The following is a 109,521-nucleotide window of genomic DNA, read 5'->3' as shown; positions in this document are numbered from 1 at the left end:
TGCCGCGCTGGCCTGCCGCCTGTCCGGCGACGCCTTCGGCCGCCGGCTGCGCCGCCACCTCGCCGGCAACGGCGTCGACCTGTCCCTGGCCGTGCCCGCCGCCGAGCCGACCACCATCGCCGTGGTGTCGCTGGACGAGCAGGGCGCGGCGGAGTACCGGTTCTACGCCAACGGCACCGCCGACTGGCAGTGGACCCCCGCCGAGCTGCCCGCCTCGCTGCCCCCCGGCACGGCGGGCGTCCACGTCGGCTCGCTGGCCAGCGTCCTGCCCCCGGGGGCCGGGGTGCTGCGCGCCTGGGCCGCGGGGCTGCCACCCGAGGTCACGGTGGTCTACGACGTCAACGTGCGCCCCGCCCTGCTGCCGGGGCGGGAGGAGTACCGCACGCGCGTCGAGGAATGGCTCAAGGTCGCCCACCTGGTCAAGGCCAGCGACGAGGACCTGCGCTGGCTGTATCCGGGCAGCGACCCCCTGCGGGTCGCGCGGTCCTGGGCGGGACGCGACGGGGTGCACACCGTGCTCGTCACGCTGGGCGCCGAGGGGGCGGTGGCGGTGTCCTCCGCCTTCGGGCCCGCGGCGGGGGAGCCGATCCGCGTGCCGGGGATCGCGGTCGAGGTGGCCGACACCGTCGGCGCGGGCGATGCGTTCACGGGGGCGCTGCTGCACTCGCTGCTCACGCAGGGCGGCCTGCGCCCGGCCACGCCCGAGGCGCTGCGCCGCGCTCTGGCCTTCGCGGTGGCGGCGGGCGCGCTGACGTGCACGGTCGCGGGCGCCCAGCCGCCCACCGCCGAGGAGGTGACCAGGATGCTGGAAGGGCTGGCGAGTCCGGGCCGGTGACCTCGCAGGATCCGCGATCACCGGCCGCCTCGATACGCTGCCGCGGGGCTTCACTACCAGCCCTGGCGCGCGCATAGTGGGTTGATGGAGGGCCGGCCGGCTGTCGACGACGCCGCGCTCGAGCGCGAGGCGCTCTCCGTCCTCGAGGCGAACTGGACGGGCGTGGCCACCGTGCCCGCCCCCGGCCTCTACCCCCACCAGTGGAGCTTCGACTCCTCCCTCATCGCCATGGGCCTGGCCCGGCGGCTGCCCGAGCGCGCCAAGACCGAGCTGCTGAGCCTGCTCGACGGCCAGTGGGCGACCGGGATGGTCCCGCACATCGTCTTCCACACCCCCGAGGCGTACTTCCCGGGCCCCTCGGTGTGGCGGTCGCAGGAGCAGCCGGACGCCCCGCGCGGCGTGCTGACCTCGGGCCTGACCGCGCCGCCCCTGCACGCGCTGGCCGTGTGGTGGCTGTGGCGGCACTCCGGCGACGACGGCTTCGTCCGCCGCGTCTTCCCCGCGTTGGCGGCCCAGCACCGCTACCTGGCCACCGCCCGCGACCTGGGCGGCGCCGGGCTGGCCGCGATCGTCCACCCGTGGGAGTCCGGCATGGACGACAGCCCCGCCTGGGACGGGGCGCTGGCCGCGCTGCCGGAGATCCGGTACGGTTACCGCACCGTCGGCCTCGACGAGCGCCACCCCGGCAGCGACCACGACCGCTACCTGTGGCTCGCCCTGCGCTACCGCGACGCCGGATACCGCGCCGAGTACCTGCGCGACGAGCACCCGTTCGCGCTCGAGGACCCCATGTTCAACGGCATCTGGCTGGCCTCCTGCGTCGCGCTCGCCGAGCTGGCCCCCGTCGCGGGCGGCGACGCCGCGCCCTATGCCGAGCAGGCCGAGCGGCTGCGGGCGGCCCTGCTGGAGCGGCTGTGGGACGGCTGCTTCCACGCCCGCGACCTGCGCTCGGGCCGCACGGTCGAGGTGTGCACGGTCGGCGCGTTCGGCCCTCTGCTGGATCCCCAGCTGCCGGTCGACCTGGTGGCCGACCTGGTGGAGACGCTGGAGTCGGCCAGGTTCATGGGCGCCACCGGCTACCCGGTGCCCAGCTGCGAGATCCGCGCCCCGCAGTTCGACCGCACCCGCTACTGGCGCGGCCCCTCCTGGGTGAGCACCAACTGGCTGCTGCGCCGCGCCGCCGTCGTGCACGGCCTGTCCCAGCTGGCCCAGGTGCTCACGACCGCCACCCTGCGCCTGGTACGGCAGGCGGGGTTCCGCGAGTGCTTCGACCCCTTCGACGGCAGCGGCCGGGGCTGCCGCGACTTCTCCTGGAGCGCGGCGCTGACCCTGGATCTGCTCGCCGATAGCGTGGAGGCATGAAGCTTTTCCGCCGTCTGCCGTCCGAGGTGCGCAAGGGGCTGCCGCTGGAGCGGGGGGAGCGGGTGATCGCCCACGCCGCCGGCGCCGACGGCTACCTGGTGGCCACCGAGCGCGCGCTGCTGCTGCCCGAAGGCGTCCGCGTGCCGTACGAGACCGTGGAACGGGCCTGGTGGGAGGACGACGGGCTGCACCTGACGCTGACGGACGGCTCGCGGGCCGGCGCGCGGGTCGACGAGCCGGGCCGCCTGCCCGAGGCGGTGCGCGAGCGGGTGAACGCCACGATCGTGGTGAACAAGCACGTCGAGCTGCCGGGCAGGGGCGGCGTGCGGCTCATCGCGCGCCGCAGGCCGGGCGGCGACCTGCTGGGCTGGCGGCTGGTGTTCGACGAGGGCCTGGACCCCGACGACCCCGGCCTGCGCGCCCAGGCCGAGCAAGCCCTGGAGGGCGTACGGCGGAGCATGGGCGTCTGAGCGCCGGGCGGGCTACGGGGTCAGCCCCGCCAGCCGTGCCCGCAGCAGCGCCGTGACCATCGGGGAGGCCTCCCAGCTGCCGTCGAGCGGCGTGATGGTGACGTGGCCGGCGTCCAGCAGCGTGCGGTCGGCGTCGCGGACCGGGTCGGGCTCGGTGGCCAGGACCGGCAGGACGCGGTAGCAGGCCGCGCAGACCTCGGGCGCGGGGGCGTACCGCGTGGAGACGAAGGCCAAGGTGCCCAGCCGGGCGAAGCTGACCGTGCCGCCGGGCCGTACCGGGTAGTTGACGTTGAGCACGGTCCGCGGCGGCAGGACGCGGCGCGGGTCGCCCAGGCGGGCGACCAGCCTGACGGCGAAGGCGATCGACCGCTGGGCGCTGGGGAAGGACGGCGGGGTGGTCGTGGTGTCCACGGCCGTGCTGAAGGCGACGGCGGGCACCCCGGCGTCCAGGGCCGCGATCGCGGCGCCGACGGTGCCGGAGTGGTTGACGACGGCGGCGACGTTCTGGCCCGCGTTGGGTCCGGAGACCACCAGGTCCGGAGGGTCGCCCGCGAAGACGACGCCGAGGCCGAACGCCACCGCGTCGCCCGGGCTGCCGGTGACCGACCAGACGCCCGGCGACCTCTCGACGGCCTCGACGGTGGCGCCGAAGCGGGCGTTGACGGCGGTGCCGCTGCCGCTGGCGTCGGCGGCCGGGGCGACGATCGTGACCTGGTGCCCGGCGGCGGACAGCGCCTGCCGCAGCGCCTGGATGAACGGGAAGGCGTAGCCGTCGTCGTTGGTGAGGAGGATCCGGAGCCCCTGTCGGGGGTGGGCCTGCGCGGGGGATGATCCGGTGAGGAAGGCTGTGAGCACTAACAGCAGGGCGATGGCGGCGCGTCGGACCATGGGATGCTCCCGTCCCACCTTCGCGCCAGAGGTGTGGTAGACGTCACAGATTTACGTTACAGGTTGGAACGTAATGGTGAGACCGGACGGTGCCCCTGTCAAGGGGGCTCCCGCGAAGGGGCGGCCGAGGGACCCCGCCGTGGACGCGCGGGTGCTGGAGGCCACGCTGGAGCTGCTGGCCGAGGTGGGCTACCGGCAGACCTCGATCGACGCCATCGCGCGGCGGGCCGGGGTGAGCCGGCCGGCGGTCTACCGGCGCTGGACCTCCAAGGCCGACGTCGTCGCGCAGGCCCTGTTCGGCCGGTCGGAGGGGAGCGCGCCGCGGGTGTCGGGAGATCTGCGGCGTGACCTGCGCGCGTGGGTGGACGCCGTGGTGGCCAGGTTCGGGCGGCCCGAGATGGTCCAGGCCTTCCTGGGGCTCATGGCCGAGCTGCCGGACAAGGACCGCTTCCGCGCCGAGCTGGTACGGCCCCGCCGTACCCACCTGGCGGCGACGCTGGGCCAGCCGGGCGTTCGGCCGGGAGTGGACCAGGAGGTCTTCCTGGAGCTGCTGGTGGGCGCGGTCTTCCTGCGCGTGGCCACCGGGCGGGACGTGACCGACCCCGGATACGCCGAGCAGCTGACGGACCTGCTCCACCACGCGGTCGTGGGCGCGTGAGGATCGTCACGCGCCCACGACCGCAGGCACCGTGTCAGTACGGGATACCGGATTTGTCGACCTTGTCGGTCGGCGTGTCCTCCTGCTCCGGCCAGCCCGTCCCGGTGTCGTGCTCCTTGTTCAGGAACGGCAGCCGGCGCTGCAGCTTGCTGCCCATCTTGCTCTTGGTCACGTCGGCGACCTTGGACGCCTGGGCGCCCAGGACACCCGCGGCCTCCTGCACCCGGGGGCTGTCGGCGATCCGCTGCGCGGCGCGCTTGATCTGTTCGTAGCGCTCGCGGCCCGCGCGGCTGCCGAGCACGTAGCCGATCGCGAGCCCGGCTGCGAACACCATCCGATATCGCATGTTCCACCTCCGCTTCTCCGGCCCTACCCCGCTGGCGATGCGACACGCACTCCAGGAGTGCGCTAATCTATTCCTGCGCCGCACGCAGGGGGCCAAACGCCCGCTCAGCAGCGCAAAAAGTCCGATCCCGCGTAGCTCAATCGGCAGAGCGTCCGGCTGTTAACCGGCAGGTTATAGGTTCGAGTCCTATCGCGGGAGCAGCGAGAAAGCCCCCTTCCCGGTCCTGCGGGAAGGGGGCTTCGTCATGTGCGCCCCTGCGGGCCGGTCACAGCCCGTACGCGAGAAGTCACAGATTTATTGATTTGCCGGACAACCCGGGACGCGCGGTGAAAGATGTGGATGTCGCGGACAGGAAAGGGAGGGCGGCGGGAAGGGCGCCGCCGAGAGGGTCGTGTCGCGGGCCCGGAACCGGCGGAGCGACCCGTGGAGCCGGAAGGCGTTGGGTTGCCGCGTGCGCACATGGATCAGAGTCCTGCGTCCAGTCCACCGCCGCTCCGCGGCGCGCAAGGCCGTCGACCTGCGGGAGGCCGAGAGCTTCATCCGGCTCTACTGCCGGGAGAACGGGGGGAGCCCGGAGGCGAGGCTGCGCGAGGTGGTCAAAGAGGTGGCCGTCCACGGCACCTACACCCACACGCCCGAGGAGCTGGCCTTCGGCGCGCGGGTGGCCTGGCGCAACAGCAACCGCTGCATCGGCCGGCTGTACTGGCGGTCGCTGCGGGTGCGCGACCGCAGGAGGGTCACCACCGCCGAGGGCGTGGCCCTGGAGTGCGTCCAGCACCTGCGGGAGGCCACCAACGACGGCAAGATCCGCCCCACCATCACCGTCTTCGCCCCCGACCTGCCGTGGCGGCGCGCCCCCCGGATCCTCAACGAGCAGCTGATCCGCTACGCCGGGCACCGGATGGACGACGGCACGATCGTCGGCGACCCCCGCAACGCCGACCTCACCGACGTGGCCGCGAAGCTCGGCTGGGAGGGCAGGGGGACCCGCTTCGACGTGCTGCCGCTCGTCATCCATCCCGGGCGGGGCAAGCCGCTGCTGTGCAACCTGCCGGGCGACGCGGTCCTGGAGGTGCCGATCGTCCATCCGGAGTACGAGTGGTTCGCCGAGCTCGGGCTGCGCTGGCACGCCGTACCGGCGATCTCGGACATGTGCCTGGAGATCGGCGGGATCTGTTACCCCTGCGCGCCGTTCAACGGCTGGTACATGGGCACCGAGATCGGGGCGCGCAACTTCGCCGACGCCGACCGCTACGCCATGCTCCCCGAGGTCGCCAGGCGGCTCGGGCTGGACACCTCAACCGAGCGCACGCTCTGGCGCGACCACGCGCTGGTGGAGCTCAACGTGGCGGTGCTGCACTCCTTCGAGCGCGCCGGCGTCACCATGACCGACCACCACACCGAGTCGCGGCGCTTCCTGAAGCACCTGGAGAAGGAGGAGCGGGCCGGGCGGGTGTGCCCGGCGGACTGGTCGTGGATCGTGCCGCCCCTCTCGGGGGCCGCCACGCCGGTGTTCCACCGCTACTACGACGAGAGCGAGCTGTCTCCGGCCTATGTCCGCCACGCCGACAAGTGATAGAACTTTGTTCTATGGACCTTGTGCTGTCGTCGGTGGACCGGGGCGTGCTGACGCTCACGTTCAACCGGCCGGAGCGGCTCAACGCCTGGACCGACGCCATGGGCAGGCGCTACTTCGACCTGCTGGAGGAGGCGGACCGGGACCCGGCGGTCCGCGCGATCGTGGTCACCGGCGCGGGGAGGGGCTTTTGCGCGGGGGCGGACTTCCAGACGCTGACCGCCCTCCAGACCGGCTCCTACGACGAGCGGCCCGACCCGCGGCCGAACACGTTCCCGACGACCCTCCGCAAGCCGGTCATCGCGGCCGTCAACGGGGCGTGCGCGGGGCTGGGGATGGTGCACGCGCTGGTGTGCGACCTGGTGTTCACGGCCCAGGACGCCAAGTGGACCACCGCCTTCGCGCGCCGGGGGCTGGTGGCGGAGTACGGCCTGGCCTGGGTGCTGCCCAAGCTCGTGGGACAACAGCGGGCGATGGACCTGCTGCTGTCCGGACGGGTGTTCACCGGGGCCGAGGCGCTGGAGCTGGGGCTCGTCAACCGGGCGGTGCCGGGGGAGCGGGTGCTGGCGGAGGCCCAGGAGTACGCCAGGGAGCTGGCCCTGCACAGCTCGCCGGCGTCGATGGCGGTGATCAAGCGCCAGGTGTGGGGCGACTGGGACGTCACGCTGGAGCAGTCGGTCAAGACGGCGGTGCAGGAGATGCTGGCCTCGTTCGGGCGTCCCGACTTCGCCGAGGGCGTGGCGAGCTTCGTCGAGCGCCGCGACCCGCGCTTCCCGCCCCTGTGACCCCCTGGCCACCCCTCAGGCGAGCTTGCGAGCCCCCTGGGCCGGAGTGGCGGTGAGGAAGCGAGGCTCCTTCCAGCCCCGCTCCGCATAGGCGGCGCGCACGGCGGCCTCCACCGAGGCCACCCGGTCCTCGGCCACCAGCGCGATGGCCGAGCCGCCGAAGCCGCCGCCCGTCATGCGCGCGCCCCGGGCGCCGCCCCGGATCGCGGCCTCCACGGCGACGTCCAGCTCCGGGCACGACACCTCGTACTCGTCGCGCAACGACAGGTGCGAGGCGTTGAGCAGCGCGCCGATCTCCGTGATCGCCCCGGCGCGCAGCAGCCCGACGAGCGCCTCCACCCGGTGGTTCTCGGTGACGACGTGCTGCACCCGCTTGCGCTCGTCGCCCTGCAGCCGCGCCAGCGCCCCGGCCAGGTCCGTCACGTCCCGCAGCGCCGCCACGCCCAGCTTGCGCGCCGCCGACTCGCAGTCGGCCCGGCGCTTGGCGTACTGGCCGTCCGCCAGTTCGTGGTGCACGCGCGTGTCGATGATCACGATCCGCAGCCCGTGACCGGCCAGGTCCAGCGGGATCGTCCGGTACCCCAGCGACCGGCAGTCGAGGAACAGCGCCCTGCCCTCCTGCGACAGCGCGGAGGCGGCCTGGTCCATGATGCCGCAGGGCATCCCGACGAAGTCGTTCTCCGCCCGCTGCCCGAGCAGCGCGATCTCCAGGGGGCTCAGGCCCAGGCCGTACAGCTCGTTGAAGGCCGAGGCCACCGCGACCTCCAGGGCCGCGCTGGAGCTCAGCCCGGCGCCCTGCGGCACGTCGCCGTCGATGGCGATGTCCGCGCCGAGGGCGCCCTCCAGCGTCGCCGGGACGCCGACGACGTAGCGCGCCCAGCCCTTCGCCTGCTCGTAGGAGGTGATGGTGAGCGGCTCGCCGGGCGCCTGGAGGGACAGCAGCCGGATCGTCGCGTCCCGCCGGGGGCTGACGGCCGCGGTGACCCCCCACGGCACCGCGAAGGGCAGGACGAAGCCGTCGTTGTAGTCGGTGTGCTCCCCGATCAGGTTCACCCGGCCCGGCGCATGCCAGATCGTGTGGGGTTGTGATCCGAAAGCCGCCCGGAAAGCTTCAGAAACGCGCATAATCCAACGATATTCTCATGCCGCGCAGGAACTCGTCGATCCCGGCCGGGCCCTTGCTCCCGCACGGCGATCAGCCCGACACGCCCGTCGACTCGTGGGACGTGCCGACCGGCTTGGACTCGGGTGAGCCGCGCTGGCGCAGGTAGATGGAGAAGACCACCATCGAGGCGACCGCCAGGAACTCCGACTGCCAGTTCTGCAGCGTGCGGTTCCAGAAGTCCGCCGACAGGACGTAGGACCCCCAGGTCGTGGTGTCGCGCAGCTGCGAGAGCCGGTCGGCGTTGTAGGCGGCCAGCCCGGCGACCGACTGGGCCAGCCACGACAGCGCGAAGACGATCCCCATCACCAGGCCCAGCGAGTTGCTGAACAGCCAGCGCCGAAAACCCCCGGCCTTGGCCCACGCGGGCGAGTCCTCCCGCGCGTACGGGCCGATCTTCTGGTCCTTGTCGGACTCCGCGCCCTCCTTGCCGGGCTCCTTGGACTCGGTGGACCCCTTCTGGATCACCCAGACCGTGACGATGACGAACAGCAGGAACTGCAGGTACTCCGACTGCCAGTTCTCGGCCACGTCGACGGCGAACTCGGAGGAGGCCACGTACTGCGCCACCGAGACCGCGCTGCCCCCCTCGACCACCTGCCGCTCGTTGAAGCTCGCCCACCCGGCGAAGGCCTGGCCCACGAGCGCCATGAAGAACAGGGCGAGGAACACCAGGCTCAGCGCGTTCTCCCTGATCTTCATCGCTGCAGGACCCCCATGGCCATGAACCACACCAAACCGATCACGATGACGGCGAGCGTGGCGGCGAAGACGGCGCGCATCAGCTCTCCACCTCGCAGTCGTACGGCTGGCCCGCCCGCGGCCGGCAGCCGACCGCCTTGACCCGCCAGCCGTCCGGGTAATGGTGCAGGAACACGACGTCCCCGCTCAGCACGACGCGGGCCTCGTCGCCCCACACCTCCGCGCTCTCCACGGAGCCGCCCTGCAGCTGCTGCTTCTTCTTCTCAAGCGCCTGGCCGCAGCCTTCGCTCTCCTCGGGCAGCTTCTCCGCGGTGCGCGGCGCCAGCAACCGGCAGGCCGCGTCCGCCTGGCCGCCGGAAAGCGCCCGGTAGAACTGCTCCGCCGTACGGACCGGGGCCGTGGTGTCGGCGCCGCAGCCGGTGACCAGGACCGCGGCGGCCATCAACAACAGGGCTCTCATGGCGGAGCACTACCCACTATCACCGATATCATCGGGCGACATTTGGTGCATCAAGGGAGGATCTCCGCTTATGGAGCGCACTGACACGCCTTCCTCATGGGACGAGCGGACCACGCTGGAGACCTTCCACGACTACGCGCGAGCGACGGTCGTCCACAAGTGCCAGGGGCTGTCCGACGCCGACGCCCACCGCACGCCGCTGCCGTCATCGCCGCTGATGAGCATCGCCGGGATCGTCAACCACCTGCGCTGGAACGAGCACTGGTGGTTCGAGGTGTTCTTCCTCGGCGGCCGGGACCGGGGGCCGTGGACCGAGGAGGACCCCGACGCCGAGTTCCGCGTCGCGCTGCAGACGCCGCTGGAGCGGCTGCTGGAGGACTACCGGGCCCAGTGCGCCAGGGTCCGCGAGCTGGTCGCCGGCCACGACCTCGACGCCTTCTCCCAGGGGTGGGACAGCTCCGGCCGGCGCATGACGCTGCGCTGGGTGATCGGCCACATGACCGAGGAGACGGCCCGGCACAACGGGCACCTCGACATCATCCGCGAGCTGGTCGACGGGACGACGGGAGCCTAGTCCTCCAGCTGGTCCAGGATGGGCGACAGCAGCGCGTTGAGCTCCCTGACGAGCACGACGAGCGCGCGCTGGGCGCTGTCCTCGACGCGGTCGTGCGGCCCCTCGGGGGCGGGCGGCAGCTCCTCCAGCGGGAGCGGCGCCTGGACCAGCAGGGTGGCGCGCAGGAAGGGGCCGCGGGCGAGGTCCTGCTGGGCGGGCTCGACGTACTGGCCGAAGGTCTTCAGCCAGCCGCGCCAGCCGCGGTCACGCCACCAGGCGCGCGAGCGCGTGAGCTGCCCCGGCAGCGGCGAGACGAGCCGCACTTCCGCGGTCAGCGTGCCGTCCCAGGTGTTGCGGTGGCACGCGGCCTCGAGGATGCGCGGGTCCCGGTGCACGAAGCCGGGCGTGGAGAACGGCGGGGTGGCGATCCGCCAGGCGGTGCAGGCGAAGGTGACGGGCGCGATGTCGCCGAAGGACTCGGCGAACTCCTCCACGTGCTTGCGGACGTGCGTCGCGTAGAGGCTCTCACTCCGGTCGAGCCAGAAGGCCTTGGTCATGCACTCTCCCTTCGCGCACAGACCACCGTACGGCGGGGCCTCGCGGCATGGGTTCCGCTGAGAGCGGAGCCCGCCGCGCTATCTCAAAAACGAGATACCGTGAAAGGTATGAAGGACGAAGACGACCTGCCGCTGCTTCCCGGCTTCAGGGAGATGGCGGCCGCGCGGCGCGAGATGATCGCGCGGCTGTCCGCCGAGCGCAGGGCGTCGGGCCTGTCCCAGACCGAGGTGGCCGCCAGGATGGGCACCTCGCAGTCGGCCGTGGCCCGGCTGGAGTCGGGCGACGGCGACGTGCGCGCCTCGACGCTCGAACGCTACGCCGCAGCGGTCGGCCACCGGATCACCTGGAAGGTGGAGCTTTGACGCACGCTTCTGCGACCGCTTCTACGACCGCTTCCGTGGCGCCGGGGACGCCGGGGACGCTCGGGGGCGCCCCCGGCTGGCCCCCGCCCGAGTGGACCCCGCCCGGCTGGCCCTCGCCGCCGCGGCCGGAGCCCGAACCCGCCAGACGGCCGCCGGTCCCGACCTACTACGTGCCCGTCGGCCCCGATCCCGTCACCGAGCGGCTGCTGGAGCAGCGCATCGTGCTGGCGTACGGCGAGCTGACCGAGGAACGGGTCACCGCCTGGTGCGCCACCATCCTCACGCTCGGCGCGACCGGCCGCGCGCCGATCAAGCTGCACCTGTCGATCCCCGACGGCGACCTCGGCCCCACGCTCACCATGCTCGACACCCTCGACTCGCTCACCGTCGAGGTCGACGCGCTGGTCACCGGGCGGCTCGGCGGCCCGCCCGTGGCGCTGCTGGCCGCCACGACGCGCCGCCGCAGCGCGCCCAACGCGATCTTCCGGCTCGGCGAGCCGCGCCTGACCGCCGCCGGCACCGCCGACGACGTGCTGGCCCAGCAGGAGCAGTCCCGCCGCATGCTGGACACGATCTACTTCCGGCTGGCGGACCTGACCGGCCGCGAGGTGGACGAACTGCGCGACGACGCGGTCAAGGGCCGCACGCTGTCGGCCGCGGAGGCCGTGGCCTACGGGCTGGTGGAGGCCGTCCAGAACTGAGGCCGGCGGCTCGTGCCGTACCGGGCGGGCAGGGCTCGCCCGCCCGGCCTGCGCGCCGCCGTACGGCGGATGAGGGAGGCCATCGGCGGTAAGAACCGAGGGAGGAAAGAGTACCCTCATAAGGTAGACGGTGTAGAAGGAGGCGGGCCGTGAGCCTGAACATCAAGAACCCGGAGGCCGAACGACTCGCCGCCGAGGTCGGCGCGCTCACCGGGGAAAGCAAGACCGCCGCCGTCATCACCGCCCTGCGGGAGCGGCGCGAGCGACTGCTCGCCCAGCGTCAAGAAGCGGCTGACACGGCGATGGCAGACGATCTGCTGGCCCTCGCAGAGAAGATCCGGTCCAGGATCGGCAAGGCGACGCTATCCACCGAGTCCCTCTACGACCCGGAGACCGGGCTGCCGGCATGATCATTGACACCAGTGCCGTCGTCGCGATCCTCAACGGCGAGCCGGACGCGGCCGACTACGCCCGCGCGATCGCGACCGCCCCGATCCGCCGCATGTCGGCCGCCACCTACGTGGAGCTGGCAGCCGTCATGGAGCGCACCCGCGATCCGGTCGCATCCCGCCACCTGGACGACTTCCTGGCCAGGATGAAGGTCGAGATCATGCCGGTCACGCCCGAGCAGGCACACATCGCCCGCCGCGCCTACTGGGACTACGGCAAAGGCAGCGGCCACAAGGCCGGGCTGAACTTCGGAGACTGCTTCGCCTACGCCCTGGCGCGATACCGTCGCGAGCCCCTGCTGTTCAAGGGCGACGACTTCGTCCATACGGATGTGACCCCGGCACTGTGACAAGCGGCGGTGGCCGAGCCCGCTGTTATCCTGGAGCGGCGCGGTCAGGGCGCGACCGGTCCGCGGGAAGGGCTCAGCCCGCCTGATCACCTGTTGTGTGCTTTCACCCGACCTCTTTTCCGGCCTGAAGACGCGGACGCCAGGCGCTTCACGGAAGGGAGGCCGTCGTGCCCGTCCAGCCGCTGCCCGACAAGCCCGACATTTCCTGGCTCCGCAAGCGCGCCAAAGCCCTGCTGCGCTCCTTCCCCGAGAGCTCGGCGCTGTTCGAGGAGTTCCACCCGCGCCCGCCCGCGCGGCCCAGGCTCGCCGACGCCCAGCTGGTCACGGCTCGGATGTACGGCTTCGCGAGCTGGCCCAGGCTCCTCGCGCACCTGGAGACCCTCGCCCGCTACACGCGGTCGCCGCATGCCGTACCCGCCCTGGACGACCTGCCGGGGGAGTTCCTCCGGCGGGCGTGCCTGACCTACGGTGCAGACGACCCGGCCCGCGCGCGGTCCGCCGAGGCGCTGCTTGCCGCCCACCCGTGGCTGGCCACCGCGGACGTCTTCACCATGGCCGCCACCGGATCGGCCGACGCCCTGGCGGCCGCGCTGGCCGCCGATCCCTCGCTCGCCGGGGCCCAGGGCGGGCCGTTCGGCTGGGAGCCGCTGCTGTACCTGGCCTACTCGCGCCTGCCCGGCCGCCACCTCGACTGCGCCCGCCTGCTGCTCGACCACGGCGCGGACCCCTCGGCCGGGTTCCTGTGGGACGGGCTGCCCTCGCCGTTCACCGCCCTGACCGGGGCCTTCGGCCGCGGCGAGGGCGACCAGCCGCCGCACCCGCAGGGCATGGCGCTGGCCCGGCTGCTGCTGGAACGCGGCGCCGACGCCAACGACGCCCAGACCCTCTACAACCTCGGCCTCGGCGGTTCCGCCGGCGACGACACCGCGCACCTGGAGCTGCTGCTCGCCTTCGGCCTGGGCCGCGGCGACGGCGGGGTCTGGAAGCGCCGGCTCGGGCCCGCGCTGCCGCCTCCCGCCCAGCTGCTGCGCGACGAGCTGGCCACCGCGGCGCTGCGCGGCTGGCCCCGCCGTACCCGGCTGCTGCTGGAGCACGGCGCCGAGACCGACGGGATCGGCGGGCACCCGGCCTTCGGCGGACGCAGGCCGTACGAGCTGGCGCTGCTCAACGGGCACACCGAGGTGGCGGAGCTGCTGGCGGCGGCGGGCGCGACGGGGTCGCTGGACCCGGTGGAGGAGTTCGTGGCCGCCTGCATGCGCGGCGGCCCGGTGGACGCCCCGCCCGAGCTGGTGGCCCGGGCCCGCGCGCGGCGGCCGTGGCTGGTCAACCGGGCGGCCGAGCACGGCAGGCCGGACGCGGTCCGGCTGCTCGTCGCGCTCGGATGGGACGTCAACCACCTGCGGCGGGCGACCCCGCTGCACGAGGCGGCCTGGCGCGACGACGTCGAGACGGCCAGGACGCTGGTGTCGCTGGGCGCGGATCCCTCGATCAAGGACGTGGAGCACGGGGCGACGCCACTGGGCTGGGCGGAGTACGGCGGGCGCGAGCGGGTCGCCGCCTACCTGCGCACCCTGGAGTGATCAGACGTCGGCCACGGTCCCGGCGGTGAGCGAGGACGTCTCGGTGCCCCGGCTCATCCGCCCGGCCCGACCTCGTTGTTGGGAGCGCCGTCACCGACGGTGGGCAGGTCGCCCCGCTCGACGGGGCTGGGCGGCGCCGACGGCGATCCGGTCGCCACCGCCCGGCGGGCTCCGGCGATCGCGGTCTTCAGCGTCTCCCGATCCACGTCCGCAAGGCTGCCGGCCAGGACGATCAGCGCGTCGCCCCGGACGGCGACATACTCGTGGCGCCCGCCGCCCTGCCGGTACCAGCCGGCCTCGTCGCGGGAGCACCGCACAGGGGCGCGCACCGGTTCGGCGTCGGTGACCGGCCGATCGGGACAGAGCGTGTCGCTGAAGGATCCGCGATCGACGCGCAGCTGGACGTGCTTGCCGTCGGGAGACACGTAGAAGGCGCCGAACCCCTCCTCGCCGACTCCGCCGACGGATTGCTCGTTGAGCTCGAAACCGGGCACATCCACCACGTAGATGAGATCCGGAGCCACGCCCTGGGCGCGGGCCTGGTCGATGACGGCCTGGCTGACAGCGCCTTGCGATCCGCAGGCGGATAAGGCGAGGACGGCCGCGAGGCCGAGCGAGATGCGCTTCATGGCATCGCCACCCTAACTCGCGCGCGGGCAGCGCCGTGAGCTGAGGCACATGGCCGCAGCTCAAGACCATGATGACGAGTAGGGCGGGTGGGACTTGAACCCACGACCCAAGGATTATGAGTCCTCTGCTCTGACCGGCTGAGCTACCGCCCCGCAATGGTGAAGTCTCCCATATCCTCATCCCTGCCGTGACCAAGGATCTCCGTTGCCGTCGGTCGTGTGGCAGGCCGCCGTCCCGGCGGGGTCGTGGGCCTGAGTCCGCCCTTCCTACCCGGCGTCCGGCTCCACCGGCTCGTCCAGCAGGTCAGGGAAGCCGAAGGTGCTGACGGCGTTGGAGACCACGAGGGCGAAGTCCTGGACCAGGCCGGCGGGCGCGCCCTCGCCGGCGGAGCGGGCCACGACGTTGACGCCCGACACCTCGACCAGGTAGTCGCCGTCCGGCTCGGGGATCACCACCTGCTGCGTCGGATCGACCGGGCTCGCGAGCGGGTGCGCCGGGCCGCCTGCCAGCGCGCCGTCCTCGGCCCGCCGGACCCGCAGGACCAGCGAGTTCTGCAGCCCGCCCGCGCCCGTCGGGCTGGGCGCGTCGGTCCACGCCAGCGTCACCTTGACCGGGCCGCCGGCCGGCGAGATCCGGAAGGTCCGCGTCTGCAGGCTGCTCACCGCCAGCGCGGGGAAGTCGCCGAAGAGCGTGCGCACGCCCGGGTTCGGCGTCACAGAGGCCGTGACGTCGACGCGGCCGAAGCCACAGACGTTGTTGGGGCCCTCCGGCACCTCCTGGGGGTACTGCCCGGCCACCGGCACGGCCCCGTTGACCAGGAACGCCTTGAGCAGCGCCCCCGAGGGGTGGTGGCCGCGCTCCTGGAGCAGGTACTGGCGGACGAGCGCCGTCGCCCCGGCCACCAGCGGGGTGGCCATGCTGGTGCCGCCGCTGAAGCAGTACTTGCCGCGCAGCCCGGGCGCGTCGGGGCCCACGTCGCCCCACAGCGGCTGCGAGCCCGGCTCCTCCCCGGCGTAGACCGGGTCGAAGGCGGCGGTCCGCACCGACAGCACGTTGGTGCCGGGCGCGACGACCTCGGGCTTGACGCGGCCGTCGTCCGTGGGGCCGCGCGAGGAGAACAGCGCCATGCCGTCCGGGTTGTCCGAGACGTGGCCCGCCTTCCCGAAGCCGGGGTACTTCGGCGCCTGCGCCCAGGGGAAGTCGAAGAGGGGCCGGGGGGCCGACCCGGGCGGGCGGCGGTTCTCGGTGGCGCCCACGGTCAGGCAGTTCTTGGCCGTAGCGGGCGGGGTGATGGAGTCGCCGTCGATGTGCCCGTCGCCGTCGGCGTCCACGCCGTCGTTCCCGGCGGAGAACAGCACCAGGGCGTCCCGGTGGGTCGCCATGAACTCGTCCACCGACCGGGCCTGCTTGTCGTAGGTTCCGGCCACGGAAGGGCTCGCCGCGCCCCACGAGTTCGTGTGGATCCGCGCCCCGGCCTCGTAGGCGATCGAGAAGAGCCCGCCGAGGTCGTCCTGGGGCAGGCCCCACAGCCCGTAGGCGCTCAGGCCCGGGAACTCCGCCAGCACCTCCGGCCGCCAGGTCACGCGCTGCGCCACCGCGATGACGTGCAGGTGCGCCTCGGGCGCCAGCCCGGCGGGCACCACCGCCGAGCCCGCCGCGCGGGCCGCCGCGCCGTTGCCCGCCACGGACCCGCACACGTGGGTGCCGTGCCCGTTCTCGTCGCGCGGCCCGTCGTCGAAGGGCGGCGGGTCGAGGCTGAACTGCCCGAAGACGTTGGGCGAGCTGACCAGCGTCACCCGCCCGGCCAGGTCGGGGTGCAGCGTGGCGGGGTCTCCGGTGTCGCAGCCGGAGTCGACGACGCCGACGATCTGCCCCGCGCCGGTGAGCGCCTTGCCCAAGGCGTCTTCCTGCACCGGCACCCGCATGATCGCGGCCGCCCGGTCGTTGGTGAACGCGGGGAACTCGTGCGGCATGATCGCCTCCACGCCGGGCTGCTCGGCCAGGCGGGGCAGCGCGGCCGGCGGCACCGCGGCGACCACGGTGGTCCCGGCCGCCCGCAGCACGGCGCCGCCCTCCGCCCGGACGGCCTCGGCCACCTCGCCGGGGTCCTCGCCGTCGAACACCGTGATCTGGACCTGCTCGCGCCCCTCGGGCTCGAGCACGTCGAGCCGCCGGAAGTCCCGCAGCGCGGCCGTGCCGAGCACGGCGCCCGGCACGTCGGGCCGCAGCCGCGGCGAGACCTTCATCGTCGGCCGGTAGGCGGCCACCTCCTCGACGAACGGCAGGTCGCGCACCGCGGCCTCGGCGCCGGGAGGCAGGCCGGCGATGAGGCGAAAGCCGTTCAGGCCGCCCCGCACGACGCCGCCGAGGGCGGCGATCCGCTCGGTCCACTCCTGCTTGGCCGGACCGACGAGCTGGAGGAGGAAGTAGCGGGTCCGGACGGGGGCCTCCCGGTCGGCCCGCACCGCGTCGTCGAAGTCGAACGTGGCGCTGACCGTCCGCACCGGCGGCACGGGCAGCGGGTGGGCCTGCAGGCCGGCGCCGGCGAGCGCGGCGGACTGGTCGTCGCCGGCGCGGACGAGCAGGGCGTCGGGGTACTCGGCGAGGACGGCGGCCCCGGTCGCCCTGACGCGCTCGGCGTCCCGGGAGCTTCGGATCGTGACCAGCAGCTTCTCACTCATGGGGCGTCACCCTCCCTCGGCCTACTGTCGGGCCGACCGTACGCCCGGGGAGCCGTGAGCGCATGAGTAGGCACTACTCAAGGCCCCTAGGCTCGCGGCATGACGACGCTGATCTACGAGACGCACTCGATCACCGTGGACAACGAGCGGGGCATCGCCACCGGATGGCTGCCGGGGGAGCTGTCGCCGCGGGGCCGGGAGCTGGCCGGGGAGCTGGGCGAGCGGCGGCGGCCCGGGTGGGTGTACGAGGTGTAGGACCCACCCGGGCCGGGCGTCAGCCGGGCGTCACGGGCGGTTCAGGCCCATGGTGTAGGAGCCCGAGCCGCTGTAGGCGTGCACCCGGTAGCGGTAGTAGCCCGGGCTGCCGTTGTAGCTGATCGTCTCGTCGGGGTTGGGGGTGATGCCCTGCGCGACGGTCGACCAGCTCGAGCCGTTCCACCGCTGCAGGTACAGGTCGAAGTCGGTGCCGTCGGGCCCGTCCAGGCAGCCGGCGTGCGTGCCGGAGGCCGAGGCGTAGTAGTAGGACCCGTTGGGCTGGTACTGGTTCTGGCCGGAGCTGAGCGAGCCGGTGTACTTCTCGTTGTAGTTCTGGCACCCGGTCGGCGGCGGCGTCCCGTCGCTGGTCACCAGCGAGTAGCCCAGGCCCAGCACCTCGTTGAGCGGCTGGAAGAACGTGACGCCGCCGGAGGTGCAGTTGCCCGAACCGCCGGAGGTCATGCCCTGGGCCTGGTCGCCGGAGATGAACGCGCCGCCGGAGTCGCCGCCCTCGGCGCAGGCGGTGGTGCGCGTCAGCCCGGAGACGGTCCCCTCGGGGTAGTTGACGGTCTGGTTGAGCGCGGTGACCGTGCCGCAGCGCCACTGGGTGGTGGAGCCGGAGCGGCAGACCGAGCCCTGCGGCTGGGTGACGGTGGAGCCGCGGACCGGCAGGATGCCGGCGCTGTAGCCGTTCACCACGCCGGGCGCCGTCCAGCTGGAGTTGGTCTGCACCCAGGCGTAGTCGTTGCCGGGGAAGGACGAGACCCGGAAGGTGCCCTGGGCCTGCTGGTTGTAGCCGTTGGTGGCGTCGCCGACGTCGCCGCAGTGCCCGGCGGTGGTGAAGCCGAGGGCCTGGTCGCTGGTACGGCGCGCCGCGAAGCCCACCGAGCAGCGGTAGCCCTTGGAGGGGATGTAGTAGGCGTCGCCGCCGCGGATGTCGGCGAAGGGCCGGGGCCGCTCGGCCGACGGGACGATCTTGACGGCCGAGGCGTCCACGCCGCGGGCGGCCAGCCACGACCGCGCCTGCGCGGCGTCGGCGGCGGCCACGACGACGGCGTTGTCCTGGGTGGAGACGCCCCAGCTGTGCACCGAGGCGGGGGCCTGGGCCCCGTCCAGGGCGGTCTTGACGGCCTCCAGCTGGGCCAGCGACCTGGCCACGACCCGGGCCTCGGCGCCGGCGCGGGTGATGGCGCGCACGTCGCGCTGCGAGACCGTGGCCACGACCAGAGCGCTCTCGGGGCCCTCGTACCAGGCGCCGGCGTAGCGGTCGCCCAGCTGCTTGTGCAGCGTGGGCGCCACGATGTTGCCGCGCGCCTCGTTGGCCAGCCGCCTGCGCGCCTGGTCCTCGCTGAGGCCGAGGTCACGCTGCATCGCTTCGAGCATGCCGGCGGGGGGTTCGGGGGCGTTGCTGGGGGTGGGGTCGGCGACGGCCGGGGTCGCCGTCACGACTAAGGCGCCGATCGCGATCGCGATCAGCGCAGGGGTGCGTCGCATGGTTTCTCCTTGCTCGGCTGGGGGGTGCCGCCACGGTAACGGCGCCCCCGCGAGCCGAGGAGCTACCAGTTCGCCCCTATCACCGCGTTATGGCTGAGCCATTCGGCGTACACCGGGCTGCGCCGTACCGCCTCGGCGTGCGCCTCGCGCGCCTGGGCCAGCACCCAGGCGGCGCCCGGGGTGGCCGGATGCCAGCCGAGCACGTGCCGCCAGCGCAGCGGCGCGCCGCGCAGCGGCACCATCACCAGCCCGGGGGCGGGCTGGTGGGTGGCCTGGCACAGGATCACGGCGCGGCCCACGCGCGCCAGGTGGGTGCACGTGGCCACGTCGGCCTCGTAGATCGTGCCCGGCGTGAAGCCGGCGCGGGCGCACGCGGCGGCGAAGCAGTCGCCGAAGCAGCCGTCCCCCGGGTTGACGGCCCACTGCTCGGCGGCCAGGTCCGCCAGGTCCAGCTCGGGCTTGCCGGATAATCGGTGGCATTCGCCCAGCAGCACGAAGACCGGGTCGGTGCCGACCGTGGCCCAGGTGAGCGCCCCGCCCGGCGGGCGGCTGTCGCCGCACACCCCGACGAGCACGTAGTCCAGGCGGCCCAGCTCGCACATGGTGGCCAGCTCGGTGGCCGACCAGGAGGCCGACGTGCGCACCGGCGCCTCGGCGGCCAGCCGTTCCACCAGGCCGCCCAGCACGGCGCCGCTGGTGGCCCCCACCCGGTAGCCGCGCGCCGAGGGGCCCCTGGCGAAGCGCGCCGCCTCCTCCTGCAGCTCCTTGGCGGCCGGGAGCAGCACGCGCGCCCGCTCCAGCACCAGCTCGCCGAGCGGCGTGGGCCTGGCGCCGGTCCTGTCGCGCTCGAACAGCGGGCCGCCGAGCAGCCGTTCGATGCGCTTGAGCTGGGCGGTCAGGGCGGGCTGTGCCAGCCCCAGCCGTGTCGCCGCCTTGCTCACGCTCCCGGCGTCGGCGACCGCCCGGACGATCCTGAGGTGCCTGAGCTCAAGGTCCATATCGGGGACGGTAAGACCCCAGTGTTATATCGACAATGCAGATAAGTCAGGAAATGTGACAGAAATTGTCGGGGGGATGCGGGGTAGGGGCCGGAGCATGACAACCATGGGAGTAGATCCGCGCGACCTGTCCGAGGAAGACCTGCTGCGCGAGCTGCGCCACCTCCACACCACCCGCACCGACACGTTCCTGCACGGCTCCGACGACGCGCTGGCCAGGCACACCTCGCGCACGAACGAGCTGGAGAGCGAGTACCTGCGCCGCCACCCGGAGCGCCAGGTCCACCCCGAACGCCTGCGCGAGGGGGCGAGACAACGATGAAGGACCACGACGTGCAGGCCCTGCACGACCGCGACCTCGTCGTCTACGAGACGGTGGCCGCCTGGGCGGCGGACGACCGCCCGATCACCGTGGCCGAGCTGGTCCGCCAGACCGGCCTGGGCGAGCAGCCGGTACGGCGCAGCCTGGAGACGCTGGTGGCCCAGGGGAGAGGGTTTCGCGCTGGGGGAGCAGACCTTCGACACCGAGTACTGACCCGTGGCGCCCGGGGCCGCGGGTACAACCCGAACATGTCGGTCAGCACAGCACCATGGTCATGAGACCGGCGAAGGAGGACTCGTGACCCCTCACGAGGCGAGGCTGCGCTTCCGCGCGGGCCTGCGCGTGCCCACCGCCGGCTGGTGCCCCGGCTACACCCAGGCCAACCTCATCGCCGTGCCCCGGGAGTACGCCTTCGACCTGCTGCTGTTCGCCCACCGCAACCCGCGGGCCTGCCCGCTGGTGGATGTCGGCGACCCGGGCGCCACCAGCACCGAGCACTTCCCGGGCGACCTGCGCACCGACCTGCCGGGCTACCGCGTCTACCGCGACGGCGGCTGCTTCGACACCGGCGAGGTGGTGGCGCACTGGCGGGAGGACCTGGTGGCCTTCCTCATCGGGTGCAGCTTCACCTTCGAGGAGGCGCTGCGCGCGGCCGGGGTGCCGGTGCGGCACCTGGAGCAGGGCGTCAACGTCCCCATGTACCGCACGTCGATCCCGTGCCGCCCGGCGGGACGGCTGGCCGGCCCGCTGGTGGTGTCTATGCGGCCCGTCCCGGCCGGGCTCGTCGGCGTGGCCGTGCAGGTCAGCGAGCTGTTCCCCGGCGCGCACGGCGGGCCCGTGCACATCGGGGACCCGGCGGCCATCGGCGTGCGGGACCTGGACGCGCCCGACTACGGCGACCCGGTGGAGGTACGGTCCGGCGAGGTGCCGGTCTTCTGGGCGTGTGGCGTGACGCCGCAGGCCGCGGTGCTGGCCGGCGGCGTGCCGTACGCGATCGGCCACCTCCCCGGGCACATGGCCATCACCGACCTGCCGGCCGACTCGTGTCGATCTCCCGGTGCGGCACCACCGGAGGCTCATCGGCCCTGACCGCCTTCAGCCACGCATCGAAGTCGGCGAGCTTGGCCGCGTCCCTGGCGCGCCCGCGGGCGATCAGCCGCTCGCGCAGCGTCGGCCCGTCGTAGCGCACCCACACCAGGTGCACGGGCGGCCCGCCCAGCTCCTCGACGAAGGCCGCCCAGCGCCGCTCGTCGTGCACCTCGGAGGTGAAGGGCGCATCCAGCATGACGGGGCAGCCGTGCCGCCTGATCTGCCGCGCGGTCCTGGCCAGGCCCGCGTACTCGTGGCGTTTGACGTGCCGGTCGTACCAAGGCCCCTCGCGCTCCTCGTACGGCCGGCCGTACGCCGCCAGCACCTCGGCCACGAAGCCGCTGTAGACCGTGTCCTTCTCCAGCAGCGCGGGCACCGGGTCGAGCTCCTTGAGCAGGCGGGCGGCGACCGTCGACTTGCCCGCGCCCGGCGGTCCGCTGATCACCCAGACAGGCACCATCCGCCCACGCTAGCCCGCGCCCGCCAGGCACGGCCTGTCAGGCGGCGACCGTCCTGCTCGCGGTCGGCCCGTCCAGGCCCCACGAGACGATCCGCACGGGCCTGATCCGGATCAGCTCCCCGCTGAAGAACGGCACCGGCGGCTCGACGCCGGTCAGCGCCTGCGCGGTGCCGCGGATCTCGATCCCGCGGACGACCCACGGATCGGTCGACACCAGCTCGTCCACCACGAGCGAGACCGTGCTGCCCGCCTGGATGTTCCTGAACTTCTTGGTGGCGCCCAGGTTGTGGCCGCCGATGTCGACGGTGCCCAGCTCGGGGTTGAGGAAGAACCCGACCGGGTTGTTCTGGACCTGGCCGCCCGGCGAGACCGTCGCCAGCCGGCCGATGCGCTGCGTGCGGAGGAACGCCAGTTCGGCTTCGGTGAATGTCATGCCCGCAGCATGCAACCTCAAGTTCGGTTGAGGTCAACTGAGCCAGCGGAGCGGGTTGTCGTGCGTGATGAGGCGGATGACGTCCTCCTCGACCCCGGCCTCGCGCAGTCGCGGGAGCACGGCGTCGAACAGGTGGGCGTAGCCGGGGCCGCCGTACCGCCGGATGCGGGCCGCGCGGTTGAGGCCGGAGCTGAGCAGCAGGCGTTCGGCGTGGCCGTCCTCCAGCAGGCCGAGCGTGAGCCGTACGGCGTCGGCCGGGCCGAGCGCCAGCGAGCCGAGCGAGACGTACGCGCCCGCCTCTGCGATCTTGCGGGCCACGGCCGGGTCCTGCCCGGCGTAGGAGACGCTGACGCGGGAGGCGGGAAGGCCGTGGCCGAGCAGGACGTCCAGGATGCCCAGCGCGTCGGCGCCGTAGGTGGCCACCGGCAGGCGCGAGGACAGCGAGGCGCGGGCCGCGGCGACCAGGCAGCGCTCCTCGGCGCGGGTCAGCCGCGGGCCCCAGCAGCCGACCTCGCCGATGACGCCGGGCAGGACGCCGGTGCCGTCCAGGCCCGAGGTGATCTCCTCCATCAGCCGCCGGGTCAGCTCGCCGGCGTCGGCGTCGGCGGGGGCGAAGGGGCCGGTGAACAGGCCGGTGGCGGCCACGACAGGGACCCGGCCGCTGGTGGCGATCCGGGTCAGCATCGCCGCGTCGCGGCCCATGCCGATGCAGCTCAGCTCGACGACCAGCCCGAGCTCCCGGGTCTGGCGCAGCTCGCGGAGCTCGCCGGCGACGGCTTCCTCCTCGTCCAGCCACCGGTGCGGGTCGGAGTCGATGCCGACTCCCCAGCGCAGGTCCACGCGCAGGTGCTCGTGGGGCAGGACGGGTCCGGTGACGGCGGCGGCGCGCAGGGGGCCGGTGACGGTGCGGAGCATGACCTCGGGCATGCCAGACCATAACCTACTTTTTGTCCTGTGATGGCGGGAATGTGGCAGGAAGGTGACGGAAACCCCGGAGGGAAACCTCGACGTCAAGTGACCTGCAAGCCGGTCGCCGTATCCTGACGGACATGGCCGTGAAGAACTCGCAGACCGGGGACGCCGACCGCCTCAAGGAGGAGGCGGCCCGACGCTCCCCGATCAAGGGCTGGCTGGACGGGATCCGCGCCACCCGCACCGGGGCGCTCACCCTCAAGATCGTCATCGGCGTGATCGGCGCGGTGATGGTGGTGGGCGGCCTCATCATGGTGCCCTTCCCCGGTCCCGGCTGGCTCGTGGTCTTCGCGGGGCTGGCGGTGCTGGCCACCGAGTTCGCCTGGGCGCACAAGGTCCTGGAGTTCGGCAAGCGCACGCTCCACGCCTGGACTGAGTGGTACAAGCGGCAGGGCTGGCCGGTGCGGATCATCGTGCTGCTGGTCACCGCCGCGACCGCGGCCGTGATCGTGTACCTGGGCATGAAGAGCGTCGGCGTCGACCTGATCGACCTGGGGCAGAACCTGCTTCAGAGGTAGAGGCCGGTGCCGTGGTCGGTCTCCTGCGTCGCCACGGCGTGCAGGTCGCGCTCCCGCATCACGAGGTAGGTCTTGGCCTGGATCTCGACCTCGAGCTGGCCGTCGGGGTTGAGCAGCACCTTGTCGCCGACCTTGACCGTGCGGACGTTCGCGCCGACGCCGCACACCTCGCCCCAGGCCAGGCGGTTGGGCGTCTTGACCGTGGCCGGGATGACGATCCCCGACCCGCTCCTGCGCTCTTCCGCCTCCGGCTCCAGGCGGATCATCACCCGGTCGTGCAGCATCTGGATCTCGAACTTCGGATCTGGCACAGGGGCAGTTTACGTCCAGCCGGGACCTGACCTTCCGCGGTCCTCGCATGCGAGGATGACAGCCATGATCGTGGCGTTCGGCGAATCCGGCTGGCAATGGATCAACCCGCCCCGCGAATGGGCCGCCGACGACGGCCTGAGCCTGCTCTGCGACCCCGGCACGGACCTGTGGCGCCAGACGCACTACGGCTACACCTACGACAGCGCCCACCAGTTCGGCCGCATCGTCGCCGGCGACCTGCGGCTCACGGCCACCTTCACGGGGGAGTACGCCGAGCAGTACGACCAGGCGGGGGTGGTCCTGCGGATCGACGAGCACACGTGGATCAAGGCGGGCGTCGAGCTCGTCGACGGCTCGCTCCAGTTCAGCACGGTCGTCACGCGCCAGGCGTCGGACTGGTCGGTGCTGCCGCTGGGACGCGCGGCCGGCAGCGTGACGGTCGAGGCCGAGCGCGTGGGCGACGCGGTGACCGTCCGCTACGGGCTGGACGGCGGGCGGCCGCGGACCATGGCGCGCCTGGCTTACTTCCCGCCCGGCCAGGCGGTGCTGGCCGGGGTGATGGCCGCGGCGCCCGCGGGCAAGGGCTTCCCGGCGCGCTTCACGGAGCTGCGCGTCACGGCAGGATGAGCTCGGCGAACACCGGCCGGTGGTCGGTGCCGCGCAGCGGGCGCACGTCGAAGGCGGCGACCCCGATGCGGGAGTCGGCCAGCACGTGGTCGATCGCCACGCCGGGCAGCCGCCCGCCCTGCGGCCAGGTGGCCGTCAGGCCGCGGCCGGTGACGTCGGCCGCGTCGCGGTAGCCGCTGTCGAGCAGGTCGCGCATGGGCCGGTGGTCGAGCGTGGCGTTGAAGTCCCCGGCCAGCACGCGCAGGCGCCCTCCGGCGCGGGGCAGCGCCTCCAGGCCCTGCCGCCAGCACGGGATGCGGGTCGCGAGGCGCGGCGCGCAGGGATGCACCGAGACGATCTCCACCTCCCCCGCCGGATGCCGCAGCACGGCACGCGCCTGGCGGAAGCCGTACTCGATCATGGGCTGCTCGGCCAGCGGGAAGCGCGCGTAGATGGCCGAGCCCCTGACGCCGGGGTGGGACCGGTCCACCACGTGCGGGAGGAACTCGCGCAGGCCCGCCAGCCGGTCCCGGGCCCGCGGCGTCACCTCCTGGAGAGCCAGCACGTCGACGTCCAGCTCGCGGACCAGGCCCATGAGCCGCTCGGCATCGGCCTGGCCGACCATGAGGTTGGCGGCCAGCACCCGCAGCCGCGGCCCTGAGGCGGGCCGGTCGCCGTCGCCGAGCGCCCGGGGCGCCACGGCCAGGGCCAGCGCCAGCGTGCCGGCCAGCGCCACGCCCGCCGCCGCCCGGCGTCGCGCGAGCGCCGAGACCGCCAGCGCGGCCAGGCCGCCGGCCGCCGCATACGGCGTGAACGCCACCAGCGCCACCCACGGCCAGACCGGCTCCAGCCCGCCGAGCCGCAGCGCCGCCCACACCGCGAACGGCAGCACCGCCATCCAGACCAGCACGCTCACCCAACGCCGCACGTGCCCACCTCCCGGTGAGGTCTCGCCATTTCCCTCGCGGTAGGTTCACCGCATGCGAGACCTCGAAGCCCGGGTGCTGGACGCCGTGGACGACGCCGAGACGGTGGAGCTGCTGGCCGAGACCGTCCGCGTGCCGAGCGTGACCGGCACCGACGCCGAATCCGAGCTCCAGCACCGCCTGGCCCGCCTGCTCACCGAGGCGGACATGGACGTGGACGTCTGGAAGCTCGACCTGGACGAGCTGCGCGCCCGCGAGGGCTTCCCCGGCACGGAGGCCCCCAGGACCGAGGGGTACGGCGTGGCCGCCGTGACCGAGGGCGAGGGCGTCCCGGCCCTCATCCTCCAGGGGCACGTCGACGTGGTGCCGACCGGCGACCTGGCCAAGTGGGAGGGCGGCGACCCGTTCGCCGCCCGCATCACCGGCGACACCCTGCACGGGCGCGGCGCCTGCGACATGAAGGCCGGCCTGGTGGCCAACATCGCCGTTGTGCGGGCCATCCGCCGGGCGGGCATCAGGCTGGCCCGGCCGCTGGCGGTCCACTGCGTGATCAGCGAGGAGGACGGCGGGCTGGGCGCCTTCGCCACGCTGGCGCGCGGTCACACCGGGGAGGCCGCCGTCATCACCGAGCCGACCAGCGGGAAGATCATCACCGACAACGCCGGGGCGCTGACGTTCCGGCTGGAGGTCCAGGGCCGGGCCGCGCACGGCGCCACCCGCTCCGAGGGCGTCAACGCCGTGGAGGTGTTCTGGCCCGTCTTCGAGGCGATCCGGCGGCTGGAGGCCGAGCGCAACCGCGACCTGCCGGAGGTGTTCGCGGGCAACGCCCTGCCGTACCCGATCGAGGTCGGGACGGTCCGCGCGGGCGACTGGGCCAGCAGCGTTCCGGACCTGCTGGTGGCCGAGGGGCGCATGGGCGTGCGGCTGGGGGAGGACCCGGAGCGGGCCCGCGCCGCCTTCGAGGCCGCGGTGGCCGCCGTGGACCATCCGTGGCTGCGCGCCCACCCGCCGGTGGTGAGCTGGCCCGGCGGGCAGTTCGCCAGCGGGAGCCTGCCCGAGGGCCATCCGCTGCTGGCGGAGCTCACCGGGGCGGTGGCCGAGGTGCGGGGCGCGGCGCCGGGCCGGACGGCGGCGCCGTACGGCAGCGACCTGCGCCTGTACAACGGCGGCGGCATCCCCACGCTCCACTACGGCCCCGGGGACGTGCGGTTCGCGCACGCCCCCAGGGAGCAGGTCGAGCTCGGCGAGCTGCGCGAGGTCACGCGGGCACTGGCACTGCTCGCGGTGCGCCGCTGCGCAGCACCCTGAGCATGGTGCCGGGGCTCATCAGCGCCGGCGGCGCGTCGACGAGGTTGGCCACGCGCAGGAAGCGGCGGCCCAGCTCGGGGTCGTGCGCGGCGGCGGCGTGGAAGCGGCCGAGGTAGGCGTTGACGAGCTTGACCTTCGGCGTGATCTCGCCCTCGACGCCGGGCAGGCGCAGGTCGCCGCCGACGACGATGTCCCAGGGCCCGTCGACCAGGGACGAGATGCCGCGGAAGAAGTCGCGCGGGCGCCTGGCGCCGCGGCCCGCCCACGTCAGCAGCACCTGCGCCTCGGTCGCGGCCACGGTCATGCCCTGGCCGTAGAGGGGGTTGAACGCGCACACGGCGTCGCCCACCACGACCAGGCCCTCGGGGAAGTCGTCCAGCCGCTCGTAGCGCCGCCGCACGCTCGCCGGGGTGCGGTAGGTGCGCGGCTCGCCGACCGGCTCGGCGTGGCGGACCAGGTGGTGCAGGTCGGGTACGGCCAGCGACGCGGCGTAGGCGGCGAACCCGTCGAGGTCCACCGGGGCCGTCTCGCCGCCGTAGCCGCCCAGCGTCACGATCCAGCGGTCGCCCTCCGTGGCCAGGGCCACTCCCGCGCGCGCCGCCTCGGAGGTGGGGCCGACGACCACCGCCAGGTCGCCGCCGAGGTGCGCGGCCACCCGGCGGAACTCGCGGGTGGTGTAGGTCAGGCCGATGGTCACCCGCTCCTCGGCGGGCGGCCGGCAGCCGATCTCGCGCAGCCACAGCGGCGTGCGCGAGCCCCGGCCCGAGGCGTCGACGACCAGGTCGGTGCGCCAGACGTCGCCGTTGGCCAGCCGTACGCCGTTGACGCTGCCGTGCGCGGCGAGCAGGCCGGTCACCTGCAGGTCGCCGCGGACGCTCACGCCGTCCAGCGCCGCCACCCGGCGGCGCACCTGGCCCTCCAGCACCGGCCTGCCGACCAGCAGGCCGGTCATGCCGCTGCGGCCGCGGGCCAGCCGGTGGCCGTCGTTGATCCAGCGGACCTGCTCCTGGATGTCGCCCGCGAGGGCGCCCCTGGCCAGCAGCTCCCCGGTCAGGCCCGGCAGCAGCTCCTCCATGGCCTCCCGGCCGCGGGCCAGCAGGCCGTGGGCGTGCCTGCTCTGCCCCACGCCCCTGCGGTGGGCGTCGTGCTCGGGCAGGGTGTCGCGGTCGACGACGGTGACGCGGGTGGCGACCCGGTGAAGCGCGGCGGCGGCCAGCAGCCCCGACATGCTGGCGCCGATGACGATGGCGTGGTCCATGTGTCCCCCCTCGGACGGATGCTTCCGTGAAGGGTGGGCCACTCCTTGGGACCGTTCCACGTCCTTTGACACGTTCGGCCGGCGGGCCGGATGCCCGCGCGGTTGTTTGCCGCCTCCCAGCAATAGGACTACAGTCCGCTTTGTGGACGGCAGGGAAGTCATCGGGCCGCAGCCCGGTCCGCCGAAGCGGGAGCGGGCCGACGCGGCGCGCAACCGCGAGAAGGTGCTCAAGGCCGCCGCCCGGCTCTTCCGCGACAAGGGCGTGGACGCGGTCTCCATGGACGCGATCGCCGCCGAGGCCGGGGTCGGCAAGGGCACGCTGTTCCGCCGCTTCGGCGACAAGTCGGGGCTGGCGGTGGCGCTGCTGGACTCGCGCGAGAGCGAGCTGCAGGCCGCCATCCTGTCCGGCCCGCCGCCCCTGGGTCCTGGCGCGCCCGCCCCCGACCGGCTCGCCGCCTTCGCCGAGGCCTACCTCGGCTACCTCTTCGACCACCTGGACCTGGTGCGGATGTCGGAGACGGCCAGCCCGGGAGCCCGCTACCGGATCGGCGCCTACCGCTTCTGGCACCGGCACGTGGCGATCCTGCTGGCCGAGGCCCGCCCCGGGGCCGACGCCGACGTGCTGGCCCACGTCCTGCTCGCCGCGCTGGCTGCCGAGGCGGCGGGCGTCATGCGGGAGGAGTACGGCGAGGCCCGGGTGAGGGCGGCCGTCGCCACCGTGATCGACGCGCTGGCCCGGCCCTAGACCCGCGACACGCGGCGCCGCGCCCCCGGGACGACCAGCGGCGTCCCGGTCTGCGGATCGGCGATGATCTCGCATCGCACGCCGAAGACCTCGCGCACCAGCTCCGGCGTCATGACCGAGCCCGGCTCGCCCTCGGCCACGATCCGCCCGTCCCGCATGACGATCAGGTGGGTGGCGTACCGGCAGGCCTGGTTGAGGTCGTGCAGCACGGCCACCAGCGTCCGGCCCTGCTCGTGCAGGTCGGCGCAGAGGTCCAGCACCTCGATCTGGTGGGCGATGTCCAGGAACGTCGTGGGCTCGTCCAGCAGGAGGATCGGCGTCTCCTGGGCCAGCGCCATCGCCAGCCACACCCGCTGCCGCTGGCCGCCCGACAGCTCGTCCACGATCCGGTCGGCCAGCTCGGTCACATCGGTGGCGGCCATCGCGGCGGCGACGGCCGCCTCGTCGGCCCGCGACCACTGCCGCATGAGCCGCTGGTGCGGGTAGCGGCCCCGGGCGACCAGGTCCGCCACGGTGATCCCGTCGGGCACGATCGAGGTCTGCGGCAGCAGGCCGAGGCGGCGCGCCACCTCCTTCGACGGCAGCGAGGTGATCACCGCGCCGTCCAGGTGGACCGCGCCGGCCCTGGGCCTGAGCATGCGGGCCAGGGCGCGCAGCAGCGTGGACTTCCCGCAGGCGTTGGGGCCGACGATCACCGTGAAGGAGCCGTCGGGCACGGACACGTCCAGGTCGGTCGCGATCACCCGGTCGTCGTAGGCGAGGGTGAGTCCCGAACCGGTCAGGCGCGGCATCTAACGGTGCTCCCTTCCGAGCAGCAGGGCCAGGTAGACGCCGCCGAGCGCGGCGGTGACCACGCCGACGGGGAGCTGGGCGGGGGCGATGAGGCGCTGGGCGAGCAGGTCGGCCGCGGTGAGCAGGACCGCGCCGGTGAGGGCCGAGGCGGTCAGCGCGACGCCGCCGGCGCGGGTCAGCCGCCGGGCCAGCTGGGGCGCGGCGAGCGCGACGAACATGACCGGACCGGCCGCCGCCGTCGCCACCCCGCACAGCAGCACGCCCGCCGCGACGGCGGCGGCGCGCACCCGCTCGACGCGGATGCCCACCGCTCCCGCCGCGTCGTCGCCCGTCTCCATCATCCGCAGCGGCCGGGACAGGCCCGCGCACAGCGGCGCCAGGACCGCCAGCGCCAGCGCGACCGGCACCGCGTGGTCCCAGCCGCGCCCGCTCAGGCTGCCGGTGAGCCAGGCGCCCGCGTTGGCGGCGTCGTGCAGGTTGGCGCTGGTCAGCAGGTAGGAGTCGACCGCGAGCAGCAGGGCGTGGGCGCCGACGCCCACCAGGACCAGGCGGTAGCCGGACACGCCGCGGCGGTGGGCGACGCCGTAGACCAGCGCTGCGCTGAGCACGCAGCCCAGCAGGGAGCCGCCGGCGATCTGCCAGGCCGTGCCGCCCAGCACGACCGCGAGGATGCCGCCGGTGGAGGCGCCCGCGGTGAAGCCGATGAAGTCGGGGCTGCCGAGCGGGTTGCGCGTCAGGCTCTGGAAGATCGCGCCGCTCAGCCCGAACGCCGCGCCCACCGCCAGGCCCGTCACCAGACGGGGAGCGCGCAGCTCGGCGACGATGAGCTCGGCCATGGGGCTGCCCCGGCCGAAGATCGCCGCGACGACGTCGGGGACGGGCACCGCGACCTCGCCCGTGGACAGGGCCAGCACGCTCACCGCGAAGCCGGTGGCCAGCAGGCCCAGGCAGACCAGCAGGCCGCGGGGCGCGAGCCGCAGCGACCAGGGGCCCACCCGGAGGGCGATGGGGGACAGGCTCATAGCGCGGCCAGCCTCCTGCGGCGGGCGAGCACCATGAACACCGGCGCGCCGAGCACCGCGCACATGATCCCCACCTGCACCTCGCCGGGCCGGGCCACCAGCCGCCCGGCGACGTCGGCGCCCAGCAGCAGCACCGGCGCCAGCAGCGCGGAGTACGGCAGGACCCAGCGCTGGTCGGGTCCGACCAGGGCGCGCACCGCCTGGGGCACGGCCAGGCCGACGAACCACAGCGGCCCGGCGAGCGCGGTGGCCGACCCGCACAGCAGCGTGATCGCGACCGCGGTGAGCGCCCTGGTACGGCCGACCGCCGCGCCCAGCGCCCTGCCGGCCTCGTCGCCCAGCGCCAGCGCGTTGAGCGGCCTGGCCAGCGACAGCCCCAGGGCCAGCCCCGCGACCAGGAAGGGGGCGAGCGCGGCCAGCACGCCGGAGGTCTGCGCGCTCAGCGACCCGGTGAGCCAGAACCGCATGCGGTCGAACACCTGGGGGTCCATGCGCAGCAGCGCCTGGCAGGCCGCGGTGCAGGCCATGCCGAGCGCCACCCCGGCCAGGGCCAGCCGTACCGGGCTCGCGCCCGAGCGGCCCGCCGAGCCCAGCGCGTACACGGCCGCGGCGGCCAGGGCGGCACCGGCGAAGGCGAACCAGACGTAGAGCGCCGGATTGGTCAGGCCGAGGGCGAACATCGCGACCGTGACGCCCAGGGCCGCCCCCTGGTTCACGCCCAGCAGCCCGGGGTCGGCCAGCGGGTTGCGGGTCAGGCTCTGCATGAGCGCCCCGGACAGGCCCAGCGCCGCGCCGACGCCCAGGCCCAGGAGCGTGCGCGGGACACGCAGCTCCCGGACGACGGTGTGGTCCGGGGACGCGCCGGGCGAAGTCAGCGCCTCCACCACGGTCCCGAGCGGAACCGAGCGCGCGCCGTACACCACGCTCAGCGTCGCGACGGCCAGCAGCACGGCCAGCGCGGCCAGCAACCCGGCGCCCAGCGCGGCGGAGCGGCGGCGGGGCGGCGCGGTCGCCGGCGGGCCGAGCGTCGACGGCACGGTCACGAGGGGTCCCTTCTCGGTCAATTTTAGGTAAGGCTAATCTAAGCCGCGTTGACCGAGGAGCCCCACCCGAGGAGTGCCCATGGCCGTGACCCGGAGGAACCTGGTGCTGGGCGCGGGAGCGCTCGCCCTGCTCGCCGCCTGCGGCGACGACCGGCGGTCAGCCGCGCAGTCTCCCGCGACGGCGGCGGGCGGCTGGACCTTCACCGACGACCGCGGCAGGAGGATCCAGCTGGCCAGGCGGCCCACGCGGATCGTCGCCCAGGTCAGTGCGGCGGCCACGCTGTGGGACTTCGGCGTGCGGCCCATCGCCGTCTTCGGCCCCCACCGGCTCAAGGACGGCGGCAAGGACCCCGAGGCCGGCGACATCGACGTGAACGCCGTCAAGTCGCTCGGCAACGTGTGGGACGAGTTCAACGTCGAGCAGTACATCGCGCTCCAGCCGGAGGTGCTGGTCGCGGGCATGTACGTCCGCAACGAGCTGTGGTACGTGCCGGCGAAGTCCAGGGACGCCATCGAGCAGGTCGCGCCGACCATCGGCATCCAGCAGGAGGGCAAGGCCGGCGACGAGCTGATCAAGCGGTACGAGGAGCTCGCCGTGGCCCTCGGCGGGCGGGCCGACGAGCAGGCCAGGGCGCGCTTCCGGGCGGCCGAGGCGGCCTTCGTGGAGACCGTCGCGCGGAGCAAGCGGAGGGTGATGTTCTGCGCGGCCGCGCCGGAGGCCTTCTACGTGTGCGAGCCGTCGAAGTTCCCCGACCAGAAGTACCTGGCGGCCAAGGGGCTGGACATCGTCAAGCCGGACAACCCCGACACCACCGGCTACTTCGAGAACCTCAGCTGGGAGAACGTCGACAAGTACGAGGCGGACGCCGTCTTCCTCGACGCCCGGGCGCAGTCGATGAAGCCCGAGGAGGTGGCCAAGAAGCCGACCTGGGCGAAGCTGCCCGCCGTACGGGCCGGGCACGTCTACCCGTGGCGGGCGGAGATGCGCTTCAGCTACCAGGGCTATGCGCTGCTGCTGGAGGAGCTCACGGCCAACCTGGCAAAGCTCGCGTAGATTGCCAACTGGAGAGACGCTAGGTTAGCCTTACCTAAGTTGATTGGGTCGCGACCGCTCAGCCCTGCCCTGGCTCCGCCGTACCGAGGCGGCCGCCAGCCCCAAGCACAAGGATCATCGATGTCGTTCAGGTTCCCCCGCATGCGCCGTCGCACGTTCGCCCTCTCGGCGGTCGTCACCGTGGCCCTCGCCCTCGCCGGGTGCTCCTCCTCCACCACCGAGGCCAAGCCCTCCGCCGCCGCTCCGGCGCAGTCGTCCGCCGGATCGGCCGCCTACCCGATCACGATCAAGCACGCGCTCGGCGAGGCCGTGATCAAGGAGCAGCCCAAGCGCGTGGTCACCCTCGGCCAGGGCTCCGCCGAGACCGCCATCGCGCTCGGCGTCATCCCGGTGGGCATCGAGAGCTACGAGTGGGGCAGCGACCCCAAGACCGGCTACCTGCCCTGGATCCACGAGGCGGTCACCAAGGCGGGCGGCACGCTGCCCAAGCAGTTCGCCGGCGGCGAGAACATCGACTTCGACACCATCGTGGAGCTCGACCCCGACGTGATCCTCGCGGTGTGGTCCGGCGTCACCAAGGAGCAGTACGAGGTGCTGTCGGGCATCGCGCCCACCGTCGCCTACCCCGACCTGCCGTGGAGCACCGACTGGGACCAGCAGATCACCACGGTCGCCACGGCGCTGGGCAAGGCCGGGGAGGGCCCCAAGCTCATCGAGCAGGTCAAGAAGGTCTTCGCCGACGCCGCCGCCACCCGCCCGCAGTACAAGGGCGTGACCTTCTCCTACATCTACACCACCGGCCCCGGCACGCTGGGCGTCTTCAAGCCCAGCGAGCAGCGGGTGGCCTTCCTCACCATGCTCGGCCTGACCGTCGACCCCGTGGTCGAGACCTTCAAGGAGACCGAGGGCACCGACTCGGCCCTCATCGGGCTGGAGAACGCCCAAAAGCTCAAGGACAGCGACCTGATCTTCACTTTCTACACCGACGAGAAGACCCGCAAGGAGATCGAGTCGCAGAAGCTGTACGCGGAGATCCCCGCCATCAAGCGCGGCGGCGTCGTCTACAGCCACGACACCCCGTTCGTCACCGCCTCCTCGATCATCAACCCGCTGACCGTGCCGTGGGCGATCGACAAGTACCTCCCGCTGATCGACAAGGCCGTCGCCACCGTCGAGAAGTGACTCACCCAGGCTCCCGCACCCGGCCGGCGCTCATCCTCCTCGCGGCGCTCGCCGCGCTCGCCCTGGCGGCGCTGGCGAGCGTCGCGTCCGGCAGCCACCCGACCTCGGTGCAGGAGGTGTTCTCGGTGCTGAACGGCACCGCGGACCCCAACACGGCCGCCGTCGTGGAGAGCCGCTACCCGCGGACCGCGCTCGGCGTGCTGGCCGGGCTCTGCCTGGCCGTGGCGGGCACCCTCATGCAGGGCGTCACCCGCAACCCGCTCGCCGACCCCGGGCTGCTCGGCATCACCTCGGGCGCCTCGGCCGCCATCGTCACCTCGATGGCCTTCCTCGGCGCGTCCGGCCACTGGAGCACGGTGGTCTGGGCGCTGCCCGGCGCGCTGGCCGCCGGGCTGGTGGTGTACGTCATCGGCTCGGCGGGCGCGGGCGCCGGCGTGGCCAGGCTCGTGCTCGCCGGAGCGGTCGTCTCGGCGGTGCTCATGGCCTACGTCCAGGCCGTGACGCTCGGCAACCCCAAGGTCTTCGACAGCTACCGCTACTGGGTGGTCGGCGCGCTCGGCGGGCGGGACTTCCCCGTGCTGTGGTCGGTCCTGCCCCTGGCCGCCGTGGGCCTGGCGCTGGCCCTGCTGCTGGCTCCCGGGCTCAACACGCTGGCGCTGGGGGAGGAGTCCGCCTCCGCCCTGGGCGCGAACCCCGCCGTCGTGCGGGCCGGCGGGCTGCTGGCCGCCGTGCTGCTCAGCACCGCCGCCACCGCCGCCGTCGGGCCGGTCGCCTTCGTCGGCCTGGCCGTGCCGCACATCGTCCGGGCCCTGGCCGGCGTCGACATGCGGGCCCAGGTCCTCCTGTCGGCCGTCGTCGGCCCGGCCCTGCTGCTGCTGGCCGACGTGGTCGGCCGCATCGTGCTGCGCCCGCAGGAGCTCATGGTCGGCGTGGTCACCGCGTTCATCGGGGCACCGGCGCTGCTGCTGGCCGTACGGCGGATGAGGGACGGCTCATGAGACGGGCACAGGAGACACAGGGGGCACAGGGAGTACGGCGAGCACGGCGGGCGCCGCGCGGGTACCTCGCCGCCGGGCCGATCGCGATCCCCCTCGCCCGGGCCGGCGTCGTCGCGGGCCTGGCCGTCCTCGTCCTGCTGCTGGCCGCCGCCGTCGCCACGCTGTCGATGGGCAGGCTCGGCGTCCCCGTCCCGGACCTGCTGCACGCGCTCACCCACGGCCCCTCGGAGGGCAAGCAGGCCTTCGTGCTGGAACGCCTGCGCGGCCCCCGGCTCGCCGTGGCCGTCGGCACCGGAGCCGCCCTCGGGCTGTCCGGCGCGCTGTTCCAGACGGTCACCCGCAACCCGCTCGGCAGCCCGGACGTCATCGGGCTGAGCGCGGGAGCCGGGGCCGGCGCCGCGGTCGCCGCGCTGCTGCTGCCCGGCACGCTCCCGCCCTGGGCCGGCGCGCTCGCGGGCGCCGCGCTCGCCATGGCGCTGGTGTACTTCTCCACCGGCACGGGTTTCCGCAATCCCGGGCGGCTCATCGTCGCGGGCATCGGGGTCTACGCGATCGCCACGGCGATCATCCAGTACGTCGTCTACGCCGTCGAGCGCGACAGGGCCGCCGCGCTCACCGCCTACGTCAACGGCAGCCTGTCGGCCCGTTCCTGGGAGCACGCCGCCACCGTCTGGGCGACCCTGCTGGCCGTGGTCCCGCTGGTGCTGCTGCTGTCGCGGCGGCTGGCGGTCACCGAGCTGGGCGACGAGCTGGCCGCCGGGCTCGGCGCCGACCCGCGGCGGGCCAGGTCGGCGGCCGTGGTGCTGTCGATCGTGCTCAGCGCGGGGGCCGTGGCCGTGGCCGGGCCGATCTCCTTCATCGCGCTGACCGCGCCGCAGATCGCCAAGCGGCTCACCCGGCTGCCGGGCCCGCACCTCACGCTGGCCACGCTCGTCGGCGCGCTGCTGCTGGTCCTGGCCGACCTCGCCGCCCAGCAGGCGCCGCTGCCCGGCAGCCTGCCCGTCGGCGTCTACACGCTCGCCCTCGGCGGCCTCTACCTGGGATACCTGCTGATCCGCGAATGGAGAAAGGGAAGCCTATGAGCCTGGCTGCTCGGGACCTCACGATCTCGTACGGCGGCGCCCCCGTCCTTCGCGACCTCACCGTCGACATCCCGCACGGCGGCTTCACCATGGTCATCGGGCCCAACGGCTGCGGCAAGTCCACGCTCGTCAAGGCCATGGGACGGGTGCTCAAGCCGGGTGGGGGGCAGATCCTGCTGCACGGGCGCGACCTGTGGTCCTACCGCGGCCGGGAGGCGGCCCGCCACGTCGCGCTGCTGCCGCAGAACCCCGTCGCGCCCGACGGCATCACCGTGGAGGGCCTGGTGCGGCGGGGCCGCTATCCGCACCACACGTTGCTGCGGCAGTGGTCGCCCGCGGACGACGACGCGATCGCGTTCGCGCTGGAGCGGACGGGGCTGGGCGACCTGGGCGGGGCGCAGGTGGGGCGGCTGTCGGGCGGCCAGCGGCAGCGGGCCTGGATCGCGATGGTGCTGGCCCAGCAGACCGAGCTGCTGCTGCTGGACGAGCCGACGACGTTCCTCGACATCTCCCACCAGTACGAGCTGCTGGAGCTGTGCCGGGAGCTGCACGAGGAGGGCAGGACCGTCGTGGCCGTGCTGCACGACCTCAACCAGGCGGCACGGTTCGCCACCCACCTCATCGTGATGAGCGAGGGGCGCGTCGTCGCGCAGGGGCCGCCGTCGGAGGTGGTGACGTCGCGGCTGGTGCACGAGGTCTTCGGGCTGGAGTGCGACGTGGTGCCCGACCCGCGGACGCTCACGCCCATGGTGGTGCCGCACACGCGCCGCGCCGCCGCGGCCTCCCTGGCCGGGCGGGCTCAGAACGCCCCGCGGACCTCCACGATCTCCGACAGCGGGAACTCCAGGTAGTCCCCGGCCTCCTCGCACCACGCATCGAGCACCGAGCCGCGCAGCTCCCCGTGGCTGATGGTCGCGGTGAGCCCGTCGGTCAGCCGGATGCCCGCGCGCACCCCCCGGTCCACGACGAAGCCCAGCAACGACTGCTGCGCCGTGGGCAGCCGCGTCGCCATGCGCCCGATCACCGCCCAGGTGCGCCCGCCGGCCTGCTCCTTGGTCCCCGAGGCGACCAGCCGCCGGGCGTGCTCCCGCGGGTCGGGGACCGGCTCGGCCAGCGCGTACGGCGCGGGCAGCTCGGCCACCTGGCCGCCGGGCAGCAGGATGAGCTTGCCGTTGGGCGAGCCGTCGGCCGCGGGCGGCTGCGGGGGTCTGCGCCGGATCTCCACCGACCCCGTGTCCGGCACGGGCACCGGCGCGTAGCCGTTCTCGCGCAGGGCGGCCAGCGTGCGGTCGGCCGGGGCCGCGCTGACGAGCACGGTCGGCGCCAGCAGCCGCAGCCCGAGGCGGGCCAGGCGCCGGTGGGCGGCGATCTCGGCCAGCAGCGCGGGGTCCGACGCCTGGACGATGCACCCCACGGTGGTCACCGTGACCTCGCCGTGCCGCCGGGCCACGTCCCGCACGAGGTACTCCAGCGGCTGCGGGATCGTCCCGACGGCGGCCAGCTCCTCCAGCAGCGAGTCGGCGTCGTGGCCGTCGTCCAGCGCCCCGCGCACGCTCTCGGCGGTGAAGCGCCAGATCGAGGCCGCCCCCCGCGACTCCCGCTCGGCGACGCGGTCCAGCAGCGCGGCCAGCTCGGCGGAGGGCGGCCCGGTCACCACGGCGGTGAGGTCGGGGCCGAACAGGGCGCTCCTGCGCACGCTGGCCAGCGCCCGCGTGGCCGCCTCCACCAGCCCGGGGTCGTGCTCGACGAGCGGGACGCAGTCGTCGTTCTCGTCGCCGGCCTCGGCGGTGAGCCCGGCCAGCGCCCGCCCCAGGTCGGTCAGCGCCCCGTGCCCGGCGACGTTGGCGAGCACGCCCAGCAGCCTGGCCTCCTCCAGGACCGGCGGCACGCACTCGGCCAGCAGGGCCTGGTCCAGCAGCGGCGCGTGCCAGTGGACGGCGCGCGCCAGACCGGCGTGGTCGGCGCAGGCCGCGCCGGCGGGCAGCCGGGACAGGACCTGGATCACCGCCCGGCGGATGCGGGCGACGGCCGCGCCCGACGGGTCGTCGCCGAGCACCGTGGGGTACCTGCCGTCGACCTTCCGCAGCGACGAGCGCTCCATGCGCCACCACGCGGCCAGCAGCACGCGCAGCCGGGAGGCGCCCTCGTCCAGGCGCCACCGGTCGAACCGCTCGGTCGGCGCCATCCCGCCGGACTTCTCGTCCCACGCCAGCAGCCGCGCCACCGCGCAGATCTCCAGCAGCAGGCGGGTCTCGTCCTCGTCGCAGCCGGTCTCCTTGGCCAGCCTGCGCACCTCGCGCACGCCCACGCCGCCGGTCTTCAGCAGCGGCACCGGGGCCTTGGCGGCGTTGTCCAGCAGGGCCGCGCAGCGCTCCACCAGGTGCGGCGCGGCCAGCGTCATGAGGTGGTCGACCTCCTCCGGGTCGACGGGCATGGCGGCGATCTCGGGGGCGTGCGGGGTGAAGGGCGGGTGGTAGTCGGGGCCGCGCACGCCCAGGGCCACCTCGCGGGGCATCTCGGCCAGGTGCCACTTGGGCCGGTACAGCAGGCCGTGGTCGGCCGCCCACTTCTCGGGCGTGCCGGGGGTGACGAAGCGGTCGCCGTCGACCTCGCGGAGCGGCCCGTCCCAGGCGAACTCCTCCAGCAGCCGCCCGGCGCCCTCGGGAGCGCGCTCGAGCAGCTCGTCCAGGCGGGTGGTGAGCACCTCGCAGACCCTGGCGATCGTGCGCGGCTTGTTGCCGTGCGGCGGCAGGCCGAGCCTGCGGGCCAGGGCCCGCAGCGCGTCGTCGCTGATGCTCCAGGAGTTCAGGTAGTGGCTCAGCGGTTCGCCCAGCCCGAGCGGGGCGGTCCACCAGCGCGCCACCGCCTCGGCCAGGTGGATGCGGCCCTCGGCGTCGGGCCAGGCCAGCGCGTGGTCCTGCAGCCGCTCCAGCCACTCGGCGACCTCGCCCGCGTCCGCGTCGACGAAGGCGGCCACCTCCCGCGCGGTGGGCGTGCCGAGCACCAGGCAGACCTGGGCCAGCTCCAGGCAGGGCAGGGGCAGGTTGCGCAGGGCCGCCATGACGGCCAGGCCGTTGCCGAGGCGCTGCGCGAGCGTGTCGAGCCGCCGGGGCCAGGGGGGCGCGATCGCGTCCCGGCGGTGGGTCAGGACACGGGCAAGTCTGTCCTCATCCAGTGTTCGCAGCCAGCCGAGCAGGTGATCATCCATCGGTCAGCACTCTCATGGGGTCGCGCGGGACTCACCGTGAGCCATGACCATCAACGGTAGTGCAGATCACGCCGCTCGGGAGAGGACTGCCCAGACGATCTTCCCTCGCGGCGCGAGCGCGGTCCATCCCCACCGGAGGCTGAGCGAGTCGACGATGTGCAGGCCGAGCCCGCCGACGTCCATCGGGCCGCTGTAGCGCAGCACCGGCACCGAGGCGCCCGGGTCGGTGAACGCGCAGGTCACCATGGGGCCCCGCCGTACCAGGGACATCTGGACCGGCAGCGGCGCGGAGCCGAGGGACAGGCCGTGGTGCAGCGCGTTGGTCGCCAGCTCCGAGACCACCAGCTCCATGTCGTCGACCAGCTCCTCCAGCCCCCAGCCGAGCAGGGTGCCCGCGGTGAAGCTGCGGGCGGAGTGGACGGAGGAGGCGGCGGGCGGGAGCACGAAGGTGGCGCTCGCCATGGGGCCGGCCTGGAGGAGGTCGCGCGCCGCCTCCGGCCACCATCCGACCGGGGGCCACCAGTCGAACGTGGTCCACTGGTCGTGCGCTGTGGTCGTCTGCACGGAGATCATTCTGCGGAAAAGTCCGTGCAAGTGCAAGGTCAAATGCACGTGCAGCGGAATGCGCCTTCCGCTAGCGTTTGCCTCGAAAGGGTAATGCCGGGGGAAAGGAAAGTACTGTCACACTATGAGCTAGAAACCGACCGAGGAGCAGCACGTGTCCATGGATCCGCCGGGTTCAGGGTCGACCGTTCGGCGCATCATGCTCGGGGCGAGCCTTCGCCGATTGCGCGAGAAGGTGGGCCTGGAGCGCGAGGAGGCCGGGTTCCACATCCGGGCGTCGGCGTCCAAGATCAGCCGGATGGAGCTCGGCCGGGTCGGCTTCAAGACACGTGATGTGGAGGACCTTCTCACGCTGTACGGCGTCGTCGACGACGCCGAGCGTCGAGCCCTGCTGGAGATGGTGCGCGAGGCCAACACCCCCGGGTGGTGGCACAAGTACTCCGACGTCCTGCCGTCCTGGTTCACCACCTACGTGGGCCTGGAGGAGGCGGCGTCGCTGATCCGCACCTACGAGGTGCAGTTCGTGCCCGGCCTGCTGCAGACGGCGAACTACGCCAGAGCCATCTACCAGCTCGGCAACCCCGACGCGACTCCCGAGGAGATCGAAAAGCGCGTGCAGACGCGCCTGCAGAGACAGCAGCGCTTCGCGAGGAAGGACGGGCCGCGGCTGTGGGCCGTCATCGACGAGGCCGCCCTCAGGAGGATCATCGGCGGGAGAGAGGTCATGATCGAGCAGCTCCAGCACCTCCTGCACGTGGCCACCTTCCCCAACATCACCATCCAGGTGATGCCGTTCAAGTTCGGGTCGCACGCGGCGGAGGGCGGAGCCTTCAGCATCTTGCGGTTTCCGGAGTCCGACCTGTCGGACGTCGTGTACGTCGAGCAGCTCTGGGGTGCGCTGTACCTGGACAAGCGCGAGGAGGTAGACCCCTACCTCACCGCCATGGAGCAGCTGTGCGTGGAGAGCACCACGCCGGGAGGCACCGTGGAGCTCATCGACCGTCTTCTCAGAAAGATGTAGATGGAGCACACCTACAACGGCATGCCCGCGGCCGACCTGTCCCAGGTCGCCTGGCGCAAGAGCCGCTACAGCAATTCGCAGGGCAACTGCGTGGAGCTCGCCGAGCTCCCCGGCGGGGCCGTCGCGGTGCGCAACTCGCGCTTCCCGGACGGGCCCGCCCTGATCTACACCCGGGAGGAGATCCGGGCGCTGGTGCTCGGGGTCAAGGCCGGGGAGTTCGACGGCCTGCTGGTGTAACCGATCGTTAACCACCGGCGCGCCCGCGTAACGCCGGCGCGCCGGTGGCGTAACCGGGCGGGCGGACGGCCTGGGCACAATCGGCTCATGCTCGACCAGATGACGCTGTATCCGATCGCCGACGACGTGTTGCTCGCCCCGGGGGGCAAGGTGGTCGTGCGCACCTACGGGGTGGCGGCTGCGGACGCGCCGGTCGCCTACCGCACGTGGGTGACGGGCCTGCGCGACCAGCCGCGGTACTGGCACTGGGGACGCTTCGAGGAGGCCGTCGGCGGCCACCGCCAGGTGCTGGAGTGGCTCACCGGAAGGGGGCCGGCGCCTTTCCCAGAGGGCCGCCTCGTGCCTAGCTGACGGGGGCGTTCCAGGTCAGCACCACCGGCTCGGCGTGCTCGAACCCCAGGCGCGAGCAGGTGCCGGTGTCCAGCCGGAAGAAACGGCCGTCGGCGGGCGGCAGGCCCAGCCAGCGGGCGGTCAGCACGCGCAGGAAGTGGCCGTGCGCGACCAGCGCGACGGCGCCCTCCGCCCGGCGCGCCCTGGCGATCACCCGGTCCGCCCGCGCGCCCACCTGCTCGGCGCTCTCGCCGCCGGGCACCCCGTCCCGCCACAGGTACCAGCCCGGGCGCGTGCGGCGGATCTGGGGCGTGGTGACGCCCTCGTAGTCGCCGTAGTCCCACTCCCACATGTCGGGGTCGGTCTCGTAGCCGGACAGGCCCGCCAGGTCGGCGGTACGGCGGGCGCGCAGCGCGGGACTGACCAGCGCCAGGCCGAACTCGCGAGCCTTGACCAGCGGGGCCAGCGCGCGGGCCTGATCCTCCCCGTGCGGGGTGAGCGGCATGTCGGTGCGGCCGGTGTGCCGCCCGTCCCTGCTCCACTCCGTCTCGCCGTGCCTGAGCAACACCATCTCCTGCATGGGCACCATCCAACTAGGCGCCGCTCGGCTCCTCCACGGTGGGGGGTGAAGATCTCCGGGCCGCGCTCGTGGGGTGGTGGCGCACCAGGGACACCGCGCATCCGGCGAAGGCGGCCGTGGCCAGCGTCCAGCCGATCGGCCGGGCCACGTCGGGCAGCTCCACCCAGGCGCCCAGCATCGCCACCACGGCCGAGGCCACCAGGGCGAACCCCGCCCACCACGGCGCCGACCGGCCCACCAGGAGCGCCACGCCCAGCAGCAGGGCACCGGCGCCGAACGCCACGCCGTACAGCCAGACCCCAGCGGGCGAGTACGCCGGCAGCTCGTAGACCCGTTCCATCATGCGCTCCAGCGTCGCGACCGGCACGCCCTCCCGGACCCCGGCGTAGACCAGGTCGTAGGGGTTGCCGTCGGCGTTCAGCGTGCCGGGCACCGTCAGGACCAGCCCCAGCGCGCCCAGTAGCGGCGCGCCCCGCATGGCGACCACGCCGACCCCGATGACGGCCGGGGCCAGCGTGAGCAGCCAGATCTGCGAGAACCACGCCAGGGCCAGGTACCCCTGCGGGTCGTGGCCCCGGATCGTCGGGTAGGGGAACAGCACCCCGCCCAGGGCCAGGCTGAGCGGCGCGATCACCATCAGCGCCGCCGGCCCGTACCGCGCGATCTTCATGATCCCGTACGGCGGAGCAGCCCGAGCGCCACGCCGCCCAGCCCGGCGGCCATGACCAGCCACGCGGCCCCGGCCACGACGGTCGACATGCCGGTGATCCAGGGGATCGGGACGAGGATCGGGCCCACGATGAGGGCGATCGCCCCCCAGGTGGGCGCGGTCTTGCCGAGCAGGGCGGCCACGCCGATGAGCAGGAAGCCGATGAGGGCGAGGGGGAACAGTTCGCCCACGATGGCGGTGGGCGCCGGTGTGGAGTACATCTTCGTGGCCGTCGCGACGTCCACGCCGCTCTTGAGCGCGGAGTACAGCGTGTCGTCGATGCTGGCCGACGGGATCATCATGAGGAAGGCCAGGACCAAGCCGACCAGGCCCAGCACGGGCTTGCCCTGCCGGGCGACCCTGGCCGCGGCCAGGAGCCCGGCGAGGATGAGCGGGAAGGCGGCCAGGAAGACCCACGACGACCAGGCGTAGGCGTCGAGGTTGGCGGCGAAGGCGCGGACGTAGGCCTCGCCTTCCGTGGTGGTGGGAAGCGGGCTGGTCATCAGGGCCACGGCCATGACCGCGGGTCCGGCGAAGGCGGCGGCCACCATGAAGTTGCGGGCGAACGTGTCGACACCCGAGCGGGGGTCGTGTCGATACTCGTCATGGGACCAGGGTCGGCCGGTCGCGGGCGCCGCACATGAGTAGGCCATACTCAACTGCCGTGAACACTGCCGTGGAGCCGATTTCTGTGGGTTTGGTAGGTGCGGGGCCCTGGGCCGAGACGGCGCACGCGCCCATGCTGGCGGCGGGACCGCACACCCGGCTGGCCGGGGTGTGGGCACGCCGCCCCGAGGCCGCGGCCCGGCTGGGCGCCCCGGTCTTCGAGCGGCTGGAGGAGCTGTTCGACGCCTGCGAGGCCGTCGCCTTCTGCGTGCCGCCCGGCGTGCAGGCCGAGCTGGCGGTCCAGGCCGCCAAGGCGGGCAAGGCGCTGCTGCTGGAAAAGCCGCTGGCCGACTCGCTGGAGGGCGCCCGGCGGCTGGCCGAGACGGTGGCGGAGACGGGGGTGCCCTCCCAGATGCTGCTCACCCTCCGCTACACCGACGCGGCGCGCGACTTCCTGGCCAGGGCGGCCGAGATCGAGCCCTTCGGCGGCCACGCCGTGGCCGTGTCCGACGCCCTGCTGGGCGGCCGCTACTCCTCGCCGTGGCGGCTGGAGCGCGGGGCGCTGCTGGACGTCGGGCCGCACATCGTCGACCTGCTCGACGCCGCGCTCGGCCGCGTCGTGGGCGTCCGGGCGCACGGCGACCCGCTGCGCTGGACCGGCCTGCTGCTGGAGCACGAGGGCGGCGCGGTCAGCGAGGCGTCCCTGTGCCAGGCCTCCGCCGCCTACCGGCGCGAGGTGGCCGTCTTCGGGCGCGGCGGCACGGCGGTGTTCGGCGAGATCGGCGGCCGGCCGCTGGCCGCCGTGGCCGAGGAGTTCGCCAGGACGGTGCGGCAGGGCGGCGGCCATCCCCTCGACGCCGCCCACGGGCTGCGCCTGCAGGAGATCATCGCCGAGGCGGAGAGGCAGCTCTTGACGTAGGGCCGTTCCGGAGAATTGATAGCGTTTGTCCGACGCGCAGTGCGCAGCGAAGTCCGGTGCGAGTCCGGCGCTGTCCCGCAACTGTCATAGCCAGGTCGCCTGCCTCTGCGCTGACGCCATCAACCCTCGTGGAAAAGGGTGATCCGTCGCTCCAACGCGGGTCTCTCGGTTCCAGCAGCGAAAGGACTCAAACGTGAGGCCCGTAGCCAAGGCCTTCGCCGGTGTCGCGCTGGGTGTCCTCGCGCTGGCCGGATGCGGTCAGCAGGGCACGCCCGCCACCTCCGCCACCTCCAGCGCGTCCGCCTCCGCCGCCCCGGCCGCCGGGGCGTTCCCCGTCACGGTCCAGGCCGGCAACGGCCCGGTGACCATCGCCAAGAAGCCCGAGCGCGTGGTGTCGCTGTCGCCCACCGCCACCGAGACGCTCTTCGCCATCGGCGCGGGCGCCCAGGTCGTGGCCGCGGACGACCAGTCGAACCACCCGCCGCAGGCCCCCAAGACCGACCTGTCGGGCTTCAAGCCCAACGTCGAGGCGATCGCCGCGCACAAGCCCGACCTGGTGATCGTGGCCAACGACACCGACAACGTCGTCGCCGAGCTGGGCAAGCTCAACGTGCCCGTCCTGCTCGAGCCGGCCGCCACGAAGCTGGAGGAGGCCTACGACGAGATCGCCGACCTCGGGGCGGCCACCGGCAACAAGGCCAAGGCCGACGAGCTCGTCGCGTCCATGAAGAGCGAGCTGGAACGGCTGGCCGCCGCGGCCCCCAAGGGCAAGGGGCTGACCTACTACCACGAGCTGGACCAGACGCCGTTCGCCGCGACGTCCAAGACCTTCATCGGGCAGATCTACTCGCTGTTCGGGCTGGTCAACATCGCCGACAAGGCGCCCGACGCGGCCGGCGGCTACCCCAAGCTGTCGCCGGAGTTCGTCGTGCAGGCCGACCCCGACCTGATCTTCCTGGCCGACGTGAAGTGCTGCCAGCAGAGCAAGGAGACGCTGGCCAAGCGGCCCGGCTGGAAGAACCTGTCGGCGATCAAGAACGACCGGGTGGTCCAGCTGGACGACGACATCGCCTCCCGCTGGGGGCCGCGCGTCGTCGACCTCGCCAGGACGGTCTCCGAGGCGGTCGCCAAGGCCGCCCAGTGAGCGCCGGGAGGGCGGCGTGAGGGCGGGCAAGGCGAGGCCGCTCCTGGTCGCGGCGGCGGCCGGCCTGCTGCTCGCGTCGATGCTCGCCGGGCTGCTGGGCGGCGCCGCCGACATCTCCCCGCGGCAGGCCGTCCTCCAGGCGCTCGACTGGCTCCCGCTCGTGGAGGTCGACTCCGGCCTGGCCGCCGTCGAGCAGGCCCTGCTGGCCGACCTGCGCCTGCCCCGCGTGCTCGTCGCCGCGACCGTGGGCGGGCTGCTCGCGGTCGCCGGAGCCGGTTACCAGGGCGTGTTCCGCAACCCCCTCGCCGACCCCTACCTGCTGGGCGCCGCGGCAGGCGCCGGCCTGGCGGTCACCGTCGTGATCGTCGCCCTCCCCGGCCTGGCCACGAGCATCCCCGTGGCCGCCTTCGTCGGCGCGGTCGGCGGCGTCATGCTCGCCTACGCCCTCGGCAACACCGCGGGGCGCGCGGGCGGCACCGCCACGCTCGTGCTCGCCGGGGTGGCCGTGACCTCCTTCCTCACCGCCGTGCAGACCTTCGTCCAGCAGCTGGAGGTCGAACAGCTGCAGAAGATCTACTCCTGGATCCTCGGCGACGTGGGCGGCGGCTGGGACCAGTTCTTCCTCGTCCTGCCGTACGCCGTGGTGTCGGTGACCGCGATGCTCGCGCACGGCCGGATGCTGGACGTGCTGTCGGTGGGCGACGACGAGGCCGCCAGCCTGGGGATCAGGGCCGCCCGCGTGCGCCTCGCCGTGCTGCTGGCCGCCTCCCTCGCCACCGCCGCCGCCGTGGCCGTCAGCGGGCTCATCGGCTTCGTCGGCATCGTCGTCCCCCACATCGTGCGGCGGATCTTCGGCGGCTCCTACCGCGTGGTCCTGCCCCTGTCGCTGGTGGTGGGAGCCGCCTTCCTCGTGCTGGGCGACCTGCTGGCCCGCACCGTGATGGCCCCCGCCGAGCTGCCCATCGGCGTGGTCACCATGTTCGTGGGCGCGCCGTTCTTCGTCGCGGTGCTCCGCATGACGCGGAAGGCGGCCACGTGATCGCCGCCGAGGGCCTGTCGGTCCGCCTCGGCCGGGCCGAGGTGCTCCATGACGTGTCCCTGCACGTACGGCGAGGCGAGTGGCTGGCCGTGATCGGCCCCAACGGCGCGGGCAAGTCGACCCTGCTGCGCGCCCTCATGGGCCTGGCCGGGCACCGCGGCACGGTCACGCTCGACGGGCACCCCCTGGAGCGCCTGCGCCCCCGCCAGCGGGCCCGCCTCGTCGCCTACGCGCCCCAGACGCCCCTGCTCCCGCCCGACATGACGGTCTTCGACTACGCCCTGCTGGGGCGCACGCCGTACATCCCCTACCTGGGCCGGGAGAGCAGGCACGACCGGGCGGTCACCGAGGGGGTCCTGGCGCGGCTGGACCTGACCGAGCTGGCCGGCCGGTCCCTGGACCACCTGTCGGGCGGCGAGCGGCAGCGCGTCGTGCTGGCCAGGGCGCTGGCCCAGCAGGCGCCGGTGCTGCTGCTGGACGAGCCGACGACCGCCCTGGACCTGGGCCACCAGCAGCAGGTGCTCGACCTGGTCGACCGGCTCAGGATCGCCGACGGGCTCACGGTCGTGTCCACCCTGCACGACCTGTCGCTGGCCGCGCAGTACGCCGACTCGCTCCTGCTGCTGTCCCGCGGCCGCGTGGCCGCCTCGGGAACGCCCGCCCAGGTGCTCACCGAGGCCGTGGTCGGGCGGCACTTCGGCGCGCATGTCAAGATCGAGCCCGGGCCGGACGGGCGGCCCGTCGTCCATCTCGTCAGGGGAGGGCCATGATCCTGTCGTACCGGGTCGAGGACGGAGTCAGGCTCGGGACGCTGCTGTGGGAGTTCGGCCCCGGCCACCGGGCGATCTCCTCGGCGCTGCTCGGCGGCGGCATCGGGCCGGTCGGCTGGGTGGTCAACGCCCAGGTGGCGGCCGGGTACTCGCGCATGGACCCGGCCGAGCACCTGCGCTCCCTGGCGCCCGCCGGGCGCGGGGTGGGCATGATGACGGCCGCCTACGTCTCCCGGTACGTCCGCGCCCGCGACGGCGGCGTGGAGGCGGTCGCGACCGTCGGGCTGCGCGTCCCCACGTGGGCCGCCGCCTCGCCGGGCAGCGCCGACGCCGAACTGCGGCCCATCAGGGTCGGCACGATCAACGTCGTCGCCACGCTGCCTGTGGCCCTGTCCGACGCCGCCCTGGTGAACGCCGTCATGACGGTGACGGAGGCCAAGACCCAGGCGCTGGTCGAGACCGGCTTCCAGGGCACGGGCACCGCCTCGGACGCCGTGTGCGTGGTCGTGCCGTCCGCGGGGGAGGAGGAGCCGTTCTGCGGCCCGCGCTCGACCTGGGGCGCGCGCCTGGCCCGCGCGGTCCACCAGGCGGTACGGCGGGGCGCCGAGGACTGGCGCGAGGTGGCCGCCCGGGTGGACTACGAGCCGCTCGCCCGCCCCATCGAGCCCACGCCCTAGTACGGAGAGCCCGCGCGCAGCCGTTCCAGCAGGTGGTCGTGCACCTCGGTGACGGCAGGCACGGCCCGCCCGCCCGACCGCACCGCCAGGTATCCCGTGTTGATCGGCGGCGGCTCCGGCCGGGCGAGCGCCACCAGTACGCCCGCGGCCAGGTCGCGCCGGCACAGGTAGGCGGGCAGCACCGACACGCCCATCCCGGCGCGGACGGCCTGCAGGACGCCGCGCAGGTCGGGGATCACCACCTGCGCGTCCATGGCCGGGCGCGTGCCGTGGACCGTGCGCCAGTAGCGGCGGATGATCGGCAGGTCCTCGGCGTAGGCGATGACCGGGGCGCCCCGCCGTACCGGGTCGGGGTGGCGCACGGCCAGCTCCGGCGAGGCGACCAGCACGAACTCCTCGTCGTAGGCCGCTTCGGCGCGCACACCGCGCAGCCGCGGCCGGATCGTGGACACCACCAGGTCCAGCCGCCCGGCGGCGAGGGCCTGCAGCAGGTCGTCGGCCAGGCCGAAGGTGACGCGCAGCCGCAGGCCGCCGCGCACGAGCGGGGCCAGCAGCGGCAGCACGACCTCGGTGAGGAATTCGGCCGGGCCGCCCAGGTGGAGCGTGTGCCCGGTGGGCAGCTCCGAGCCGATCACCGCGTCGAGCGTGTCGAGCGCGCCCGCGACCCGGCGGGCCAGCTCGTCGGCCACGGCCGTGGGGGCCACGCCCCGCGGCAGCCGGTCGAACAGCGGCCGGTCCAGCGCCGCCTCCAGGGCCTTGATCTGGGCGGTCACGGCAGGCTGCGACAGCCCGAGCGTCTGGGCGGCGGCGGTGATGGAGCCGGTCCGGTGCACGGCCAGGAACGTCCGCAACAGGTCCAGCGAAAGCGGCATATCAGAATTCTGATGGCTGTGCCCATGTTTGGCTATTTGTGGCCGATGGCGGGACGGGGTCATCATCAAGGCATGAGCAAGCGCATTCTGATCGCCCTGACCAGCCACGACGACCTCGGCGGTATCCGGCGGACCGGGTTCTACGTGCCGGAGGCGGCGCACCCCTGGGAGGTCTTCCACAAGGCCGGTTTCGAGGTGGAGGTCGCCAGCGTGCGGGGCGGCGAGCCGCCGCAGGACGGCTACGACGCCGAGGACCCCGTCCAGCGGGCCTTCCTCGAGACCGTCGACCTGACCGCCACCCCGTGCCTGGCCGACCTGGACCCCTCCCGCTACGACGCGGTGCTCTACGCGGGCGGGCACGGCACCATGTGGGACTTCCCCGACGACCCCGGCGTGATCCGCATGGGCCGGGAGGTCTATGAGCGCGGCGGCGTGGTGGCCGCCGTCTGCCACGGCCCGGCGGCGCTGGTCAACCTGACCCTCTCCGACGGATCCCCCCTGGTCGCGGGCAAGAGGGTGGCGGGGTTCACCAACGCCGAGGAGGAGGCCGTGGGCCTGGCCGAGGTGGTGCCGTTCCTGCTGGCCGACGCGCTCACCGGGCGCGGGGCGACGCACGTGCCGGGGCCGGACTTCCAGCCGCAGGTCGTCGTCGACGGCCGCCTGGCCACGGGCCAGAACCCCGCCAGCGCCGCCCCGCTCGCCGAACGCGTGGTCGAGCTGCTCAGCTGAGCACGTGCCGCACCGCGTCGACCGCGGCGACCACCCGGGGAGGTCGGCGTACGGCACGCGGTGGAGCGGGCGGCTCAGCCGCCGTCCCAGCCGTAGTCCTCCCTCGCGCCGCGCGGGGACACGCGACCGGCGCGGAGGTCCGCCTCCACCTCCTCGCGCGGCCGCTCATGCGGCGAGCCGAGCCCGCCCCCGCCCGTCGTCTCCACCACGAACGCCTCCCCGGCGGCGAAGAAGACGTTGTTGGCCTTCGACGGCAGCCGCTCCAGCGTGCCGTCGAGGCGGCGCCGGAAGAACCCGCCGGTGCGCCCCGGCCGCCCGCCGCCGCGCCCGGGAGGCGGCAGGCGCAGCCGGTCGCCGCGCGTGGTGACGTGGCAGTCGGCCAGGAAACGGAAGACCGTCCGCGTGGCCAGGCCCCCGCGGTACCGGCCGGGCCCGCCAGAGTCCGGCACGGTCTCCACCGACTCCACGACGATCGGGCAGCGGCTCTCCACCGGCTCGGCCTGCGGCACCGAGTTGCGGCCGAGCCCGAAGTGCACGCCCGTCGCGTCCGGCCCGTCCAGCCCGGCCCGCGCGCCCACGCCGCCGAAGTCGTAGGACAGGTGGATCCAGTACGGCGCGCCGACGGCCGCGATCGAGAACGGCTGGAGGATGCCGCTGGGCGCGATGGCACGCTCCGGCACGGCGTCCGACAGCGCCTGGAAGACGGCCTCCATGGCCGCGTAGACCGGCACGAACCGGCCGCCGCAGGGGTGCGGCGGCCGGGCGTTGAGCAGCGACCCCTCCGGCAGGCGGATGTCCAGGGCGCGCAGGCAGCCCTCGTTCATCGGGATCGTGGGGTCCAGGAAGCACCGCACGCCGAACACGGCGGCGGCCAGAGACTGGGAGGCCGAGGCGTTGACGGCGGCGGGGACCTGCGGGTCGGTGCCCGCGAAGTCGGCCACGACCCGCGGCGGCTCCCGCTCGACGGTCACCGCCACCCGCACCACGAGCTCGCGGCCCGGATGGACGCCGTCGTCGTCGATGGGGTAGGCCGCCTCGAACCGCCCGGCCGGCAGGCCGGTGATCGCGGCCCTGGTCCTGGCCTCGGTGTAGTCCAGGTACTCCGCGATCCCCTCGGCCAGGCCCGCCTCGCCGTACTCCCCGGCCAGCCGCTCCAGCCGCGCCGCCGCGACCGCGGTCCCGGCCACCAGGGCCCGCACGTCGCCCATCACCTTGTCGGGGGTGCGGCTGTTGGCGCGCAGGATCGCCTCGACGGCCCGGTCCAGGCCGCCGGCGGTGGCCAGCCGTACCGGGGGCAGCTGGAGGCCTTCCAGGAAGACGTCGGTGGCCAGCGGCGCCATGCCGCCCGCCGACAGGCCGCCCAGGTCCGAGACGTGGATCATGGTGGCGGTGAAGTACCGCGGGGCGCCAAAGACGAACACCGGCCGGAAGACCAGCAGGTCGTTGGTGTGCACGCCGCCCCGGTAGGCGTCGTTGAGCGCGTAGACCTCGCCGGGCCGCATCGAGGCGGCGGGGAAGTCCTTCAGCACCTCCGGCAGCGCGGCCCGCAGCGCCATGCTGTTCATCAGCGTGGTGGCCATGGACTGGGCGACCAGGCGGCCGCCTGCGTCGAGGATCGCGGCGGAGGCGTCGGAGCCCTCCACGATGAAGGTCGAGTAGGCCGAGCGCACGACCACGATGCCGGCCTCCTCGGCGGCCACCACCAGGGCGTTGCGCAGCACCTGCGCGGTCAGGGCGTCGTGGCTCACGGGCGCCGCTCCAGCCGTTCTGCCCGCTCCAGCCGCTCCAGCAGGACGGCGCGCGCCGGGTCCAGGCGGGCGCTCCAGCCCGGCGGGACGACGATGGTGGACTCGGGGTCCTCGACGACGGCCGGCCCGGCGAGCCCGGCCGGCCCGGCGAGCTCGTCGAGCCCGTCGCGGGTCAGCACCGGCACGTCGGCGTAGCCGCCCAGCTCGGGGAAGTACGCCGGGCGGCGCCGCCTGGGAGACCGTCCGGGAGGCGGTCCGAGAGGCGGCGCCGTCTCCGGCGGGCCGGGGAAGCGCCTGGTGAGCCGGATCCGGTAGCCGACCACCTCGATCTCGCCGCGTTGCGCGATGCCGTACACCTCCCGGTAGCGGGCGAAGAAGCGCTCGGCCAGCTCCTCGCGGGCGGGCGACCAGGGCACGGTCAGCTCGTGCGACTGGCCGCGGAAGCGCACGTCCGCCGAGCGCTCGACGGTCACGTCCGGGGCGGACGGCGAGACCTCCAGGTCCGCGGCGGCGTCGGCGGCCAGCGCCGTGAAGATCGCCTCAGGGTCGGCGGCGCCGAGCCGGGTCAGCACGCGGTCCGCCGACAGCGCCCCGGCCAGCAGGCCGACGGCGGAGGCGACGCCGCAGTGCGGGGGGACGACGACCGAGGAGATGCCGAAGCGCTCGGCGACCCGCGCGGCGTGCATGGGCCCCGCGCCGCCGAAGGCCACCAGCGCGAACCCCCGGGGGTCGATGCCGCGCTGCACGGTCACCACGTGGACGGCCGACGCCATGGCGGCGCTGACGATCTCGTGGACGGCGTGGGCCACCGCCTCCCGCGAGACGCCCAGGGGACCGGCCAGGCGGTCCAGCGCCTTGCGCGCCAGGGCCGGGTGGAGCGGGATGGACGCCGAGGACAGGTAACCGAGCACGAGGTTGGCGTCGGTCACCGTGGGCTCGCCGCCGCCCAGGCCGTAGCAGGCGGGGCCGGGCAGCGAGCCCGCCGAGCGCGGGCCCACGCGCAGCGCCCCCGCGGCGTCCAGCCAGGCGATGCTGCCCCCGCCCGCGCCCACCTCGGCCAGGTCGATCGCCGGCGTCCTGATCGGCACGCCGGTGCCGGCGCGCCGCCCGCCGAAGCTGCCTTTGCCGCCGACGTGGAACTCGTGCGTGATCGCGGGACGCCCGCCCCGGATGACGCACGCCTTGGCCGTGGTGCCGCCCATGTCGAACGAGATGGCCTCGCCGTACCGGGAGGCCGCCAGGACGCCGGCCGCGGGGCCGGACTCGACGGTGGCGACCGCGCGGCGGGCGGCCAGTTCGGCGGACATGACGCCGCCGCTGGAGTCCATGACGTAGACGGGCGCGCGCACGCCCAGCGAGGCCAGGCCGGCGCGCAGGCGCGTCAGGTAGGCGGCCATGAGGGGCCCGACCTGGGCGGCGACGATCGTGGTGGTGGCCCGCTCGTACTCGCGGATCTCCGGCCAGACCTCGGCGGAGGTGACGACGTGCGGGACGCGGGAGCGCAGCACCTCGGCCACCGCCTGCTCGTGCGCCGGGTTGGCGTAGGAGTGGAGCAGGCACACCGCGGCCGAGGCGATGCCGCGCCGGGCGATCTCGGCCGCGGCCCGCCGTACCGACTCCAGGTCCAGCGGCACCAGCACGGCGCCGCGGCTGTCGAGCCGCTCGGTCACCTCGAAGCACTCCACGTCCAGCGTGGGCGGGGTGAAGCGCAGGTCGTAGCGGTCCTCCTCGACGCGGGCGTAGCGGCCGAGCGGGATCATGGAGCCGAAGCCGCGCGTGGTGACGAACGCGACCCGGGCGCCCTTGCGTTCGAGCACCGCGTTGGTGGCCAGCGTGGTGGCGTGGACGACGCTGCCGACCAGGGCCGGGTCGAAGGTCAGGACCCGCGCGACGCCCCGCAGGACGCCCTCGACCGGGTCCTCGGGCGTGGTGAGCACCTTGGCGGCCACCGCGCCGGCGGGTCCGTGCGAATATACGTCGGTGAATGTTCCGCCGACGTCGACGGCGATCGCATGCACGACCGCAGCCTAACAAGCGCTTGTCTGCCTTGACTTCCGCCTGCATATTGGCAGGCTGGACAGTATCCCTCCGTAAGGAGACAGCGATGCAACGTCACATCGCGCCCGTGGCCCTTGTGAGCCTGCTCGGACTGGTCGCGGTCGGAGCGGTGCCCGCGCAGGCGCACGAGCATCCCAGCGGCATCACCGACCTTGTGACGCCGGCTGTCGTCCGCGTGGAGGCCAGCCAGCACGTCGACATCACCCTGCTGGAGCACCGCGATGCGATCGTCCCGATCGAGCGCGGCTACAACGTGCCGATCGGGTCGGGCACCGGGATCGTGGTCAATCCCGACGGCGCGGTGGTCGTCCTCACCCGCGTGGTCGACAACGACAAGGACGCGGGCGTCTACGCCGCCAACCGCATCATCGCCGACCACTACGACGTGGACATCCCGGCCGACTTCGAGCGGCACACCGTCGAGGACGAGCGCGTCAACCGCGAGCTGAACGCCTGCTACCCGCCGGAGAAGCGCGTGCGGTCGTGCTTCATCAAGGTCACCACCAAGATCACGGTCTATCCGAACCTCAACCCGCCCGACCCGAAGGGCTTCGAGGCCGAGATCGTCAAGCTCGGCGACTCGCCGGACAGCCCGGCGGTGCTCCAGCCCACCGGGCGCGGCGACGGCAGCGTCGGCCTGCCGACGGCGCCGCTGGCGGACAAGGTGCCCGACAAGGAGGGCTCGCCCGTCGCGGTCGCGGGCTTCCCCGGCCGGCCCTCCGCCACGGTCAAGCTCGTCACCGAGATCGCCCACCTGGGCAAGGGCGGCTCGGCCGGCGACTCCGGCCGGCCCTTCGCCGATCCGCAGAAGAAGGTCGACGAGCCGCCCAAGCTGGGCGCGCTCGCCGACAAGGGCCTCCTGGGCGCCCCGGTGATCGGCGACAAGGAGGGCAAGGTCGTCGGCCTGCTGGTCGGCGGCGGTCGCGAGGCCCGGATGATCGGCGTCAGGGAGATCACCGCCGCGCTCGCCGAGGCGGGGGTCCAGCCGCGCAGGGGTCAGGTGGACGCCGCGTTCGAGACCGCGCTGACCCGCTTCCACACCAAGTACTACACCGAGGCGATCCCCGCCTTCCAGCGCGTGCTCGACCTGTACCCGGGCCACACCGTGGCGGCCGAGCACCTGCGGACCTCGCTGACCAAGCGGGGCACCGCCGAGGACAAGGGCGGGAGCAAGACCACCGCGCCGGCCCCGGGGGGCGGGCTGCCGCTGTGGCCGTTCCTCGCCGCCGCCGTGCTGCTGCTCCTGGCCGCGGCGGGCGGCTTCCTGCTGTGGCGCCGCCGGGCCGTCCCCGAGGCCGCCGCGCCGTCGGGGGCGGCGCCTCCGCCGTTCGACGAGGGGGCGCACGCGACGTCGGTGGTCAGCCGGACGCAGCTGGAGCAGGCCCTGCAACGGCACCAGCAGCCACCGCAGCAGTCACAGCAGCACCAATACTCGCAGCCGCTCATGACGGCTCAGCCCCAGCAGGTCAAGTTCTGCACCTCCTGCGGCATGCGGCTGGGAGCCGGCCACCGGTTCTGCGGTTACTGCGGCCACCCCAGCGAGTCGTGATGCACGTGAACGAACGAGCCCTGATCGGTCAGGAGGTGGCCGGTTACTACATCCAGGACGTGGTCGGCAAGGGCGGCATGGCCGTGGTCTACCTGGCGCTGGATCCGCGGCTCAGCAGGAAGGTGGCGCTGAAGATCCTCAACCCGGTGCTCAGCGTGGACGACCGGTTCCGGCGGCGGTTCATCCTGGAGTCCCGTACGGTCGCCAGCATCGAGCACCCCAACATCATCCCGATCTACGAGGCCAGCGCCGACCCCGAGGGCGTGCTCTACATCGCCATGCGGTACGTGGAGGGGCTGGACCTGCGGCGCTACATCCTGGAGCACGGGCCGCTGCCGCCGCCGATCGCCACGAACATCTTCGCGCAGGTCGCCGCCGCCCTCGACACCGCGCACGCGCACGACCTGATCCACCGCGACGTCAAGCCGGCCAACATCCTGCTCGCCGGGCAGGCTCCCAGCCAGCACGTCTACCTGACCGACTTCGGCATCACCAAGCACCGCACCTCGATCTCGGGGCTGACCCAGACCGACCAGTTCATCGGCACGCCCCGGTACATGGCGCCCGAGCAGATCAACAAGGAGACCATCGACGGCCGCTGCGACCAGTACGCCATGGCGTGCGTGGTCTACGAGGCGCTGACCGGCCGGCTGCCGTTCGAGCGGGACAACGACATCGGCATGCTGTGGGCGCACCTGGCCGAGGCGCCCATGCCGCTGTCGCAGCTGCGGCCGGAGCTGCCGCCGGCCGTCGACGCCGTGATGATGCGCGCCCTGGCCAAGGCGCCCGAGCAGCGCTTCCCCGACTGCGCCACGTTCGCGGGCGCGCTGCGCGAGGCCATCAGCGGCGCGCCGGTGACCTTGCAGCAGCCGCCGCCCACGGTGCAGCCGTCGATGCAGCCCACGATGCAGCCGTCGCCGTCGCTGCCGCCGTCCCCGCCCACCGGCCCCAGGACCCGGCCCTCGGTCCCCGGAGGCCGCCGGGGACTCAGCAGGACGTGGCTCGTGCTCGCCTCGGTGATCGCCGCCCTGGCGGCGGTGGTGCTGGTGCTCATGGTGGCGCTCGGCGGGCGGGGCCAGGAGTGGACCGCGTTCAAGGGGTCCGCGGCGGCGCCGCTGACCTTCGAGCATCCCGCCGACTGGACGGCCAGAAGCCATCTCGACCTGTTCGCGGTGGTCACGCCGCGCCCCGAGGAGTTCGAGGCGCTGTTCCTCGCGGGGGCCGACGCCGACTGGACCGCCGTCGCCCCGATCATCTCCGGCGAGCCGGAGTCGGCCTCAGGCGTGTACGTCCAGGTCTCCGACACCCTCGACCTGAACGCCGACGCCGAGCACCTCAAGGCGACGCTGGACGCGATCCTGCCGGGCGAGGTCGAGATCACCAGGAAGCCGGTGGAGGACCGCGTCGGCACCAGCCGCGCCAAGCTGTTCGAGGGCACGATGCTCGACAGGAAGGGCCGCGCCACGCGGCTGTCCGTCATCGGCTACGTCGTGGAACGGCCCGGCAAGCCGCTGCTGCTGCTCTACTACTGCGCCCCCGCCGCCTGCCGGCAGGACGTCCAGAAGCGCGTCGTGGAGAGCGCGCGGCTGCTCTGACGCCGCCGGGGGGAGCGGCCTTCTCTCGTCATGCGGAAGGGTCTGGTGTCGCACCCGGCATCTCCGTGTATATTTTTCGCCATAAATGGTAATTGACAGGAGATCTTCCATGGTCGCGTTCCCCCGTGTGCTGTTCGACGAGGCCCACAGTCAGGCGTGGACGACCCGGCGCGAGCTGGCCGAGGCGATCAACCCGGCGCATCCCGACGACAGCAGCTACGCGCGGGCGGCCGAGCACCTGCGCCGGCTGGGGCACGCGGTGGCGGTGCACGAGCAGGGCGAGCTGTCGGCTGGAGCGCTCCAGGACCGCGACGTCCTGGTGATCGCCCACCCCTCCGACGCGCGCTGGGAGCGCACGGTCGGCCGGGGCGAGCCGGTGTACTCCGCCGCCGAGCTGGACGCCGTCGAGGAGTTCGTCCGCGAGGGCGGAGGCCTGGTCGTCCTGGCGGAGGAGGAGCAGGACAAGTACGGCAGCAACCTGGCCGAGCTGCTCGCGCGCTTCGGGATCGGCATCGAGCACACCACCGTGCGGGACCCGCGCAACGCCCACCGCGACGTGGCGACGTGGGTCCTGGGCCGGCCGCGCCCGGCCGGCGGGCTGCTGGCGGGCGCCTCCCGGGCCTGCTTCTACCGCGCCGGCGCGCTGCGTGTCCTCCAGGGCGCCCCCGAGGGCGCCACCGTCCTGTTCGCCTCCTCGCCGTCCGCCGACCCGGCCGACGCGCCGCTGGCGGTCGCCCTGCCGTACGGCAGGGGCCGCGTCGTGGTGTTCGCCGACTCCGACCTGTTCGGCGACGACTCGATCGCCGACTACGACCACCTCGCCCTGTGGGGCAACGTCGTCACCTGGGCCGCCCGGGTGCCCGCCGACGGCTCGGCCGCCCGCGACCGCGACCCCGTCAAGGCCCGGCTGTTCGGCGAGCTCAAGGCCGCCATCGAGGAGCTGCGGCCGCTCCAGGCCAAGGACGGCTCGGTCCACTCCGAGCACGACAGGGCGCGGGCGCTGGTGGAGACGATCTCCGCCCGCGTCGCCGACCTGGCCCCCTACTTCCCCCACGACGCCGACTACCTGGCGCAGGTCCGCGCCGACCTGGCCAAGTGGGACCTCGGCGTGCCCGACTTCCTCGACTCGCTGAACCTCTTCCACCCCGACACCCAGCGGGTCGACGGCCTGGAGCACCTGGTGGTGTTCCCGATGTACACCCAGAACGGCAACCCCAGCCGCACCTTCGAGGCCGTCTGGCTGCGCACCATCTGGCCCGACTGGCTGGCCAGGCTGGAGGCCGAGCGGTACGACAACCCGATGTTCGTGCCGATCGCCTTCGAGGACTTCACCTCCGGCTACGACACCTTCTCGGCCGTGCTGTTCCCCGAGACCGTCGCGGTGCGCGAGAAGCCGGAGAAGTTCTCCTGGGGCGGCATCTTCGCCGACCGCGAGTCGGCCCGCTTCCGCCGGGTCTGCCGCGCCGCCGCCGAGACGCTCAAGCTCGACCTGCCGCCGGACGCCGAGCGCCTGCTGGCCTCCCAGGAGCTGGCGCAGGACACCTTCGTGCTGTGGGACCTCATCCACGACCGCACCCACAGCCACGGCGACCTGCCCTTCGACCCGTTCATGATCAAGCAGCGCATGCCGTACTGGATGTACGCGCTGGAGGAGCTGCGCTGCGACCTCACCGCGTACGGCGAGGCCGTCAAGCTGGAGCGCGAGGGCGTGCCGCAGGCCCGCTACGTGCAGCTGGCCATCCTGTTCGACCGGCTGTTCCGCTTCCCCATCACCGGCGACCGGGTGCGCAACTACGACGGGCTGGGCGGGCAGCTGCTGTTCGCCTACCTGCACCGCAACGACATCGTGCGCTGGACCGACAACCGGCTCAGCATCGACTGGGCGCGCGTCGCCGACGGCGTGGCCGACCTGCGCGGCGAGGTGGAGAAGCTCTACCGCGACGGCATCGACCGGTCCAAGGCGGCCCACTGGCTGGCGGCCTACGAGCTGGTCTCCGCCTACGTCGAGCCGCATCCGGCCTCGGCCTGGAAGCGGCGCGAGCTGCCCGAGGAGACCAAGGCGATGGTCGACGCGGTGCTCGCCGACGAGTTCCCCCTGAGCATGTTCTACGAGGCCCTGCGGCGTAAGCTCACCGAAGTGGTGGAATCGACGAGGGGGATCCGCGCATGATCATCCTGATCACGGGTGGGGGCGGGCCGACCGGCCAGGCGGTCGCCCGGCGTTTCCGGCAGGACGGCCACACGGTGATCGCCGTCGACCGGACCGCCTCCGACGAGAACGGCGTGATCGCCGTCGACCTGCTGGACCGCGCCGCCGTCCAGCGGCTCGCCCAGCAGATCGAGGCCGAGCACGGCCGCCTCGACGGCCTGGTCCACCTCGTCGGCGGCTGGCGCGGGAGCAAGAGCTTCGCCGAGACGGACCTGGCCGACTGGGACTTCCTGCACGACCTGCTGATCCGCACGCTCCAGCACGTCACGCTGGCCTTCGAGCCGCTGCTGCGCAAGAGCGGCAACGGCCGCTTCGCCATCGTCAGCGCCAAGGCCGCCGAGCGGCCCACCGCCGGCGGCGCCTGCTACGCCGCCGCCAAGGCCGCCGCCGAGGCGTGGACGCTGTCGCTGGCCGACGCGCTGAAGGACACCGGCGGCGCGGCGACCGTCCTGGTCGTCAAGGCGCTGGTGAACGACCAGATGAAGGCCGCCAAGCCCGACGCGGCCTTCCCCGGCTACACCCACGTCGACGACCTGGCCGCCGCCGTCGCCGGGCTGTTCGACCGGCCCGCCGGCCAGATCAACGGCACCCGATTGGACCTCACGCAGTGACCCCCTCGACGATTCCGCGTCACGACCCCGCCCACAAGGGCCTGGCCAGCGACAACTACGCCGGAGTCCACCCGGAGATCCTGGAGGCGATCGTCCGCGCCAACGGCGGCCACCAGAGCCCCTACGGCGAGGACGTCTACACCCAGGCGCTCCAGGACGTCTTCCGGCGGCACTTCGGCCCCGACGCGCTCGCCTACCCGGTCTTCAACGGCACCGCCGCCAACGTCGTCTCGCTGCGCTCGATGACCGCGCCCTGGGAGGCGGTCGTCTGCGCCGAGACCGCCCACGTCAACACCGACGAGGGCGGCGCGCCCGAGGTGGCCGGCGGCATCAAGCTGCGCACCGTCCCCACGCCCGACGGCAAGCTCACCCCCTCGCTCGTCGACCTCCAGGCGTGGGGCTTCGGCGACGTCCACCGGGCCCAGCCGCGCGTGGTGTCCATCTCCAACACCACCGAGCTGGGCACCGTCTACACCCCCGAGGAGACCAGGGCGGTCTGCGACCACGCCCACTCGCTGGGCATGCTCGTCCACCTCGACGGGGCGCGGCTGTGCAACGCCGCCGCGGCCCTGGACGTGCCGCTGCGGGCGCTCACCACGGACGCGGGGGTGGACGTGGTGTCCTTCGGCGGGACGAAGCTGGGGCTCATGTACGGCGAGGCCGTCGTCGTGCTCAACCCCGAGGCGGCGCGGGGCGTCGAGTACGTCCGCAAGACGCTCATGCAGCTGGCCTCCAAGATGCGGTTCGTGTCGGCGCAGTTCGAGGCGCTGCTGGAGGGCGACCTGTGGCTGCGCAACGCCCGGCACGCCAACGCCATGGCCCGCCGCCTGGCCGCCGCGGTCGCCGACGTGCCGGGGGTGCGGGTGACCCGCGCGGTCGAGGCCAACGGCGTGTTCGCGGTGCTGCCGCCGGACGTCACCGCCCGCCTGCAGAAGCGGTTCCCCTTCTACACCTGGGACGAGGTGACGGGCGAGGTGCGGTGGATGTGCGCGTGGGACACCACCGAGGAGGACGTCGACGCCTTCGCGGCCGCCGTCCGCGAGGAGCTGCGCGGCGTCTCGCCGTGACCGGTCACCCGCTTCGGCGGGAGTCCGCCGCCAGGGCCAGGCGGGCGGCGTGCCAGCCGCCCATGCCGTGCACCCCGGCCCCCGGCGGCGTGGACGACGAGCACAGGAACACGTTCGGCAGCGGCGTGCGCCAGGGGTTGAGCGACCACACCGGGCGCTTGAGGAACTGCCCCAGGGTGGACAGCCCGCCCGCGATGTCCCCGCCGGCGTAGTTGGGGTTGCGGCGCTCCAGGTCGGCCGTCGTCATCGCGTGCCGGGCCAGCACCCGGTCGCGGAAGCCCGGCGCGAAGCGCTCGATCTGCGCCTCCACCGCCTCGGTCATGTCCACCGCCGACCCGTTGGGCACGTGGCAGTACCCCCACAGCGTGTGCCCGCCGCGTGTGGGGTCGGCGGCGTACGGCTGGACGAGCAGGACGAACGGCCGGGGGGAGTGGCGGCCGGCGAACATCTCCGCCTCGCTGAGCGCGACCTCCTCCAGCGTCCCGCCCACGTGAACGGTCCCGGCGCGGGCCACCGCCGGGTCGCGCCACGGCACCGGCCCGTCCAGCGCCCAGTCCAGCTTGAACACCCCGGGCCCGCGCCGGAAGGCACGCAGGCGCCGCACGTAGCCGGCCGGGAAGTCCGCCGCGAACTGCCACGGCGCCGCGTCCAGCACGATCGTGTCCGCGTCGAGCTCCTTCACCGTGGTCACCCGGTGCCCGGTCACCGCCTCGCCGCCCAGCCGCAGCAGCTCGGCGACCAGGGCGTCGGCCAGCCGCTGCGAGCCGCCCCGCACCAGCGGCCAGCCCGTCAGGTGCGCGGTGGCCGCCAGCATCAGGCCGTAGCCGGCCGTCATCGGCAGCCGCAGGTCGACGATCGAGTGCGCCGCCATCCCGGCCAGCACGGCACGCCCCTCCACGGTGCGGAACCGCGTCCTGGCCAGCGTGGTCGCCGGCAGCATGCCGTACCTGCCGAACAGGGCGGCCCGCAGCGGCGCGGACAGGTGCGGGCGGAAGCGGCCCGGCCCCGCGCCGGGGACCCCGAGCGGCGACAGCAGCATGTCCAGCAGCGGCAGCCCGCCGCTCGCGGTCGCGCCGACCGTGGCCCGCCAGGCGCCCGCGTCGGGGCCCAGCCGTTCGGCCGTCTCGCCGGGGTCGCGGTGGACGAGCACGGCGGGCCGGTCGTCCAGCGGGTGCGCCGCGGGGATCTCCGGACAGGCCGGCTCCACCCCCAGCCCGAGCTCGCGGAAGGCGGGCGAGAGGGCGGTCATGGCCATGACGGTGGCGCACAGGTCGTGGACGCGGCCGGGAAGGGTGAGCTCCGCGCTGCGCAGCCCGCCGCCGAAGGCGTCGGCCTGCTCCACCAGCAGCACCCGCCGCCCGGCCCTGGCCAGCAGCACCGCGGCCACAAGCCCGTTGGGGCCGGAGCCGACGACGGCGGCGTCGTAGTCGCTCACGAGCCCGGCAGGGGCTGGGCGCCGCGCTGCTTGAGGTAGTCGGTCATGAGCGTGATCTCGCCGCTCTGGCCGGTGACGATCTGCCTGGCCATGGTCACCACCTCCGGGCGCTCGGCCAGCTTGAGGGCGGCCTCGGCCATCTTCACGCCGCCCTGGTGGTGGCGGATCATGAGCTGGAGGAAGAGGATCTCGGCGTCCCTGCCCTTCAGCGACCTGAGCCGGTCGAGCTCTTGCTTGGTGGCCATGCCCGGCATCGCGTCGGGGCGCTGCTCGGTGCCGCCGTGGCCGTGACCGACCATCCAGGCCATGGGCGGGCGGTCGCCGGCCTGCCGCAGCCCCCACTGCTGGAGCCAGCCCATGAACATCCCGCGCTGCGCGGCCTGGGTGTTGATGATGTCGAAGGCCAGGGTGCGCACCTCGGGGGAGGTGCTACGGTCGTAGACGAGGAAGGACATCTCGACCGCCTGCGCGTGATGGACGGCCATGTCACGGGCGAACCCAGCCTCGGGCGAGGCGTCGGAGGGCGGCCCGCTCCTGCCGAACACCAGCAGAGCGGCGGCGGCCAGCAGCACGGCCACGGCCGCGGCGATCAAGAAGGGCTTCTTCTGCATGGTGAGTCCAGCGTACCGATCCACAGGTCAAAGACCCTTATTCTCCTGATACGCCCCAAGGGCATAGGGTGGCCCCGCAGTTGGCACGCCATGGAGGAACGATGACCAAGGAGAAGGCCCAGGCGCGGCGGGAGCACCTGGCCAAGATCCGCGCGGAGCAGAAGCGCAGGGAACGTCGCACCGCGATGCTGATCTGGGGCGCGGGCGGGCTCGTCCTCGTCGTGCTGGTCGGCCTGGTCGCCGTCTACCTCGTCAGGCAGAACCAGGCGACGTCGCTGGCCGCCGCCACCTCGGCCAGCTACCAGGCCAACGAGCACACCTGGGATCCGGTCGCCTACAAGGAGACCCCGCCGATGGGCGGCGAGCACAACGGCTACTGGCAGCGCTGCGCCATCTACGACAAGCCCATCCACAACGAGCACGCCGTCCACTCCCTGGAGCACGGCGCCGTCTGGATCACCTACCAGCCGAACCTGCCCCAGGACAAGGTGGCCAAGCTCAAGGAGGTCGCCTCCACCACCGGCGACCCCGAGTTCATGCTGATGAGCCCGTACGAGGGGCTGCCCGCGCCGATCGTGGTCTCCTCCTGGAACCACCAGCTCAAGCTCACCGACCCCGCGGACCCGCGGCTGCCGGCGTTCGTCAAGGAGTACCAGAACAACCCCAAGACGACGCCCGAGTTCGGCGCCACCTGCGGCGGGGAGAACTCGATCACGACGACCAAGGACCAGCAGCCGCTGCCGCCCAAGCCGGCCCAGCAGTCGACCCCGACGCCGACGCCCTCCCCGACCGCCTCCCGCTAGCGTCAGCGCAGGACGTCCGCCAGGGGCACCCAGTCCAGCCCGTGGGCCTGCGCGACGGGCTCGCTGGTCAGGTGCCCCTCGTGGGTGCTCAGGCCCAGCGCGAGCGCCGGGTCGTTGCGCAGCGCCTGCTGCCAGCCGTGCTGGGCGATGGCCAGGGCGTAGGGCAGGGTGACGTTGGTCAGCGCGTAGGTGGAGGTGTGCGGGACGGCGCCCGGCATGTTGGCCACGCAGTAGAAGAGCGACTCGTGCACCTGGTAGGTGGGGTCGGCGTGCGTGGTGGGCCGGGAGTCCTCGAAGCAGCCGCCCTGGTCGATCGAGACGTCCACCAGCACCGAGCCCGGCTTCATCCGGCTCACCAGCTCGTTGGACACCAGCGTCGGCGCCTTCGCGCCGGGCACCAGCACCGCCCCGATGACCAGGTCGGCCTCCAGCACCGCCTTCTCGATCTCCAGGGCGTTGGACGCGACCGTCTGGCAGTGGCCCTGGTAGATGACGTCGGCCTGGCGCAGCTTGTCGATGTTGCGGTCCAGCAGGATCACCTCGGCCTGCATGCCGAGCGCGATGGCGGCGGCGTTCATGCCCGACACGCCCGCCCCGATGACGACGACGTTGGCCGCGCGCACGCCGGACACGCCGCCCATCAGCACGCCCCTGCCGCCGCCCGACCGCATCAGGTGGTAGGCGCCCACCTGCGGCGCAAGCCGTCCGGCCACCTCCGACATGGGCGCGAGCAGCGGCAGCCGCCCGTCGGGGGTCTGGACCGTCTCGTAGGCGATGCCGGTGACGCCCGCGTCGAGCATGGCCTTGGTGCACTCGCGGGAGGCGGCCAGGTGCAGGTAGGTGAACAGGACCTGGCCCTTGCGCATCCGGTGGTACTCTTCGGCCACCGGCTCCTTGACCTTGAGGATCAGGTCGCCCTCGGCCCAGACCTCGTCGGCGCTGTCCAGGATGACGGCTCCGGCCTGCTCGAAGTAGGTGTCGGGAATGGACGACCCGGTCCCGGCGTCCTTCTCGACGAAGACCTGATGGCCGTGCCGTACCAGCTCGTGGGCGCCCGCGGGGGTGAGGGCCACCCGGTATTCGTGGTTTTTGACCTCGCGTGGAACTCCGACCTTCATACCAGCAGTCTCCAGCGGAACATTGCCGACAATCTGGCACTTTCCGACTGCTGTTCTTTACGGCCTGTAGCGATTACCGTGGTTTCGATCGTCATCGGTAGGCTCTCGTCGCAACCGTCAAGACCGATGGGACCGCCGATGGAGAATGAGCCGCCTGCCGTGGTCGAGCAGCCGAGGGCGAGCAGGTTCACCACCATCGTCCTGATCGCCTCGCTCCTCATCGTGATCGTCACGGCGGGCGTCCTGGGCACCGTGGCGGTCGTCATGACCCGCAACCCCGACAGCCCGCTGTTCGGCGGCAAGCCGCCCGTCCGGCTGGCCGAGTCCGTCCACTTCGCGCCCGTCCGCGACACCAAGCCCGCCCCCTGCCCGAACGAGCCGGCCGCGCTCGACCTCGACCGCAGGTGGTGCTACTTCCTCGATCCGGGCATCACGGTCAGCTCGGTCCAGCGCATCCAGGCGGTGCCGGCCAAGGGCGGCGCCTACGCCCTGCGCTTCGCCTTCTCCTCGGAGAACCAGGACAAGATGGCCGACCTGATCGACGAGCTCGCGGCCGGCGAGGGACGGCTCGCCGTCGTCCACCGGCTGTCGGTCGTGGCCGCTCCCGTGGTCAGAGAGCGGATGAGCGGCGACAGCCTGGTCATCGCCGGGTTCACCAAGGAGCAGGCCGAGAGCCTGGCCGCGATGCTGCTCGGCTCGGGCGGCACGGCATCTCCCGCCCCCACCACTCCGACGGGTCAGGCCACCACGCCCGGCAGCACCGCGCTCACCCCCGTCACCCCGGGCGCCACCGAGCCGGCGGCGACCCTCTCGCCGCGCGCCACGGCCGACCCGCTGTTCCCCAGCTGCCAGGAGGCCGTCAAGCAGGGGTACGGCGGGCCGTACACCAGGGGACGGCATCCGGAGTACTCCCACTACCCCGACAAGAACAACAACGGCATCGCCTGCGACAGCGGCGACTACTGAACCGGCTAGCCGGTCTTGGCGTAGACGACGTCGAAGTCGCGCAACCACTCCCGCCCGTCCTCCGACCGCTCCCAGTAGCCCACGAGCGACTTGCCGTCCTCGCCGAGCCGGGCGGTGAAGCGCTGGGAGAAGCCGGGCGCGTCGCGCCACATGCGCATGACGCCGCCGTCGAAGGTCATCTGGTAGACGCGGAAGACGTCGCGAGCGTCGGCGTACAGGACGGTGAAGGTCTGCGTGAGATCGTCCAGGCCGGTCATGGTCACGGTCGGGAAGGGGGAGTGGGCGTGCCAGGCCTCCGGCGCGGACGGGTCGGGGCCGCCCTCGGACCGCTGCAGGAGGAACGAGCCGCCCTCCGCCCACTCGTAGACGACCCGGCCGGAGGCCACGGTGTGGCCCTCGATCATCGCGCGCATCTCCCAGGCGCCGACCAGGACGTCGAGCTCGGCCAGCTTCCTGTTCCGCATCGCGGTCTCCCTTCGCCTCGGCGCTTCCTGAGCGGCGGTGTCAGAGTGATCGTGTCATGGAAACGGCCGGGCGGTCACAGGCGGCGAGGCGGTGTCCGTGCCCCGGGCGGGGCACGGACCGCGGGTCAGCGCTTCTCGTGACGACCCCCGCCGACCAGGGCCACGAACTCCTCCAGCTGGATCCTGCCGTCCCCGTCCCGGTCCGCCGCCTTGATCATCTCCTCGATCTCCGCGTCGGACAGGCCCTTGGTCCCCAGGGCCTCGTTCACCTGCCGGATCTCGGCGGCCGTGATGAGGCCGTCCCCGTCGGTGTCGAAGCGGGCGAACTCTTCCCTGGCCTCGTCAGCAATGTTGCTCATACCGCGTCAATCTATCGAAGCGCGATGTCCTCGGGGCGCACGGGGACGCGGCTCAGCGGCAGCCCGGTCGCGTCGCGGACGGCCGCCACGATGGCGGGCGTGGACGACAGAGTAGGGGGCTCGCCGGCGCCGCGCAGGCCGTACGGGGCGTTGGGGTCGGGGAACTCCAGGATCTGCTGGCGCATGGGCGGCATGTCGAGGATGGTGGGGATCAGGTAGTCGGTGAACGACGGGTTGAGCACCCGCCCGTCCCGCACCTGGATCTCCTCCATCAGCGCCAGCCCGAGCCCCTGCGCCGAGCCGCCGTGGATCTGCCCCTCCAGCGCCATCGGGTTGAGCGCCTTGCCCACGTCCTGCACCGCGTCCAGCGCCACCACCTTCACCAGCCCCAGCTCGACGTCCACGTCCACCACCGCCCGGTGCACGCACAGCGCGAGCTGGGTGTGCGAGTCGCCCTGGCCGGTCTCGGGATCCAGCGGCACGGTCGGCCGGTGGTGGAACTCGCGGGTCTCCTCGATCGGCCCGAACTTCTCCAGGGCCTCCACCGGCGGCAGCCCCTGGAAGCGGGCCCGCACGGCCTCGCAGGCCGCCTTGACCGCGCCGCCGGTCATGTACGACTGGCGTGAGGCCGATGAGGAGCCCGCGGAGCCCACGCCGGTGTCGGCGGTGGCCACCGTGACGTTGTCGATGCCGAGCTCGGTCCGCGCGATCTGGGCCTGGACGGTGACCAGGCCCTGGCCCACCTCGGCCGCCGCGGTGTGCACGGTGGCGTGCGGCTCGCCGCCGACGAGCTCCACGCGCACCCGGGCCGTGGAGTAGTCGTCGAAGCCCTCCGAGTAGCAGATGTTCTTGATGCCCACGCCGTAGCCGATGCCCCGCCGTACGCCCTCGCCGTGGGTGGTCTGCGACACGCCGCCGGGCAGCGACAGCAGGTCGCCGTCCGACGGCCCGGGCATCGGGAAGGCCGCCAGCCGCTCCAGCATCTCGGCCAGCGGCGCCGGGGAGTCGATCACCTGGCCGGTCGCCAGGCGGGAGCCCTGCGAGACGGCGTTGCGGCGGCGGATCTCCAGCGGCGACAGGCCGCACGCGGCGGCCAGCTTGTCCATCTGCGACTCGTAGGCGAAGCACGCCTGCACCGCGCCGAACCCGCGCATCGCCCCGCACGGCGGGTTGTTGGTGTACACGCCGGTCGCGACCACGTCGACGTTGGGCACCTCGTACGGCCCCACGCCGAGCGAGGCGGCGTTGGCGACGACCGCCGGGGTGGAGGAGCAGTACGCGCCGCCGTCCAGCAGGATGTCGGCCTTGACGTAGACCAGCTTGCCGTCGCGGGTGGCGCCGTGCTCGTACCGCATGCGGGCCGGATGCCGGTGGACGTGCCCGAAGAACGACTCCTGCCGGTTGTAGACCATCTTGACCGGGCGGTTCAGCCGCAGCGCCAGCATGCAGGCGTGGACCTGCATCGACAGGTCCTCCCGCGCCCCGAACGCGCCGCCCACCCCCGACAGCGTCAGCCGTACCTTCTCCGGAGGCAGGTTCAGGCACGGCGCGAGCTGGTCACGGTCCACGTGCAGCCACTGGGTGGCGATGTAGAGGTCCACGCCGCCGTCCTCCGCGGGCACGGCCAGCCCCGCCTCCGGGCCCAGCGGCGCCTGGTCCTGCATGCCGACCTCGTACTCGCCCCGGACCACCACGTCGGCCTCGAACACCGAGCCCACCCGCACCGGCTGGCGGCGCACGATCCGCGTGGCCCTGCGCGGATCGGTCACGGCCTCGCGCGGCTCGTACTCCACGACGATCGCCGCCGCCGCGCGCCGCGCGGTCTCGGGGTGGTCGGCGGCCACCAGCGCCACCGGCTCACCCTGGTAGTTGACCTCGTCGACGGCGAGGACGGGCTGGTCCCTGACGTCCAGGCCGTAGTACTTCTCGCCGGGCACGTCCTCGTGGGTCAAGGCGGCGAACACGCCGGGCATCCGCAGCGCGGGGCCGACGTCGACGGAGCGGATCCACGCCGACGGGTGCGGGCTGCGCAGCGTCACCCCCCAGACCATGCCGTCGAGCCACAGGTCCGAGGCGTAGGCGAACTCGCCGGTCACCTTGAGCGTGGCGTCGGGCCGCAGCGCGCTGGCGCCCACGCCCCGCTCGGTCAAGGTCTGCGTCTGCGTCATGCTTCGAGTACAGCACTCGAGGTCGAGGCGGCAGAAGAGGCACGCTAGATGATCTTCGTGAGGTCGATGCCGTCACGGGGTCCCCGCGCCGACTCGAGCGCCTCCAGCTCCTCCCGCAGCTTCCGCTCCGAGTCGCCCTCCCTGACTCCCCGCAGGTGCCGGGCGGCCTGACCGAGGTGATCCATCGCGCCGCGCAGGTCGCCGGCCAGACGGCACGCGCGAGCCAGGCCGATGCTGCACTCGAACTGGCGCCCCTTGAGGCTCATGGCCGTGGCCATGGCCTGACTCTCGCGAAGGAGGTCCATGGCCTCGACGATTCGCCCCTGGCCCACCAGCGCGTCCGCCAACGCGGACGAGATGATCACTTGGTGCGTCCTGTCGCCCACGCGGCTCGCCATGGACAGCGCCTCCTTGAGGCACGCCTCAGCCTGGTCGTGCTGTCCCAGCCTGTCATGCGTCATGCCGGCGACATAGAGCGCGTAGCGCCGGCCGACCTCGCTGCCTATGGCTTCGGCTATGGCGAGCTGGCTGCCGGCGTGCCGGAGAGCCTCGGTGTGCCGCTGGGAGGTCAGCAGGGTCATCGCGATGTTGCCGTGAGCTCTTTGCTCGCAGAAACGGTCGCCGAGGCGTCGGGCGAGGACGAGCTGGCGATGGAGGTGTTCCAGGGCTTCGGAGTGCCGTTCCAGGTTGGTCAGTCCGCTCGCCATGTGGTTGTGGGCTTCCAGGGCCATCCGGTCGTCGCCCAGCCGCGCCGCGACCTCCAGCACCTGCCGGTTGAGCGAGATCTCCTCGCGCATCTTGAGGTTCATGTGCTGACGCCAGTGGAGCGCGAACGCCAGGGCGACCCCGTGCTTGGCGACGTCGTCGTCTGGATCGGCCGTCGCCTGGGCGGCCGCGGCCACGAGGTTGGCCTCCTCCGCGGCGAGCCAGCCCTGAGCCTCGGCGGCGTCCGCCAGAGGGAGGGCCGGGGCCTCCACCGGCGGGGCGACGGCCTGGACCCGGTGCGGATCCGTCAGCACGGCCGCGCGTTGCGCGGTCGCCGCGTAGTGCCCCAGGACGCTCAGCAGCGGAGCGCGCCGATCACGGGGCGCCAGTTCTTCGGTGAAGAGCCGCACGAGATCGTGCATGTGGTAGCGGCCGGGGGCGGCCGAATCGACGAGGTGGGCGGCGGCCAGCCGCTCCAGGGCCTGTTCGGCCCGGGCGGGCGGCACGCTGAGCAAGGCGCCCGCCGCGTCGGCGGTGACATCGGGCACGTGGAGCAGTCCCAGCAGAGCGAGGGCCTCGGCGGCGAGCCGGTCCAGCGGGCGTTCGCTGTCGCGGAGCGAGACCCAGCTCGTCATGAGGCTGGAGCGCACGGCCAGGTCGCCGGTTTCCAGCTCGTGCAGGCGCCGCCGCTCGTCCTCCAGGCGGTCCGCCAGGGCCGCCGGCGTCCACCCGGGCGCGTCGATCAGCCGCGCCGCGGCGATGCGGAGTGCCAGGGGCAGGCCGTCGCAGAGGCGTACCAGGCGGGTGGCGCCGTTGGGATCGGCGGCGCAGCGGCCGGCGCCGACGAGCTTGGCGATCATCGCGGCGGCTTCCGATGTGGCCAGCCGCGCGAGAGGCACCTGCACGCAGTCGTCCAGCGGGGACAGCGACTCCCGGCTGGTCACCACAACGGCGTTGCCGGGCGGCAGCGAGAGGAGGGGGCGGACCTGCGCGGGGCCGGCGGCGTCGTCCAGGACGACGAGGACGCGGCGGCCGGACAGGGTTGTCCGCCACAGCGCCGCCGCCTCGTCGAGGTCGGCCGGAATGGCGTTGGTGGGGACGCCGAGGGCGCGCAGGAAGGCGCCGAGGACTTCGTGGGGGCTGAGCCGCTCCACGTTGGGGGTGGCGCCGCGGAGGTTGGCGTAGAGCCGGCCGTCGGGGAACCGGTCGCCGACCTTGTGGGCGACGTGGATGGCCAGGGCCGACTTGCCGACGCCCGGAGGGCCGGTGACGGCTGCCACGGCGCCGGGCGCGGACTCGTCCCACGGGGCCAGAAGCGAGCGCAGCCGTACGATTTCCGCGCTCCGCCCCACGAAACCCGTGAGGTCCCGGGGAAGCTGGCGCGGCACGGGCCGCTCCTGACGGCGGGCGGGCGGCTCCTCGCGGAGCCGGCCTTGGGGCGGGACGAGCGACCGGTCACGCAGGATGAGCTCGTGGCGGGACCGCAGCCCGGGTCCCGGATCGACGCCGAGCTCCTCCGCCAGGATCCGCCTGGCGCGTTCGAACGCCTCCAGCGCCTCCGCCCGCCGGCCCAGACGATGGAGGGCCGTCATGAGCAGCTCATGGAAGCGTTCCCGCAGAGGATGCAGGATCGTGAGCTCCCGCAGGTCGGCGAGGGCCTCATCGGGCCGGTCGAGCTCCAGCAGGGACGAGCACCGCAGCTCCAGGGCCGAGAGCCGGAGCTCCTCCAGGCGGATGCGTTCCATCTCCGCGAAGGGCCCGGGCACCCCCGCCAGCGGAGGTCCGTTCCACATCGCGAGAGCCTGCCCGAGGACGGCCGGCCGGCTCTCGCCGGACGTCTTCCGGGCTTCCGCCAGCCGCCGTGCGAACAGACAGGCGTCCACGCGGTCGGGTTCGACGCGCAGGGCATACCCCTCCGGACCGCCCGGGAGCACAGAGGAGGCCTCCCGCCTGCCGCGGCCAGGGTCCAGGGCTCGCCGTAAGCCGGCGATGTAGGTGTAGACGCTCTGCCTGACGCTCCGGGGAGGCGCCTCACCCCAGATGCCGGTGATGAGCGCACCGTGCGGAACCACGCGACCGGGGGACATGGCGAGCATGGCCAGAAGCGCTCGTTGCGCCGGTGGGCCCACGTTCACGATCCGGCGGTCGCGGCTGGCCAGGATGGGACCGAGAAGGCGGATGGAGAGACCGTCATGATGGTCCACGCGGGGAAGCGTAACCGGAATCCCCGGAATGTGAAGCTCACCGGCTCGCGCCGCGACGATCTAGAGGAAATGTAGATCCGCCCGGTAGCGTCGCAGCCTGCGGGCAAGATCCCGCGTGCGCGAGGCCTGGTGCCGACGCCTCATCCGCGGCACCAGGCCTCTGCACCCGTGTTACGCGATCAGCAGCAATCGGGTGTGCTCTTGGACATCGGGACAGGTACAGACACATCGGCACTCGCGGCCGTAGCATAGGGGCCGGCGGTCAAGGCGGCCGCCAGCACAGCAACGAGTGCGGACAGGGCAAGGCGCGTGCGCATGGGGTCTCCCTCGCCAGGTGAGTTGCTCGGGCTAATTGTCTCAGGGAGTGGTGGCTATGACCACATCTGATTTGGTCGGGCTTCGCATTAAGCAAGTCCGGCGACAGCGCGGGCTGTCACAGGCTCAGCTGGCACATCCTGAGTTGTCTGATAGCTACATCTCCTTGATCGAAAGTGGCAAGCGAACTCCCACTCCGGCGGTACTCGAACTCATCGCGCAAAAATTGGACTGCTCTTTGTCCTTCCTGCTCAACGGAGTCACCGCCGAGCAGCTGGAGGACATCGAGCTGGCGCTGGCATACGCCCGTCTAGCCCTGGAAAACGGTGAGGTCGTCGAGGCGCGAGCCAGGTTCGCCGAGTTGTTGGCGAACAATAACCTGACAGGGCTGACTGCGCTGCGTCAAGACACAGAATTCGGCTTGGCCCTCGCCACCGAGGCGTGCGGGGACCTTCCCGAGGCGATCGCCATTCTACAAAGGCTACACGCCGAGGATGTCACGCCGGAGCGTGAAGTCGAACTGGCGCTCGCCATGTGCCGCGTCTATCGGGAAAGCGACCAGCTCACCGAAGCCGTGGAGATCGGGGAGCAGACTCTCGGCCGGATGGCCGGCCACGGCTGGTCGGACGAGCTCGTCGAGCTCGGGGCCACGCTCCTGGCCGCCTACTACCACCGCGGCGACATGCTCAAGGCGCGCCAGTTCGCGGCGGAGCTGCTCAACGTGGCCGACACCTTGGGCACGCCCCGGTCGCTGGTGGCGGCCAACTGGAACGCGGCCATCGTCGCCGAGAAGAGCGGGCACGGCGAAGAAGCCCTCGCGCTGGCCGAACGGGCGCTGGCCGTGCAGTCGGAGACCGGTCACCCGCGCAATCTCGCCCGGCTCCGGACGGCGGTGGCCGATCTCATCCTGCAGACGCGCCCCCAGGAGGCGGCCCAGGCCCGTGCCATGCTGGAGCGTGTCGAACGGGAGATGAGCGAGACCTCGGCCAGCACGGTCGACCGGGCGCGGCTGCTCGTCTGCCTGGCCACCGCCGCGCTCCTGACCGGCGAGCCCGGCGACGCCGTCACCGCGGCGCGCGACGCTCAAGCCCTCATCCCCGGACACAGCCACGTCCTCAGAGCCGAAGCCGGGCTCCTCCTTGCACTCGCGCTGGGCGCGGTGGGACGGGCCGAGGAGGGCCTCGAGGCCGTCCGTTCGATTCAGGCGCCCCTGGATGGGGTGCCCGACTCCCGCCGGGTGGCCGGGACCTGGTTCGGCGTGGCCGAGACCTACGAGCGGCTCGGCGATTCCGAGGACGCGGTGGAGGCCTACCGGCGGGCCCTCGCGTGCGCGGGCCTGTAAGCGAACATGCCTCAAGCGAAGTAAGGACCGGGCGGCGGCGTCGGTAGCCTTGGGGGTGTCATGAAGAGATCCCCGCTCGCGGTGCTCACCGCGCTCCTCGCCGCCCTGGTCGTCCTCGGCACGGCCGCCCCCGCCCTGGCGCACGACGCGCTCAAGGACAGCGACCCGAAGAAGGGCTCCACCGTCGGCCCGGTGGAGGAGGTCTCGCTCGAGTTCACCGCCCGGGTGCGCATGCCGTACGTCTTCGTGCGCGACGCCGCGGGCGGCCGGTTCGAGCAGGGCGAGCCGCGGGTCGACGGCAAGGTGGTGACCCAGGAGCTCAAGGGCGCGCTGCCCGACGGGAAGTACACCGTCGCCTACCGGGTGATCTCCTCTGACGGGCATCCCATCGAGGGGGAGATCCCCTTCACCGTGAAGGGCGCGCCCAAGGCGGAGCAGACCCCCGAGCAGACCCCCGAGCAGATCCCCACGGAGACGTCCAGCCCGGCCCGAACCCCCACGCAGGCCGCCGAGCAGAGCCCGGCCGCCGCCGAGGCCCGGCAGGAGGACGGCGGCGGGTTCCCCGTGTGGCTGCTGATCGTGGTCGGCGGCCTGGTGGGCATCGGCATCGGATTCCTCATCAGCGCGCGGAGAGTCAAGCCGTGAGCAGGGCGGCCCGGCTGGCGCTGGCGGCGGCGGCAGCGGCGATCGCGGGACTGGCCGCCGCGATGGTCGCCGGCGGGGCGGCCTTCCCGAGGGTGATCGCCGGCCTGCCCACCGCGGGGGTGTTCGTCCGCTGGGCGCTGCCGCTGTCGAAGCTGGCGATGGACGCCGCGGGCGTGGTCACGGTGGGCCTGCTGCTGGCCGCCGTGGCGTTCTTCCCCAGCGACAAGGGCATGCTGGGCCAGACCGCCCAGACGTACGTCAAGGCCGCCTCCTGGACCGCCCTCGTCTGGTCGGGGGCGGCGGCGGCGACCATGGTCTTCACGCTCAGCGACCAGCTGGCCCAGCCGCCCCTGGAGGTGCTGGCGGGCAACGAGCTGACCAGCTTCGCCAGCCAGACCGAGCAGGGCGTCGCGCTCACGCTCGTGGTGCTGTTCGCGGTGGCCCTCGCGCTGTTCTCCAGGGGCGCCATCACCGCGGGCGCGGCGGGCGGGCTGCTGGTGCTGGCGCTGGCCACGATGCTGCCGCCGCCGCTCACCGGCCACTCCTCCAACGCCCCCAACCACGACATGGCGATCTCCGGCGTGGCCCAGCACCTGCTGGGACTGGCGCTGTGGGTCGGCGGCCTGCTGGTGCTCACCCTCCACGCCCTGCGCAAGGGCCCGCAGCTGGAGATCGCCGCCGGCCGCTTCTCGCGGATGGCCCTGTGGTGCTACGCCCTGGTGGGCCTGTCGGGCGTCTTCAGCGTGCTGGCCAGGCTGACGTCGGTGTCGGACCTGTGGACCTCGTCGTACGGCGTGCTGATCGTCGCCAAGATCGTCGCCTACGTCGTGCTGGGCTACATCGGCTGGTGGCACCGGCAGCGGACGCTGGCGCGCCTGCGCAAGGGCGAGCCGAGGGCGTTCCTGCGCCTGGCCTGCGGCGAGGTGCTGCTCATGGCCGCCACGCTGGGCCTGGCGGTGGCGCTGTCGCGCACGCCCACGCCTCCCGTCACCGTCCCGGCGGGCACCGATTTCGAGCTGCTCGGCTTCACCATGCCGCCGGAGATCACCCCGGCGACCGTCGCCACCCTGTGGCGTTTCGACCTGTTCACCGCGACGATCGCCGTCGTGCTGGCCGGCCTGTACGCCGCGGGCGTGGCCAGGCTGCTGCGGCGGGGGGACCGCTGGCCGTGGGGCCGCACGGCCGCCTGGTTCACCGGCGTGGCGATCCTCGTGCTGGCGACGCAGAGCGGCCTGGCCCGCTACGCGATGGTGATGTTCAGCGCCCACATGGTCGAGCACATGACGCTCACCATGATCGTGCCGATCTTCCTGGTCCTCGGGGCGCCGGTCACGCTGGCCCTGCGCGCGCTCAAGCCGGCGGCCCGGCGCGGCGACCGCGGCCCCCGCGAATGGCTGACGGTGATCCTGCACAGCCGCTTCGTCAAGGTGCTGGCCCATCCGGCGGTGGCCACGGCCGTCTTCATCGGCTCCACCTACGCGCTGTACTTCACCCCGCTGTTCGCCTCGGCGATGGAGGAGCACCTCGGCCACGTCGCGATGACGGTCCACTTCCTGCTGAGCGGCAGCCTGTTCTTCTGGGTCATCATCGGCGTGGACCCCTCGCCGTACCGCCTGCCGTACGTCGGGAAGCTGCTGACGCTGTTCGTCACCATGCCGTTCCACGCCTTCTTCGGCATCGCCCTGATGATGTACGGCGAGGTCATCGCCCAGGACTGGTATGAGCCGCTGGGCCGCGCGTGGGGGCCGTCGCTGCTGGAGGACCAGCAGAACGGCGGGTCGATCGCGTGGGGCTTCGGCGAGATCCCGACCCTCATCGTGCTCATCGCGCTGGCCGTCCAGTGGTATCAGGACGAGGACCGCAAGGCGCGCCGGGAGGATCGCCGCGCGGACAAGAAGGACGTTGAACTGGAGGCGTACAACGAGTATCTGGCGCGCCTCAACCGGGGTAACAAAGACTAGTAGCACCGCGGCTAGGTTGTGCATACTTGCCCCGGCACCTGAACCCGGCCGTGGGTAGCCTTGCCAACGGGGGCACAGGCGGCTCCACACGACACGGTTCGCGCGCTCGGACCGCTGATGGGAAACGCCGGACGGGGACCGGTGATCCTTCTCGGTGCTCAGGAAGGCGAGATCGACAAGTGGATGAGACGCGCATGCGCGGGGGGCGCACTCTGGCGGAGGCACTCGAGGAGTGCCTCGCCGAATGGTCGCATCGGACCGGCATCACGGTGGAGACCTGGGCGTTGCCCTCCGCCGACGTGCCGAGGCGGGTGGCCGACGGGGTCGTGGCGGCGTTGCGGGAGGCCCTCGCGAAGGTCGAGCGGTTCAGCGACGCCCGGGTCGTCTCGGTGGCGATCACGGTGTCGTCCGCCGGGCTGCGGATGACCGTCAGCGACGACGGGACGGGCCAGCCGTGGGACGTCACGAGGCTGCGCGCGCTGTTCGCCGAGCTGGGCGGGCGCGTGTCGGTCCACAACGTGGAGGGGCAGGGCAGCACCGTGAGCGGCGTGGTGCCCGCCCCCGGCAGGCGCTGACCGTCCGCTAGGGCAGCGTCAGGATCTCGCTGCCGGTCTCGGTGACCAGCACCGTGTGCTCGAACTGCGCGGTGCGCTTGCGGTCCTTGGTCACGGCGGTCCAGCCGTCGGGCCAGATGTCGTACTCGATCGTGCCCAGCGTCAGCATGGGCTCGATCGTGAACGTCATGCCCGGCTTGAGCTCGATCGTCACCGACGGGTCGTCGTAGTGCGGCACGATCAGCCCGGAGTGGAAGGTCGTGCCGATGCCGTGGCCGGTGAAGTCGCGCACCACCCCGTAGCCGAAGCGCTTGGCGTAGGCCTCGATGACGCGGCCGACGACGTTGAGCTGGCGGCCGGGGGCGACCGCCTTGATGGCGCGGTTCATCGCCTCGCGGGTGCGCTCGACGAGCAGGCGCGACTCCTCGTCCACCTCGCCGACCAGGAACGTGGCGTCGGTGTCGCCGTGGACGCCGCCGATGTAGGCGGTGATGTCCACGTTGACGATGTCGCCCTCGCGCAGCACCGTGTCGTCGGGGATGCCGTGGCAGATCACCTCGTTGATCGAGGTGCACAGCGACTTGGGGTAGCCCCGGTAGCCCAGCGTGCTGGGGTAGGCGCCGTGGTCGATGAGGAACTCGTGGCCGATCCGGTCCAGCTCGTCGGTGGTCACGCCGGGCCGGACGTGCCTGCCCACCTCCTCCAGCGCCTGGGCGGCGATCCTGCCCGCCACCCGCATGCGCTCGATGATCTCCGGGGACTTCACGTCCGGCTCGCCCGTCTTGGGATGCTTCTTGCCGACGTACTCCGGCCGCTGGATGTGGGCGGGGACCTTACGCATGGGCGAGATCCGCCCGGGCTGCAGGAGGGTCGTCATGCTGCCGAGTTTACGGGCGCGTTCACACGTCCGTGACGCGCAGGCCGGCGTGGGCCTTGTAGCGGCGGTTGATCGAGATCAGGTTGGCGGTGAGCGCCTCGACCTGGAAGGCGTTGCGCAGCCGCCCGCCGTACACGCCGCGGACGCCGGGGATCTGCGCGGCCAGCGCCTGGACCAGGTCGGTCGCCTCGCGGTCGTCGCCCAGGACCAGGACGTCGAGGTCGACCTTCTCCACGGCGGGGTCCATGAGCAGGACCGCGGAGACGTGGTGGAAGGCGGCCACGACGCGGCTGTCCGGGAGGACGGCGGCGGCCTGCTGGGCGGCGCTGCCCTCCTCGACCGGCAGCGCGTAGGCGCCCTGCTTGTCGAAGCCGAGGGGGTTGACGCAGTCCACCACGATCTTCCCGGCGAGGGGCTCGCGGAGGGACTCCAGGAGCGCCTTGTGGCCGTCGTACGGCACGGCGACGATCACGATGTCGGCTTCGGCGGCGACCTCGGCGTTGCCCGCGCCGGCGGCGCCGTGGCCGATCTCGGCGGCGGCCTGCCGGGCGCGCTCGGGGCTCCGGGAGCCGATGAGCACCCGATGCCCCGCCTGGGCGAACCGGACCGCCAGGCCCTTGCCCTGGTCGCCCGTGCCGCCGAGGATGCCGATCGAAAGTCCGCTCACATCAGTCATAGGGCGCATCATGCCAGGCCCCTGGAAGCCCCGCCGTAGCGGGCTCCCGCCGTTGCCCGGTGTTCTCGCCGTCGTGTGCAGGATGGGGGTACCCGGGGCGGGGGCCGTACGGCGGGGCCCCGGGCACGGGGAGGCGGGAGAGCGGGTCAGCAGTTGGTCGTGGCCGGCAGGCCCAGGACGCGCAGGGCGAGCCACTCGATCGCCAGCGGGCCGCCCTCGACCGCGCCGAGCACGTGGTTGCCGCCCGGGATGCTCACCCAGCGGACGCGGACGCCGGCCGAGCAGTACTGCGACCGCAGCGCGGCGCCCACCGAGTGCGGGATGATCTCGTCCCCCTGGGCGTGGTAGAGGAACACCGGCACGCGGGGCGCGCGGGCGCCGAGCCGGTTCTCGGTCAGCCGGACCTGCCACTTGGGCTGGCTCAGCAGGTCGAGGGGCGACAGGTCGGAGAAGCGCAGCCCGGCCAGCTTGCTGTTGATCTCGCCCACGCAGTCGTCGACCGCGTCGGCGAGGAGGGCGCGTCCGCGTTCGTTCAGATCCGCCTCCAGGTCCAGCTCGGGGTAGGCCGCGTCCAGGCCGACGCCCGCCGCGGCGGCCAGGCCGAAGTTGGGACCGCCGTTGAGGTTGTCGGCGACGGCCTTGAGGTCGGCCGGGACGCCGCCCGCGGCCACGCCGCGCAGCCGCAGCTCGGGGGCGTAGGCCGGCTGCAGCTGGGCGGCCCACCCGGCGGACGCGCCGCCCTGCGAGTAGCCCATGATCGCGACCGGCGCGTCCATGGACAGCCCCGCGCCCGGCACGCGCATCGCCGCGCGGATGGAGTCCAGCACCGCCTGTCCCTGGGAGACGCCCGCCATGTAGGTGTGGGTGCCGGGCGTGCCCAGGCCCTCGTAGTCGGTGATCGCGACGGCGAAGCCCTTGAGCAGGAAGAGGCTGACGAGCGCCAGCTCGGCCTCGCGGCCCTGGCTCATGCTGGCGGAGGGGGCGCACTGGTCGCCCAGGCCGTGCGTGCCCACGGCGTACCCGATGATCGGCCGCCTGCCGAGGGGGTAGCCGGCCTTGGGCACGAGTAAGGTGCCCGACACCGCGTTGAGCTGGCCGGTGGCGGAGGTGGAACGGTACAGCAGGTGCCAGGCGTTGACGGGGACCTCCAGGAGCTTGCCCGGCAGGAGGTAGACGGTGGTGGGCTGGGCGGAGATCACGTCCCCGGCGGAGGCGGCGTGGGCGGGGGCGGCCAGGCCGAGGGAGGCGACCAGGAGGGCGATCAGAGACAGGACGCGGACACGCATAACGAGCCCCTCTCATGTTGTTGTGAGCAGATGGTTACTCGCCGGTAACCCCTCGTCAAGGCCCAATTAACCGGCGCGAAACATGTTCGTCAGGCACGATGGAGTGATGGATTCCGGGTCCGTGGCCTTCCTGCGCGAGCTGCTCGCCGACTCCGGCTGGATCGAGCGCACCAGGGAGTTCGGCATGGCGTTGCGCGCCACCCGTTCGCCCGGCGGGCTGCTGCTGGTCGGCACCCCGCTGGAGGAGCCCTGGCACCTGACGGCGCACCTGGCCGATGAGGCCAGGCTGGCCGGGCTGCCGCAGCTGACCCCGACGCTGGTGCGGTGGGCGCCGCCGCCGGGCGCCCCGCCGCACCTGCGGGTGGGGCTGGAGCGGCTGGAGGAGGCCGGGCGCGGCGAGACCCTGCTGGTGGTCGCCGAGACGGGGGCGCCGGTGCCGCTGCTGGAGCGCGTCGACGACGCCCGGCGCACCGGCGCGACGATCCTGGCCCTGGAGGGGGGCGACGCGGAGCTGGCCGGGCTGGCGCACGACGCGATAGCCGTACCGCTCGACGCCCCGCTGTCGTTCGACGGCGCCCAGCACCTGGTGAGCGCGGCGGCGGGGGAGGTGCCGCGGCGGCCGACCCTACGCGACCGGCTGGCCAGGCTCCTCGAGCGCGTCAGCGGTCCGCAGGTGACCGACTAGGGTCGCGTCGATCGAGCGGGTGGCCTCCTCGATCGCCTGGATGACCACAGCCTGCACCGGGTCCGGTTCGCCCGATCTGGTACGGCTGACGCGGGTCACCACGTCCAGCCGCCGGGCGCCCACGTCCCTGATGCGGCTCACGCGCACCTCGCCCTCCGGCACGTCGAGCAGCGCCAGCGTGGGGACGATCGCGACGCCGTGCCCGGCGGCGACCAGCGCCAGCGCGGGGCCGAACTCCGTGGTCACGTGGACCCGGCGCGGCTCGAAGCCGTGCCGCGCGGCCAGCCGTTCCAGGGCCTGCCCGCAGGCATGGCTGGGCTCGCTCGCCACCCACGGCACGTCGGCGAGGTCGGCGACGGTCCGGTGGGAGTCCTCCCAGCCGGGCGGCACCACGATGCGGTACTCGTCGATGTAGAGGGTGCGGCAGGTCAGCGACGGCTGGGAGAGGGCGGGCAGGCTCATGTCCTGCTCGGTGATGAGCACGTCCACCGTGCCCAGGCGCAGCTCCTGTAACGCGGGCGCCCCGTACACCTCGTGGATGGCCGGGACGATCCTGGGGTGGCGCACGGCCAGGTCGCGCATGGCGGGCACCAGCATGTGCTTGATCACCGTGGGGAAGGCGGCGATGGTGACCGGCCCGGCCAGGCGCTCGGTGAAGCGGGTGAGCTCGCGCTTGGCCTCGGCGAGCTCCTCCTCGACGCGCTCGGCGTACCCGGCCAGCACCCGGCCCGCCGGGGTGAGCGACACCGAACGCTGGGAGCGGTCGATGAGCGCCAGGCCTACCTCGCGTTCGAGCTGGGCGAGCTGCTGGGAGACGGCCGAGGGGGTGAGGTGGAGCGCCTGGGCGGCGCGCATGACCCCGCCGCGGCGTGCCACCTCGTGAAGCACGCGCAGGCGTCTCGGGTCGATGTCCATGCAGGGTAGCTTACGCTCTGCTTTAGATAACTTTATTTGTCCTCAACATGGCAAATCCGGAAAATTCCCTGCATGGACCTCTTCCTCACGGTGATCGGCTGGCTCGGCGCGGGCCTGCTGCTGTTCGGCTACGCCATGGTCTCCTCCGGCAGGATGTCCGGCGACGGCGTGCCGTACCAGCTGGTCAACCTCGCGGGCGCGGCGGGCCTCATGGTCAACTCCGCCTACCAGGGCGCCTGGCCGTCGGCGATCCTCAACGTCGTCTGGGGCGCGATCGGCCTCGTGGCGCTGGCCAGGCTGGCCCGGCCGAAGGCGGCGGCATGATCGTCGAGCTGAGCCACCGCATCGTCGAGGGCATGGTCACCTATCCCGGCGTGCCCGCGCCGGTCATCGGCGTCCACCTGAGCCGGGAGGCCTCCAGGGAGGTCTACGCGCCGGGCACCGAGTTCCACATCGGCACGATCCTGCTGGCCGCCAACACCGGCACCTACGTGGACACGCCCTTCCACCGCTACGCCGACGGGCCCGACCTGGCGCAGGTGCCCCTGGACCGGCTGGCCGACCTGCCCGGGCTGGTCGTGCGCGCCCCGGCCGGGCGGGCGACGGGCGTGGCGGCGTTCGAGGGGCTGGACGTGCGCGGCCGTGCCGTACTGATCCACACCGGCTGGGACCGGCACTTCGGCACCGAGGAGTACTTCCACGGCCACCCCTACCTGGCTCCCGAGGCGGCCGAGTGGCTGGTGGAGCAGGGCGCGGCGCTGGTCGGCATCGACTCGCTCAACATCGACGACACGCCCCCGCGCGGGCCGCGACCGGCCCACACGCTACTGCTGGGCGCGGGAATCCCCGTCGTGGAGCACCTGACCGGGCTGGAGGCGCTGCCGCCGGACGGCTTCCGCTTCCACGCCGCCCCGCCCATGATCCGCGGCATGGGCACCTTCCCCGTGCGCGCCTACGCGGTCATCCCGTAGGCCAGCAGCGCCGCCTCCGTCCGGTTGGCCGCGCCGAGCTTGCCACGCGCGTTCTCCACGTGCTTCTCGACGGTGCGCGGGCTGATCTCCAGGCGCCTGGCGATCTGCCCGTTCGTCAGCCCCTGGGCCACCAGGCGCAGCACCGCGGCCTCCCGCTTGGTGAGGGCCTCCTCGGCGTCCGCCTCGGTGATCAGCACGGCGGACGGCGACAGGACCTGGACCACCAGGCCTTCCGGCAGTGACGCCAGCAGCTCTCGCAACGGTGACATGACAGGACCTTTCCGCGTGCGGGACCACACAGGAGTGTGCGCCCGGGTGGTCCCGCGTGGCATGAGTACCCCCGTACTCATCGATTCTCCTTGAGCGTGGAGACCCCGGGCTTCAGCCCTGGGGAGGAAACGCGGCACGGGCCGCACGGATGCGAATCGAACTCGCGTTCGCACTTAAATGATCTTGCGGCATTATGTGAGGCATGGCGCAGATCGTGAAGCGGGCCTACAAGTACCGCTTCCACCCGACCCCCGAGCAGGCCGAAGAGCTTGCCCGGACGTTCGGCTGCGCCCGCCTCGTCTACAACAAGGCCCTCGAAGAGCGCACCCGCGCCTACACCCTCGAAGGGCGCCGCGTCTCCTACGTGGAGTCCTCGGCCGCGCTGACCGAGTGGAAACGCGGCGACGAGCTGGCGTTCCTCAACGACGTGTCCAGCGTTCCGTTGCAGCAGGCGCTCCGCCATCTTCAGGCGGCGTTCTCCAACTTCTTCGCCAAGCGGGCCAAGTACCCGACGTTCAAGTCCCGCAAGAAGTCCCGGGCCTCGGCCGAATACACCCGCAGCGCGTTCAAATGGCGAAACGGCACTCTGACGCTGGCGAAGACGGACGCCCCGCTGGACATCGTGTGGTCGCGTCCGCTTCCCGAGGGGGCGGAGCCGTCCACGGTGACGGTCTCCCGCGACAGCGCTGGGCGCTGGTTCGTCTCCATCCTGGTGGAAGAGCAGATCGCCCCGCTTGACCCGGTGGACACCGCAGTCGGGGTGGACGCCGGGATCACGGCGCTGGCCACGCTGTCGACCGGCGAGAAGATCGTCAACCCGCGTCACGAGCGGGCCGACCGCCGCAAGCTGGCCAAGGCCCAGCGGGCGCTGGCCCGCAAGGAGAAGGGCTCCAGCAACCGGGCCAAGGCCCGGCTGAAAGTGGCCCGCATCCACGCCCGCATCGCCGACCGGCGCACCGACTTCCTGCACAAGCTCACCACTCGTCTCGTCCGTGAGAACCAAACGGTCGTGATCGAGGACCTCACCGTGCGCACCATGATGAAGAACCACAGCCTGGCACGTGCTATCTCCGACGCCTCCTGGCGTCAGATGCGCACCATGCTGGAGTACAAAGCGGCCTGGTACGGGCGGGAGTTGCTGGCCGTGGACCGGTGGTTCCCCTCCTCCAAGCTGTGCTCGGCCTGCGGGGCGCTGCAGGAGAAGATGCCGCTGAACGTCCGGGAATGGGAGTGCGCCTGCGGCGCCGTCCACGATCGGGACGTGAACGCCGCGAAGAACATCCTCGCCGCCGGGCTGGCGGAGAGGTGAAACGCCTGTGGAGCCGGTGTAAGACCTCAAGGGCGCAAGCCCGGCGGGCGACTGGCGGTGAAGCAGGAAACCCGACCCGTGAGGGTTGGAATCCCCCGGCTTCAGCCGTGGGGAGGAAGTCAACTAGTCGTCCCGGTCGGCCTCCTCCCAGGCCCGGTTGCGCTCGGCCGACCGCTGGAGCGCCCCCGCCGCCTCCTCCGCCGAGGAGTACGGTCCCATCCGGTCCTTGTTCGGGCAGCCCTTGTCCGGCTCGACCCGCATGTGCTTCAGGCAGAACCACCACTGCTCGCCGGTCTCACTGGTCATGCGGTGGATTGTGCCCACCGGCGGCCCCTACAACCAGCCCGCGTCCTGCGCGATCCGGATCGCGTCGATCTTGTTGCGGGCGCCGGTCTTGGCGATGGCGCCGGTCAGGTAGTTGCGCACGGTCCCGGCGGACAGGTGCAGCCGCCGGGCGATCTCCTCGGCGCTCGCGCCCTGCGCCGCCTCGCGCAGCACGGTCGCCTCCCGCTGGGTGAGCGGGCTCTCGCCGTGGTCCATGGCCGCCGCGACCAGCTCGGGGTCCAGCACCCGCAGCCCCGCGTGGGTGCGCCGGACGGCGTCGGCCAGCCGGTCGCCGGGCGCGTCCTTGACGAGGAACGCCTCGATGCCGCCCGCCAGCGCCCGCCGTACCTGGCCTGGCCGGCCCAGCGCGGTCAGCACCAGGATCCGGCACGAGGGCAGGCGACGGCGCAGCTCGGCCGCCGCGGTGATGCCGTCGACCACCGGCAGGTCGATGTCCACGATCGCCACGTCCGGCCGGGCCGACAGCGCGGCGGGGACGATCTCGTCCCCGCCGGTCACCTCGGCCACCACCTCGATGTCGCGCTCCAGGCGCAGCAGCGCGGTCAGCGCCGAGCGGATCATCAGCATGTCCTCGGCCAGCAGCACCCTGATCACGGCGCCCTCACCGTCACGACAACGCGGAACGCGCCGCCGGAGGCGCCGGCCTCCAGCTCGCCGCCCGCCTGCGCGGCCCGCTCCCGCATCCCGGTCAGGCCGCCGCCCGGCTCGCCCGCCGCGCCGTCCACCCCGTCGTTGACGACCTCCAGCCGTACGGCGGAGCCGCCCGCCGAGGTGGTGATCGAGCACGTGGTCGCCCTGCTGTGCCTGAGCACGTTCGTCACGGCCTCCCGCACCGACCAGGCCAGCGCCTCCTCCGCCGCGCGCGGCAGCCGTACGTCGGCCAGGTTGACCTGGCAGGCCACGCCGGAGGCCTCCAGCAGCGCCGCGCCCCGGTGGGCCTCGCCGGCCAGCGACAGCTCCCGGTAGCCGCGCGCGACCTGCCGGACGTCCTGCGCCGCCTCCCTGGCCACCGCGACCAGCTCGCCGACCTCGGTCCTGGCCGACGCCGGGTCCCGCTCCAGCAGCCGGGCCGCGAGGTCGCCCTTGAGCGCGATGGCGGTCAGGCTGCGGCCCAGCCCGTCGTGCAGGTCGCGGGAGATGCGCAGCCGCTCCTTGAGCACCGCCGCCTCGGCCAGGTCGGCCCTGGCCTGCTCCAGCTCGGCGGTGACCCGCACCAGCCGCGCCAGGGCGTAGATGACCGTGCTGGTGAGCAGGACGTTGAGCGCGTACTGCAGGCCCACGTCGGGATAGCCGGCGAGGTAGGCCAGCACGCCGAACTGGTAGAGCGCCATGACCCCCACCAGCGGCACGGCCGCGCGCAGCGGCACGAGCGACAGCAGGGCGCCGCCCAGCAGCGGGGCGGTCACGCCGGACCAGCCCTGGGGCAGCAGGAAGTCGGGCACGTAGGTGGCGAGCGCCTGGGCGAGGAGGAGGACCGGCAGGGCCCGCGGCCGGCGGCCCGTCAGCGCGGCGCGCATGTTCAGGTAGTGGGGGACGTAGAAGACGACCAGCGTGACGGCGACCACGACGGTGACGGCGGCGATGCCGCGCACCACGTAGAGCGCGACGGCCAGCAGCACGTACAGGACCGACAGGCCCGCGATGACCGCGATCGCGAGCCTGCGCGCCGACGTCGTCATGTCAGTGATCTACCTTCGGGGATCCCACCGGAACCACAGCCGGACCGCCGCCAGGCCGGCGGCCGTCCACAGGGCGAGCTGAACAGCGGGCAGGATATATCCGGACACGGGACCGCCGGCGTAGGCCACCGCGAGCGCCCTGCCGACCACCACGCCCGGCACCCAGTCGAGCACCTGCCCCGCCCAGGCGGGCAGCGCCTGCCGCAGCGGGCCGAAGCCCCCGGCACCCACGCCCGTCAGCAGGAAGAACGGCATCGTCATGACGGAGGCCACCTCGGCCCGCGAGATCGCCGGCGTGTAGGCCGCGCCCAGCACCGCCTGCGCCAGCGCCCCGGCGGCCATGACCAGCGCGAACAGCGCCGGGTTCGCCGGCGGCGGCACCGCGCCCAGCAGGGACAGCGCCGCCGCGATCGCGCAGGAGATCAGCAGCGACTGCGCGGCCACGTTGACGACCTCCCCGCCGAGCACCGCCGCGTCGGTCAGGCCGGTCGCCCGCATCCGCTTGAGCAGCAGCTGGTCCCTGCGCGCGGCCAGGACGGTCGCACCCTGGCCGAAGGCGGTCAGCGTCATCAGCATCGCCAGCAGGCCGACGTGCAGCTCCGCCACGCCGGGCACGCCCAGCCGCGCCATGAGCACCGGCATCCCGATGCCGAGCAGGAGCGACAACGCCACCGAGACGCCCAGCGTGACCCTGTCCCGCCAGTACACCCGCCCGCCCAGCCGGGCGACCGCCACCAGCTCACGCACCATGCCGAGCTCCCTCCCCGCGCTGTCCATCCGCGATCCCCGCATCCGCGCCCACCTCCAGGAACAGCTCCTCCAGCGACGCCCTGCGCACCTCCAGCCCGCGCAGCCGCAGCCCGCGGGCCGCCGCCCAGCCCAGCAGCGTCTGCGCCGCCAGGTCCGGGTCCTCCACGCGGCACACGACCCGGCCGCCCTCGACGGCGGCCGGCAGCGGGAGGTCGCCGGGGCCGAGGCCGGGCGGCGCCTCGAAGCTCACCCGGCCGCTGCCCGCGGCGAGCGTCTCGGCCATGCCGCCGGCGGCCACCACCCGCCCGGCGTCCATGATGACCAGGCTGCCGGCCAGCTGCTGGGCCTCGTCCAGGTAGTGGGTGGTCAGCACGACGGCGGTGCCCGCCCCCGCCAGCTCGCGCACCACCTGCCAGGTGTCGCGGCGGCCCTCCGGGTCCATGCCGGCGGTCGGCTCGTCCAGGAACAGCACCTCGGGCCGGCCCAGCACGGCCAGCGCCAGGTCCAGCCGGCGCCTCTCGCCCCCCGACAGGCCGCGCACCCTCGTGGCCGCCTTCGGCAGCAGCCCGGCCAGCTCCAGCGCCTCGTGCGCGGGCCGGGCCGCGGGGGTGAAGGCGCACCACGACTCGACCGTCTGGGCCACCGTGAGATCCGGGAAGAAGCCGGCCTCCTGCAGCATCACGCCGATGCGCCGCCGTACCCGGGCGGGCTCGGCGGCCGGGTCCAGCCCCAGCACCCGCACCCGGCCCGAGTCGGGCCGCCGGAAGCCGGCCAGCAGCTCGATGGTCGTGGTCTTGCCCGCCCCGTTGCGGCCGAGCAGGGCCAGGACCTCACCCTGGGACACCTGGAGCGAGACGCCCCGCACCGCCTCGAAGCCGCCGTAGGACTTTCTCAGGTCCTCAGCATGGATCGCCGCCTGGATCGCTGTCATGTCCACGAGCCTGAGCGATCGCGGGCTCATGGGGCAGTGAGGAATTCACGACTTCAGCAGCCGCTCGGCCACCGCGCCCGGGTCCACGAGGTGGTGCAGGTGGTGGCCGGGCAGCCGCTCCACCTGCCACCCGCGTGCCGCCGCCGCGCGGGCGTCCTCCTCGTACGGCGGGCCGTACCACAGGTAGGCGCAGGGGCGGGCGTCCCAGCCCTCGGGGACGGGCACGGCCTGCTCGAAGTAGTCCAGCGGCAGCCGTACCTGCTCGGCGCTCACCCGCTCGCGGGTCTCGCGATCGGGGAACAGCGAGGCGACGTCCTCGGCCAGCCACCAGTCGGTCCAGCGCGGCAGCAGCCCGTCCAGGTCGGCCAGCTTGCGCAGGAACGGCAGGTGCTCGTCCTTGGCCGCCGCGACCTGGCCGGCGGCGGGCGGCAGCAGCGCGTCCACGAACACGCAGCGGCTCACCTCCAGCGCCCGGCACAGCAGCGGCACGAACAGCCCGGCGTTGCTGTGCGGCACGAGCACCAGCGGCCCGGGCGGCACCTGGCGGGTCACCAGCTCCACCGCCGCCGGCCAGTACGGCGCGCCGCCTTCGGCGACTCCGCGCAGGTCGGGGACCACCGCTTCGGGGAGCAGCGCCGCCACGGGTTCCCAGGAGGCCGGGCCCAGCAGCGGGCTGTGGAGGAGGACGAAGGTCACGCGGGTTAGCTTCCCCGCGTCAGACGATCAAAGCGTGGCTCGCGGCGCGCGCCGTGCTGCCGTCGTAGGCGGCCCAGGCGGCGGCCAGGCCGCGCACGCAAGAACTGAGCTCCTCGGGCGTGAACAGGAAGTGCAGGCGCAGGTGGTCGGCGTGGCCGCCGAGCGGGTCGAACGAGCGCCCCGGCGCCACCGCCACGCCGTGGCGCAGCGCGACCTGGGCGAAGGAGTCGGCGTCGCCGCGCGGCAGGCGCACCCACAGCGTCTGGCCGCCGAGCGCCTCGCGGAACTCCCACTCCGGCAGGTGGGCGCGCAGCTCGGCGCACAGGTGGTCGTGCCGGGCCCGCAGCGTGTCCGTGCGGTCGCGCCGTACCTCCTCCATGCGGTCCAGCAGCCACGCGGCGGCCAGCTGGGAGGCCACCTCGCCGCCCAGGTCGTGGATGGCGCGCAGGCGGGCCAGGCGGGCGACCAGCGGCGCGGAGGCGCGGATCCAGCCCAGGCGCAGGCCGCCCCAGACGACCTTGCTGAGCGAGGCGATCGTGATCGCGCGCGGGTCGTAGGCGGCCAGGGGAGGGGGCACCTCGCCGGAGAAGCACAGCTCGGCGCAGACCTCGTCGTCGATCACCGGGACGTCGTGCGCGGCGGCCAGCTCGGCGATCCTCCTGCGTGTCGCGACGTCCATGACGGACCCGCCGGGGTTGCTGGCCGTGGGCACCACATACAGCAGGGCGGGGCGCTCGCGCAGCGCCGCCGCGAGGTCGGGCAGGAGCGGGTCGGTGTCGACCGGCCTGACGACGGCGGCGGCGTGGCGGAAGACCTCCAGCGCGCCCGGGTAGGTGGGCGACTCGGTCAGCACGGTGTCGCCCGGGCCGGCCAGCAGGGCGGTGAGCAGGGTGAGCGCCTGCTGCGCGCCCGTCGTCACCATGATCTCCTCGGCGGACGTGGGCAGGCCGCGGCGGCGATAGGCGGCGGCGACGGCCTCGCGCAGCGCCGGATGGCCGGCGGGCTGGTAGCCGAGGTCGTGGCCGGTGGCGGCCAGCGTGCGCGCGGCGTGGTGGTAGGCCTCCGCCAGCACGGGCGGCGGCTCGACCGGGGCGGCGCAGGTCAGCAGCCGCACGCCGTCCGGCGGGTGCAGGATGTGCATGAGCAGCGGGTTGGGGATCACGTCCTTGGGCGGGACGGCCCCGCCGGAGGCGGCCACGCGCGTGCCGCTGCCCTGCCGCCGCACGACCCGGCCCTCCTGCTGCAGCAGGTCGTAGGCGGCCACGACGGTGCCACGGGCCACGGCCAGGCGCCGGGCCAGCGCGCGGTCGGGCGGCAGGAGGGTGCCGGGAGCCAGCACGCCGTCGTCGATGAGGTCCCGCAGGCGGGCGGCCAGCAGCAGATACAGCGGCCCGCGCCCGGAGGCCCACCGGCCCAGCAGGTCGTCCAGCCCGTCGAGCGTGGCGGCGCCCCCATCATTGGCCTCAGTCATGGACCAATTCTGCCGCATTGGATCTGCCGGCCACGGCGAAAACCGGACATGCTTGCCGTATGCGTCCAGAAACTCGAGCCGTCCACCCGTCCCGGCCCGTCGTCGAGGGCAGCGTCCCCATCGCGGTGCCGCTCTACCAGACCTCGGGCTTCTCCTTCGACGACCCGGCGGTCTTCGCCGACGGCATGACCCGTCCCGACGGCGCGTTCGTCTACGCCCGCTACTCCAACCCGACCGTGCGGGCCTTCGAGCAGACCGTCGCCGAGCTGGAGGGCGGCGTCGCCGCGCTGGCCACCGGATCGGGCATGGGGGCGATCAACTCGGTGCTGCTCGGCCTGCTGCGGCCCGGCGACCACCTGATCGCGCAGAAGGCCCTCTACGGCGGCACCGCGGCCATGATCAACGACCTGGTCGCGCGCTTCGGCGTCACGGTCACCTACGTGCCCGAGGACGACCCCGCCGCCCTGCGCGCCGCCGTCACGCCCTCGACCAGGCTCGTCTACCTCGAGACCATCGCCAACCCCACCTGCCAGGTGGCTGACCTGCCCGCCATGTGCGCCGCCGCCCGCGACCTCGGGCTGGTCTCCGTGGTCGACAACACCTTCGCCACGCCGCTGCTGTGCCGGCCGCTGTCCCACGGCGCCGACATCGTGGTGCACTCGGTCACCAAGTACCTGTCCGGCCACGCCGACGTCATCGGCGGCGTCGCCGTCTTCGCCGACGACGCGCTCTACCGCAAGGTCTGGCACTTCGCCATCGAGCTGGGCTCCTCGGTCGATCCGTTCGCCGCCTGGCTGACGCTGCGCGGCATGCAGACGCTCGGCCTGCGCATGGAGCGCCACTGCGCCAACGCCCGCCTGATCGCCACGCGCCTCGCCGAGCACCCCGCCGTCAGCGCCGTGTACTGGCCCGGCCTGCCCACGCACCCCTCCCACGACGTGGCCGCCAAGCTGCTGTCCGACTTCGGCGGCGTGCTGTCCTTCGACCTGGCCGGCGGGCGGGCCGCCGCCGAGGCCTTCATGAGCTCGCTACGGCTGGCGCTGCTGGCGCCCTCGCTGGGCGGGGTCGAGACGCTGGTGCTGCACCCGGCCAGCACCTCGCACCGGGCGCTGTCGGACGAGGAGCTGGCCCGCACGGGGATCTCCCCGGGCACCGTACGGCTGGCGGTCGGCATCGAGCATCCCGAGGACCTGTGGGAGGACATCGAGCGAGCGCTCGGCGGTTGACAGGACACTTAGGAACTTAGGAAACTTCCTAAGTGCTTCCCGTCGCGACGATGCGGGCGCTGGCCAGCGAACCCCGGCTCCGGATCCTCCACTGGCTCAAGGACCCGGTGGCGCACTTCCCGCCCCAGGTCCACGGCGACCTGGTGGACGACGGAGTGTGCTCGATCTTCATCGCCGGCAAGCTCGGCATGAGCCAGCCCAGCGCCACGGGACACCTGAAGATCCTCGAAGCGGCCGGCCTCGTCGTCGGCAAGCGCGTCAGGCAGTGGGTGTTCTACCGGCGCGACGAGGAGCGCATCGCCGAGCTCAAACGGATGATCGACCGGGAGTTGTGAATGAGCGTCACCCACGAGGACGTGCTCGCCGCCGCCGAGAGGATCCGCGGGCACGTCCTGCGCACGCCGGTGCTGGAGATCGCGCCGGGTGTGGCGCTCAAGCTGGAGCAGCTGCAGCACTCCGGGTCGTTCAAGGTGCGCGGGGCGTTCAACCGGATCCTGTCGGCCACGCTGCCGGAGGCCGGGGTGATCGCGGCCAGCGGGGGCAACCACGGGCTGGCCGTCGCCTACGCCGCGCGGGCGCTCGGCGTGCGGGCGGAGATCTTCGTGCCCGAGGTGACGAGCCCGGTCAAGGTCGCCGGGCTGCGGGCGCTCGGCGCGGAGATCACCCAGACCGGGGCCATCTACGCCGAGGCGGCCGAGGCCGCCGCCAAGCGCGCCGCGGAGACCGGCGCGCTGGAGGTCCACGCCTACGACCAGCCCGAGGTGGTGGCCGGGCAGGGCACGCTCGGGCCGGAGCTGCTGGAGCAGACCGGGGGAGCGGACACCGTCCTGGTGGCGGTGGGCGGCGGCGGGCTGGCGAGCGGGATCGCGCTCGGCGTGACCGGCTCGGGGACCCGCCTCGTCGTCGTGGAGCCGGAACGCATCCCGACCCTGCACGCCGCCCTGGCCGCCGGCAGGCCGGTGCCGGTCGAGGTGAGCGGCGTGGCCGCCGACGCGCTCGGGGCCTCGCGGGTGGGGGAGATCGCCTACCGGATCCTGTCGGGCGCGGGCGTGCGGAGCGTGCTGGTGAGCGACGAGGCCATCGTGGCGGCGCGCCGTACGCTGTGGGCGCAGCACCGGATCGCGGCGGAGCACTCGGGCGCGGCGGCGTTCGCGGCGCTGCTGAGCGGGGCGTATGTGCCCGAGCAGGGGGAAAGGGTGGCGGTGGTGATCTGCGGGGCGAACACGGATCCGGCGACGCTGTCAAGCGGTTGATCGATCCTCGTGAGTAACCAATTGATCCTCATGAGTAACTAGAGGCTCATGAGTGCCTGAGAATACGATGGGCGCATGACCGCTACCAACGAAAAGATCGAGGACCTCGAGAGGCGCGTCTGCGTGCTGGAGACCTGGGCGGGGCCAGGGCAGGCGGAGGCGCTGGCCCAGACGATCAGGGACACGCGCGGCGAGGTTAAAGAGATCAAGACACGCGTGCGCAGGATCGAGAAGACGCAGCAGGAGCACTCCGTCATACTCCGCGAGCACTCGGTGCTGCTGCGCGAGATCCTCGACCGTCTTCCCCCGAAGAAGTGATGAGACCGGACAGACCATACCTGCCCGGTCTCGACTAGCACTCTAGAGCCCCGCCCCCGCGTTGTCAGCTATAGCTGTGCGCGGGGGTGGGGAAGGCCCCGGACACGACCTCCTCGGCGAAGGCGCGCACCGCGCGGTCCATCGCCTCGTGGAGGTTGAAGTACTGCTTGACGAACTTCGCCGGGTGCGGGGTGAGCCCCATGAGGTCCTGCCAGACCAGGACCTGCGCGTCGGTGGCCGGTCCCGCGCCGATGCCGATGGTGGGGATCGCCAGCGAGGTGGTCACCCGCTCGGCCAGGTCGGCGGGCACGCACTCCAGCACCACGGAGAAGGCCCCCGCGGCCTGCAGGTCCTTGGCGTCGGCCATGAGCTCCTCGCCCGCCTGGCCGCGACCCTGCACGCGGTAGCCGCCGAACACGTTGACCGACTGCGGCGTCAGCCCCAGGTGCGCCATGACCGGGATACCCGCCGAGACCAGCGCCTCGACCTGGGGGAGGACCCTGCGGCCGCCTTCCAGCTTGACCGCGTGGGCGCCCGCCTCCTTCATGAACCGCGCGGCGGTCTCCAGCGCCTGCTGCGGGGAGGACTGGTAGGAGCCGAAGGGCAGGTCGGCGACCACCATCGCGCGTGAGGAGCCGCGGACCACCGCGGCGGTGAGGGGGAGCAGGTCGTCGACCGTGACGGGCAGGGTGGAGTCGTAGCCGTAGACCACCATGGCCGCCGAGTCGCCGACGAGCATGACCGGGATCCCGGCCTCGTCGAACACGCGCGCGGTCATGGCGTCGTAGGCGGTGACCATGGGCCACTTCTCGCCGCGCTCCTTGGCCGCCGCGATGTCGCGGACGGTGATCCTGCGTCCCGCCTTGCCGCCGTACAGCGCGGTCGACTGGCTGGTAGAGGACATAAGTATCCCTCCGGATGAGTCTCGAGGCGCCCCTGTGGCGTACCCGGACGTTCCTGATGATTGCACGCGTCCCACCCACTCCAACAGCCCCCGGTGAGCCGGTAATCCAGTGGCGAAAGTGTCGGTGGCTGCCGAGACAATGGAGGGCGGAGGTAAGCAATCACCATGGCTCTCGAACCTTACCGGCGCCTGTTGCGGCTGCCGGGCATCCGGACCCTTCTGCTGGTGGGACTGCTCGCGCGCATTCCCTCCACGGCGACCGCGATGTGCCTGACCCTGCACGTGGTCTCCCCGAGGGGGCTGGGCCTCGGCTTCACCGCCGCGGGCGTGGTCGGCATGGCCAGCACCATCGGCATGGCCGTCGGCGCGCCCCTGTCGGGCAGGTTCGTCGACCGCTACGGCCTGCGTCCCGTCCTCCTGGCCACCACGCTGGCCCAGGCCCTGTTCTGGAGCACGGCGTGGTCGCTGCCCTACCCGGCCCTGGTGCCCGCCGCGGCCCTCGCGGGCCTGTTCGCGCTGCCGGTCTTCAGCGTCGTACGGCAGTGCCTGGCCGCCATGGCGCCCGTCGAGCAGCGCCGCATCGCCTTCTCGCTCGACTCGATGCTGGTGGAGCTGTCCTACATGGCCGGCCCCGCGCTGGCCGTCGCGGGGGTCACCGCCCTCGGCAGCACCTGGACGATGGCGATCGTCGCCGCCGGCATGACCGGCGCGGGCGTCGGCCTGATCCTGCTCGACCCGCCGACCCGCTCGGCCGAGGAGCTCGCCGAGCCGCAGGCCGCGGTCAGCCGCCGCACGTGGTTCACGGCCGCATTCGTCGCGCTGCTGGGCACGGCCGCCGCGGCCACCTTCGTGCTCACCGCCACCGAGCTGGCGCTCGTGGCCAGCATGGAGCGCTCCGGCGCGACGGCGTGGATCGGGCTGGCGATCGCGCTGTGGTGCGTGTACTCGCTGGTGGGCGGCTTCGTCTACGGGGCGCTGCCGCGTGGCTTCTCGCCGCTGGTGCTGATCGCGGTCATGGGCGTGCTCACCGTTCCCGTGGGCCTGCTGGCGGCCGACTGGCGGTGGGTGGTCGTGGCGCTGGTTCCGGCCGGGCTGTTCTGCGCTCCGGCGCTGTCGTCGACGGTCGAGGTGCTCAGCCGCTGGGTGCCCGCGGGGGCTCGTGGCGAGGCCATGGGGTTCCACGGCACCGCCCTGCTCGTCGGCGGCGCCGCCTCCGCCCCCATCGCGGGCGCGATCATCGACTCCTTCGGCCCGTCGTGGGCCTTCGTGGTCGCGGGCGCGGCGGGCCTGGCGCTGGTGGCGCTGGCCGTGCCGTTCTGGCGGCGCGGCTCGCGAACGTCGCAGGCGACCGCGGAGGAGGCCGTCCGCGAGGAGGAGAGGGTTTGAGCTGGGCCGATGCGCGGGCGTCCGGGACGGGAGGCGACGTCCTGAGGCCGACGGCGTCCGGCCACTCGCGGAGCGGCCGGACGGCACGGCCCTCTCGGTCCCGCCCGCGCGGCCGTCGAACCTGCGCGTCGTCTACGGCGGCTTCTCGGGTTGCGCAAGCGTGAGGCAGGGCTGTCGGTGTGCGGCGGCGAGGTGGTCGCAGGGCATGCGTGGCCTACGGCGGTTCCTCGGATCGCGCAGGCGTGAGGCGGGGCGGCGTTTCGGGTCCTGCAGGCGTGAGGCGGGGCGGCGTTTCGGGTCCTGCAGGCGTGAGGCGGGGCGGCGTTTCGGGTCCTGCAGGCGTGAGGCGGGGCGGCGTTTCGGGTCCTGCAGGCGTGCGGCGGTGAGCTGACGGCGGCCTGTCCGCCGTCAGCGGCCCCTCCCGTGGGCCTGCATGTGTGCGGCGGGTGCGTTGCGGGCGGCGGCCCAGACGCACCTGCGAGCGCTGCCCGGTCGCACAACGAGCACATGGAGCACGCGGAGCATGTGGGAAAAGTTATGAAACGCAACCGTTGCGTATCGGAATGCCATACGATACGGTGACGTTGCGAAACGTAGGCGTTGCGAAACTTGAACGTATCGAAATGAGAACCGACATGTCGGAACAAGCCACAGCGACAGCGGACACGGGACACCCACGCCGATGGGCCATCCTCGGCGTGCTGGTGTTCAGCCTCCTGGCCGTCGTGCTGGACAACACGATCCTGAACGTCGCGATGAAGACCATCGCCGACCCCGTGCAAGGCCTGGGGGCGACGCAGAGCGAGCTGGAGTGGGCGATCAACTCCTACACGCTGGTGTTCGCCGGTCTGCTGTTCACGTTCGGCGTGATCGGCGACAGGACCGGCCGCAAGCGGATGTTGTTCATCGGCATGGTGTTGTTCGGCCTGGCCTCGCTGGCCAGCGCCTACGCCCAGACCCCGATGCAGCTCATCCTGGCCAGGGCTTTGATGGGCATCGGCGGCGCGGCCATCATGCCGGCCACGCTGGCGATCATCTCCAACGTCTTCCCGCCCCGTGAGCGCGGCAAGGCGATCGGCGTGTGGGCCGGCGGCGTCGGCCTGGCCGTGGCGATCGGCCCGATCACCGGCGGTTTCCTGATCGAGCACTTCTGGTGGGGCTCGGTCTTCCTGATCAACGTGCCGATCGTGCTGCTGAGCATGGTCCTCATCGGCGCCGTCGTGCCGGAGTCGCGCGACCCGAAGCCGTCCAGGCTCGACCCGGTCGGCGTGCTGCTGTCGATCGTGGGCCTGGTCGCCGTGGTCTACGGCATCATCCGGGGCGGTGAGCTGGCCACGGTCGCCGACGTCGAGGTGCTCGCGCCGACGCTGTTCGGCCTGGCGGTGCTGGCGGCGTTCATCTGGTGGGAGCGGCGCATCGACCACCCCGCCTTCGACGTGTCGAACTTCCGCAACGTCCGCTTCAGCACGGCCATCGGCCTGGTCGGCATCGTCTTCTTCGCCATGATGGGCGGGATGTTCTTCCTGACGTTCTACATCCAGATCGTCAAGGGGTTCAGCCCGGTCGAGGCGGGCGCGCTGATGATCCCGTTCGCCGCCGCCCAGCTGATCTTTGCGCCGCTCAGCCAGCGCGTCAACGAGCGCTTCGGCGCCAAGGCCACCGCCACGGTGAGCATGCTGATCGTGACGGCGGCGCTGGGCGCCTATGCCCTGTTCGACCGCGACACGCCCGTGCTGCTGATGGAGGTCGTCTTCTTCGTCCAAGGCGCCGCGATGGCCAACCTCATGCCGCCCGCCACCACCGCGATCATGGAGTCGCTGCCCCGGGAGAAGGCGGGCGTGGGCTCGGCGATGAGCAACACCGTCCGGCAGGTCGCCGGCGCGCTGGGCGTGGCCGTCCTCGGCTCGGTGCTCTCCTCGTCCTACCGCGGCGAGGTCGCCCCGGCCCTGGCCGGACTGCCGGAGAACCTGCAGCACGTGGCCGGCGAGTCGATCATGGGCACCGTGGGCGTGGCGCAGGCGATGGGCGCCCAGGGCCAGGCCCTGCTCAAGCCCGCGTTCGACGCCTTCATCCATGGCATGCACATCACCGCCCTGGCCTCCGCGGTCATCACCCTGCTGGGCGCCGCGGCGGTGGCCAGGTGGATGCCCGGGAAGGCGCGTGCCGTACCGCAGCAGCACGAGACCAAGGAACCGGCTGTAGTGTGAGGCCGCGATGAGCATGTCGACGACGACGGCCCGCCCGGCGGGCCGTCCGCGGAGTGAGAAGGCCGAGAAGGCCATCCTGGAGGCGACCCTCGACCTCCTGGGCGAGGGCATGGGCGTCTCCGAGCTGTCGATCGAGGCGATCGCCTCCAGGGCGGGAGTCGGCAAGACGACGATCTACCGCCGCTGGTCGAACAAGGAGGACCTGGTCGTCGACGCGCTGGCGACGCTCAAGGCCCCGGTGCCGGAGCTGGCGGGGGAGTCGGTGCGCGACGACCTCGTCACGCTCCTGGAGGTCATGCGCACCGAGGCGGGCCACGTTCGCCGGCGGTGCGTGATGAACATCGCGATGAGCGAGTCGGACCGGCATCCGCAGCTGTTCGCGAAGTTCCGCAAGATCGCCATCGAACCGCGCAGGAACGCCGTGCGCGCGGTCCTCGAACGCGGCAAGGCCAACGGCGAGCTGCGCGCCGACCTGGACGTCGAGCTGGCGATGCAGACGCTGACGGGCGCGATGATCGTGCACACCAAGTGGCACCAGGGGGAGCCGCTGGCCGAAGACCTGTCCGAGCGCATCGTGGACATGGTCCTGGAGGGCATCGCAGCCCGATAGCCGCTCTCTCCCGCCGGTGGGGGTGTTTTTCCTGTACGGCGGAGCCGGGTTGCGCCCACCCGCCGACCGTGGCCGGCGGCACTCCAGGGTGACGCTCACCGGCCGCGCGGGGCCGGCCGCCGCAACGGCGCCCGGCCAGGCGCCTGGGTGGTCATGCGTGGAGCGCCTCCCTGAGGAAGGGCTTGCGGGTGGCCCGGAACGTCTGCCCGAAGGCAATCCCGGCAGAACGCGATCGCCGGATGGTAGACGATTCCCGGCAGAAGACGATCACTGGGCAGAAGACAGTCCTGGGCAGAACATCTCTCTAGGCAGAACGTGAGCCATGTTCTAGTCTCGCGGCCATGCCCCCCTCGCGCAGGTTCGCGGTCCTCCTGGCGCTGACAGCGGGACTCCTGCTCCCCGCGAGCGCCGCCTTCGCGCACGAGGAGCGCGAGGTCACCCTCCCCGACGGCACCGGCAGCGTGCCCGCCTACCGCACGGCCGAGCCCGACCTCCTGGTTTGCAAGAGCGATCTGGCCGACTTCCGGCGGCGCATCGCGGGCTTCCCTGAAGACCTCAAAACGCGAAATATCCGATTATTTGAGAAATGCCAACAGGATGGTTTCCGCCACCTCCAGGAAGCCGTCGACAAGGTGGACAGGCCGGGCATGACGATCGGCATCCTGCCGGGCCTCTACCGCGAGGAGCCGAGCCAGGCCGCGCCGTCCGGCGCCTGCGCCGCCCTCCCGGCCCGCTGGTCGGTCTGGGGCTACCAGATCCTCTCCTACGAGCAGCAACAGCAGTGCCCCCACAACCAGAACCTGGTCGCCGTCCTCGGCAAGAAGGACCTCCAGATCGAGGGCACCGGGGCCGATCCGCTGGACGTGGTGATCGACGCGGAGTACCGCAAGCTCAACGCCATCCGGGCCGACCGCGCCGACGGCATTTATTTCCGGAACTTCACGGCGCAACGGACGACCTTCAACGCCGTCTACATCCTCGAGACCGACGGCTTCGTCATCGACCGGGTGCTCGGCCGCTGGACCGACGAGTACGGCTTCCTCACCTTCGCCAGCGACCACGGCCTCTACACCGACTGCGAGGCCTACGGCAACGGCGACGGCGGCCTCTACCCGGGCAGCGCCTCCAACATCAACGAGGGCCGCGGCCACGACGTCACCCGCTACGCCATCGAGATCCGCCGCTGCAAGTCACACCACAACGCCCTGGGCTACTCCGGCACGGCGGGCGACTCGATGTACGTCCACGACAACGAGTTCTACGCCAACATGGTCGGCGCCACGATGGACAGCCTGTGGCCCGGCCATCCCGGACTGCCGCAGAACCACGCCCGCTTCGAGAACAACAAGATCTACGACAACAACGCCGACTACTACCGCTACCTGCGTGACGGCACGTGCCGCAAGCCCCCGGCCGAGCGCGGCTACGAGCGCGGCGTGGTGTGCCCGCAGGTCGGCGTGCCGTCCGGCACGGGGATCCTGGTCGCGGGCGGCAACTACAACGTCTTCGCGAACAACGAGGTCACCGGGCACAGGCGCGCGGCGTTCCAGCTCTTCGGCGTCCCGGCGGTCATCCGCGGCGAGGACGATCTCGCCAAGCAGGCCGACACCTCCAACCACAACCGCTACGAGGGCAACCGGTTCGCAGGCAACGGCCTGGACGTCTGGTGGGACGGCCAGGGCACGGGCAACTGCTTCCAGGGCGACACGGGCCGCTCCACCCCGGCCGTGCTGCCGGTGTGCGGGGACCGCGCGCCGGCGTTGTCGGGCGGCTCCAGCCGCCTGCTGGCCGAGCCGGTGAAGCTCGCCAAGCTGTACCTGTGCGCCGACTTCAGCGCCGCCGAGGCGCGCCTGCCCGCCGGGTGCGACTGGTTCGGCGCCTCCGGCCTGGGCAAGCTGGAGGCCCAGCTGGCGCTGGGCGGCTCGATCGTCCTCGGCCTGCTGGCGATCCTCTTCGCCGCCAGAGCCCGGCACGGCACCCTGCTCAACATGCGCGCCAGGTCCAACGCGCGCACGAAGTCCGAGGTACGTAGCAGGTCCAACGTGCTCGGCAGGCCCGACGTGCGCAACGCGACGCTTGGCGTGAGCGGCACCCTGCCCGACGCGCCCGGTGTAAGCGGCGCCGAGTCCGACGTGCGCGACCCCACGCCCGGTCTCCACGACCAGGCGCCCGCCAGGCGCCACAGCATCATCCTCCTGGCCGCCACCGCCGCCGGTCTCCTCGGTCTCGCGCTCGACGTCGTCGCCGCCGTCGCCGACGCCCCGGTCCTCGCCGGGCTCGCGGTCCTCGGCCTGGGCGCCTGGATGCTCGCCCTCGGCCTGCTGCTCAGGCGCGCCCGCCCCGTCTTCGGCTGGTTCACCGCCGTCATCGGCCTGCTCGGCCTCGCCGACGCCGCCGACCGACTCGTTCACCTCATCCCCGCGATCCCGCTGAGCCCCGGCTGGATCCGCGGCCTGCTGACCGGGATCTGGGTGCTGTGGGCGGTCGTCGTCCTGGCCCCGCGGCCCAGCCGTACCCGGGGCGAGGAACGCCACGCGCCGAAGGTCCTGGCGTGAGAAGGACCCTCACGCTCGGGGCCCGCCTGTGCCTCGCAGTCCGCCTGCGCCTGGCCGCCCGCCTGTCCCAGGTCGCCTGCCTGTGCGTCGCCGCCTGCCTGTGCCTGGCCGCCTGCGGCCCGCAGTCGACCACCCACCACCGCCCCGGCACCGCCCACGACGTGGTCACCGGCCCCGCGACGCCCGCGCCCGGCCAGGCGCACGCCGAGATCACGATCACGCGCGGCCGGGTGTCCCCGCCCCCCGGCTGGCTGGAGGTCGCCGAGGGCAGCCCGGTGACCATCACCGTCACCAGCGACACGCCCGACGAGCTGCACGTCCACGGCTACGACATCAAGGCCGGCCTGCCCGCCGGCAAGCCCGTGACCGTGCGCTTCACCGCCGGCCTGACCGGCGTGTTCGCCGTCGAGACGCACCGGGCCAAGCTCGTGCTCACCCAGGTGGCCGTGCGGTGACGGGCGTCCTCGCCCACGGCGTCGGCGAGCGCTCCGACCTGCCCATCCCGCTCTTCTACGCCTACGCCGGCGCGTTCGCCGCGCTCGTGGTCTCCTTCCTGGCCCTGGGCCTGCTGTGGGCGGATCCGCGCTTCCGCGGCGACCGGGCAGGCCGCCCCCTGCCGGTCCGCCCGCCCGCCACGCCCCTGCGCGTCCTGACCCTCGCCGCCCTGCTGTACACCGTCGCCTGGCTCCTGGCCGGACCGGCGGAGGGCAACGCCGCGCCGTACCTGATCTATGTGCTCTTCTGGGTCGGCCTCGTGCCCGCCTCGCTGCTGCTGGGCCCGGTCTGGCGGCTGCTGAACCCCTTCCGGCTGCTGCCCGACCGGCCCCGCGCCCCGCTGCCGCCCCGCCTGGGGTACTGGCCCGCAGCGGCGGGCCTGCTGGCCTTCACGTGGATGGAACTGGTCGCCCCCGAACCGGCCGCCCCGGCGACGCTGCTGGCCTTCCTCGTCCTGTACGGCGGGGTCCAGCTCGCGGGCGTCCTGCGGTACGGCCACGCCTGGCTGGAGCGCGGCGACCCCTTCGAGGTGTACTCGACGCTCATCGGCCACCTGGCACCGGTCGGGCGGCGCGCGGACGGCCGGATCGTGCTGCGCAACCCCTTCGACGGCCTGGACGCCATCGCGCCCGCGCCCGGCCTGGTGGCCACGGTGTGCGTGCTGCTCGGCGGCACGGGCTACGACGGGCTGTCCACCGTCCCGGCCTGGATCCGGGTCCTGCAGTCGGGCCCGGGCACCGCCTTGGGCACGCTGGGCCTGCTCGCGGCGATCGTCCTGGTGGCGCTCCTCTACAGTGCCTGCCTCGCCCTGGCCGGGCTGATCGGCCGCACGCGCGGCCTGCGGCCCCGCTTCGCCCACTCCCTGGTGCCCGTCGCCGCCGGCTACCTCGTCGCCCACTACTTCTCGCTGCTGGCCGTCGAGGGGCAGCGGGCGGTGATCCTCGCCCTGGGCCTGGAGGTCCGGGTCAACGCCGAAGCGGTGTCCCCGGGCGTGATCGCCACGGTCCAGGTGGCCGCGATCGTGGCCGGGCACGTCGCGGGCGTGGTGGCGGCGCACGACCGGTCGGTGCGGCTGCTGCCCCCGGCCAGGGCCGTGGCGGGGCAGCTGCCGCTGTTCGCGCTGATGCTGTGCTACACGATCGGCGGCATCAGCCTGCTGCTCGCGTGACGGGCCCGCGTGAGCGGCGTCACGAGGGCGGCTGCTCGCGCCAGCCGTTGGTGATCGGCAGGCGGCGGTCGCGGCCGAAGTTCTTCGGCGTGATCTTCGGCCCCGGCGGGTACTGGCGCCGCTTGTACTCGGCCAGGTCCACCATCCTGATCACCCGCGCGACCAGCGCCGGGTCGTGCCCGGCGGCGATGAGCTCGGCCGAGCCCATGTCCTTTTCGACGTAGTCGTCCAGCAGCCGGTCGAGCACCTCGTACGGCGGCAGCGAGTCGGTGTCGCGCTGGTCGGGCCGCAGCTCGGCGCTGGGCTCCTTGGTGATGGAGTTCTCGGGCACGGGTCGCTCGGCGTCCAGCAGGAACCAGTCGTAGGAGTGGGCGTTGCGCCAGCGCGCCAGCTCCCACACCATCGTCTTGGGCACGTCCTTGATCGGCGCGAAGCCGCCCGCCGAGTCGCCGTAGAGGGTGGAGTAGCCGGTCGCCAGCTCGCTCTTGTTGCCGGTGGTGAGCACCAGGTGGCCGTGCTGGTTGGACAGTCCCATGAGGATCATGCCCCGCACGCGCGCCTGGAGGTTCTCGGCCGCCAGCCCCGACAGCTCGATCTCCTTCTCGAAGGCGTTGACGATGTCGGCGATCGGGACGATCCGGGAGGTGACGCCCTGGCGGCGCACCAGCTCCTCGGCGTCGGCGATCGAGTGCTCGGAGGAGTAGCGCGAGGGCATCAGCACGACGTTGACCCGCGACGGGCCGATCGCGTCGGAGGCGATCGTGGCGGTGAGCGCCGAGTCGATGCCGCCCGACAGGCCCAGGATGACCGACTGGAAGCCGTTCTTGGCCACGTAGTCGCGCACGCCCAGCACCAGCGCCGCGTAGACCTCGCCCACGTCGTCCAGGCGCGGCGCGATCACGGGCGGCTCCGGCTCGTAGGGCGGCAGCGGGTCCTCCGACAGCACGAGCCGCTCGACCGTGATGACCGAGCCGTCGCCCGCGTCGTGCTCGGCCGTTCCCGGCGCCGCGGTGCCCCGGGGCAGGTCCAGGTCGACCACCAGCAGCTCCTCGCGGAACTGCCCGGCCCGCGCCACCAGCTCGCCGGAGGCGTCCACGACGATCGAGTCGCCGTCGAAGACCAGCTCGTCCTGCCCGCCGACCTGGTTGACGTAGGCGAGGGCGCAGCCGGCCTCGCGGGCACGGCGCGCGCACAGCTCCAGCCGGACGTCGTCCTTGTTCCTCTCGTACGGCGAGGCGTTGGGCACCACCAGCAGCCCGGCGCCCGCCTGGCCGACCACGGCGACCGGCCCGCCGTCCTGCCACAGGTCCTCGCACACCGCGAGCGCCACGTCCACGCCGTGCAGGCGGAAGATGGGCAGCCGGTCGCCGCGGATGAAGTAGCGGTACTCGTCGAAGACGCCGTAGTTGGGCAGGTGGTGCTTGGCCGTGCGGGCGACGACCTTCCCGCCGAACAGCACCGCCGCCGCGTCGAGCGGCGCCCCTTTGGGCTGGCCCACCCTCGGCTCCAGCCCCGCGCGGTCGACGTAGCCGACGACCACGGGCAACCCGCCCAGGCCCTCCTCGGCCAGCCTGGCGGCCGTCCGCTCCAGCGCGGCGATCGACGCCTCCACGAACGACGAGCGCAGCACCAGGTCCTCCACTGGATAGCCGGTGAGGAACATCTCGGTGAAGACGGCCAGGTGCGCGCCCCGGTCGGCGGCGCGGCGGGTCCATTCGATCAGCTTGTGGGCGTTGGCGGTCAGGTCTCCCACGACGGGGTTGGTCTGTGCCAGGGCGATGCGCAGCTGTGCCATGTCCTCAGCCTAGTGCCCCCCGTTTCTTATCGTCTATGTGACGATAAACGTGGCGGGACGGCCTCCAGCGACGGGCGCTCGCCGAAAGCAGTCACATGCCGCTCGACGCGGCCCTCTTCCGGATGGCGGGGCCCAGGGCCAGCATGCCCGCCGCGGACAGCAGCCCGGCCGCGCCCACGCTGAACCACAGCGCGTGCCTGCCCACCTCCAGCAGCGCGCCGCCGAGGAGGGGCGCCAGCACCGAGGCCGCCGCCCAGGCGAAGCCGAACAGGCCCGCGTACCGGCCGCGCAGGTGCGGCGGCGCCAGCACGGCCACGACCGTCCCGGCGATGCCTGCCGTGACGATCTCCCCGGCCGTCCAGACGGCGATGGTGAACGCCAGGCCCGCGGTGGTGGTGACGAAGGCGGTCAGCCCGAAGCCCACGCCCATGACGGCCAGACCCAGCGCCATCGTCCTGGCCAGGTCGCGCCGGCCGAGCCAGTCCGACACCAGCGGCTGCACGACCACGATGAGCACGCCGTTGAGGGCCATGGCCAGCCCGAACTGTCCCGTGGTGAGCCCCGCCCCGGCCATGGCGACCGGCAGCATGGTCACGGTCTGCAGGTAGACCAGGGCGTTGCCCAGCACGACCAGCGTGAAGGCCACCATGAGGCGGTCGCGCAGCACCACGGCCAGGCCCTTGCCGTCACCGCCCCGCTCCGGCCTGGTCTCCGGCACGGCCCGCCACACCAGCACGGCGAAGACCACGCTGGAGACCGCGTCGATCCAGAACAGCCACGTGAAACCCAGCTCGGCCAGGCGGCCCCCGGCCGTCATGCCCACCGCGTAGCCCAGGTTGACGGCCCAGAACAGCAACCCGTACGCCCGGGGACGGTCCTCGGGCGAGACCAGGTCGGCCACCAGGGCGTTGGACGCGGGCCGGTAGGCGTCCACCACCAGCCCCAGCACGAACATCGCGGCGAGAATGGCCGGCAGGGAGGAGCTGTAGCCGAGCGCGAGCAGGGTGGCGCCCGTCGCCAGCATGCCGCCGGACAGCGTGGCGCGGCGGCCGATCCGGTCGGTCAGCACCCCGGCCACCAGCTGCGACGCCAGCGATCCCGCGCCGAAGACGGCCATCACCGCGCCCGAGGCGGCCGGCGACAGCCCGCGCGCCTGGGTCAGGTAGACGCCGATGAACGGCAGCACCATGGTGCCCAGGCGGTTGACCAGCGTGCCGCCCCACAGCGCCCAGAACGGCCGGGGCAGCCCGCCCACCTTGCCGGCCACGAAACCGGTCACAGAGCTGGTCACAGAGCTGGTCACAGAGCTGGTCATGGAGCCGGCCACGGAGCCGGTCGCGCGGCGGGGGACAGGAGGCACAGGAGTCGTCTTCATGACGCTAGTGTCCGGACACCCCCGCCCGTCCCGCGATCGTTTTAGGGCACACTAAAAGGTATGGGGATCGAGTGGGAGCTGGCGCCGGAGGACCTGGCGCGGCTGCGCTTCGCCTTCTCGCCGATCTGGGAACTCGTGGCGAGCCTGCGCACGCTCCGCGACCCGGCCCGCCAGGCCGTACACCTGCCGTGGGTCAGGGCCGCGCGGCCCCGCCTGGCCGGGCTGGACATGAGGGAGCTGTTCGCGCTGGTGCCGCCCGAGGGCTACATCGCCGACTTCATCACCCCGCCGCCCGACACCCCGCTGCCCGACTTCCCGGCCGAGCTGGAGCGGGTACGGCAGGCCGACCCGGCGCGCGTACTGGAAGAGGTGCGCAGGCTGGGGGAGGACCCGGCGCTCGACCGGCTGAGGGCCGACCCCGAGGCGGGCATCCAGCGGGTCGCCGACGCCCTGGAGGCGTACTGGCAGGCGTGCCTGGCCGAGTACTGGCCGCGCGTGTACACGCTGCTGGAACGCGACGTGCTGCGCCGTTCCCGCCGGCTGGCCGAGGGCGGCGCGCACGCCCTGTTCGCCTCGCTGGACCCGGCCGTCACCTGGACCGGGACGCGGCTGCTCATCGACAGGCCCTGGTGCGAGATCGACCGGCCGCACGGCGAGGGGCTGGTGCTGGTGCCCAGCGCCTTCTACTGGCCGGCGGTGGCCGTCATGTCCGCCCCCTACCAGTCGATGCTCGTCTATCCCGTCCACGGCGTGGGCACGCTGTGGGAGCAGGGACCGCCGCCCGCGCCCGACGCCCTGGCCGCGCTCATCGGCCGCAGCCGGGCCCGGATCCTCCTGGCCCTGGGCGAGCCCGCCACCACCTCGGCGCTGGCCCGCCGCATGGACATCACCCCGGGCGCGGTCAGCCAGCACCTGGGTGTGCTGGCCGACAGCGGCCTGGCCGTCGGGCTGCGGGTGGGCAAGCAGGTGCTCTACCGGCGCACCCCGATCGGCGACTCGCTCGTGGGTCAGGCGTAGCGGCTGGACTCCAGCAGCCAGTCCAGGTGCGCGCGCGGCGCGGCCAGGTAGGCGCACGCCACCTTGCTCACGTCCCTGGCGGTCTTCGCGTCCACGTCGCCCAGCGGCAGCGTCCTGGCCGCCGCGCCCATGTCCTCGCACCGCTCGGCGATCCGGTCCAGCACCCAGGCCGTCGCGGCCTGCTCGTCCAGCCCGTACTCCCGGATCGCCAGCACCACCATGTTGTGCGGGTCGCCGTGCTCCTTGGGCCGGCTGGCCACGTCGTTGCACCAGGCCGTGACGTCGGCGCACGCCTCGACCAGCTCCTGCCACGGCTCGCTGGTGCGCAGCCAGGCCGGCACCTCCACCCGCAGGCACGGCTCGACCAGGTCGTACAGGTACGGCCCGACCGTGCCCCTGCGCAGCGCAGGGTACTCGCTCAGCGTGGGGACGCGGCCGGTGAGCCGGTTCTCCGCCTCGGCACGGCATGCGTCGTGCTGGTTCTTCAGGTGCCCCGCGAACCGGGAGCGCCAGTGGTCGCTCATCCTCGCGCTGGTCACCCGCCACAGGTCGGCGAAGGCCGCCTCCAGCGGATGCCCCGCCGTACCGCGGAGGAAGCCCTGGAACAGCTCCAGGCGGCACGGCCCCTCGTCCAGCTCGTCGTCCAGCTGGAACAGCCACGTCAGCCATTGCGCGAACAGCGCGGCGGCGGCCGCGTCGAACTCGGCGAACGCCCGGGCGGCCAGGCGGTGGAAGCCGGCGCCCGGATCGGCGCGCAGCCCCGTGCGCCGGGCCCAGTCCAGGACCGCCGCCTCCACCGCGTACACCGACGGGTGCATGCGGCACGGCGCGGCCAGCATCGGCACCCGCTCGGTGAGCGGCAGCAACTGCTCGGCGGCGCTCCGGGCCGGCACGCGGGAGCGGGGCAGGAGCGACGACAGCGACCTCAGCACGGACCTCACAGGCAACTCGTTTCCCACAGGGGGCCGAACAGCCAGTTTCCCGCCGCGTGCGGGTCGTCGCCGGTGTAGTACTCGCGCGCCGCCGCGACCAGCTCCGAGACGGTCAGCGTGCCGTCGCGGTCGCGGTCGAGCCGGTCGAACGCCTCGTCCACCTCGTCGTAGGCGACGCCGAACGCGCTGAGCATCACGCGGAACTCCCGGGGGCCGACCCGGCCGTCGCGGTCGTGGTCGCACAGGTCGGCGACCGCCTCGGCGGCCGGGTGGAAGACCGGCTGGAACAGTTCGCCCGCCACGAACGCCGCCGTCATCCCGGCGCGGAAGTCCGCCGCGGTCAGCCGGGCGTCGGCGTCGCGGTCCAGCGCCCGCGTCAGGGCCGCCCAGATGCCGTCGAGGCCGTCGACGAGCCGGCGGCCGGTCAGCGAGGTCGGGGACTCGCCGAAGCCCACCAGGAGCCTGGCCCCCAGCCCCAGCAGGTCCTCCCGGTCGATCTCGCCGCCGCCTCCCACGTCCAGATGGCCGAACGCCCGATCCAGCTTGTGCTCGCGCAGATCGATAGCCATGCCGCCTCCCCCGAGACTTCGCGTGATCACAGTAGGACGGCCGGTGACGGTTTGTCAGCGAGGCACCCCGTGTCGTCCGCGCCGCCGTTCTTGCCGGTAACGTGTCCGAAACACGGATAGTGCATGCTGGGTATGCCTGGCAGAGAAAGCTGGGGAAGTCTTCGAAGGAGTGCCGTTGGACCGCCAGCAGGAGTTCGTGCTCCGCACGCTCGAGGAGCGGGACATCCGGTTCATCCGGTTGTGGTTCACGGACGTGCTCGGCTTCCTCAAGTCGGTGGCGATCGCCCCGGCCGAGCTCGAAGGCGCCTTCGCCGAGGGCATCGGCTTCGACGGCTCGGCCATCGAGGGGTTCGCCCGCGTCTACGAGTCCGACATGCTCGCCAAGCCCGACCCCTCGACCTTCCAGATCCTGCCCTGGCGCAGCGAGTCCCCCGGCGCGGCGCGCATCTTCTGCGACATCCTCATGCCGGACGGCTCGCCCTCCCACGCCGACCCGCGCTGGGTGCTCAAGCGCGCCCTGGCCAAGGCCGCGGACATGGGCTTCACCTTCTACACCCACCCCGAGATCGAGTTCTTCCTGCTCAAGAGCCGGCCCGAGGCGGGGGAGAAGCCCGAGCCGATCGACTCCGGCGGCTACTTCGACCACACGCCGCACAGCGCCGGACACGACTTCCGCCGCCAGGCGATCATGATGCTGGAGTCCATGGGCATCTCAGTGGAGTTCAGCCACCACGAGGGCGCCCCCGGCCAGCAGGAGATCGACCTGCGCTACGCCGACGCGCTCACCACGGCCGACAACATCATGACCTTCCGGCTGGTCATGAAGGAGGTCGCGCTGGAGCAGGGCATCTGGGCGTCCTTCATGCCCAAGCCGTTCACCGACTTCCCCGGCTCGGGCATGCACACGCACATGTCGCTGTTCGAGGGCGACCGCAACGCCTTCCACGAGCCGGGCGCCGAGTACCAGCTGTCCAAGACCGGCCGGTCCTTCATCGCCGGGCTCCTGCGCCACGCGGCCGAGATCACCGCGATCACCAACCAGTGGGTCAACTCCTACAAGCGGCTGTGGGGCGGCGCGGAGGCGATCGCGGGCCAGGGCGGGGAGGCGCCCTCGTACGTCTGCTGGGGGCACAACAACCGCTCGGCGCTGGTGCGGGTGCCCATGTACAAGCCGCACAAGGGCGGATCCACGCGCATCGAGTTCCGCTCGCTCGACTCGGCCTGCAACCCCTACCTCGCCTTCGCGGTGATCCTGGCGGCGGGCCTGAAGGGCATCGCGGAGGGGTACGAGCTGCCGCCTCCCGCCGAGGACAACGTGTGGGCGCTGACGAGCTCCGAACGGCGCGCGCTGGGCATCAGGCCGCTGCCCCAGTCGCTGGACGAGGCGATCGGCATCATGGAGCAGAGCGAGCTCGTGGCCGAGACGCTGGGCGAGCACGTCTTCGACTTCTTCCTGCGCAACAAGCGGAGTGAGTGGCGGGAGTACCGGCGGCAGGTCACCGAGTTCGAGCTGGGCCGCTACCTGCCGGTGCTGTAACCGCAGGTCAGCGAGGATTTCACGGGTAGGGCAGGCGTGGGGCCATCGGCGGCGAGTCGCTGGCCCCACGCCTTTTGATCACTCCTGGGCCGTCTGTGGGCCGTCCGACCGTGAATCGGCGGCCTCATAGACCCTGTCCACAGCTCTCCGGGTGCGTCCGTCACTACTTGGCATGAGATGGGTGTAGACCCGGAGTGTGAAGCCGGGATCGCTGTGCCCGAGGTACTGACTGAGCGCCTTGATGTTCTCTCCCGCATCCAGGAGCACCGAGGCGTAGAAGTGCCTGAGCGCGTGCATGCCGCGCTCACGGGCCGCCTGGTGTCGCTCCCTCCCGTTCGGCGCTGGGATGACGGCAACGGCCATGTTCGCCGGGCAGATGTCGCGGGGCAGGTTGCAGATCACCTTGGTACGGCGGCGCATCTCCTCGCGCAGGCCGCGCATGCCGACCATGGCGTACTCGATGTCCTCATCGTCGTCCCCGGCGCGGTAGCGGTGCGCGCACCCCTCCAGCGGGGACAGGTCGCCAGTGCCCTTGAGGTCGTACAGCTGCAGCCCGGCGCGCAGGTCCAACGCGGCGATGAGGCGCTGGGCGCGGGCGGTTAACGCCTCCACAGTGACGGTCTTTGGCCTGTACGACGGGCCAGTAGGGGTACCGGCGGCGGTGCCCGCCGTGTCCGTGGCGGGGCGGCCGGTGCCGTGGTCCGAGCGGGCGAAGGCGGCCAGGACGATCGGCAGGGCGGCGACGATGGCCACCGCCACGATCGGCCCCAGCGTGTGCAGCACCAGCCGGGAGGAGGACGGGGTGCCTTCGGGCAGCGACCACGGCAGGTAGGGCCAGGCGTTCATGCCGAGCGTGAGCCCCAGGAACAGCCCCTCAATCCGCACCAGCGTGTGGTTGTTGAGTGGCTGGCCTGGGTGCCTAGGTAAGCGCGGGACCCACGATCATGAGCAGGGCTAGGGACAGAAACGGCTCCACCAGCCAGGCGAAGATCCAGCCTGGCGACCAGGGGGCCGCACCGTCAGCGGCGAAGTGCTGGACGCCTGCGATGGGCCAGGCCTGCGCCAGCTCCAGCGCCAGGGAAATCATGAAGCCCGTAACCAGCAGGCGACGCATCCGCAGCCTGCCAGGCGCGCATCTCCGGATTCTGGGCCAGCGCGTGCAGCCCTGCGGCCTGCTGGGTGGCCTTGCACCGCTTGCGGACCTTGGGGGTCTCGACCAGTAGCGGCGTGTCGTCCTCTTGCAGCTGGGCCAGCAGGTGCGCCTCGGCCACCGCGGCGCGCAAGCGCTGGACGCGCTTGGTCTCCTCGGCGGCTGGGGATGGCGGCGCGGGTGGGAGCTGTGAGGCGAGGTGGCGTTCGATCTCGGCCAAACCCTGTGAGATGTCTTCGGGTGTCGGCTGAGCAATGATCGAAACCTGTGGATCTGACGGGAAGGGGTGTACCT

The 109,521-nt window shown here is 73.0% G+C and carries 113 protein-coding genes, 2 tRNA genes and 1 pseudogene (1 of these 116 only partly in view); 62 read left to right on the top strand and 54 right to left on the bottom strand.

Annotated elements, in window-relative coordinates; translation table 11 throughout:
• The 3 genes from BSB02_RS25100 to BSB02_RS25090 all read left to right on the top strand — a co-directional run.
• On the top strand, nt 1-835 hold the 3' portion of the coding sequence (locus tag BSB02_RS25100; RefSeq protein WP_084962490.1) for a carbohydrate kinase family protein. Its footprint begins 125 nt before the window's first position; 835 of the gene's 960 nt are visible here — the last part of the coding sequence; its start codon lies beyond the left edge, outside the window; the stop codon is at nt 833-835.
• 84 nt (nt 836-919) lie between these two features.
• On the top strand, nt 920-2,197 hold the full coding sequence (locus BSB02_RS25095; protein ID WP_084962488.1) for an amylo-alpha-1,6-glucosidase: 1,278 nt from the start codon (nt 920-922) through the stop codon (nt 2,195-2,197).
• Entirely contained in the window at nt 2,194-2,667 is a 474-nt protein-coding gene (locus BSB02_RS25090; protein WP_084962487.1) for a hypothetical protein, read from the top strand. Before BSB02_RS25095 ends, BSB02_RS25090 begins: the two co-directional genes overlap by 4 nt.
• A 12-nt stretch (nt 2,668-2,679) precedes the next feature.
• Here BSB02_RS25090 and surE read toward each other — a convergent pair whose 3' ends face one another.
• Nucleotides 2,680-3,555, bottom strand: coding sequence for a 5'/3'-nucleotidase SurE (gene surE, locus BSB02_RS25085; RefSeq protein ID WP_084962485.1), 876 nt, complete (start codon nt 3,553-3,555; stop codon nt 2,680-2,682).
• Between the two features lie 139 nt (nt 3,556-3,694).
• On the opposite strand from surE, the gene BSB02_RS25080 reads away from it, so the two are divergent.
• Nucleotides 3,695-4,213, top strand: coding sequence for a TetR/AcrR family transcriptional regulator (locus tag BSB02_RS25080; RefSeq protein WP_158088717.1), 519 nt, complete (start codon nt 3,695-3,697; stop codon nt 4,211-4,213).
• A 34-nt stretch (nt 4,214-4,247) separates the two neighbouring features.
• Here the strand turns inward: BSB02_RS25080 and BSB02_RS25075 are convergent, their stop codons facing one another.
• The gene (locus BSB02_RS25075) at nt 4,248-4,559 is read right to left on the bottom strand and encodes a hypothetical protein (protein ID WP_084962482.1); all 312 of its coding nucleotides are present in this window, start codon (nt 4,557-4,559) and stop codon (nt 4,248-4,250) included.
• Nucleotides 4,560-4,684: 125 nt separating this feature from the next.
• Between BSB02_RS25075 and BSB02_RS25070 the strand changes: the two genes are divergently transcribed.
• The 3 genes from BSB02_RS25070 (at nt 4,685) to BSB02_RS25060 (ending at nt 6,920) form a co-directional block, all read left to right on the top strand.
• Nucleotides 4,685-4,757 (top strand) — tRNA-Asn (locus BSB02_RS25070).
• Nucleotides 4,758-5,010: 253 nt separating this feature from the next.
• A complete protein-coding gene (locus BSB02_RS25065; protein WP_084962480.1) occupies nt 5,011-6,135 on the top strand; it encodes a nitric oxide synthase oxygenase in 1,125 nt (374 codons plus the stop codon).
• Nucleotides 6,136-6,149: 14 nt separating this feature from the next.
• On the top strand, nt 6,150-6,920 hold the full coding sequence (locus BSB02_RS25060; RefSeq protein WP_084962478.1) for an enoyl-CoA hydratase-related protein: 771 nt from the start codon (nt 6,150-6,152) through the stop codon (nt 6,918-6,920).
• Nucleotides 6,921-6,935: 15 nt separating this feature from the next.
• Here the strand turns inward: BSB02_RS25060 and galK are convergent, their stop codons facing one another.
• The 3 genes from galK to BSB02_RS25045 all read right to left on the bottom strand — a co-directional run bounded on the left by galK (nt 6,936) and on the right by BSB02_RS25045 (nt 9,244).
• Nucleotides 6,936-8,045 (bottom strand): galactokinase, encoded by a 1,110-nt coding sequence (gene galK / locus BSB02_RS25055; RefSeq protein ID WP_084962477.1) that lies wholly within the window; start codon nt 8,043-8,045, stop codon nt 6,936-6,938.
• A gap of 70 nt (nt 8,046-8,115) precedes the next feature.
• Nucleotides 8,116-8,784, bottom strand: coding sequence for a DUF6766 family protein (locus tag BSB02_RS25050; RefSeq protein ID WP_084962475.1), 669 nt, complete (start codon nt 8,782-8,784; stop codon nt 8,116-8,118).
• Between the two features lie 79 nt (nt 8,785-8,863).
• Nucleotides 8,864-9,244: a hypothetical protein gene (locus tag BSB02_RS25045; RefSeq protein ID WP_143591103.1), complete on the bottom strand. Its 381-nt coding sequence runs from the start codon at nt 9,242-9,244 to the stop codon at nt 8,864-8,866.
• Between the two features lie 70 nt (nt 9,245-9,314).
• Here BSB02_RS25045 and BSB02_RS25040 point away from each other — a divergent pair, with 70 nt between their 5' ends.
• Entirely contained in the window at nt 9,315-9,818 is a 504-nt protein-coding gene (locus tag BSB02_RS25040; protein WP_084962471.1) for a DinB family protein, read from the top strand.
• Here BSB02_RS25040 and BSB02_RS25035 read toward each other — a convergent pair.
• A complete protein-coding gene (locus BSB02_RS25035; protein WP_084962469.1) occupies nt 9,815-10,354 on the bottom strand; it encodes a hypothetical protein in 540 nt (179 codons plus the stop codon). The two genes, BSB02_RS25040 and BSB02_RS25035, sit on opposite strands and share 4 nt — an antisense overlap.
• Nucleotides 10,355-10,462: 108 nt before the next feature.
• On the opposite strand from BSB02_RS25035, the gene BSB02_RS25030 reads away from it, so the two are divergent.
• The 5 genes from BSB02_RS25030 to BSB02_RS43100 all read left to right on the top strand — a co-directional run bounded on the left by BSB02_RS25030 (nt 10,463) and on the right by BSB02_RS43100 (nt 13,797).
• Nucleotides 10,463-10,717, top strand: coding sequence for a helix-turn-helix domain-containing protein (locus BSB02_RS25030; protein ID WP_084962467.1), 255 nt, complete (start codon nt 10,463-10,465; stop codon nt 10,715-10,717).
• Between the two features lie 35 nt (nt 10,718-10,752).
• Nucleotides 10,753-11,418: a ClpP family protease gene (locus BSB02_RS25025; RefSeq protein ID WP_084962465.1), complete on the top strand. Its 666-nt coding sequence runs from the start codon at nt 10,753-10,755 to the stop codon at nt 11,416-11,418.
• Between the two features lie 149 nt (nt 11,419-11,567).
• Nucleotides 11,568-11,828, top strand: coding sequence for a type II toxin-antitoxin system VapB family antitoxin (locus BSB02_RS25020; protein WP_084962463.1), 261 nt, complete (start codon nt 11,568-11,570; stop codon nt 11,826-11,828).
• Nucleotides 11,825-12,217 carry a type II toxin-antitoxin system VapC family toxin gene (locus BSB02_RS25015; protein ID WP_084962461.1) on the top strand — a complete coding sequence of 131 codons (393 nt, stop codon included), beginning with the start codon at nt 11,825-11,827 and terminating at the stop codon, nt 12,215-12,217. Before BSB02_RS25020 ends, BSB02_RS25015 begins: the two co-directional genes overlap by 4 nt.
• A 167-nt stretch (nt 12,218-12,384) precedes the next feature.
• Entirely contained in the window at nt 12,385-13,797 is a 1,413-nt protein-coding gene (locus BSB02_RS43100; RefSeq protein WP_084962459.1) for an ankyrin repeat domain-containing protein, read from the top strand.
• A gap of 53 nt (nt 13,798-13,850) precedes the next feature.
• Here BSB02_RS43100 and BSB02_RS25005 read toward each other — a convergent pair whose 3' ends face one another.
• From BSB02_RS25005 to BSB02_RS24995, 3 genes are all read right to left on the bottom strand, one after another.
• Entirely contained in the window at nt 13,851-14,426 is a 576-nt protein-coding gene (locus BSB02_RS25005; RefSeq protein ID WP_084962457.1) for a hypothetical protein, read from the bottom strand.
• Nucleotides 14,427-14,505: 79 nt separating this feature from the next.
• Nucleotides 14,506-14,579: transfer RNA gene (locus tag BSB02_RS25000), tRNA-Ile, on the bottom strand.
• Nucleotides 14,580-14,693: 114 nt separating this feature from the next.
• A complete protein-coding gene (locus BSB02_RS24995; protein WP_084962456.1) occupies nt 14,694-17,108 on the bottom strand; it encodes a S8 family serine peptidase in 2,415 nt (804 codons plus the stop codon).
• Nucleotides 17,109-17,207: 99 nt separating this feature from the next.
• Between BSB02_RS24995 and BSB02_RS24990 the strand changes: the two genes are divergently transcribed.
• Nucleotides 17,208-17,363 carry a histidine phosphatase family protein gene (locus BSB02_RS24990; protein ID WP_206184869.1) on the top strand — a complete coding sequence of 52 codons (156 nt, stop codon included), beginning with the start codon at nt 17,208-17,210 and terminating at the stop codon, nt 17,361-17,363.
• A 30-nt stretch (nt 17,364-17,393) separates the two neighbouring features.
• Here the strand turns inward: BSB02_RS24990 and BSB02_RS24985 are convergent, their stop codons facing one another.
• A complete protein-coding gene (locus BSB02_RS24985; protein WP_084962454.1) occupies nt 17,394-18,857 on the bottom strand; it encodes a S1 family peptidase in 1,464 nt (487 codons plus the stop codon).
• Nucleotides 18,858-18,919: 62 nt separating this feature from the next.
• Nucleotides 18,920-19,855, bottom strand: a complete 936-nt coding sequence (locus tag BSB02_RS24980) for a LysR family transcriptional regulator (protein ID WP_084962452.1) — start codon at nt 19,853-19,855, stop codon at nt 18,920-18,922.
• 106 nt (nt 19,856-19,961) lie between these two features.
• Between BSB02_RS24980 and BSB02_RS24975 the strand changes: the two genes are divergently transcribed.
• The 3 genes from BSB02_RS24975 to BSB02_RS24965 are packed head-to-tail and all read left to right on the top strand — an operon-like array spanning nt 19,962 to nt 21,266.
• The gene (locus tag BSB02_RS24975) at nt 19,962-20,177 is read left to right on the top strand and encodes a DUF6158 family protein (RefSeq protein ID WP_240506644.1); all 216 of its coding nucleotides are present in this window, start codon (nt 19,962-19,964) and stop codon (nt 20,175-20,177) included.
• Entirely contained in the window at nt 20,174-20,455 is a 282-nt protein-coding gene (locus tag BSB02_RS24970; protein ID WP_084962448.1) for a hypothetical protein, read from the top strand. Before BSB02_RS24975 ends, BSB02_RS24970 begins: the two co-directional genes overlap by 4 nt.
• Before the next feature lie 19 nt (nt 20,456-20,474).
• The gene (locus tag BSB02_RS24965) at nt 20,475-21,266 is read left to right on the top strand and encodes a putative hydro-lyase (RefSeq protein WP_084962446.1); all 792 of its coding nucleotides are present in this window, start codon (nt 20,475-20,477) and stop codon (nt 21,264-21,266) included.
• Here the strand turns inward: BSB02_RS24965 and BSB02_RS24960 are convergent.
• Genes BSB02_RS24960 through BSB02_RS24950 form a run of 3 tightly spaced genes read right to left on the bottom strand, consistent with a single transcriptional unit; the run spans nt 21,199 to nt 23,086 of the window.
• The gene (locus tag BSB02_RS24960) at nt 21,199-21,726 is read right to left on the bottom strand and encodes a P-loop nucleotide/nucleoside kinase family protein (RefSeq protein WP_084962444.1); all 528 of its coding nucleotides are present in this window, start codon (nt 21,724-21,726) and stop codon (nt 21,199-21,201) included. The two genes, BSB02_RS24965 and BSB02_RS24960, sit on opposite strands and share 68 nt — an antisense overlap.
• A 37-nt stretch (nt 21,727-21,763) precedes the next feature.
• The gene (locus BSB02_RS24955; RefSeq protein ID WP_084962442.1) at nt 21,764-22,159 is read right to left on the bottom strand and encodes a PPOX class F420-dependent oxidoreductase; all 396 of its coding nucleotides are present in this window, start codon (nt 22,157-22,159) and stop codon (nt 21,764-21,766) included.
• A 33-nt stretch (nt 22,160-22,192) separates the two neighbouring features.
• A complete protein-coding gene (locus tag BSB02_RS24950; protein WP_084962440.1) occupies nt 22,193-23,086 on the bottom strand; it encodes a phosphotriesterase family protein in 894 nt (297 codons plus the stop codon).
• 122 nt (nt 23,087-23,208) lie between these two features.
• Here BSB02_RS24950 and BSB02_RS24945 point away from each other — a divergent pair, with 122 nt between their 5' ends.
• Nucleotides 23,209-23,649 carry a TIGR02611 family protein gene (locus tag BSB02_RS24945; RefSeq protein ID WP_084962438.1) on the top strand — a complete coding sequence of 147 codons (441 nt, stop codon included), beginning with the start codon at nt 23,209-23,211 and terminating at the stop codon, nt 23,647-23,649.
• Here BSB02_RS24945 and BSB02_RS24940 read toward each other — a convergent pair.
• A complete protein-coding gene (locus BSB02_RS24940; RefSeq protein ID WP_084962435.1) occupies nt 23,640-23,960 on the bottom strand; it encodes a GroES family chaperonin in 321 nt (106 codons plus the stop codon). The genes BSB02_RS24945 and BSB02_RS24940 overlap by 10 nt on opposite strands.
• 55 nt (nt 23,961-24,015) lie before the next feature.
• On the opposite strand from BSB02_RS24940, the gene BSB02_RS24935 reads away from it, so the two are divergent.
• Nucleotides 24,016-24,588, top strand: coding sequence for a DUF1349 domain-containing protein (locus BSB02_RS24935; protein ID WP_240506643.1), 573 nt, complete (start codon nt 24,016-24,018; stop codon nt 24,586-24,588).
• Here BSB02_RS24935 and BSB02_RS24930 read toward each other — a convergent pair.
• Complete coding sequence (locus BSB02_RS24930; protein ID WP_240506642.1) at nt 24,575-25,495, bottom strand: endonuclease/exonuclease/phosphatase family protein; 921 nt, start codon at nt 25,493-25,495, stop codon at nt 24,575-24,577. The genes BSB02_RS24935 and BSB02_RS24930 overlap by 14 nt on opposite strands.
• A 52-nt stretch (nt 25,496-25,547) precedes the next feature.
• On the opposite strand from BSB02_RS24930, the gene BSB02_RS24925 reads away from it, so the two are divergent.
• The gene (locus BSB02_RS24925) at nt 25,548-26,801 is read left to right on the top strand and encodes an ArgE/DapE family deacylase (protein WP_084962431.1); all 1,254 of its coding nucleotides are present in this window, start codon (nt 25,548-25,550) and stop codon (nt 26,799-26,801) included.
• Here the strand turns inward: BSB02_RS24925 and BSB02_RS24920 are convergent.
• Entirely contained in the window at nt 26,752-28,059 is a 1,308-nt protein-coding gene (locus tag BSB02_RS24920) for an FAD-dependent oxidoreductase (RefSeq protein ID WP_084962429.1), read from the bottom strand. The two genes, BSB02_RS24925 and BSB02_RS24920, sit on opposite strands and share 50 nt — an antisense overlap.
• A gap of 142 nt (nt 28,060-28,201) precedes the next feature.
• Here BSB02_RS24920 and BSB02_RS24915 point away from each other — a divergent pair, with 142 nt between their 5' ends.
• Nucleotides 28,202-28,804, top strand: a complete 603-nt coding sequence (locus tag BSB02_RS24915) for a TetR/AcrR family transcriptional regulator (RefSeq protein WP_240506641.1) — start codon at nt 28,202-28,204, stop codon at nt 28,802-28,804.
• Here the strand turns inward: BSB02_RS24915 and BSB02_RS24910 are convergent.
• From BSB02_RS24910 to BSB02_RS24900, 3 genes are read right to left on the bottom strand one after another with little or no spacing between them, the layout of a single operon-like run.
• On the bottom strand, nt 28,801-29,595 hold the full coding sequence (locus BSB02_RS24910) for an ABC transporter ATP-binding protein (RefSeq protein WP_084962425.1): 795 nt from the start codon (nt 29,593-29,595) through the stop codon (nt 28,801-28,803). The two genes, BSB02_RS24915 and BSB02_RS24910, sit on opposite strands and share 4 nt — an antisense overlap.
• A complete protein-coding gene (locus BSB02_RS24905) occupies nt 29,596-30,618 on the bottom strand; it encodes a FecCD family ABC transporter permease (protein ID WP_169729432.1) in 1,023 nt (340 codons plus the stop codon).
• Nucleotides 30,615-31,661: a FecCD family ABC transporter permease gene (locus BSB02_RS24900; protein ID WP_240506640.1), complete on the bottom strand. Its 1,047-nt coding sequence runs from the start codon at nt 31,659-31,661 to the stop codon at nt 30,615-30,617. The genes BSB02_RS24905 and BSB02_RS24900 overlap by 4 nt, the downstream gene beginning before the upstream one ends.
• A 79-nt stretch (nt 31,662-31,740) precedes the next feature.
• Between BSB02_RS24900 and BSB02_RS24895 the strand changes: the two genes are divergently transcribed.
• From BSB02_RS24895 to BSB02_RS24875, 5 genes are all read left to right on the top strand, one after another.
• Nucleotides 31,741-32,715: an ABC transporter substrate-binding protein gene (locus BSB02_RS24895; RefSeq protein WP_084962421.1), complete on the top strand. Its 975-nt coding sequence runs from the start codon at nt 31,741-31,743 to the stop codon at nt 32,713-32,715.
• 120 nt (nt 32,716-32,835) lie between these two features.
• Nucleotides 32,836-33,897, top strand: a complete 1,062-nt coding sequence (locus BSB02_RS24890; protein ID WP_084962419.1) for an iron-siderophore ABC transporter substrate-binding protein — start codon at nt 32,836-32,838, stop codon at nt 33,895-33,897.
• Nucleotides 33,894-34,895 (top strand): FecCD family ABC transporter permease, encoded by a 1,002-nt coding sequence (locus tag BSB02_RS24885; protein ID WP_084962417.1) that lies wholly within the window; start codon nt 33,894-33,896, stop codon nt 34,893-34,895. The genes BSB02_RS24890 and BSB02_RS24885 overlap by 4 nt, the downstream gene beginning before the upstream one ends.
• Complete coding sequence (locus BSB02_RS24880) at nt 34,892-35,977, top strand: FecCD family ABC transporter permease (RefSeq protein ID WP_084962415.1); 1,086 nt, start codon at nt 34,892-34,894, stop codon at nt 35,975-35,977. The genes BSB02_RS24885 and BSB02_RS24880 overlap by 4 nt, the downstream gene beginning before the upstream one ends.
• Nucleotides 35,974-36,828 (top strand): ABC transporter ATP-binding protein, encoded by an 855-nt coding sequence (locus tag BSB02_RS24875; protein WP_240506639.1) that lies wholly within the window; start codon nt 35,974-35,976, stop codon nt 36,826-36,828. Before BSB02_RS24880 ends, BSB02_RS24875 begins: the two co-directional genes overlap by 4 nt.
• Here the strand turns inward: BSB02_RS24875 and BSB02_RS24870 are convergent.
• Complete coding sequence (locus BSB02_RS24870) at nt 36,777-39,185, bottom strand: helicase-associated domain-containing protein (RefSeq protein WP_084962411.1); 2,409 nt, start codon at nt 39,183-39,185, stop codon at nt 36,777-36,779. The genes BSB02_RS24875 and BSB02_RS24870 overlap by 52 nt on opposite strands.
• A 66-nt stretch (nt 39,186-39,251) precedes the next feature.
• Nucleotides 39,252-39,758, bottom strand: a complete 507-nt coding sequence (locus BSB02_RS24865) for an ATP-binding protein (protein ID WP_084962409.1) — start codon at nt 39,756-39,758, stop codon at nt 39,252-39,254.
• Nucleotides 39,759-39,948: 190 nt separating this feature from the next.
• Between BSB02_RS24865 and BSB02_RS24860 the strand changes: the two genes are divergently transcribed.
• The 3 genes from BSB02_RS24860 (at nt 39,949) to BSB02_RS24850 (ending at nt 41,358) form a co-directional block, all read left to right on the top strand.
• On the top strand, nt 39,949-40,770 hold the full coding sequence (locus BSB02_RS24860; protein ID WP_084962407.1) for a helix-turn-helix domain-containing protein: 822 nt from the start codon (nt 39,949-39,951) through the stop codon (nt 40,768-40,770).
• On the top strand, nt 40,771-41,007 hold the full coding sequence (locus BSB02_RS24855; RefSeq protein WP_084962404.1) for a DUF397 domain-containing protein: 237 nt from the start codon (nt 40,771-40,773) through the stop codon (nt 41,005-41,007).
• 87 nt (nt 41,008-41,094) lie between these two features.
• A complete protein-coding gene (locus BSB02_RS24850) occupies nt 41,095-41,358 on the top strand; it encodes a hypothetical protein (RefSeq protein ID WP_084962403.1) in 264 nt (87 codons plus the stop codon).
• Here the strand turns inward: BSB02_RS24850 and BSB02_RS24845 are convergent.
• The 3 genes from BSB02_RS24845 to BSB02_RS24835 are packed head-to-tail and all read right to left on the bottom strand — an operon-like array spanning nt 41,351 to nt 43,279.
• A complete protein-coding gene (locus BSB02_RS24845) occupies nt 41,351-41,917 on the bottom strand; it encodes a histidine phosphatase family protein (protein ID WP_084962645.1) in 567 nt (188 codons plus the stop codon). The two genes, BSB02_RS24850 and BSB02_RS24845, sit on opposite strands and share 8 nt — an antisense overlap.
• Nucleotides 41,918-41,930: 13 nt before the next feature.
• Nucleotides 41,931-42,587, bottom strand: a complete 657-nt coding sequence (locus tag BSB02_RS24840) for a hypothetical protein (protein WP_084962401.1) — start codon at nt 42,585-42,587, stop codon at nt 41,931-41,933.
• Nucleotides 42,584-43,279, bottom strand: a complete 696-nt coding sequence (locus BSB02_RS24835; protein WP_143591101.1) for a hypothetical protein — start codon at nt 43,277-43,279, stop codon at nt 42,584-42,586. Before BSB02_RS24835 ends, BSB02_RS24840 begins: the two co-directional genes overlap by 4 nt.
• A 38-nt stretch (nt 43,280-43,317) precedes the next feature.
• Between BSB02_RS24835 and BSB02_RS24830 the strand changes: the two genes are divergently transcribed.
• The 5 genes from BSB02_RS24830 (at nt 43,318) to BSB02_RS24810 (ending at nt 47,781) form a co-directional block, all read left to right on the top strand.
• On the top strand, nt 43,318-44,151 hold the full coding sequence (locus tag BSB02_RS24830) for a Gfo/Idh/MocA family protein (RefSeq protein ID WP_240506638.1): 834 nt from the start codon (nt 43,318-43,320) through the stop codon (nt 44,149-44,151).
• A 193-nt stretch (nt 44,152-44,344) separates the two neighbouring features.
• Nucleotides 44,345-45,295: an ABC transporter substrate-binding protein gene (locus BSB02_RS24825; protein WP_084962395.1), complete on the top strand. Its 951-nt coding sequence runs from the start codon at nt 44,345-44,347 to the stop codon at nt 45,293-45,295.
• Between the two features lie 16 nt (nt 45,296-45,311).
• Nucleotides 45,312-46,334: a FecCD family ABC transporter permease gene (locus tag BSB02_RS24820; RefSeq protein ID WP_240506637.1), complete on the top strand. Its 1,023-nt coding sequence runs from the start codon at nt 45,312-45,314 to the stop codon at nt 46,332-46,334.
• On the top strand, nt 46,331-47,104 hold the full coding sequence (locus BSB02_RS24815; protein ID WP_084962393.1) for an ABC transporter ATP-binding protein: 774 nt from the start codon (nt 46,331-46,333) through the stop codon (nt 47,102-47,104). The genes BSB02_RS24820 and BSB02_RS24815 overlap by 4 nt, the downstream gene beginning before the upstream one ends.
• Nucleotides 47,101-47,781 carry an adenosylcobinamide amidohydrolase gene (locus BSB02_RS24810; RefSeq protein WP_084962391.1) on the top strand — a complete coding sequence of 227 codons (681 nt, stop codon included), beginning with the start codon at nt 47,101-47,103 and terminating at the stop codon, nt 47,779-47,781. The genes BSB02_RS24815 and BSB02_RS24810 overlap by 4 nt, the downstream gene beginning before the upstream one ends.
• On the opposite strand, the gene BSB02_RS24805 is transcribed toward BSB02_RS24810, so the two are convergent.
• Nucleotides 47,778-48,653: a LysR family transcriptional regulator gene (locus BSB02_RS24805; protein WP_084962388.1), complete on the bottom strand. Its 876-nt coding sequence runs from the start codon at nt 48,651-48,653 to the stop codon at nt 47,778-47,780. The two genes, BSB02_RS24810 and BSB02_RS24805, sit on opposite strands and share 4 nt — an antisense overlap.
• 72 nt (nt 48,654-48,725) lie before the next feature.
• On the opposite strand from BSB02_RS24805, the gene BSB02_RS24800 reads away from it, so the two are divergent.
• Complete coding sequence (locus tag BSB02_RS24800) at nt 48,726-49,382, top strand: type 1 glutamine amidotransferase domain-containing protein (RefSeq protein ID WP_084962387.1); 657 nt, start codon at nt 48,726-48,728, stop codon at nt 49,380-49,382.
• Nucleotides 49,383-49,456: 74 nt separating this feature from the next.
• Here the strand turns inward: BSB02_RS24800 and BSB02_RS24795 are convergent, their stop codons facing one another.
• Nucleotides 49,457-51,130: a hydantoinase B/oxoprolinase family protein gene (locus BSB02_RS24795; RefSeq protein WP_169729430.1), complete on the bottom strand. Its 1,674-nt coding sequence runs from the start codon at nt 51,128-51,130 to the stop codon at nt 49,457-49,459.
• The gene (locus BSB02_RS24790) at nt 51,127-53,148 is read right to left on the bottom strand and encodes a hydantoinase/oxoprolinase family protein (RefSeq protein ID WP_084962383.1); all 2,022 of its coding nucleotides are present in this window, start codon (nt 53,146-53,148) and stop codon (nt 51,127-51,129) included. The genes BSB02_RS24795 and BSB02_RS24790 overlap by 4 nt, the downstream gene beginning before the upstream one ends.
• Before the next feature lie 86 nt (nt 53,149-53,234).
• On the opposite strand from BSB02_RS24790, the gene BSB02_RS24785 reads away from it, so the two are divergent.
• The 5 genes from BSB02_RS24785 to BSB02_RS24765 all read left to right on the top strand — a co-directional run bounded on the left by BSB02_RS24785 (nt 53,235) and on the right by BSB02_RS24765 (nt 60,219).
• Entirely contained in the window at nt 53,235-54,737 is a 1,503-nt protein-coding gene (locus BSB02_RS24785; RefSeq protein WP_084962381.1) for a zinc ribbon domain-containing protein, read from the top strand.
• Entirely contained in the window at nt 54,737-56,332 is a 1,596-nt protein-coding gene (locus BSB02_RS24780) for a serine/threonine-protein kinase (RefSeq protein WP_206184867.1), read from the top strand. The genes BSB02_RS24785 and BSB02_RS24780 overlap by 1 nt, the downstream gene beginning before the upstream one ends.
• Before the next feature lie 109 nt (nt 56,333-56,441).
• A complete protein-coding gene (locus BSB02_RS24775; protein WP_084962379.1) occupies nt 56,442-58,502 on the top strand; it encodes a DUF6421 family protein in 2,061 nt (686 codons plus the stop codon).
• Nucleotides 58,499-59,152, top strand: coding sequence for an SDR family NAD(P)-dependent oxidoreductase (locus BSB02_RS24770; protein ID WP_084962377.1), 654 nt, complete (start codon nt 58,499-58,501; stop codon nt 59,150-59,152). Before BSB02_RS24775 ends, BSB02_RS24770 begins: the two co-directional genes overlap by 4 nt.
• A complete protein-coding gene (locus tag BSB02_RS24765) occupies nt 59,149-60,219 on the top strand; it encodes a threonine aldolase family protein (protein ID WP_240506636.1) in 1,071 nt (356 codons plus the stop codon). The genes BSB02_RS24770 and BSB02_RS24765 overlap by 4 nt, the downstream gene beginning before the upstream one ends.
• Before the next feature lie 4 nt (nt 60,220-60,223).
• On the opposite strand, the gene BSB02_RS24760 is transcribed toward BSB02_RS24765, so the two are convergent.
• The gene (locus BSB02_RS24760; protein WP_084962375.1) at nt 60,224-61,654 is read right to left on the bottom strand and encodes a phytoene desaturase family protein; all 1,431 of its coding nucleotides are present in this window, start codon (nt 61,652-61,654) and stop codon (nt 60,224-60,226) included.
• Complete coding sequence (locus tag BSB02_RS24755; protein ID WP_084962373.1) at nt 61,651-62,265, bottom strand: DUF305 domain-containing protein; 615 nt, start codon at nt 62,263-62,265, stop codon at nt 61,651-61,653. Before BSB02_RS24755 ends, BSB02_RS24760 begins: the two co-directional genes overlap by 4 nt.
• A gap of 101 nt (nt 62,266-62,366) precedes the next feature.
• Here BSB02_RS24755 and BSB02_RS24750 point away from each other — a divergent pair, with 101 nt between their 5' ends.
• Nucleotides 62,367-63,068 (top strand): DUF3105 domain-containing protein, encoded by a 702-nt coding sequence (locus tag BSB02_RS24750; RefSeq protein WP_084962371.1) that lies wholly within the window; start codon nt 62,367-62,369, stop codon nt 63,066-63,068.
• 2 nt (nt 63,069-63,070) lie between these two features.
• Here BSB02_RS24750 and ald read toward each other — a convergent pair whose 3' ends face one another.
• Nucleotides 63,071-64,186 carry an alanine dehydrogenase gene (gene ald / locus BSB02_RS24745; RefSeq protein ID WP_084962369.1) on the bottom strand — a complete coding sequence of 372 codons (1,116 nt, stop codon included), beginning with the start codon at nt 64,184-64,186 and terminating at the stop codon, nt 63,071-63,073.
• 138 nt (nt 64,187-64,324) lie between these two features.
• Here ald and BSB02_RS24740 point away from each other — a divergent pair, with 138 nt between their 5' ends.
• A complete protein-coding gene (locus BSB02_RS24740) occupies nt 64,325-65,152 on the top strand; it encodes a SecDF P1 head subdomain-containing protein (protein WP_158088716.1) in 828 nt (275 codons plus the stop codon).
• Nucleotides 65,153-65,157: 5 nt separating this feature from the next.
• On the opposite strand, the gene BSB02_RS24735 is transcribed toward BSB02_RS24740, so the two are convergent.
• The 4 genes from BSB02_RS24735 to BSB02_RS24720 all read right to left on the bottom strand — a co-directional run bounded on the left by BSB02_RS24735 (nt 65,158) and on the right by BSB02_RS24720 (nt 71,052).
• The gene (locus tag BSB02_RS24735) at nt 65,158-65,616 is read right to left on the bottom strand and encodes a hypothetical protein (RefSeq protein ID WP_084962365.1); all 459 of its coding nucleotides are present in this window, start codon (nt 65,614-65,616) and stop codon (nt 65,158-65,160) included.
• Between the two features lie 125 nt (nt 65,617-65,741).
• Nucleotides 65,742-65,975: an EF-hand domain-containing protein gene (locus tag BSB02_RS24730; RefSeq protein WP_084962363.1), complete on the bottom strand. Its 234-nt coding sequence runs from the start codon at nt 65,973-65,975 to the stop codon at nt 65,742-65,744.
• Nucleotides 65,976-65,986: 11 nt separating this feature from the next.
• Nucleotides 65,987-68,143 (bottom strand): molybdopterin cofactor-binding domain-containing protein, encoded by a 2,157-nt coding sequence (locus BSB02_RS24725; RefSeq protein ID WP_084962361.1) that lies wholly within the window; start codon nt 68,141-68,143, stop codon nt 65,987-65,989.
• 44 nt (nt 68,144-68,187) lie between these two features.
• Nucleotides 68,188-71,052 (bottom strand): AfsR/SARP family transcriptional regulator, encoded by a 2,865-nt coding sequence (locus BSB02_RS24720; RefSeq protein ID WP_143591097.1) that lies wholly within the window; start codon nt 71,050-71,052, stop codon nt 68,188-68,190.
• A 373-nt stretch (nt 71,053-71,425) separates the two neighbouring features.
• Here BSB02_RS24720 and BSB02_RS24715 point away from each other — a divergent pair, with 373 nt between their 5' ends.
• The 4 genes from BSB02_RS24715 (at nt 71,426) to BSB02_RS24700 (ending at nt 75,890) form a co-directional block, all read left to right on the top strand.
• On the top strand, nt 71,426-72,709 hold the full coding sequence (locus BSB02_RS24715; protein WP_084962357.1) for a helix-turn-helix domain-containing protein: 1,284 nt from the start codon (nt 71,426-71,428) through the stop codon (nt 72,707-72,709).
• Between the two features lie 60 nt (nt 72,710-72,769).
• On the top strand, nt 72,770-73,354 hold the full coding sequence (locus BSB02_RS24710) for a copper resistance CopC family protein (protein WP_084962355.1): 585 nt from the start codon (nt 72,770-72,772) through the stop codon (nt 73,352-73,354).
• Nucleotides 73,351-75,315, top strand: a complete 1,965-nt coding sequence (locus BSB02_RS24705) for a bifunctional copper resistance protein CopD/cytochrome c oxidase assembly protein (RefSeq protein ID WP_084962353.1) — start codon at nt 73,351-73,353, stop codon at nt 75,313-75,315. The genes BSB02_RS24710 and BSB02_RS24705 overlap by 4 nt, the downstream gene beginning before the upstream one ends.
• Before the next feature lie 194 nt (nt 75,316-75,509).
• On the top strand, nt 75,510-75,890 hold the full coding sequence (locus BSB02_RS24700; protein ID WP_084962351.1) for a sensor histidine kinase: 381 nt from the start codon (nt 75,510-75,512) through the stop codon (nt 75,888-75,890).
• A gap of 7 nt (nt 75,891-75,897) precedes the next feature.
• Here the strand turns inward: BSB02_RS24700 and map are convergent, their stop codons facing one another.
• The 3 genes from map to BSB02_RS24685 form a co-directional block, all read right to left on the bottom strand.
• Nucleotides 75,898-76,746, bottom strand: coding sequence for a type I methionyl aminopeptidase (gene map / locus BSB02_RS24695; protein WP_084962349.1), 849 nt, complete (start codon nt 76,744-76,746; stop codon nt 75,898-75,900).
• 22 nt (nt 76,747-76,768) lie between these two features.
• Nucleotides 76,769-77,422 (bottom strand): NADPH-dependent F420 reductase, encoded by a 654-nt coding sequence (gene npdG / locus BSB02_RS24690; RefSeq protein WP_143591095.1) that lies wholly within the window; start codon nt 77,420-77,422, stop codon nt 76,769-76,771.
• Nucleotides 77,423-77,568: 146 nt separating this feature from the next.
• Nucleotides 77,569-78,708, bottom strand: coding sequence for a lipase family protein (locus BSB02_RS24685; protein WP_084962345.1), 1,140 nt, complete (start codon nt 78,706-78,708; stop codon nt 77,569-77,571).
• A 106-nt stretch (nt 78,709-78,814) separates the two neighbouring features.
• On the opposite strand from BSB02_RS24685, the gene BSB02_RS24680 reads away from it, so the two are divergent.
• The gene (locus BSB02_RS24680; protein ID WP_084962343.1) at nt 78,815-79,393 is read left to right on the top strand and encodes a hypothetical protein; all 579 of its coding nucleotides are present in this window, start codon (nt 78,815-78,817) and stop codon (nt 79,391-79,393) included.
• Here the strand turns inward: BSB02_RS24680 and BSB02_RS24675 are convergent.
• Nucleotides 79,334-80,308: a LysR family transcriptional regulator gene (locus tag BSB02_RS24675; protein WP_084962341.1), complete on the bottom strand. Its 975-nt coding sequence runs from the start codon at nt 80,306-80,308 to the stop codon at nt 79,334-79,336. The genes BSB02_RS24680 and BSB02_RS24675 overlap by 60 nt on opposite strands.
• A 72-nt stretch (nt 80,309-80,380) precedes the next feature.
• Between BSB02_RS24675 and BSB02_RS39875 the strand changes: the two genes are divergently transcribed.
• Both BSB02_RS39875 and BSB02_RS24670 read left to right on the top strand, forming a co-directional pair.
• Complete coding sequence (locus BSB02_RS39875; RefSeq protein ID WP_143591093.1) at nt 80,381-80,632, top strand: CBU_0592 family membrane protein; 252 nt, start codon at nt 80,381-80,383, stop codon at nt 80,630-80,632.
• Nucleotides 80,629-81,279, top strand: a complete 651-nt coding sequence (locus BSB02_RS24670; protein WP_143591091.1) for a cyclase family protein — start codon at nt 80,629-80,631, stop codon at nt 81,277-81,279. The genes BSB02_RS39875 and BSB02_RS24670 overlap by 4 nt, the downstream gene beginning before the upstream one ends.
• Here the strand turns inward: BSB02_RS24670 and BSB02_RS24665 are convergent.
• The gene (locus tag BSB02_RS24665) at nt 81,261-81,548 is read right to left on the bottom strand and encodes a response regulator transcription factor (protein WP_240506635.1); all 288 of its coding nucleotides are present in this window, start codon (nt 81,546-81,548) and stop codon (nt 81,261-81,263) included. The genes BSB02_RS24670 and BSB02_RS24665 overlap by 19 nt on opposite strands.
• Nucleotides 81,549-81,751: 203 nt before the next feature.
• Here BSB02_RS24665 and BSB02_RS24660 point away from each other — a divergent pair.
• Nucleotides 81,752-82,927 (top strand): annotated as a pseudogene (locus BSB02_RS24660) (RNA-guided endonuclease InsQ/TnpB family protein); the annotation flags it as partial.
• Nucleotides 82,928-82,981: 54 nt separating this feature from the next.
• On the opposite strand, the gene BSB02_RS24655 reads toward BSB02_RS24660, so the two are convergent.
• Genes BSB02_RS24655 through BSB02_RS24625 form a run of 7 tightly spaced genes read right to left on the bottom strand, consistent with a single transcriptional unit; the run spans nt 82,982 to nt 88,730 of the window.
• Nucleotides 82,982-83,164 (bottom strand): hypothetical protein, encoded by a 183-nt coding sequence (locus BSB02_RS24655; RefSeq protein WP_084962639.1) that lies wholly within the window; start codon nt 83,162-83,164, stop codon nt 82,982-82,984.
• 27 nt (nt 83,165-83,191) lie between these two features.
• Nucleotides 83,192-83,797 carry a response regulator transcription factor gene (locus BSB02_RS24650; protein ID WP_084962333.1) on the bottom strand — a complete coding sequence of 202 codons (606 nt, stop codon included), beginning with the start codon at nt 83,795-83,797 and terminating at the stop codon, nt 83,192-83,194.
• Entirely contained in the window at nt 83,794-84,882 is a 1,089-nt protein-coding gene (locus BSB02_RS24645) for a sensor histidine kinase (protein WP_084962332.1), read from the bottom strand. Before BSB02_RS24645 ends, BSB02_RS24650 begins: the two co-directional genes overlap by 4 nt.
• 9 nt (nt 84,883-84,891) lie before the next feature.
• A complete protein-coding gene (locus BSB02_RS24640) occupies nt 84,892-85,632 on the bottom strand; it encodes an ABC transporter permease (RefSeq protein WP_158088715.1) in 741 nt (246 codons plus the stop codon).
• Nucleotides 85,622-86,563, bottom strand: coding sequence for an ABC transporter ATP-binding protein (locus BSB02_RS24635; RefSeq protein ID WP_084962328.1), 942 nt, complete (start codon nt 86,561-86,563; stop codon nt 85,622-85,624). Before BSB02_RS24635 ends, BSB02_RS24640 begins: the two co-directional genes overlap by 11 nt.
• 45 nt (nt 86,564-86,608) lie before the next feature.
• Nucleotides 86,609-87,259, bottom strand: coding sequence for an alpha/beta hydrolase (locus tag BSB02_RS39870; RefSeq protein WP_143591089.1), 651 nt, complete (start codon nt 87,257-87,259; stop codon nt 86,609-86,611).
• Nucleotides 87,260-87,278: 19 nt separating this feature from the next.
• Nucleotides 87,279-88,730, bottom strand: a complete 1,452-nt coding sequence (locus BSB02_RS24625; protein WP_084962325.1) for an aminotransferase-like domain-containing protein — start codon at nt 88,728-88,730, stop codon at nt 87,279-87,281.
• Nucleotides 88,731-88,789: 59 nt separating this feature from the next.
• On the opposite strand from BSB02_RS24625, the gene BSB02_RS24620 reads away from it, so the two are divergent.
• The 4 genes from BSB02_RS24620 (at nt 88,790) to BSB02_RS24605 (ending at nt 91,527) form a co-directional block, all read left to right on the top strand.
• Nucleotides 88,790-89,956, top strand: a complete 1,167-nt coding sequence (locus BSB02_RS24620; protein ID WP_084962322.1) for a trans-sulfuration enzyme family protein — start codon at nt 88,790-88,792, stop codon at nt 89,954-89,956.
• A 32-nt stretch (nt 89,957-89,988) separates the two neighbouring features.
• Nucleotides 89,989-90,291: an ArsR/SmtB family transcription factor gene (locus BSB02_RS24615; protein WP_240506634.1), complete on the top strand. Its 303-nt coding sequence runs from the start codon at nt 89,989-89,991 to the stop codon at nt 90,289-90,291.
• Nucleotides 90,292-91,209: a threonine/serine dehydratase gene (locus BSB02_RS24610; RefSeq protein ID WP_084962320.1), complete on the top strand. Its 918-nt coding sequence runs from the start codon at nt 90,292-90,294 to the stop codon at nt 91,207-91,209.
• 75 nt (nt 91,210-91,284) lie between these two features.
• Nucleotides 91,285-91,527, top strand: coding sequence for a hypothetical protein (locus BSB02_RS24605; RefSeq protein WP_084962318.1), 243 nt, complete (start codon nt 91,285-91,287; stop codon nt 91,525-91,527).
• Between the two features lie 64 nt (nt 91,528-91,591).
• On the opposite strand, the gene panB is transcribed toward BSB02_RS24605, so the two are convergent.
• Nucleotides 91,592-92,431, bottom strand: coding sequence for a 3-methyl-2-oxobutanoate hydroxymethyltransferase (gene panB / locus BSB02_RS24600; RefSeq protein ID WP_084962316.1), 840 nt, complete (start codon nt 92,429-92,431; stop codon nt 91,592-91,594).
• A 165-nt stretch (nt 92,432-92,596) separates the two neighbouring features.
• Here panB and BSB02_RS24595 point away from each other — a divergent pair, with 165 nt between their 5' ends.
• The 6 genes from BSB02_RS24595 to BSB02_RS24570 all read left to right on the top strand — a co-directional run bounded on the left by BSB02_RS24595 (nt 92,597) and on the right by BSB02_RS24570 (nt 100,852).
• Entirely contained in the window at nt 92,597-93,817 is a 1,221-nt protein-coding gene (locus BSB02_RS24595; RefSeq protein ID WP_084962314.1) for an MFS transporter, read from the top strand.
• 635 nt (nt 93,818-94,452) lie between these two features.
• A complete protein-coding gene (locus BSB02_RS24590) occupies nt 94,453-96,024 on the top strand; it encodes an MFS transporter (protein ID WP_084962313.1) in 1,572 nt (523 codons plus the stop codon).
• A gap of 7 nt (nt 96,025-96,031) precedes the next feature.
• A complete protein-coding gene (locus BSB02_RS24585; RefSeq protein WP_084962311.1) occupies nt 96,032-96,634 on the top strand; it encodes a TetR/AcrR family transcriptional regulator in 603 nt (200 codons plus the stop codon).
• Nucleotides 96,635-96,975: 341 nt separating this feature from the next.
• Complete coding sequence (locus BSB02_RS24580) at nt 96,976-99,189, top strand: right-handed parallel beta-helix repeat-containing protein (RefSeq protein WP_206184866.1); 2,214 nt, start codon at nt 96,976-96,978, stop codon at nt 99,187-99,189.
• A complete protein-coding gene (locus tag BSB02_RS24575) occupies nt 99,186-99,644 on the top strand; it encodes a cupredoxin domain-containing protein (protein WP_206184865.1) in 459 nt (152 codons plus the stop codon). The genes BSB02_RS24580 and BSB02_RS24575 overlap by 4 nt, the downstream gene beginning before the upstream one ends.
• Complete coding sequence (locus tag BSB02_RS24570) at nt 99,641-100,852, top strand: hypothetical protein (protein ID WP_084962309.1); 1,212 nt, start codon at nt 99,641-99,643, stop codon at nt 100,850-100,852. The genes BSB02_RS24575 and BSB02_RS24570 overlap by 4 nt, the downstream gene beginning before the upstream one ends.
• Before the next feature lie 19 nt (nt 100,853-100,871).
• Here BSB02_RS24570 and BSB02_RS24565 read toward each other — a convergent pair whose 3' ends face one another.
• Both BSB02_RS24565 and BSB02_RS24560 read right to left on the bottom strand, forming a co-directional pair.
• The gene (locus BSB02_RS24565; RefSeq protein WP_084962307.1) at nt 100,872-102,647 is read right to left on the bottom strand and encodes an NAD+ synthase; all 1,776 of its coding nucleotides are present in this window, start codon (nt 102,645-102,647) and stop codon (nt 100,872-100,874) included.
• A 91-nt stretch (nt 102,648-102,738) separates the two neighbouring features.
• A complete protein-coding gene (locus BSB02_RS24560) occupies nt 102,739-103,950 on the bottom strand; it encodes an MDR family MFS transporter (protein ID WP_338064358.1) in 1,212 nt (403 codons plus the stop codon).
• Nucleotides 103,951-104,082: 132 nt separating this feature from the next.
• Here BSB02_RS24560 and BSB02_RS24555 point away from each other — a divergent pair, with 132 nt between their 5' ends.
• Entirely contained in the window at nt 104,083-105,039 is a 957-nt protein-coding gene (locus tag BSB02_RS24555) for an ArsR/SmtB family transcription factor (protein ID WP_084962305.1), read from the top strand.
• On the opposite strand, the gene BSB02_RS24550 is transcribed toward BSB02_RS24555, so the two are convergent.
• Together BSB02_RS24550 and BSB02_RS24545 are read right to left on the bottom strand one after the other, a co-directional pair.
• Entirely contained in the window at nt 105,030-105,980 is a 951-nt protein-coding gene (locus BSB02_RS24550; protein ID WP_084962303.1) for a terpene synthase family protein, read from the bottom strand. The genes BSB02_RS24555 and BSB02_RS24550 overlap by 10 nt on opposite strands.
• Entirely contained in the window at nt 105,977-106,540 is a 564-nt protein-coding gene (locus tag BSB02_RS24545) for an EF-hand domain-containing protein (protein ID WP_084962301.1), read from the bottom strand. The genes BSB02_RS24550 and BSB02_RS24545 overlap by 4 nt, the downstream gene beginning before the upstream one ends.
• A gap of 175 nt (nt 106,541-106,715) precedes the next feature.
• Here BSB02_RS24545 and glnA point away from each other — a divergent pair, with 175 nt between their 5' ends.
• Nucleotides 106,716-108,077, top strand: a complete 1,362-nt coding sequence (gene glnA, locus BSB02_RS24540) for a type I glutamate--ammonia ligase (protein WP_084962300.1) — start codon at nt 106,716-106,718, stop codon at nt 108,075-108,077.
• Nucleotides 108,078-108,155: 78 nt separating this feature from the next.
• On the opposite strand, the gene BSB02_RS41580 is transcribed toward glnA, so the two are convergent.
• Both BSB02_RS41580 and BSB02_RS39860 read right to left on the bottom strand, forming a co-directional pair.
• Nucleotides 108,156-108,962, bottom strand: a complete 807-nt coding sequence (locus tag BSB02_RS41580; protein ID WP_206184864.1) for a site-specific integrase — start codon at nt 108,960-108,962, stop codon at nt 108,156-108,158.
• Between the two features lie 134 nt (nt 108,963-109,096).
• On the bottom strand, nt 109,097-109,521 hold a 425-nt coding region (locus BSB02_RS39860; protein ID WP_206184863.1), incomplete at its 5' end, for a hypothetical protein.

The organism is Thermoactinospora rubra (genome assembly GCF_002093975.1).
In the GTDB taxonomy this organism is placed as follows: Bacteria; Actinomycetota; Actinomycetes; order Streptosporangiales; family Streptosporangiaceae; genus Nonomuraea; species Nonomuraea rubra_A.
Note: the sequence above shows the minus strand (reverse complement) of the source record. Positions and strands in the feature narration are given on the sequence as shown.

Coding starts and splice junctions, on each gene's coding strand:
- BSB02_RS25095 (WP_084962488.1), top strand. CDS start 920: ATGGAGGGCCGGCCGGCTGTCGACGACGCCGCGCTCGAGCGCGAGGCG.
- BSB02_RS25090 (WP_084962487.1), top strand. CDS start 2,194: ATGAAGCTTTTCCGCCGTCTGCCGTCCGAGGTGCGCAAGGGGCTGCCG.
- surE (WP_084962485.1), bottom strand. CDS start 3,555: ATGGTCCGACGCGCCGCCATCGCCCTGCTGTTAGTGCTCACAGCCTTC.
- BSB02_RS25075 (WP_084962482.1), bottom strand. CDS start 4,559: ATGCGATATCGGATGGTGTTCGCAGCCGGGCTCGCGATCGGCTACGTG.
- BSB02_RS25060 (WP_084962478.1), top strand. CDS start 6,150: ATGGACCTTGTGCTGTCGTCGGTGGACCGGGGCGTGCTGACGCTCACG.
- galK (WP_084962477.1), bottom strand. CDS start 8,045: ATGCGCGTTTCTGAAGCTTTCCGGGCGGCTTTCGGATCACAACCCCAC.
- BSB02_RS25050 (WP_084962475.1), bottom strand. CDS start 8,784: ATGAAGATCAGGGAGAACGCGCTGAGCCTGGTGTTCCTCGCCCTGTTC.
- BSB02_RS25045 (WP_143591103.1), bottom strand. CDS start 9,244: ATGAGAGCCCTGTTGTTGATGGCCGCCGCGGTCCTGGTCACCGGCTGC.
- BSB02_RS25040 (WP_084962471.1), top strand. CDS start 9,315: ATGGAGCGCACTGACACGCCTTCCTCATGGGACGAGCGGACCACGCTG.
- BSB02_RS25035 (WP_084962469.1), bottom strand. CDS start 10,354: ATGACCAAGGCCTTCTGGCTCGACCGGAGTGAGAGCCTCTACGCGACG.
- BSB02_RS25030 (WP_084962467.1), top strand. CDS start 10,463: ATGAAGGACGAAGACGACCTGCCGCTGCTTCCCGGCTTCAGGGAGATG.
- BSB02_RS25015 (WP_084962461.1), top strand. CDS start 11,825: ATGATCATTGACACCAGTGCCGTCGTCGCGATCCTCAACGGCGAGCCG.
- BSB02_RS25005 (WP_084962457.1), bottom strand. CDS start 14,426: ATGAAGCGCATCTCGCTCGGCCTCGCGGCCGTCCTCGCCTTATCCGCC.
- BSB02_RS24995 (WP_084962456.1), bottom strand. CDS start 17,108: ATGAGTGAGAAGCTGCTGGTCACGATCCGAAGCTCCCGGGACGCCGAG.
- BSB02_RS24990 (WP_206184869.1), top strand. CDS start 17,208: ATGACGACGCTGATCTACGAGACGCACTCGATCACCGTGGACAACGAG.
- BSB02_RS24985 (WP_084962454.1), bottom strand. CDS start 18,857: ATGCGACGCACCCCTGCGCTGATCGCGATCGCGATCGGCGCCTTAGTC.
- BSB02_RS24980 (WP_084962452.1), bottom strand. CDS start 19,855: ATGGACCTTGAGCTCAGGCACCTCAGGATCGTCCGGGCGGTCGCCGAC.
- BSB02_RS24975 (WP_240506644.1), top strand. CDS start 19,962: ATGGGAGTAGATCCGCGCGACCTGTCCGAGGAAGACCTGCTGCGCGAG.
- BSB02_RS24970 (WP_084962448.1), top strand. CDS start 20,174: ATGAAGGACCACGACGTGCAGGCCCTGCACGACCGCGACCTCGTCGTC.
- BSB02_RS24960 (WP_084962444.1), bottom strand. CDS start 21,726: ATGGTGCCTGTCTGGGTGATCAGCGGACCGCCGGGCGCGGGCAAGTCG.
- BSB02_RS24955 (WP_084962442.1), bottom strand. CDS start 22,159: ATGACATTCACCGAAGCCGAACTGGCGTTCCTCCGCACGCAGCGCATC.
- BSB02_RS24950 (WP_084962440.1), bottom strand. CDS start 23,086: ATGCCCGAGGTCATGCTCCGCACCGTCACCGGCCCCCTGCGCGCCGCC.
- BSB02_RS24945 (WP_084962438.1), top strand. CDS start 23,209: ATGGCCGTGAAGAACTCGCAGACCGGGGACGCCGACCGCCTCAAGGAG.
- BSB02_RS24935 (WP_240506643.1), top strand. CDS start 24,016: ATGACAGCCATGATCGTGGCGTTCGGCGAATCCGGCTGGCAATGGATC.
- BSB02_RS24925 (WP_084962431.1), top strand. CDS start 25,548: ATGCGAGACCTCGAAGCCCGGGTGCTGGACGCCGTGGACGACGCCGAG.
- BSB02_RS24920 (WP_084962429.1), bottom strand. CDS start 28,059: ATGGACCACGCCATCGTCATCGGCGCCAGCATGTCGGGGCTGCTGGCC.
- BSB02_RS24910 (WP_084962425.1), bottom strand. CDS start 29,595: ATGCCGCGCCTGACCGGTTCGGGACTCACCCTCGCCTACGACGACCGG.
- BSB02_RS24905 (WP_169729432.1), bottom strand. CDS start 30,618: ATGAGCCTGTCCCCCATCGCCCTCCGGGTGGGCCCCTGGTCGCTGCGG.
- BSB02_RS24895 (WP_084962421.1), top strand. CDS start 31,741: ATGGCCGTGACCCGGAGGAACCTGGTGCTGGGCGCGGGAGCGCTCGCC.
- BSB02_RS24890 (WP_084962419.1), top strand. CDS start 32,836: ATGTCGTTCAGGTTCCCCCGCATGCGCCGTCGCACGTTCGCCCTCTCG.
- BSB02_RS24880 (WP_084962415.1), top strand. CDS start 34,892: ATGAGACGGGCACAGGAGACACAGGGGGCACAGGGAGTACGGCGAGCA.
- BSB02_RS24875 (WP_240506639.1), top strand. CDS start 35,974: ATGAGCCTGGCTGCTCGGGACCTCACGATCTCGTACGGCGGCGCCCCC.
- BSB02_RS24870 (WP_084962411.1), bottom strand. CDS start 39,185: ATGGATGATCACCTGCTCGGCTGGCTGCGAACACTGGATGAGGACAGA.
- BSB02_RS24865 (WP_084962409.1), bottom strand. CDS start 39,758: ATGATCTCCGTGCAGACGACCACAGCGCACGACCAGTGGACCACGTTC.
- BSB02_RS24860 (WP_084962407.1), top strand. CDS start 39,949: ATGCTCGGGGCGAGCCTTCGCCGATTGCGCGAGAAGGTGGGCCTGGAG.
- BSB02_RS24855 (WP_084962404.1), top strand. CDS start 40,771: ATGGAGCACACCTACAACGGCATGCCCGCGGCCGACCTGTCCCAGGTC.
- BSB02_RS24850 (WP_084962403.1), top strand. CDS start 41,095: ATGCTCGACCAGATGACGCTGTATCCGATCGCCGACGACGTGTTGCTC.
- BSB02_RS24845 (WP_084962645.1), bottom strand. CDS start 41,917: ATGCAGGAGATGGTGTTGCTCAGGCACGGCGAGACGGAGTGGAGCAGG.
- BSB02_RS24840 (WP_084962401.1), bottom strand. CDS start 42,587: ATGAAGATCGCGCGGTACGGGCCGGCGGCGCTGATGGTGATCGCGCCG.
- BSB02_RS24835 (WP_143591101.1), bottom strand. CDS start 43,279: ATGGCCTACTCATGTGCGGCGCCCGCGACCGGCCGACCCTGGTCCCAT.
- BSB02_RS24810 (WP_084962391.1), top strand. CDS start 47,101: ATGATCCTGTCGTACCGGGTCGAGGACGGAGTCAGGCTCGGGACGCTG.
- BSB02_RS24805 (WP_084962388.1), bottom strand. CDS start 48,653: ATGCCGCTTTCGCTGGACCTGTTGCGGACGTTCCTGGCCGTGCACCGG.
- BSB02_RS24800 (WP_084962387.1), top strand. CDS start 48,726: ATGAGCAAGCGCATTCTGATCGCCCTGACCAGCCACGACGACCTCGGC.
- BSB02_RS24785 (WP_084962381.1), top strand. CDS start 53,235: ATGCAACGTCACATCGCGCCCGTGGCCCTTGTGAGCCTGCTCGGACTG.
- BSB02_RS24780 (WP_206184867.1), top strand. CDS start 54,737: ATGCACGTGAACGAACGAGCCCTGATCGGTCAGGAGGTGGCCGGTTAC.
- BSB02_RS24775 (WP_084962379.1), top strand. CDS start 56,442: ATGGTCGCGTTCCCCCGTGTGCTGTTCGACGAGGCCCACAGTCAGGCG.
- BSB02_RS24770 (WP_084962377.1), top strand. CDS start 58,499: ATGATCATCCTGATCACGGGTGGGGGCGGGCCGACCGGCCAGGCGGTC.
- BSB02_RS24755 (WP_084962373.1), bottom strand. CDS start 62,265: ATGCAGAAGAAGCCCTTCTTGATCGCCGCGGCCGTGGCCGTGCTGCTG.
- BSB02_RS24750 (WP_084962371.1), top strand. CDS start 62,367: ATGACCAAGGAGAAGGCCCAGGCGCGGCGGGAGCACCTGGCCAAGATC.
- ald (WP_084962369.1), bottom strand. CDS start 64,186: ATGAAGGTCGGAGTTCCACGCGAGGTCAAAAACCACGAATACCGGGTG.
- BSB02_RS24740 (WP_158088716.1), top strand. CDS start 64,325: ATGGAGAATGAGCCGCCTGCCGTGGTCGAGCAGCCGAGGGCGAGCAGG.
- BSB02_RS24735 (WP_084962365.1), bottom strand. CDS start 65,616: ATGCGGAACAGGAAGCTGGCCGAGCTCGACGTCCTGGTCGGCGCCTGG.
- BSB02_RS24730 (WP_084962363.1), bottom strand. CDS start 65,975: ATGAGCAACATTGCTGACGAGGCCAGGGAAGAGTTCGCCCGCTTCGAC.
- BSB02_RS24725 (WP_084962361.1), bottom strand. CDS start 68,143: ATGACGCAGACGCAGACCTTGACCGAGCGGGGCGTGGGCGCCAGCGCG.
- BSB02_RS24715 (WP_084962357.1), top strand. CDS start 71,426: ATGACCACATCTGATTTGGTCGGGCTTCGCATTAAGCAAGTCCGGCGA.
- BSB02_RS24710 (WP_084962355.1), top strand. CDS start 72,770: ATGAAGAGATCCCCGCTCGCGGTGCTCACCGCGCTCCTCGCCGCCCTG.
- BSB02_RS24700 (WP_084962351.1), top strand. CDS start 75,510: ATGCGCGGGGGGCGCACTCTGGCGGAGGCACTCGAGGAGTGCCTCGCC.
- map (WP_084962349.1), bottom strand. CDS start 76,746: ATGACGACCCTCCTGCAGCCCGGGCGGATCTCGCCCATGCGTAAGGTC.
- npdG (WP_143591095.1), bottom strand. CDS start 77,422: ATGACTGATGTGAGCGGACTTTCGATCGGCATCCTCGGCGGCACGGGC.
- BSB02_RS24685 (WP_084962345.1), bottom strand. CDS start 78,708: ATGCGTGTCCGCGTCCTGTCTCTGATCGCCCTCCTGGTCGCCTCCCTC.
- BSB02_RS24680 (WP_084962343.1), top strand. CDS start 78,815: ATGGATTCCGGGTCCGTGGCCTTCCTGCGCGAGCTGCTCGCCGACTCC.
- BSB02_RS24675 (WP_084962341.1), bottom strand. CDS start 80,308: ATGGACATCGACCCGAGACGCCTGCGCGTGCTTCACGAGGTGGCACGC.
- BSB02_RS39875 (WP_143591093.1), top strand. CDS start 80,381: ATGGACCTCTTCCTCACGGTGATCGGCTGGCTCGGCGCGGGCCTGCTG.
- BSB02_RS24670 (WP_143591091.1), top strand. CDS start 80,629: ATGATCGTCGAGCTGAGCCACCGCATCGTCGAGGGCATGGTCACCTAT.
- BSB02_RS24665 (WP_240506635.1), bottom strand. CDS start 81,548: ATGTCACCGTTGCGAGAGCTGCTGGCGTCACTGCCGGAAGGCCTGGTG.
- BSB02_RS24655 (WP_084962639.1), bottom strand. CDS start 83,164: ATGACCAGTGAGACCGGCGAGCAGTGGTGGTTCTGCCTGAAGCACATG.
- BSB02_RS24645 (WP_084962332.1), bottom strand. CDS start 84,882: ATGACGACGTCGGCGCGCAGGCTCGCGATCGCGGTCATCGCGGGCCTG.
- BSB02_RS24640 (WP_158088715.1), bottom strand. CDS start 85,632: ATGGTGCGTGAGCTGGTGGCGGTCGCCCGGCTGGGCGGGCGGGTGTAC.
- BSB02_RS24635 (WP_084962328.1), bottom strand. CDS start 86,563: ATGACAGCGATCCAGGCGGCGATCCATGCTGAGGACCTGAGAAAGTCC.
- BSB02_RS24625 (WP_084962325.1), bottom strand. CDS start 88,730: ATGACTGAGGCCAATGATGGGGGCGCCGCCACGCTCGACGGGCTGGAC.
- BSB02_RS24620 (WP_084962322.1), top strand. CDS start 88,790: ATGCGTCCAGAAACTCGAGCCGTCCACCCGTCCCGGCCCGTCGTCGAG.
- BSB02_RS24610 (WP_084962320.1), top strand. CDS start 90,292: ATGAGCGTCACCCACGAGGACGTGCTCGCCGCCGCCGAGAGGATCCGC.
- BSB02_RS24605 (WP_084962318.1), top strand. CDS start 91,285: ATGACCGCTACCAACGAAAAGATCGAGGACCTCGAGAGGCGCGTCTGC.
- panB (WP_084962316.1), bottom strand. CDS start 92,431: ATGTCCTCTACCAGCCAGTCGACCGCGCTGTACGGCGGCAAGGCGGGA.
- BSB02_RS24595 (WP_084962314.1), top strand. CDS start 92,597: ATGGCTCTCGAACCTTACCGGCGCCTGTTGCGGCTGCCGGGCATCCGG.
- BSB02_RS24590 (WP_084962313.1), top strand. CDS start 94,453: ATGTCGGAACAAGCCACAGCGACAGCGGACACGGGACACCCACGCCGA.
- BSB02_RS24585 (WP_084962311.1), top strand. CDS start 96,032: ATGAGCATGTCGACGACGACGGCCCGCCCGGCGGGCCGTCCGCGGAGT.
- BSB02_RS24580 (WP_206184866.1), top strand. CDS start 96,976: ATGCCCCCCTCGCGCAGGTTCGCGGTCCTCCTGGCGCTGACAGCGGGA.
- BSB02_RS24565 (WP_084962307.1), bottom strand. CDS start 102,647: ATGGCACAGCTGCGCATCGCCCTGGCACAGACCAACCCCGTCGTGGGA.
- BSB02_RS24555 (WP_084962305.1), top strand. CDS start 104,083: ATGGGGATCGAGTGGGAGCTGGCGCCGGAGGACCTGGCGCGGCTGCGC.
- BSB02_RS24545 (WP_084962301.1), bottom strand. CDS start 106,540: ATGGCTATCGATCTGCGCGAGCACAAGCTGGATCGGGCGTTCGGCCAT.